Below are 86,055 nucleotides of genomic sequence, written 5' to 3'. Positions count from 1 at the left end.
TGCCACGGCCCCACTTCATTGTTATCTATTGGGATGGATGAGAGAACATGCCTCGTCAACCACCGAACTTTGGCGACTACTTCGATTCCGAAAATTCGGCATCAATCACGTCATCATCGCCACCGGATGTGCCGCCACCCGCATTACCGCCATCGTCGCCACCGGGAGGAGGAGGAGTGCCAGCACCACCGTCATCGCCGCCACCTGCCGATTGGTACAGGTTGCTGCTAATGCTGTACAGCGCTTGCTGCAAATCGGTCATTAGAGACTTCATGCGGTCGGCATCTTCTTGGGCGATCGCATCTTTCAGCTCAGCCGACAGACTAGTCACCTTCTCCTTATCGGCCGGGGGAACCTTGTCACCCAGTTCTTCGATTTGCTTCTCGGCCTGGTAAGCCAGCGAATCGGCCTGGTTCTTCAGGTCAATTCGTTCACGACGCTCGCGGTCGGTTTCGGCGTTGCGCTCGGCCTCGTTCACCATCCGTTCCACTTCGTCCTTGGGCAGGGTCGAAGCACCGGTGATGCTGATGGACTGCTCCTTGCCAGTACCCTTGTCGCGGGCGCGAACATTCAGGATACCGTTGGCGTCGATGTCGAAGGTCACTTCAATTTGAGGCACGCCACGGGGAGCAGGAGGAATCCCATCCAACCGGAAGGTTCCCAAGCTCTTGTTGTCGTTTGCCATTTGGCGCTCACCTTGCAGCACGTGAATTTCCACGTTGGTTTGGCCATCGGCAGCCGTCGAGAACACCTCAGACTTCTTGGTGGGAATAGTGGTGTTGCGAGGAATGATCGCGGTCATCACGCCACCCAGCGTTTCCACACCCAGGGATAGGGGAGTCACGTCGAGTAGCAGAATGTCCTTCACTTCACCGGCCAACACACCGGCCTGAATGGCAGCCCCCACGGCCACCACCTCGTCGGGGTTTACGGTTTGGTTGGGCTCTTTACCCAGAATGCGAGTTACCAGCGCTTGAATGGCAGGAATTCGGGTAGAACCACCTACCATCACCACTTCGTCGATCGCCTCTTTGGCCAGCTTGGCATCGCGCAGCGCATTCTCAACGGGGATGCGACAGCGATCGATCAGGTCAGAGCAAAGCTCCTCGAACTTAGCGCGAGTCAGCGTCATTTCTAGGTGCTTGGGGCCGTCCTGAGTTGCCGTGATGAAGGGCAGGTTGATTTCAGCCTGGGTCACGCTGGACAGCTCAATCTTGGCCTTTTCCGCCGCTTCCGTCAGACGCTGGAGAGCCTGCTTGTCTTTGCGCAGGTCAATACCTTCGTTATTTTTGAATTCTGCCGCCAGGAAGTCCACGATCTTCTTATCGAAGTCATCGCCACCCAGGTGAGTGTCACCCGAAGTCGCCAGCACTTCAAACACACCGTCGCCCACTTCCAGGATAGACACGTCGAACGTACCACCGCCCAAGTCAAATACGAGTACGGTTTCGTTGGTCTTCTTATCCAATCCGTAGGCGAGGGAAGCAGCAGTTGGCTCGTTGATAATGCGCAGCACTTCCAGACCAGCAATCTTACCGGCGTCTTTGGTGGCTTGGCGCTGAGAGTCGTTAAAGTAAGCGGGAACGGTGATCACCGCCTGAGTGACATCTTCACCCAGGTACTTGCTGGCATCTTCCTTCAGCTTGCGCAGCACTTGAGCCGAAATTTCTTCGGGAGCAAACTGCTTGCCCTCGGCGGTACAGTCTAGCTTGACGTTGCCGCTCACGTTCAGCACTTTGTAGGGTACTTCGGTGGTTTCGTGAGTTACTTCATCGAAACGGCGACCAATGAAACGCTTAACCGAGTAAAAGGTATTTTCGGGGTTGATAACCGACTGACGCTTGGCAATTTGGCCAACGCGGCGCTCTTTGGTTTTGGGATCGAAGGCAACAACTGAAGGCGTTGTGCGGAATCCCTCAGCGTTGGCGATCACGGTTGGTTTGCCACCTTCCATCACAGCAACGCAAGAGTTGGTTGTTCCCAAGTCAATTCCTACAACTTTTCCCATATCGATCGGTGCTCCGGTTCTATGTACTTCAAAAAATCTGGCGTTGTTTGACCTAATGCTTTCGGGTGCAGTGCCCTCAGTTGCTGATTGTGAGGCTTGGATGGGCGATCGCGCTCCAGTCCAAGCGAGTGCTCACGCGCTAGTCGCCGCGTTTTCTCTCTTATATAGTGCGCAGGAAGAACCATTCCATGAAGGGGTATTTACCGAACCTGAGGTAGGACGGTTGAGGACGCACTCCGGTAAGTCATTTCGACCAACAATGCAGCTGCATTCCAAGGCAAGCGTTAAGAAATTCACGTTTTGTTACCCATTGCCTTTAGTGTAGTGGCGATCGCTCGGCCCCTTCCGAGGAGAACCGTACTAAACCGGGTGGGGTTTCCGATGGGCGATTGCTCCAGCGCAAGGTTTTCAGCACAAGAGTTCCAGCACAAGGGTTTCCAGCGCGAGCGAAAGCAGAATTCGGCGAAGTGAACAAGCTACAATCAGAAAGTTATCTGCGCTACGTTACAGCGCGAGACTATAGGCTCCATCATGGCAACGCTCTCTCCAGAACTGAAGGCACGGCTATCAAATCCGCTCAAGATTGGCTCGGTGGAGTTGCAGAGTCGCGTGTTGCAGTCGCCCCTTTCGGGGGTGACCGATCTGGTGTTTCGGCGGTTGGTGCGGCGCTATGCGCCTAACTCCATGATGTACACCGAAATGGTGAACGCCACAGGCTTGCACTATGTGAAGCAATTGCCCAAGCTGATGGAAATTGACCCGGGTGAGCGGCCCATTAGCATTCAATTATTTGACTGTCGGCCCGACTTTTTGGCCGAAGCAGCGCAAAAGGCGGTAGATGAAGGCGCAGACACTGTTGATATCAACATGGGCTGCCCCGTCAACAAAATTACGAAGAATGGCGGCGGCTCCTCGCTGTTGCGGCAACCGGAACTCGCCGGAGACATTGTGCGATCGGTGGTGAACGCCGTGACCGTACCTGTCACCGTCAAGACTCGGATCGGCTGGTGCGATAGCGAAATTAATGCGGTTGAGTTTGCTAAGCGGATGGAAGATGCCGGGGCCAAGATGCTGACGCTGCATGGCCGCACCCGCGCTCAGGGCTACAATGGCCCCGCTCGGTGGGAATGGATTGGATTGGTGAAGCAAGCGCTGTCGATTCCGGTAATTGGCAATGGCGACATTTTTTCCGTAGAGGCGGCGATCGCCTGCCTGGAGCAAACGGGAGCCGATGGTGTGATGTGCGCTCGGGGCACATTGGGTTACCCGTTCCTGGTCGGCGAAATCGACCACTTTTTGAAGACGGGTGAACGGTTGCCCCAGCCTAGCCCAATCGAACGGATGCAGGTGGCGCGAGATCATTTAATTATGCTGTGGGAATACAAGGGCGATCGCGGCATTCGGCAGGCGCGTAAGCACATGACTTGGTATGCCAAGGGTTTTCCTAATGCGGCAGAGCTGCGCAAACAGTTGGCGGTGATTGAATCTGTCGATCAGGGCGTGGAAATTATCGATAGGGCGATCGCCTACTTAGAGCAATACGGCTGGTCTGCTGAAGCGACCGAAACCACCGAAGAACTGGTCGAGGTTTAATCGGCAGGTGAAGTGGCTGGCGCAGATGATTCGGCATCGGCAGGCTGATTCCAGGGGATTTGGGTATCTGTAATATGCTTGAGACCCCATAGGGCGATGACCCGCAAAACGGGGCGCAAGCTCTGACCCTTTTCCGTCAGGTGGTAGTTCATGCGGCGGGCATGGCTACTGTAGGGCTGCTTCTCCACTAGGCCCAATTCCTCCAGCAGTTTGAGCCGATTTGCCAGAATATTGGTTGAAATTCCTTCCGGCGATTCCAGAAATTCTTCAAACCGCTGCTTGCCGAAGAACATCATGTCGCGGATGACCAATAGCGTCCAGCGATCGCCCAGCAAATCGAGCGTACAGGAGACAGGACAGGGAGAGCGGCGAGGTTGAGACATCATAAACAGTAATCACCAGTTACTTGCATTTTACAAGTTAGCCCTGTTATTTTAACTTTTGAATTGCAAGTTAAAAGTTGAAAATGGATAGTCTAGAGCACAAGCAGCCGTTTGAGGTCGAACTTCCCTTGCCTGTCAGAACCTACGACATCGACTTTGCTGGGATTGTCAGCAACATCGTGTATGTGCGATGGCTAGAGGATTTGCGGCTGGAGATGCTAGCCCGCCATTTCCCGTTGGGGGAGCAACTGCGGGACGGATTTATGCCCGTTGTAGTGCAAACTAAGGTTGATTACAAACAACCTGTGAAGCTGGGCGATGTTCCCGTTGGCAAGATGTGGATGCAGTCCGTTGACTCGCTGCGGTGGACGGTAAATGCGGCGATCGCCGTCAATGGCAAAACCGCTGCTCTCGGTGAGCAGATGGGCGTGTTTGTAAGTTTGCAAACTAACCGCCCCATTCGAATGCCCGCATCTCTTAAGCAGCAGTATCAAGCGCTAGTTGCGCAGCCAATGAAAAAGGAGCCTGCATTGTGCGCAGACTCCTGAGCAAGGGGAATTGAGTCACGGGGATTGTTGACGATCGCCCCTTCAACCTAAATTTCTCGCTTACCCGTAAACACGTGCTGAGCTGGCCCCGTCATATAAAGGTGATTATCGGCTTCAGACCATTCAATTAGCAGATTGCCACCGGGGAGTTCTACCGTGGCGCGGCGATCGCACTGGTTGTTCAGCACGCCAGCCACCAACGTAGCGCAGGCTCCCGTTCCGCAGGCCAGCGTAATTCCGGCTCCGCGCTCCCACACCCGCATCTTGAGGTAGTCGCGGCTCACCACCTGCACAAACTCGGTGTTGATGCGCTTGGGAAATACCAAATGATTTTCAAACTGGGGGCCAAGGGCTTCCAATGGAACCGCCGCCGTATCCTCTACAAAGGTGATGCAGTGCGGATTTCCCATGCTGACGCAGGTAACATTCCAAGTTTTGCCAGCCACCTCTAGCGGTTGGTTCACCACTTGCGAATCGGGAGCAGTCAGCGTGGTGGGAATTTCGCCCGCTAGCAGACGTGGTTCGCCCATATCCACCGTAATCTGGCCGTCGGCTTCCATTTTGGGGATGATTAATCCGCCGAGGGTGTGGATCTGGTAGGACTCTTTGTGAGTTCCGGTTTCGGCAGTTTCCAAATCGGCGATGAAGCGGGCCATGCAGCGAATGCCATTGCCGCACATTTCCGGCTCAGAACCATCGCAGTTGAAAATGCGCATGGTGTAGTCGGTGCCATTCTGTCCTGGCAGCGCAAAGATGACCCCATCGGCCCCAATGCCAAAATGGCGATCGCACCAGTCAATGGCTTGCTCTGGCGTCAGAATGGGCTCAGCCTGATGCCGATTATCGACCAACACAAAGTCGTTACCCAAGCCGTGATATTTCGTAAACTCCAGTGCCATTCAAGACTCTCCGCTATGCTGAAAGGGGAAAAGGGAATGATGATGATGGGCGATCGCCGCTCATTTATTATCCAATACCTGAGGACTTGCGCAGTTGAGAGATTTTGAGCAGACTTCGCGGCCAAATTGGTAACCCTTGGGCGGTCGAAATGTAGCGCATCTCCTATCCTGCTTGAACTAAAACCAAGACAAAAGCACCACCATGACAACCGAACTCGAAACCGGACTTCCTAGCGTTCGCCAAATTCAATCCACCATTCGCGAAGAAAAAGAGGTGGAATTGAAGCTGATTACGAACGACCTACTAACCGGCAAAATTCGCTGGCAGGATGCCCACTGTCTGTGCCTGATCGACCATTATGATCAGCCCACGGTGGTATGGCGTCACGCCATCGTGTATCTCAAACCCAAGATGTAGATCAAACCCACAGCTAAAGTAAAGTGCTGTTCTAAACAGGTTGTTGTGCAGACGGTGTACAGCCTTCCTCCACAACAACCGTCCATTCCAGCAATTAATGCACGCTTGGTTGTGTAAACCACAACCAACGTGTCGGAAGATTCATTCCACCGGAGGGGAAGGTTTTGCCAAAATGCTGGCTGTCCATTGAGGGTGAATGGCTCAACCTGCCCTTATCCAGCTCGCTCAGTCGCGTCTTCCCCTAGTTCCGCTCTTCCAACGTGACCCCTTCTACCATGGGCATTGCGGCAATGGGAATGTTCAGCAGCGCATCGGCGCTATCGGGAAACAACCATGTTCGCAGCCGGTTCAGGTCTTCGGATGTGCCACACAACAGTAGGCGATCGCCACAGCGAATATCCACACTGCCGTTGGGAAACCGCAGAAACTCACCCTCCCGTCGAATCGCCTGCACCTGAACGCGGTAATCCTGGCTGAGATTAAGCTCAGCCAAGGTTTTGTCGTTGACCGGGCAGTCACTCGGCAAGGCCAGCCATTGGCAAGACAAATCCTCTGTGGGAACCGGAACCTCGCCCTTGACCAAATCTTTGAACGCCGCCAGCTCATCGGAATCGCCCACCACCAGCACGCGATCGCCCTTCTGCATCACCGTTTCCGAAGCAGGATAATCCAACTCTTCTCCATCGGCTCGACGAATCGCCATCACCGTAGCTCCAGTAATGCGGCGCAGTTCAGCCTGTTCTAGGGTGAGTCCCAGCAGGGGAGACAGTTCGGGCAGGTCATACCAACGACTATTCATATCTTGAGCGGCCACACGCAGGTCGCGAGTCACCGCTTTGGGCGATCGCTCTGGTCGCAAGTCGAGATAGTGGCTGTTGCGAATGGCCACAATTTCTTGCTGTACCTGATTCGGCAAGCGGCCCATACCAACGAGCAAATGAGCCGATAGCTCCAGGCTAGACTCAAACTCGGGCTGCACCACCTCGCGCGCACCCAGTTGGTACAACAGCTCAATATCTTTGTCCTGTCCGGCGCGCACCACCACGTCCAGTTCGGGAGATAGCTCCAGCGATCGCTTAAGACACAGGCGCGTACTCATGGGATCTGGCAGGGCGATCGCCATACCCGCCGCCTCAAACACACCCGCCGCTGCCAGCACATGCAGACTCGCTGCATTGCCGTACACATAGGGAATTTGCTCATCCCGCAACTTTTGAATCGCCTGCTCCGATTGCTCAATCACCACCACGGGATAGTCATGATCCCGCAGCATACGCACGATGGTGCGTCCCACGCGACCATAGCCACACACCACCAAATGATTGGTAGAAGGTAACGCCTCTGCCACATCCAGGGGCTGTTCGGAACCGGCCAGCAAGCCCTCTAGCCAGGGCACCGTATCCGCCCAGGCAAAAAAGCGGGGAATCAACCGCAGAACAAAGGGGGTAAACACCAGCGTTACCGCCGTGGTTCCCAAAATGAGCAGGTATACCTGCCGCGATACCAAGCCCAACACCTGCCCCTTACTAGCCAATACAAAGGAAAATTCCCCAATTTGAGCTAGGCCCAATCCGGCAATTAGGGCGGTCTTCAGGGGATAGCGGAAGGCCAGCACAATCGGCGTAATGATGAGGAATTTGCCCACAAAAACCAGTGCCACCAGCCCCAGAATCAGTTCCAAATTGTTCCAAATAAATCCGGGATCGATCAGCATTCCGATCGCCGCAAAGAACAAACTGGCAAAGATATCGCGAATGGGTTCTACATAGGTCAGCGTTTGATCGGCGTACTCCACCTCCGAGATCATGAGTCCGGCGATAAACGCACCCATTTCAATCGACAGGCCCAAATATTCCGTTAACAGGGCGATTCCCAAACAGAGCGCCACCACACCCAGCAAAAATAGCTCCCGGCTTTCGGTACGGGCTAGCAAGCGCAGCAGTGGCGGAATCAGCCAAATACCAGCGGCGATCGCCCCCAACCCCAGTAACACCGTCTTTAGTAACGCAATGGCGATCGCCAGCCCAATCTGCTCTGATGGCTGGTTGAGCGCAGGCAAGATGGCCAGCATCAGACCCAGAGCCAAATCTTGCACCACCAAAATGCCCAGCATGACCCGGCCATGGGAAGTTTCAGTTTCGCCACGCTCCATCAAGCACTTCAGCACAACCGCCGTAGACGACAGAGACAAAATGGCACCCAAAAAGATGCCCTGAGTGGGCGATGTCACCCAGCCAACCGCGACGGCCAACACTGCCGTAATCAGCACCGTCCCCAGAATTTGCAGGGTGCCGCCGCCCAAGCTAATGTTTTTAACCTTTTTTAGCTCGGCCAGGGAAAACTCTACCCCTAGCGCAAATAGCAAAAACGCAGCTCCAAACTGAGCCAGCGTTTCCACTTGAATTAATTCTTTGACGAGGGCCAACCCGGCTGGCCCCACAATTGCGCCGCCTAGCAAATAGCCCAGCAACACGGGCTGCCGTAGTAAGGCCGCAAACAAGCCACCACTCGCAGCCGCAGCAAACACAATGACTAAATCGACAATTAACCGAAAGTCTTCCTGCACAGATGTTGCGACCTAATCTTGCGATTGAAATTTAAGAAACTTAATTACGTCTTCATCTTTAGCATAGCGGGTTTATGAGTTAGGGCATATCGGCAAAATGGGGCGATCGCGCTCCTCTAGCCACAGTACTAGAGCAGAAGTGATCCCAGCCAGCCAGAGCGGATGTTGGCCGAGCCAAAACGTGATACTTTATCTGGGCAGAAGCGCTTCACACTAGGAATTGACTCATGGCCCACCTGCATTCGTTTTGGACTGGCATTCGGCGACGACGCACTCTGTGGCGATTGAACCCGTCGATGCTGATTGGAGGCTTGGCAGCCGCGATCGCCCTCATCTTTCTCTGGCTAGTGCCGGCTCAGGCAGCAGATGTGCAGATTCGTCCTACCAATCCCCAGTTAGGCGACACCATTTTGGTGATTGTGCGCGGCAGCGAAGTTCCGACGATTCAGTTTGAGGGCGAGACCTATCCGGCTTTTGCCATGGGAGGCGATCGCTATCGGGCCTTGCTACCCACCACACCGTTAGATGCTCCCGGTCGCAAGGTGATTCAGGTAACCACAGACGGCAGTACGCAAAACTTGGCCGTATCGTTGCGCGATCGCTCCTTTCAAACCCAGCGCATTACCGTGCGCGGCGGTGGCTCTGGCGGGACTGAGCACGAGTTTTCTCGCCTCCGAACCTTCCGCGAAACCATATCGCCCGAGAAATATTGGAGTGGTGCCTTTCGTCGTCCGGCAGATGGCCGAGTAACCTCACCCTTTGGCGTTCGCCGCTACTACAACGGCGTTTTTGCTCAAGATTATTACCACCGTGGAGTTGACTACGCTGGTGGCGTTGGCGCACCCATTTATGCACCTGCCGCAGGCCGAGTTGCCCTGGTTGGCCGTGTTTCCGATGGATTTGTCCTAAACGGCAACACCATTGGCGTTGATCATGGGCAGGGAGTGTCCAGCGTGTTCATTCACCTCAGCCGAATTGATGTGAATGAAGGAGACATGGTGCAGGCAGGTCAACGGATTGGCGGCATCGGCGCAACTGGGTCTGCTACGGGGCCAAACCTACACTGGGGCCTGTTTGTTAATGGCAAATCGGTTGATCCGGTTCCCTGGCGCAACCAGGGTTTCGACTAAGCCCTGTCATCAACTCAGTTTCGGTTCAGGGTGTTTTGGGAGGATGGCCGTTGTGCATCCTCCCAAAACACTGGTTTTCCATGCGCGTTGTGCACGCAAAAACCGGGGTTTCAGCTTATTCACCACTGGTTGCCATTCGAGTCGGCTGTGTCACCATGGCATCACTTCGCATTAGCCAACTTGGCTCGATCGGTACCATCTCACGGCTTAGGTTCGGCATACTTTATGCAAACCTCATCAATTGCTTGATGCCTTGGGTCAAATGTCGGGAACACTAAATCTGTAGGACACAGTACATAGCCTGTTTCCATACGTGCCATGGAGCTTAAGAAGGCATTATGAGTATTGAGAAGATTGTTGAACAAGCTCTTCAAGATGGGTATTTAACTCCCGCAATGGAGGCTGAGGTTGGCCGTATTTGTGATACAGCCTCCGAGTTGTCAATTGAGGAGTACATGGCTCTCGACCGCTTGATGGGTTCGCTGCTTACCGGGGAGGTCGTTGCGGTTCCTCGCAAGCAGTTTATTAACGTGATGGAAGAATTGGTGCTCACCGAGGCGATTGCCCGGGTTGCCGAAATTGAGGCAACAAGCGACTGCACTCTCGATCTGGGCGATATTGCTGCCTATGCGCTCAACCGTTTGCCGCCCTTATACGCTACGACAGAGGAAGGGGCTGACTATCAACGCAGTCGTGCCAAAGAAGACCTCAATGCCATGATTGCCCAAAAGGTGAGTGAGGCGATCGCTCGCAACCTCGACCGTCCCGAGTTCTTTCCCGAACGCCAAGCTATCGGCAAGAACACAGGTGACGAAGTGCTGAGCCAGGTTGGCACATTGCTACATGCCTATGCCCACAAGTTTGAAGCTCGCGTAAGCTAACCCACAATCCAGAATTCTTTTCACCCGAGCGTGGCAGATAGTGAGTTTGCCACGCTCGGGTGATTCGTTGTTTTGGCCGTAGCGCTAGACGTACAAATTGATGACGTTGAGTCAGCAGCCATCGTCAAACTTAAAACCCTAAAACGCCGCACCTTCCGCACAACGGACGACACAGCGTTTTAGGGTCTTTTTTAATAGTGTCGAGATACTTATCCGCTAACTAACCCTTGATCAGCAAGGGTTAGTTGAAAGTTTTTCGAATGCGCTTAGCGATCGCTATACGTGAATAACACTTTCACACCTGAATTGTCGCGCAGCAGAACCATACGACAATTCAAGCAGAAGATCTCATCTTGCAGCGATTGTGTTTCTCCAGATCAGCCCATATCTCGCTCAGTGCGAACCCACTTGGTTTGGCGGCGCACTAAGAACGCAGCATAAAGGGGAACTTTCCACAAAACGTAGAAGGGAACGCCCAGCAATCTCCTAGCCGAAATTGTTTTGCAGGCGTAAGCGTACCAACCTGCGACAATCGACGCGAACATCAACAAACCACCGCCACAAAGCCACAGAGCAGGCCACCATGACGCGCCTAGCAAACCTGCGATCGCAGTGACTAATAGTCCCGCCATCCACAACATCACAACAAGAGACAGGGGCGGCACCGCAAGATCTAAGGCCAGAGCCAGTAAATCAAGACGACGCTGCTTCACGGCTTCTTTGAAGAGCCGAGGAACTTGAGTGAGCAACGTTTGCAAATGACCATGCTCCCAGCGAGTGCGCTGGCTCTTGGCCGCCTGCTCTTGCTGAGGCAGCACACCCAAAACCCGAGCTTCGGGGCACAATAGGGGAGATGCATTTGCGATCGCCAAATCTAACCCTAGCTGCATATCTTCGACAATGTTGCCGCTTGCCAAAGGCGCATGACGAATCACCTGCCAGGGAAAGGCCATACCTGAGCCTGTCAGCAAGCAGGGCTGCCCCAAACGATAAAGCCCCATTGGGCGAACCAAATTTTTAAAGGTACAGGACAGCGCGGATAGAGAACTGACTGGCGTTGGATTTGGCGGTTGCTCAATCAAATACACAGCTTGCACAGGGCGCTGAGTTGCTGCAGAAAGTTGGGCGATCGCCTGAATGCTTCCTGACTGGACTCGACAATCGGCGTCCACCATCACCACAATGTCGGGTGGATCTGCATCCAAATAGTGCAGCCCAAAATCTAGCGCAAACCCTTTGCCTCGGTTGATGGCATCCTGCCGTTCAATGACGGTTGCACCACACTCGCGGGCGATCGCCGCTGTCTCATCACTACAGTTATCGGCAATGACAATTAACCGATCGGATGGCGACAGTTGAGGCAACAATTCCCGTAGCGTTGCAGCAATCCCCCAAGCTTCGTTATGAGCAGGTATCAACACAGCAAATCGGGGGGTTGTGGTTTGGGACGATCGCGTCTTTCCTGGAAGAAGCGCAGCAGCACACTCAGTCCCAAAAATAGCGATAGGAACCAACGGAATTGCGGCCAGCCCATACAACAACACATCTAGCAAAACCACAGGTACACTCCTCCTCAAAAAAATCTTGCAGTAAATCCGATAGGACTTACGCACTTCATCCAAAAAACCAAGGGTTGAATGATGTTTGGAGCGCTAAGCGCTCCAAACATCATTCAACTGCGTAAGTCCTGTCCCACAAAGATGTTCCCCAAAGGTTTCCAACCCTATTGCTTTGCGGCAGTACAAGGAGCCTCGGGTTTGCAATCCATCGCCGTCAAGGAACCCAAAAGTTCTCTTAAATCGGCTTGAACGATTCGCATTACTGCGCCCATTCTTATCAACTCAGCTAGTGCTATGTTAACTCTGCTATTTAAGGAACATTCCCACGAAATTTCCTTAAACTCGCTATGCCGCAACACGACATTCATGGTGAATCGGGCCTTTGGGCACAGCTAAACCGGGTAAGTAGCATTATTTACTAGTATTCCCAACCATCCGCTTGTCAATCCTTTTTGGCCAAAGTCATTCCATTCTGGGATGTCGAGCAGAGCGATCGCCCAGCCCACAGTCCACCTTCAATCTCTACACTCAATCTCTACACAAAGTCAGAGCCTGTACCAGAGCAATTTACCCAGTTCCACACGGGCACCTGACACCGTAATGTCTGGGACATCGTTGTGAATGTTTGCTATTCACTAAAACCAGACGGTGGAAGGCTCTCGTCGCTCACCAACTCCGCAATCATGACAGGTTCTTGGAACAACGGCACTGTAAAAGTTACAGTCGATCCCAAGCCCTCACCCATGCTGTAAAAATTCACCACGCCACCCATCGCTTCCACCAAGCGCTGCGAAATGGCAAGCCCTAGGCCCGTGCCACCATACTGGCGCGTTCGCGAACCATCCACCTGGCTAAACGACTGAAACAGCTTGTCCTGCTTTTCTAGAGATACACCAATTCCAGTATCAGCCACGCTGATTTTGACCATTCCAGAAGTTTGCTCACCTTCCTGCTCAACCAGCTTTTTAGGAATCACCTCAGCGGTAATCGTGATTCCGCCTTCGTGGGTGAACTTGATGGCATTGTTCAGCAGATTGAGCAACACCTGCTTCAGCCGTTGGTAGTTGCCATACAAGATCACATCGTCGTGGGTGGCTGGCGTACGAACGGTGTAAGTTAAATGTTTTCTCTGTGTTAAAGGTCGGGTCGATTTTTCAACCTCGTTCAGCAACTCCTCAAGCTTGACAGGGTTGAGGTCAAGCTGCATTTTGCCCGCTTCAATTTTGGCAATGTCGAGGATGTCGGTCAGGATGTTGTTCAGATGAATGGCACAGCTATGGGCTTCTTCGATGTATTCGTTCTTTTCCTCTGGGCTATCGGTCATGCCATCAATAATGAGCTTGAGGAAACCGATCATACCGTTGAGGGGAGTACGCAGCTCGTGCGATGTATTTGCCAAAAACTCACTTTTGAGACGAGAGGCTTCTTCGGCCTGGCGGCGAGCTTCTTCCAATTCGTGATACTGCTGCATGAGGCTGGCGTTGGCACGTTGCAGCTCAGTGGTTAAATTGCGGCTTTCAGCAAATAGGCAGGCATGGGCCACTCCTGTACCCACTTGATCGGCCAAGTCTCGAATTAGGGCAATTTCAACGTCGTTAAATCGGCGCGAACTGGCTAATCGTTCAAGAACGATCAATCCATTCGGCTGATCTTGATGAGAAGTAGGCACAATGAGCTGGCGAACAAGCTGCCCTTGAGCATTGGTTAGGGTTAGCTCAACGGGCTGCTGTATTGCGATCGCCTGTTCTAGATGAGGTGCACTGGCGAGATAGAGCTCACAGTTCAAGCTGGAATCTAAATAGGGCTGACGAAATTCTGCAACGGAAACGACGCGATCTACATTTGCATTGGCTTTGTAGGGAAAGACCAAACACCGATCAAGGTCGAGCGATCGCCCAAGCCCATCCACAGTTTGTTGCCATATGGTATCGAGATCGAGCGTTCGGCGAATGTTCCAGGCAATTTGAGTGAGCGAAGTTTGATAGTGGTGGGTGTGATGCTCAACCGCTTGCCCCAAGTTGCTCAAAATCTCATCCACACACTGCGAGGATTCAACTTCGGTGCAATATCCTCGAAAGCTTCCCATCACTAATACGGTCGTGGCCGACTGGCGAGGCAGCAGAATCGGGCTAACCAAGAGCTGAAATAGCAAGTACTGGCTACCACAGCGGAAGGGAAAGACAAAACTTTGGGGCGATACATGCTCGAGGGATCGGTGCACTTGGCTCAAGTAGGGGGCGATCGCCACAGGCACAAATGCATCTACCAACTCTCCCATACGTCGGCCGACTAGGTTCAAGCCATTTAAGCCATGGTCATTTGCCGCTTGCCAATAAAACGATAGGTACGTCCCTAAAATATCTTGCGTAAATACCAGATCGTAAATGGATGCTGACTTATTACAGATGGAAGCACCATCTGCAACGGCCAGCTCAACAGGCTGGGTAAGTGGAAGCGAGGTATCGCCAGACAACGTCATTAGCGTAGAACCGCGTAACAATTGAAGACAGCAGAGATCACCACATAAGGTTGCCAAATCGGAACAAACTGGGTTCTAAGCTCGATACCCTCGATATCATTGAAAGCTTGAGAAAAGACAGAACCAATTTAGCGTTGATCGTAGATACGAGCGTTTAACTCCCTGTTAGAAGGGACTTAGTGAGGGAGCGAATTCACGATAATTCACTATATAGAATTCCCACAGCAGGCAACTTAGTGACACTTCACAGCCTCAAAAAAGCAATTTGCTACGGGGATTCATCTCTTTTACAAATTTTAGGGTTAGCAGACTCAGCCAAAAGTGAATTTTTTCACATTTCGCCTCATTTTGCAGCGCAAACGTACCCTGATCGTCTCCCGTCCATTGTTGCGCGATAAGCGAACCCTCTCAATGAGAGACCATCCCTCTTTACAAAATCTTTAGCGGTTAGTCATTCCACTCGCCGCGAGGGGGCACGGGTGGGTTGCGCGGCATGGTTCGAGTCAGATCATCGTCTTTACGATTGCCGCCGCGCAGCCACTGCCGTAAGGCAACTTCAATCACCTTGCTAGGGTCGCTGGTGAGATGGCTAATTTGGTCTAGCAGATCCACATCAAGCTGAATTGACACATCCACCTTATTGGATGGCTGCTCTGGTCGAATAGCGGATTCAGTCATAGTTTTAAGCCTCCACGAAAACAAAATCCAACGAACCGCAGCCATCCATGAATACTAACGTCATCGTTCGTTATCTTTAGCCAAGACCCAGCTTGCGACAAGGCTGCAAGGATTGCTGAGGTTTCGCCACAGCTGGAACTTCACCACACGCGTCACGTTGAATGCGTAACTCTAGCTTACTGGAGAGCGATCGCCTACACACACCATTACGGATCTAGTCCCCATGGTTCTGTATTCATTGTGTAACCTTTGCCAGCAATTTTATCCTGCCCAGCCCAGGGATTTTGCAAACTGTAGAGCAAGCTCCTTGAACAATTCTTTGCCATTTCGTTTGCCATTATTTTGATTCCAAAGGTCGCTTATCGCATGTTGGAGACGCCCTTAGCCTGAATCCGCGATCGCAATTTAGCTTTTCGCAGAACTGCGCCTACAAACCGGTTCAGCAAAACAATTCGACAGGCTTCTTAAAATCCCTAGGTTAGAAGGATTACAATATCTTAAGCCGCACTGAATCATCCTCAGGGCTGCTCTCGATCCTCATTACCCTTTTTGGTCTGATTCTCCAGGTAGTATGACTGACGTAGCTGTTTCGCGCATTCGCAACTTTTCGATCATTGCTCATATTGACCACGGTAAATCAACCCTGGCTGACCGTTTGTTGCAAACGACCGGAACGGTCAACGCTCGAGATATGAAGGATCAGCTCCTTGACAACATGGATCTAGAGCGGGAGCGTGGCATTACCATCAAGCTTCAGGCGGCACGGATGAACTACACCGCCAAAGATGGGCAGCAGTATGTGTTGAACCTGATCGACACTCCTGGGCACGTGGACTTTTCCTATGAAGTGTCGCGATCGCTCGCTGCGTGCGAAGGTGCACTATTGGTTGTAGATGCATCCCAGGGAGTTGAAGCCCAAACCCTGGCAAATGTGTACTTAGCCCTGGAGAATAATTTAGAGATTATTCCCGTTCTTAACAAAATTGATCTGCCTGGTGCAGAGCCCGATCGCGTTGCTGGTGAAATTGAAGAAATCATTGGGTTAGATTGCAGCGGAGCCATTCTGGCCTCGGCCAAAGAGGGCATTGGCATCGACGAAATTTTGGAGTCTATTGTTCAACAGGTTCCTCCCCCTCAAGACACGGTCAACGAGCCTCTGCGAGCCCTAATTTTCGATAGCTATTACGACCCTTACCGTGGGGTGATTGTGTACTTCCGAGTCATGGATGGACGAGTTCGCAAGGGCGATCGCATCAAGTTCATGGCTTCGGGCAAAGAGTATCAAATCGATGAACTGGGCGTACTGTCCCCCAACCAAATTCAGGTTGACGAGCTTCATGCAGGTGAAGTAGGCTACGTGGCTGCTGCCATTAAAGCCGTGGCCGATGCGCGTGTTGGCGATACCATTACCCTCTCTGCCGCTGCTGCACCTCACCCCCTCCCTGGCTATACCGAAGCCAAGCCGATGGTCTTTTGCGGCCTATTTCCCACCGATGCCGATCAGTTTGAAGACCTGCGCGAAGCCCTCGAAAAACTCAGGCTCAACGATGCCGCCCTACAATATGAACCCGAAACCTCTAGTGCCATGGGCTTTGGCTTCCGTTGCGGCTTTTTGGGTCTGCTGCATATGGAAATTGTGCAAGAGCGCCTAGAGCGCGAATATGATCTCGACCTCATCACTACGGCACCATCCGTAATTTACAAGGTGACCAAAATTGATGGCGAAATCATCTATATTGACAACCCTAGCTTGCTCCCCGATCCGCAATATCGCGAAAAGATCGAGGAACCCTATGTCCAAGTGGACATGATCACCCCCGAAGAGTTCGTTGGTTCGCTGATGGAACTCAGCCAAAGCCGTCGGGGTGTATTTAAGGACATGAAATATCTCACCCAAGGACGCACAACCTTGGTTTATGAAATTCCACTGGCCGAAGTCGTAACCGACTTTTTTGATCAAATGAAGTCGCGATCGCGCGGTTATGCCAGCATGGAATATCACCTCATTGGCTACCGCGAAAATCCCTTGGTCAAGCTCGATATCTTGATCAATGCCGACAAAGTAGACCCCCTTGCAACAATCGTGCACCGAGACAAGGCCTACTACGTTGGCAAAGCCCTAGTCGAAAAACTCAAGGAACTCATTCCTCGGCACCAGTTCAAGATCCCCATTCAGGCATCCATCGGCAGTCGCGTGGTCGCCAGTGAGCATATTCCTGCACTTCGCAAAGACGTATTGGCCAAGTGCTACGGTGGCGACATTAGCCGAAAGAAAAAACTATTGCAGAAGCAGGCCAAAGGTAAAAAGCGGCTCAAGGCGATTGGAACCGTTGATGTACCACAAGAAGCTTTCATGGCCGTGCTCAAGCTCCAGTAGCCTTATCCTAAAACTTCGCAAACAAGCGACACTCATAAGCTAAAGCAAAACCTCTCCGAGTATCACCTTGGAGAGGTTTTGCTTTAGCTCATAGCCGCACCTACCGTTTCTCTCAATTCTTGAATCCTTCAGGACTTACGCAGTTGAATGATTTTTGGAAATCTTGCATGCGCAATACGCACGCAAAGCCAGGCTCGTCTGAGGTTTCGCTCCGTGCAACCCTCAAACAAGCCCTTAACCGACACTGGCGTTCATTCAGCCCAAACCTATCTTCATAAATGCTCTACACCGCTAGGTACAAACCTCCGACCTCGTCTTTCCTCCGTTAGGTAGAAGCACCACTTACATTTTCTTGCAACACTCAACAGGTTAAATCTTCCTGAAACTAGTTTGGAATCTGGAATATATCCCTAGACAGAGGCTTCAGCAGGCGTTTATGTAGACTTGAAGTTTTAGTAAACCGGACAATTGTCAAGAGTGCTGATTCGAATATTTCTGTTAAGTTGCTATACGAATCAGTCAAACAGCACCATTACACACAGTGTTACACCCTAAGTATTAACGATGCCTTGCCAAGTTTATGGGGAAAAGGGGTAAAGGTCAGCGATAGTACTCGACGCACTGTAATTCTTTGTCCCATTCAGGAACATCACTATGCGTATTCTAGTTACTGGCGGCGCAGGTTTTATCGGCTCCCATTTGATTGACCGATTAATGGCAGAAGGTAACGAAGTTGTGTGTTTAGACAACTTCTACACTGGACACAAGCGCAACATCTTGAAGTGGATGGATAATCCCTACTTTGAGTGCATTCGTCATGATATTACCGAGCCCATCCGCTTAGAAGTTGATCAGATTTACCATTTGGCTTGTCCAGCCTCACCTGTTCACTACCAGTACAATCCTGTAAAAACCATCAAAACCAATGTGATGGGGACGCTGAATATGCTGGGGTTAGCAAAGCGGGTTAAGGCTCGTTTTCTGCTAGCTTCAACCTCCGAAGTGTACGGCGACCCTGAAATTCATCCTCAAGTCGAAGAGTACCGCGGCAATGTCAACACCATCGGCATTCGCAGCTGCTACGACGAGGGTAAGCGAGTTGCAGAGACCTTATCGTTTGACTATCACCGTCAAAACGATGTGGACATCCGCGTGGCGCGTATCTTCAATACCTACGGACCGCGCATGCTAGAGAACGATGGCCGCGTGGTTAGCAACTTTGTGGTTCAGGCTCTTGCGGGCAATCAGCTCACCGTATATGGTGACGGTTCGCAGACTCGTAGCTTCTGTTATGTTTCTGATTTAGTTGACGGATTAATCCGATTAATGAATGGAAACTATATCGGTCCGGTGAATTTGGGGAATCCTGGGGAATATACAATTCTTCAACTTGCCGAAGCCGTTCGCGACATGGTGAACCCTGATCTTGAGCTTAAGTTTGAGCCGCTGCCCCAAGATGATCCTCGTCGTCGTCAACCCGACATTACCCGTGCTAGGACTCATCTGGGGTGGGAGCCAACTGTTCACCTCCGCGAAGGACTGAAGCTGACAGTTGATGATTTTCGTATGCGAATGGGCGATCGCGTTGCATCGGTCCCATCTTCGTCTGCGGTGTAGCTACCCGTTCTGCTTCAAAGAGCCGTAGCGCTCTTTTTTCACCTTCCATCACTGGCTTTCGTAAGAGGTTTAAACCATGCGTGTTTGTGTTATCGGAACAGGTTATGTTGGCCTTGTAACCGGAGTGTGCCTTGCGCATATTGGGCACCACGTGATTTGCGTGGACAACAACGAAGAGAAGGTAAAGCTGATGAAGTCGGGGCAATCGCCCATTTATGAACCTGGCTTGTCAGAAATCATGCAATCAGCCATCCAGGAAGGTCTTATTGAATTTACGAGTGATTTGGCTGAAGGAGTCTCCCACGGTGATGTGTTGTTCATTGCTGTCGGCACCCCTCCTCTACCAACGGGTGAGAGCGATACCCGCTATGTTGAAGCGGTAGCCCGCGGCATTGGAGCCCACCTCAATGGCGGCTATAAGGTCATCGTGAATAAGTCTACGGTGCCCATTGGTTCGGGTGACTGGGTTCGCATGATTGTGATGGATGGCGTTGCTGAGCGCCAAAAGGCAATGGTGCCTGCGGGCGGCACTGCAACCACCGAAGAAATCCATGCGGATTTTGATGTGGTGAGCAATCCTGAATTTTTGCGGGAAGGATCTGCTGTGTTTGATACTTTCAATCCTGATCGGATTGTGCTGGGCAGTAACAGTTCCCGAGCCATTGGCATGATGAAGGAGCTCTATGCTCCTATTGTTTCGCGCCAGTTTGCCGAAGATAAGAGTGGGCCTACTGTGCCTGTTGTGGTAACGGATATTAGCTCTGCTGAGATGGTGAAGTACGCTTCGAATGCCTTTTTGGCAACGAAGATTAGCTTCATCAATGAGGTGGCCAACATTTGCGATCGCGTTGGAGCAGACGTAACCCAGGTTGCCAAGGGCATCGGCTTAGATTCTCGAATTGGCAGCAAGTTCTTGCAGGCTGGAATTGGCTGGGGTGGTTCTTGCTTCCCGAAGGACGTTGCGGCATTGGTTCATACGGCAGATGACTATGGCTACGAGGCCGAACTGCTAAAAGCTGCTGTGACGGTCAACCAGCGCCAGCGGATGATTGCCGTTGAAAAATTGCAGCAAGTGCTGAAGATTTTGAAGGGGAAGACCGTTGGTTTGTTGGGTCTCACCTTTAAGCCAGATACTGATGATATGCGCGATGCCCCTGCTCTAGATTTGATTGAGCAGCTCACTCGGTTGGGGACAAAGGTCAAGGCCTATGATCCGTTAGTGTCGCAAACCGGAATGCGCCATGGCTTGTCGAATGTGATTGTTGAAACCGATCCAGAGCGGTTAGCCGATGGCTGTGATGCTTTAGTGCTAGTAACTGACTGGCAAGAGTTCAAAAATATTGACTTCGTTAAAGTCGCGAAGTTGATGAACCATCCTGTTATCATCGATGGCCGCAACTTCCTGGATCAGGAGGCTTTGGAAACTGTCGGATTCCGTTACGTCGGCATTGGTCGATAAAGAGCGATCAACCAGGGTCATGTTCCCTTGAAATTCGATTATCGATGGGAGCAAGATTTGAGCAAAAGAGAAGGCCGCGATCGCGGCCTTCTCTTTTGCTGTGAGCCGTCAATGGGTGTGGGCCCCAAGCCCCAACGTGAACCTCATTGCCCTTTGGCGGGCGATCGCCCCCAGATAACAGGGTGTAGCGGAGAGGACTTTCGCTCCCATACATCGCGATCCTCCTATGCCTTACGCGCTTCATCCGAAAAACCAGGGGGTGGGATGATTTTGGGGGCACTTAGCTTCCCCAAAATCATTCAACTGCGTCAGTCTTGCCTCTTCAGACTCATTCAACCCATAAAAAATGCTGGGCAATGGACCCAGCATGAATACAGCAAATCGCTCTATGAAGAAGAAAACTCTCAAGACTCATGAAATGAACAGTGAAATATTGACTGGCGCTTAAGCAAAATGGTCAATCACTAAAGCTGCCGATACCGCAAATGCAGTAATGCCTAGCGCCATCAGCGGATGCTGTCCTTGACTGATTGCAAACGTGGTGACTGCACCAGCACCAAGCGACGCTGTAATGACCGCACCTAGCCAATCCTTTTTTGTGTTTTTATCGTACATTTGTCCTAGCGACCGTACCTAAACCTAAAGATGGACTTGAACAATACCACCCAAGGTAGCATCCAGCATTTCAGTCTTAGGCAGCCTGCTGAGATATTGTTACCAAGATTTAGGTTTGCATACAAAAGTTGAAATTTTGGAGGTTTGCCTGATATCGAAATCGAGTGCCAACCGACCATTAATCAGCACCCTTATTCAATTGGAGCTAGGTTACCCGACTTTACCCAACCTGTTTCTCCGCTCGGCAGGCGAACGCTAATCCATTCACCATCAGGACTTGTCTCCAAGACTGTTACTTCTGCGTTGTACTCGACGCCGCCAATTTGCCCCGCAGAGCGACTAGGCCCATCTCGCAGAATTAGCCCCACAGGCACGGTCACTCGAGCTACATATTCTGAAGATGACTCGGGTGATGGCGACGCTTCGGGAGAGGCGATCGCCGCTGGGGATGCCTCGACTGGAGGAGCTTCTGGCGAAGCCACCGCAACAGGAGCCTCCCCGGCTGGCGATGCAGTCGGAGGCGCAGGGTTATCGTTTGGAAAGGTTGGGCGCGGTGGTAAAACCGAAAGACGAGTGATGAAATATCGGGTAACTGTCAAGCCGACAAAAAACATGACGGCGATCGCCAGCGTAATCCCTAATACTCCCTGTGAAAGTCGAACAATGCCTTTCATATTTTCCGTCCATTCTCAAGCAAGGAAACTACTTAGATTAACGCTAAGTCAAAAAGTTGGAGCCATATCTAGCCCTGTTTTAACCAGCAACTCATCGATAGCGGCCAATAATGCTCAATTGACGTTAATTAAAAGTAGCACCTCCCATCATTTGATTTCCCTTGTGGCGGGAAGCAAGGCGAGCCTTTCCGGCGGCAGCCCACGATTGCAAAAATTGAATTTGCTCTTGAGCCGTACGGGCCAACGGCACCAGTTGGCTGGCGGCTTCCAAAATATCGTCGGTCGTAAAGTCGCGGTTTTGGCTAAACCCCAGGTGCATGGCCTCAATCAAAATTTGTTCAATTTCGGCGCCCGAAAAGTCTGGAGTTTCGTAAGCAAGCCGATCAAGGTCGTAGCTGCGCAGGTTATGAGGACGCAGCCGCGATAAGTGAACGTCAAAAATTTCACGTCGCTCTTCTTGAGAGGGTAAGCCAACAAAAAAGATTTCGTCGAAGCGTCCCCGTCGAAGCAGTTCGGGAGGCAACGCCTGAATGTTGTTGGCCGTTGCCACAATAAATACTGGCGAGGTTTTTTCGGCCATCCAGGTAATGAACGTGCCAAAGACCCGACTGGTGGTGCCAGAGTCGCCTTTACCGTCTAGTCCGCCAAATGCTTTGTCGATTTCATCAATCCACAACACACAAGGAGCCAGTGCTTCTGCCAACTGAATCATTTGCCGAGTACGAGATTCTGACTCACCGACAAGTCCGGCAAATAATCGTCCAACATCCAGGCGAAGCAACGGCAGATGCCAGTGATGGGCGATCGCTTTGGCTGTGAGCGATTTGCCAGTACCTTGAATACCGACCAGCAGCAGGCCACGGGGATGGGGCAAGCCATACTGACGGGCGCGCTCGGAAAAGGCTCCACCTCGGCGGAGCAGCCAATCCTTAAGGTTATCGAGTCCACCAATATCGGTAATCCGCTCGGTAGCTGGGTAAAAATCGAGGATTTGGGTTTGCCGAATTGTTTGCCGCTTTTCTTCGAGAATGAGTTCTACATCTTCGGGCTGTAGGGTGCCGTGAGTGGCGATCGCCCGAGTCAGCACCCGTCGAATACGCTCTAACGATAAGCCTTGACAAGAGCGTACCAGTTCATCAATGGCACGAGACTCCAGGCTGTTACTGGTCGATGCATTGAGGCGTTCAAGCTCAGATTTAATTTCGCTAAAGTTGGGCAGCGGAAAATCGAGCACCGTCAACCAATCGCTCAAGTCATCTGGAATCGTGACTTGAGACGACACAATCACCACATTCTTGGGCTGGGCCTTGAGAGTACGCGCCAGGTTCTTGAGTTTGCGGGCGATCGCCACATCATCCAAGAATCGGTGAAAGTCTCGCAGAATGAAGACTGCCGACGCAGACACAGGCAGCTTTTCTACCAGTTCAAGCGCTTGTAGAGGGTTTCGCTTGGCAAATCCCTCATCATTGGGATTGCCCTGATACCCATCGACAAAATCCCAAACGTAAACAGCCCGATGCCCTTCCTTCGCACACAGTGCGATCGCTCCTTCCACTCGCTCTTCCTCGCGAGTTGGGATATAAATCACCGGATAGCGAGCGCGCAGCAGCAGCTCAAATTCTTGATTAAAACTCATGGAGCAAATCGAAGCAGTGATAGAAAGTTAGCAACGACAGCAAGTTCTGGTCACCTTGCTCGTCTACCTTCTTCTAACACGGATTCGGGTTCTCGCTTCAATTCCATAGCTCTTTTTTCAGAGCTTCGAGCGAGGCCCAGCGACTATCCACAGTCAAGGATGCTTGCTCCTGCGGCGCTGGCAGCTCATCGCTCAGCGGAATACCTCCACACTGCTGATCACACAGCTTCCGCATGGGCATTTGCAAACACATTTGTTCATAGATCCAGGCTTCAGGATCAAAATAGCCCTGAGGCGACAATACTTCGACCAAGTCATCGTAGGCGACTTCTCGCTCAACGGTATTCTCAGCCAAAACTTCTGGCTCTTCTAGCCAAATGAGTTCCGATGCTTTGACAGCAAGACGGTGGTTATAGTTTTGCAGGCAGCGATCGCAGGCCAAGGTTACGATCGTTTCTGCCTGACCCGCCACCTCTAAATAATTACCTCGGTGGGTAACTTTCACCGTTCCGTGAACCGGAGTCAAACTCTCAAGCCCAGGCAAGTAAGAATCAATATCAACCTTTTCAGACTGCTCGGGCGACCGAGTTAGCTGCGGAATATGAATTGAGCTCATCACCCTTCACCTTTTAGATGAATTGAAATAGATGAACTAGCCGATTGACTAGCTTATCGACGACGCACCACTAAACGGCGATCGGGTTCTTGGCCTCTGCTTTCAGTTTGCAACTCTTCGTAAGACTTCAAAAGGTTGTGCACTTGGCGGCGCTCAGCCGAAGAAAGAGATCGAATTTCAAACTCTTCTCCAGTTTCTAACACTTGATGAGCCGCCGTCTCAGCAATTTTCTGCAACTCCTCTTGCCGACGAACTCGATACCCATTCAGTTCAACCGTGTAGGGCTGCTGTTCACCATCGCCCTTACCCAAATTTAGCGTGGTATTGATGAGGTATTGGATTGCGTCTAACACTTCACCGCGATCGCCCGTCAAACCGCTCACCTGCTCAGAAGTCAGAGCCTCATGGTCGATCTCCAACCAGCAACTGCCGTCTTCCATCATCTTTGAGGCATCCACCCTCACGCTTGGCGGCATGCCAGACATTTCTAGCAGCTGTGCCAACCAAGCTTCACCGCGCTGAATTTTATCCTGAATGTCAGTCATTGCCCTGAGCAGCCTTTTTCTTGCGACCTGGTTCAAACGGTAGAGCCTCACGCCCATCGCCACCCGCACCCGCGACCGCACCAGACTTGCGCTCTTCCTCATCTACAATCTTTTGAAGATTTTCAGGCAGAGGCTCGCGCGACAAAATGAAGGTTTGCAGCGTCTGGAAAATATTGGCAATTGACATGTACATCAATACGCCAGCAGGCAATGGGAAGAAGAGAAACATCCCGGAGAACAGAACCGGAGTCAGCTTGTTGACTGTAGCCTGCTGAGGATTGGAACTAGATCCCTGACCCGAGAGCAACTGGTTCACATACAGGCTGATGCCAAAGAACAGCACCATGCCAACAATATCCCAGTTAATTGCACCAGTTTCTTTGTCTACAGCCCCAACGCGGCCAAGCGCATTGATAAAGAGGAAACCCTTGTTTGCAGCAATCCCAGGAACATTCCCTTGAATCGTGACATCACCGGGTTGCAATGCCTCAATCACACCATCTTCAGTAATGCGAACTCTGTCTTCACCCTTGGTAACCGTCCAAGTGGGAGCAACATCCACATCGGGATAATCTACCTGGATCTCGCGGAATGGCTTACCCGAAACCGTTTGAAAATCAATCCGAGTTTTTTCTCCAACACCCAACTTCGACCCACCCGGCAACACAGCCGCGACAGGGAAGTGAACTTTGTCTGCTACATAGATGTTGTGAGGCGGAGAGGTAAACGCCTGAGGCTGAATCTGCGCAATTTGTTCTTCAGGCAGAATTTGTAGATTGATGTTGTAAGGAACATCCGAGAACGGCGACCCACGCAAAGTTGCAAACAGAGCGAACAGGATCGGCATCTGCACCAAAAGCGGAAAACAACCAGACAGGGGGTTTCCAAACTCTTTGTAGACCTTGCCCATCTCCTCTTGTTGCTTGGATGGGTCATCCTTGTAGCGCTCTTGAATTTCCTTCATGCGCTTTTGCATGACAGGCTGCACAACTCGCATGCGCCGCATGCTGCGGATCTGACCCGCACTCAACGGATACAGCGCAAAACGAATGACCAGCGTGAGGGCTACGATAGCTAGACCGTAGCTAGGCACGATTCCATAGAAAAAATCTAGGATCGGCAGCATCACATTGTTTGAAAGAAAACCGACACCAAAGTCCATGTGGCCTACGTCTACCTATCTGCTCTGCAAGTATTCGTGTTCTAATCTACCGGATTGGACGGACATTTCACCCTGCCTTGCGAGTAGGGATTACCGCGCCAACAACATTCAGAGTAAATCTTACACTTCAATCAGCCAGTTGAACTCATGTTTAAGAGTACATTTGAACGCCAAACTGAAGTGGCTTCAATAAACTCTTGATATGGGATCTTTGAAGGCAACCTATACGGCTCAAGGGTTTGTCTTCTATGCTCTTGAGAAGCAACGATCGCATTAGATCAATGCGGTATGGACAGAGCCGTGTGATGATAAACCGTCCCTTATATTAACTGTTCCTGCCCCTAGTCGATAGTCGTTCAATCTATATATTTTGAGAAGCTGCGGCTTCAAACTATTTTTGCTACAGCTAATCAACGAGAAGGTTGAAAGTCTCCAGATTTCGTAGGGCGATCGCTCACCTTGCATTCATGTAACAGCTCAGCATGAAGAACCTTCAATTCACGGTTGCGCCTAGGCAGATTGCTTGGCAGGAGAGCTGTTTTTGTTGCCAATCCGCTCGTTAATGTATGCCTCTATTTCACGGAAACGGGGCATGGCTCTTAGCTCTAGCCGACTTCCGTCTTTAAGGGTGAGCACCATATCACCCCACAGACCAACTCCCCGAGGCATTGACACAACTTTGCGTACTTCGCTGTAGATGATGTCAGAGCGCTCGCGCCCCATCCATCCGCCTGTAACCGAAATTCGCATGCTGGTAATGCGATAGCGCAACCACAAGGCACGAACAATCGAACCTACAGTTAAAGGCAAGCAAATGACAGTAAATCCCAGCAAAACATTGAAAATCAAATCTCCAATGTGAGGACCGCCTTCATAGTACACATCTTCCTGAATGCCCATTCAATACCTCGGCGTCAATCAGCAACTGCTTTAATTCTTGCAGAAATTCTTCATATTCGCACTTTATTGCACTCGGATGAACAACTAGCACCAGCATCCAACCAGGAGCTAAATCAGGCAGTAGCAGTTGAAAGACGCCTCTGAGCTGTCGCCGAATACGATTGCGCTTCACCGATCGTTTACTCACCTTCTGGCTCACTGTGATGCCAATTTGAGTCGGCAAGTTGACTGGGGGGATCGCTTTCCCTTGATTCGACACCTTGGGCCGCAGAGGAAGCACCCGAAGCGTCAAATGAGGAGAAGTAAATCGCCGACCAGAGCGATACACTGCTGCGAAACTATTTCGCTGTTTCAGCCGATGAACCTTGGGCAATGCCACTGTGATGACTACCAAGCATAAGACGAAACAGCAAAAGCGCCCACGATGAAACGGCATCGTTCTTTTTGACAGAGCGATGCCATTATCTCATGCGTAGGTTGGAAGCCATCCATTCGACTATCAGCCTAAAAGTTTAGTTGACAGAGAATCCAGCTCAGGAGGAAACGGACAGTCTTGCCCGTCCTTTGCGACGACGTGACCGAATTACGCGACGGCCTGTGTGCGATCGCATCCGAGCACGAAAACCCGATACCCTACGACGCTTGCGGGATGTGCCGCCAAGAGTCCGCTTAGTCATAGCTCACTCCAACTACGCTTGTAAAATTTCCACAGTCTACTAATGTATCACCAAAACGGAGAACCTGATCTTGCGACTTTACAGAATGCCACCTCAATATCTCAGGCGCATGGTTTCACAAGCACCATACATACAGTGATACGGCGGCTTGAGACATTCTGCATCAAGACGTCGCATCGAGCGCCCATCACCGCACTTCGCTTGGCCAACGAAGTGCTAGTGTTAATTGTCAACAAAGTGGTAGCAAACCTTGAGTAGACAATTTAACGCCCAATATCAATTACCCAAGTGCCAATATAACGACGCAAAGGAATATCGGAAGGGGAACGGGTCAGTGCATTAAAGTAGTAGGTTCCACCATTCCGGGGATTGCGCACATTCGAAAAAACAAGCTCTACGCGGCTGTTCGCAGGAATGGCATCGACAGGATAAAGCTTCAGTTCCCGCGCTTCGCGATCCCACACGATTTCATCAATGTCCACCTCGTCATTGTTAACGAGAATCTCCATGCGATCTGTATCGAACCGTCCGGTAAAGTTTTCAGGATAGGTAATGATGAATTCAGAAACGGGTTGGCTCATTTTCTGGCGCGAAATCCTTAGGCGATAGCGATCCCAGCGATCGGGTCTGCCGTTGAAGTCGAGCCGATAGCCGAGTTGGTTTTCCCGATCAACACCGCTGAAGATGGTCAATCCTGGAGTTCCCTGTGCGAGAGATTGCACTGGAACGCTTGAAGCGAGGCAGGCGGCGATCGCCAAAGCCGGTAAGAATCGGGTTGCCAACAGTTTAGAAATCATAGCGTTGTGCGCGTTAACAATACGTTGTGGTGCAATTACGAAACTTCACCAATACAAACTTTAGCAGCATTGATGAAAGATCTGCCCTCTACGACGAGGCGATCGCCCGAATTGTGCCCAGTTCCAAGCAAAAATTATCCTCTTTCCGACGAGAAGTTGCCACAAGTCGTTTCATGCGTGGCCAACCTGAGTTTTTAATCTGATAGTTGTGGAGGCCCGAGATCAGCCAGACCCTTGGGCTAGCTTGGCTTGTAATTTTTAATTTGCAACTTTAGCCTACGGTTTTGGGCCTGCAAGGCTGGGTCTACAACTTTACTGACCCAGCCTTGAATCCAGGAGCCGCATCACAGGGCCTCTTTTAACAGAACCTCTTTGATAGATGAATGAGATAAGAGATGAATGAGATGCCTATCTAAAATCTAATCAGTCAGTTCAAACGTAGAACTGTATTGCCGTGCATTCATCCCAGTTTTTTGCCTTGAAGCCGATTAAATTCGACAGTTAAATGGCGAATAAATTGCGAAACATAAACCTTGATTAAAAGGTGTTTCCAATCAAGCCAGAAATGAGACAACCCTTCATCAAATCCGCGTAGAGATTTGCGTTGCAGAGGGGAACTCATCGAATAAATCTATAAGACAAGTTAAAGATGTGGTCACTGTGTTGGGGATCACTCTAGGATGCAAAGTAATATCGATTGATTTGCGCTGACATTTTACGTTGCCTAGCTGAAAAGGTTTTCGCTACGAGATCATTGGCCATAGAAATAAGGGTTTTTTCTGAAACTTTCAGTTGCTCCTGTCATTGAGTTTGAGTTGGAATTGCTTAAAATCAATGCCTTTCAGAAAATCATATTTGTTGAGCCACCATGCAACCGAGTACGATGCTCAGTTGCTCCTATGGGGTGTCTAGCAAGTATCTGAACTGACGTTCCAATTGTGTTTTTTGTCAGTTCTCTATGGATTGCAATGCTCTACTTGCAAGTCTCATTGCAAAGGATTTCGATACCAGCATGATGAGTCATCAACGCTTCATCACTGCAATTTAGCGAAGCAGCCATCAAACGTTCTTGACCGCAGCCACTCGCACCAAACCGTGGGTACAGCAGTTGAGGTAGCACAATTCTTGAGTTCGTCTATATTTCTCGATAAGGAGAATGCATGAAAATAGCGGTTGCCAAAGAAATCGACATGGGAGAGCGGCGCGTTGCGCTAATTCCAGATATGGTTGCTCGATTGGTCAAGTCTGGATTGGAAATTTGGGTAGAAGCCGGAGCTGGCGAAGGTGCCTGTTTTTCTGATGCTGCGTATGAAGCAGCAGGGGCAACGATTATTCACGATACGGCGCATCTATGGCGTGAGGCTGACTTATTAGTGAAGGTGAGCCCACTGCGTGAGCGTGAGGATGGGCAGTCTGAGTTGTCATTTCTGAAGCCGGGTGCAGTTGTGATCGGCTTTTTAAATCCGTTGGGTGAGCCTCACGACATGCGGCATTTGGCAGAGCGCCAGGTGACGGCATTCAGTATGGAAATGATCCCACGGACGAGCCGGGCACAAAGTATGGATGCGTTGTCGTCGCAGGCGGCGATCGCAGGCTATAAGGCTGCTCTGTTGGGCGCAACCGCACTGCCCAAATTCTTTCCGATGTTGACCACGGCAGCCGGTACGATGGCTCCGGCCAAGGTATTTGTCATGGGGGCTGGTGTCGCGGGGTTGCAGGCGATCGCCACGGCCCGTCGATTGGGTGCTGTTGTCGAAGCATTTGACATTCGCCCAGCGGTGAAAGAAGAAGTGCAAAGCCTTGGGGCCAAGTTTGTAGAGGTGACCCTTCAAGAAGAAACAGTTGCCGCAGGCGGCTATGCCCGCGAGATTTCGGAAGAGTCAAAAGAGCGATCGCGCCAAGTTTTGACCGAGCACATCAAGCAATCGGATGTGGTGATCACCACGGCTCAAGTACCCGGCAGAAAAGCACCCACCTTGGTAACAGAAGACATGGTGATGCAAATGAAACCGGGCTCTGTGATTGTGGATTTGGCAGCAGAGCAAGGTGGCAACTGTGCCTGTACCGAACCTGGCAAAGACGTGTTGAAAAATGGCGTAACCATTATTGGCCCCATCAATCTGCCATCGTCGGTACCCATCCACGCCAGCCAAATGTATTCCAAAAACATTGTGACGCTGCTGCAACTGCTGATTAAGGATGGCGAACTCAACCTCAACTTTGACGACGACATCATTCAAAGCGCGTGTGTAACTCACGGTGGCGAAATTCGTAATCAGCGGGTGCGAGAAGCATTAGAAGCCATCCGCCAGCCTGTGTAGCGCTTCGGGCATCCTCTGCGATGCCTTCCGCTTCAAGCAGTTTCGATTCCTTTGGCCTGAGCTTGGTAGTGCTTGGGTTACGTTTCTTGTTCGTTTGCCCTTTAGGAGTACAGGTATGGATGTGTTAGTCGCCAGCTTGGTTGTGTTTGTGCTGGCTGCATTTGTTGGATTTGAGGTAATTAATAAGGTGCCGCCAACGCTACATACGCCGTTGATGTCGGGTTCAAATGCGATTTCGGGCATTGCCGTAATTGGTGCGCTGCTGGTAACCAGTGGCAGCGATATGACGGTGACCAATATTTTGGGTTTGGTGGCGATCGTGCTAGCCATGGTGAATGTGGTCGGCGGATTTTTGGTTACCGATCGCATGCTGCAAATGTTTAAGAAAAAGGAAGCCAGAAGCTAGCAGCCAAACGTTAGCAAACGTTAGCGACGCTTCGCGATGCCGTTTCCAACAGCTTCTCCCATCAGTTTTGTTGGTTGTACGGCAGCTTCAAGCTTTTTTCCTATCACTCAATTTACGCGCCCAAATGGTTTGGGCCTCTGCGACTAAGGAATTACAAAATCACTATGGACGATATTTTGCACGGTGGCATTGAACTTAGCTACCTCATTGCGGCCTCCTTATTTATTGTGGGGCTAAAGCAACTCAGCTCTCCGGCAACGGCACGACGCGGCAATCTGCTGGCCACGGTTGGTATGGTATTGGCGATCGCCGCTACTTTGCTGTACAAATCTTCGTTGAACTACAGCCTCATTTTTGTAGGCATTGCGGTAGGGTCGGCCATTGGCGTAGTCATGGCCCGCCGCGTTGAAATGACGGACATGCCACAAATGGTGGGCTTGCTCAACGGCTTGGGCGGTGGTGCCTCCACGTTGATTGCCATGGCGGAGTTTTGGCGCATTTTGGCCACGCACGAATTGCCCTCTGCGGCGGGCATCATCACCATGATTTTGAGTGTGCTGATTGGCGGCATTACCCTCACAGGAAGTTTGGTGGCCTTTGCCAAGCTCCAGGGCATTATGAGCGGTTCGGCCATTACCTTTCCTCTACAACGGGCGCTCGGCATTGGCCTGCTGGCCATTTTTGTGGTGAGCGGTGGCTACCTCATTCTCAACTCGGGTAGTCAGGCTGCCTTCCTGATCATGCTCGCCATTTCCCTAACCTTGGGTGTGCTGTTTGCGATTCCCATTGGTGGCGCAGATATGCCCGTTGCGGTGTCGCTGCTCAACTCCTTTTCGGGCTTGGCCGCTAGCGCTGCTGGTTTTGTGTTGATGAACAACATGCTGATCATTGCAGGAGCCCTGGTGGGCGCATCGGGGATCATCCTCACCCAAATCATGTGTAAGGGCATGAACCGATCGCTCACCAATGTTCTATTCACAGCCTTTAACACCACCAAGAAAGCAGCGACAGGCGGAGATGGGACTGAGGCTGAGGTGGGCGATCGCGCGGTGCGATCGGTAGATTCCGACGAAGCTTCGATGATGTTGGGATACGCCCAGTCCGTGGTGATTGTACCGGGATATGGCATGGCTGTAGCCCAGGCACAGCACGCCGTACGCGAGTTGGCCGACCAGCTAGAGCGACTAGGGGTAGACGTGAAATACGCCATTCACCCAGTAGCCGGTCGTATGCCGGGACACATGAACGTGCTGCTCGCCGAAGCCAACGTGCCCTATCCACAGCTGCATGATATGGATGACATCAACCCCGAATTTGACCATACCGATGTGGCCCTGGTCATTGGCGCAAACGATGTGGTGAACCCATCCGCCCGGCACGACACCAACAGCCCTATCTACGGCATGCCTATCTTAGAAGTTGACAAGGCGCATCACACTATTGTGGTGAAGCGGGGAATGAATGCTGGATTTTCGGGCGTTGAGAACGAATTGTTCTACAAAGACAAAACCGTGATGCTGTTTGGTAATGCTAGAGATGTGGTCACACAGCTTGTTTCTGGCTTAAAGCAGCTCTAGATCTCAGCTGCTCGTTTCGCTGATTGTTTCATGGCTTCAAGTTCGACTTTCCGCATGGTTCACAAGGGGCGCAAACTCGCGTCCCTTTTCTTTTGTCAAGGCCAGTTGTGTCGGTGTTCAACCCATTAAAATCCCTCAAAATGGAGGTTTGTTGAGTTTTAGCCATGCCCAACATCAATCCTGACGGAAACCTAGCCAATGCCAGCAATCACAGGATGGAAGAAGAATGCCGTACCAACGATGATGTAAGTGGCAATTAGCAGCGTTCCTTCTAGCCAGTTCGATCGCCCGTCATTACTAATGGAATTGGTAATGAGCACCGCGACTGCCACGGCAACTAGCTCGAACGGGTTGAAGTTCAAATCCATCGGCTGATGAAAGAAGTAGCCCGCGATCACCAGTACCGGAGCCACAAACAGTGCCACCTGCATGCTGGCACCCACCGCTACCGACAGCGACAGATCCATCTTGTTTTTTACCGCCACCGTTACAGCCGTTAAGTTTTCGGCAGCGTTGCCAATAATCGGCAGCAAAATTACCCCAGTAAACAGTTCTGTTAGGCCCAGCTGCTTGCTGGCCGCTTCTAGCGATCCCACCAACAGCTCTGATTCATACGCCACAAACGATGTAGCGACCAATAGCACCGTTACCCACAGCCACAGATTGGGCTTGTGTTCGCTGTGGCTCTCGCCTTCGCTGTGATCCTCACCATTCGATTCGCCACCTTCTAACTCGGCCACTCCTGCCTCATATAAATAGGTGTGGGTTTTCATCGAAAACACCAGCGTGAGCAGGTACACCAGAATGAGGACGATCGCCACCGCAACCGACAGCTTTTGCATCAACGGTTCCTCAATGCCGCTGGAGGTGAAATTGACCGCCGCTGGCATCAGCAACGCCACCACCGCCAGATTCATTGCTGCAGCATTGGTGCGGGCCACCACCGGCCGAAAGGTTTGCTCTTTGTAGCGCAAGCCACCTAAAAACATGGATAGCCCGATCACCAGCAGCAGGTTACACACAATTGACCCAGTTAAACTGGCCTTGACCACGCCAATAAACCCTTCCTTAAGGGCAACCGTGGCGATAATGAGTTCTGCGGCGTTGCCAAAGGTGGCATTGAGCAAGCCGCCCAGGTTGGGGCCAACGACGACGGCAATTTCTTCAGTCGCGGTACCCATCCATGCGGCTAAGGACAAAATGGCCAAGCAGGTTGTACCAAACTCGGGCAGAGGCCCCCAATGCATGTAGTGAGCAGCGATGGAGATCGGAATGAAAATCAACAGAATCGAAAACGCGATGTTTTTTGTAGTCATGCAAAATCGGGGCGAAAGAGGATTGTCGATATTTCCTCTGCTATTTTGCCCTTATCTGCCAAAGTTGCATGAATTCCGCCTGAAATGTCCTTCGTTTGAACATCGAAGCCTGGGGAAAGTTGCGTTAGGATGAGGGTACCTTTTACAAAACGCAACAATCCTAAGCAATTGTTATGACTGTTGTTTATCCTCGCAAACTTCAAAGCTCATTCGGCGCCATGAGCGCTCGCGATGTGTTGACGCAAGTCGTACGCGATCGCGACGTTCATCTCATCACGCTCAACCGCTACCGCTACAGCGAGCAACGTAGCTGCAAAGACCTCACCGATTTAATTGAGCAATTGGATGGCCAACCGGCTTCACTGGTGCGCGACCTTTCTCGCCACGTCTCGGATGAAGCGCGCCACGCAATGTGGCTTACCGACTTGCTCACCGATTTAGGAGCCCCTGTGGGCACACCACCAGGGTCTTCTTACATTGAAGAGTTTGAAAAATTGCTCGATCGGGAGCAGATCAGCGAACCCACAACCGATTTGGATGATTTTGTCATTTCATCACTCGCGGCAATTAACGTGACCGAAAAACGCGGTTGCGAATACTTTTCGGGGCATATCTACGCGCTCAAGCAGGCCCCTCAAACCGAAGAGAACGTCAAAATTCGGGAAACGATCGAGCGTATTTTGCCTGAGGAAGCGGGCCACGTGCGCTGGGGCAACCGACTGCTAGCTCAGCTGGCAGATAAAAGCCCAGAGCATCGTCTTAAGGTAGAAGTTGCCAAGCGCAAGTATGCCGCGATTGAGCAAGCCGCGTTTGAAGGCGGTATGGACATTACTCTGGGTGCCGAGTTGCGTCGCGTGGGGAACTTGCTGGACATTGCCAACAACTTGCCGGTGTGGCAGCGCCCTCAGTATTTGATGGAGCGCCTACCCAACGCTCTACTAGCTCCCGATTTGCAGCGTACCCGCATGGATGTGATTCAGCGAGCATGGCAGCGCGATCCTCAAGCCTTTGTTGAAAAGTTCATTCCGATGTTCCTGAATGGGGTGAACCGCAATCAGGACAAAATGAACCGCAAAGCCAGCGCCTAGCCTGTACGCCGCGTTTATTGAACCGCTTGCATCAATCGTTGCATGGCTCCGCTGTGCAACGATTGATGTTTCAGCAAGCGATTCATGCAGGCGGTGAACGGATGAACCGACCCAGACCAGGAGCTATCTATCATAGCTCCTGGTCTGGGATTTTTTAGGTTATGGATCGATCCGCTCTATTTATTCCAGCGGCGAGATGAGGGTGCTTGAGGTTGGCTAGAGAGATTGATGCGATCGCTCAGGTTTCTGAGGGTGCGGGCCATATCGACATCGGTTTCTTTGAGCTGAGTAATCTTCTCGCAGCTGTACAGAACCGTCGTGTGATCCTTGCCGCCAAACACTTCACCGATTTTAGGCAGGCTGAGGTCCGTATGGTGACGCATGAGGTACATGCCCACCTGACGCGCCACGCTAATTTCGCGGCGGCGAGAGGTCCCCTTCAAGTCATCTACAGAGACATTAAATTCTTCGGCCACTGCTAGAATCACCGCTTCAGGCGAAGCTTCAATTTTCTCGCTGGGGGGATTGAGCACGGGCGAAATATTTTCGACCGACATTTGCAATCCCGAAATGGAGATGTAGGCAACGGCTCGAATAAGCGCTCCTTCCAACTCTCGAATGTTGGAGGTGTAGCTAGAGGCAATGTACTCGATGACCTCACGGGGAAGGCGCATATTTTCGTATTCAGCCTTCTTTTGCAGAATGGCCATACGGGTTTCCAAATCCGGAGGTTGGATATCGGCAATGAGCCCCATGGAAAAGCGAGAACACAGTCGCTCTTGTAATCGGGGAATTTGCTGGGGAGGGCGATCGCTGGCAATCACGACCTGTTTTCCCGCTTCGTGCAGGGTATTAAAGGTGTGAAAAAATTCTTCCTGAGTGTACTCTTTTCCTTCAATGAACTGAATGTCATCCACCAACAAAACATCGACCGCACGGTAGAGTTCGCGGAAGCTTTGCATGCTGTCTTTGCGGATGGCCGAAATCAAGTCATTGGTGAACTGCTCAGTTGACACGTAATAAATTTTGGCATCTGCATTAATTTCACGTCGATAGTGGCCGATCGCCTGCATCAAGTGAGTTTTGCCCAATCCAACCCCACCGCACAAAAAGAGCGGATTGAACTCGCGACCGGGCGACTCGGCAACAGCCAGCGAGGCTGCATGCGCCATACGATTGTTGGCTCCCACCACAAACCGAGAGAACACGTACTTGGGGTTGAGATCGGTCGGTTTAGCCCGTGGCTGCGGCTGCGGCGTGGGTGGGGCTTCAGCAGTTGCTTCTAGCGATGCATCGCTTGGCAGTGGCCATAGCACTTCAGCCTCGTCGCCCAACACCTCAGACTCTTCGCCCTGACGCACCGTGATGTGGATATCGACCGGGTAACCCAGCACGTCGTACACCACTTCGGTGATGGTTTTGAGGTAGTACTTTTGTAGCCAGTTACGCGCAAAAATGTTGTGCGTACAGATGGTCAACTGTTTTTCGTCGAGATACTCGGCGGTAGCTGGTTTGATCCAGGTTTCAAAGGTGGGGCGGCTCAGCTTTAGCTGCAACCGCTCTAACACTTGATTCCAGAAGGTTTCTAGAACAACTACCACAATCCTTATCCCCTGCGTGTTGAATGCTCGCCGCAACTCTCGAACCTGGGTGCAGTGTCAGACAGGACACAGCACGACACTCAAACCCAAACCGAGGCTGTTGCACCTCAAGCTTGAGTTCAGACTACAAACCTTCGAACCCTTTTGATTGTGAATCGACGATGAAGCCCCTGCAAGTGCGCGATCGCCCTGATAAAGCAATGACCGCTTCTACAACGAATGGCCTGCACTTGGCTTATCTAGACTACTAAATATACTGTCTAGATGGAATAAGGATTCTATATATAGTGGCTAACTATAAAATCTTTTAACGTTCGGCGGAGCTTTGATTGTGATATCTGCATAGTGATCTCCGAACTTCGTATTTCTGCAGCAGGAGGGACCGAATCAATCTACTCGGTCGAGCTGCCACAAAATCTGGTTTCCTTCTCGCCGGACCCGAGATACAACCCAATTTCGCCAAACCCAATTATCGCCTCGGCTGGTAACAGCACTGGCGTTGACATCCATCAGATCGGCCAGTTCTGAACTGGTGATGAGATACCCATGGTGAGCAATGCGATCGGCAATTTCTAGCGTTTCGATGGTGTTGCGAAGCTGAGCAACACGGACCTCGCGCGGTAGGTTGTCCGATGCCTCAATCATTGAGGGAGTATTGGAGTCTACCATATAGCTTTCACATCGGAGGTGCTTGATTAATACAGACTGAATTTTACCTCTTAGGCCCAGCCTTATCGGTGATTCATCTATCAATCTTTGCGAAATGATGAAGTAATGGCTTGAGGCAACTATCGATTTTGTTTGCCGATGCTTATCATTCTTCAATGCCACTGTTCTTCAATGACTGAGAGAAGAAGGCTGCTGCTGCAAGGGTGGGGTTGCCCCTAGAGAATAAGCACGGGCGATCGCATCGGCGCGTTCGTTGCCGACGTTGCCGGCATGGCCGCGCACATATTGCCATGTCACCGAGCGTCGGTTGAGCTGGTCAATTTGCTGCCATAAGTCTTGATTGATGACGGGTTTTCCAGTCGAGGTTTTCCAGCCTTTTCGCTTCCAGCCGTGAATCCATTCCGTGATGCCCTTTTTCACGTATTCGCTGTCGGTGTACAGCGTCAGGGACTGGGTTTGTCCAGATTCGGCCACAAATTGCAGTGCCGCGATCGCTGCTTGCATTTCCATACGGTTATTGGTGGTTTGCGCTTCGCGGCCACCCAGCTCATGCACAGAGCCATCTGCAAAGTAAATGACCGTACCCCACCCACCTGGCCCCGGATTGCCTGAGCACGCGCCATCCGTATAGATTTTTTCGATTACCGAAGAAGAAGTCATAGATTTTGCCAAAGATAAACCAACGGTCATGGGAGCAGGGGGCTGCTTCAACAGCGCCAAACGTCCGAAATGACCCTGGTTGAACGAATTCTGTTGAGTGTCGTAAACGCAGCAAACAGAGCAGGAGTCAATCTACCATTTTGCAGGCAAAATCGGCTCAATTTGTTTGTGAATTCTGTGGATATGCTGAAGCTTGGGGACAATCAGGCCGCAACCGAGCCGTGCGCCCACGGGCGATCGCCCCAGAAGGCAGAAGCTATCGTTGGCGATCTCCCAAATTGAGACTATCAAAACAATTGGTCAGCGCCGTTTGGTTGAGCGAGCTGAACTTGGTTTGGCCTTCTTTGCGGATGGTGACCAGGCCGGCCTCGGCCAATGTACGGGAATGGTGACAGAACAGCGCCAAACTAATGCCCACCTGCTTGGCAATATCAGAGCCGCTGAGTTCGCCCTGGTCGGCCAGCAATTCAACAATTTTGAGCCGAGTAGGGTCAGACAATGCAGCAAAAATGCGCGCGCGCTGCTCGGTACTTATTGCTGCGCCAGAAGGATGAAGGATTGAAGAAGCCTCTAGAGACGAATGATAAGTCATTTCAATAAAACGAAATCAAAACGGGGTGAACACAAAGAGAAAGAAGCACCCAAACAAGATGTTTGCTATGACTCTATCTTATGAGAGATCTCACAACCGAAATAGTTAAACAACTACTTGACTATCCCATGAAGCACGACTACGATTTTAGTTAAATACTTGTTTAACTGCTTAAGGCTTTATGGCTACCCAACAACCTCTACTACAGCCCGTTCAACTGGGCGCTTACGAATTGCCCAATCGGGTTGTTATGGCTCCGCTGACCCGCAACCGGGCTGGGGATGGTCTTGCCCCCACAGCCTTGAACGCGATCTATTATGCCCAGCGCGCCTCTGCCGGGCTGATCATTTCCGAGGCTAGCCAAATTTCGCCTCAAGGTATGGGCTATCCCGGTACTCCTGGCATTTACTCCGATGCACAGGTGGAAGGCTGGAAGCTGGTCACTAAAGCCGTTCACGACAATCATGGCCGTATTTTTTTGCAGTTATGGCATGTTGGCCGGATCTCGCATCCATCGCTTCAGCCGAATGGCGAACTCCCCGTTGCCCCGAGTGCGATCGCCCCTCAAGGTGAAGCTGCAACCACCGAAGGGATGAAGCCCTATGTAACCCCTCGCGCTCTAGAAACTTCTGAGCTTCCCGGTATTGTTGATGCTTATCGCCAAGCGGCCAAGCGAGCGATGGAAGCCGGGTTTGATGGTGTGGAAGTTCACAGCGCGAATGGTTATTTGCTGGATCAGTTTTTGCAAGATGGAACGAACCATCGGACAGATAACTATGGCGGTTCAATCGAGAATCGAGCACGATTGCTGCTTGAAGTTATGAATGCAGTAGTGGATGTATGGGGGAGCGAGCGCGTTGGCGTTCGTTTGTCGCCTAGCGGTACGTTTAACGATATTTCCGATTCTGATCCAAAGGCACTGTTTACCTATGTTGTAGAACGGCTCAATGATTTCAAATTAGCCTATTTGCACTTAGTAGAGCCACGTACTGGAGAAGATGCACAGAATCCGGCACGAATGGATGCGTTGACGCTAACATCCAGTTATTTTCGCACCATCTACAACGGTACGATTATTGCAGCAAGCAGCTATACCCAAGCGTTGGGGAACGAAGCGATCGCCAATGGGGATGCTGATCTCATTGCCTTTGGCCGTCTCTACATTTCTAACCCTGACTTGGTAGAACGGTTTGAGGCTCATGCCTCTCTCAACCCCTATGATCGCTCCACCTTTTACGGTGGCGACGAGCGCGGCTACACCGACTACCCCACTCTAAACTTGCAAACCGCCTAGTTCCCCTTTTAGAGTGATCCCTTTTAGAGTAAATCCTTTCAGGCCTTACTACGGGAGAAGCCCAAAACGCATTGTGGCGATCGCTGCAATGCGTTTTTGTGATGTTGATGGGTTCATGGTATTCCTATGCTTGAATAATGAGGCACTCAGAAATCATCGCAACCTATGGCTGATACCAAATCCAATGCCGCCGCAAAAGAGCAAACTCATCCGTTATGGAGTAGCGATCGCCAAATCGTAAACTCGATCCTCGCAGGCGAACCCAACGACTTCAACCTATGTGAACTGGCTCGCTTGCGCATTCGCTATGATGGCTTTCCTGGCGCACGCGACATCCAAGCCGATTTGGATAAAGCACTGGAGCGGTGGCAGCTCACCGAAGCAGAGCTATTTGAAAGAACCCGTGAGATTCACCAAGTCGGCCAAGTGTACAAAGGTCGAGGTTCCCAACGAGAAGACTGGAGCTAAGCGCCGCATTCCTGATCGACCCTATGCCCTTTCCCATCTCCACCCCGCTCAACACGCCAGTGGCATCTCTAGTTTCAACCCAGCCACCGCTGTTCAGATTGTTTAGATGACGTTTACTGCAGACTCAGGCACGGCGATCGACTCCGTGGAACTCATCCCCACCGCATCCAACATCTCCATCATTTCCCGCTCAAACATCACCTGAGCCCGGTTTGTTTTCCCCCCAATGTAGAGCTTGTTATTGGCAACCAACGCCCACACTTGCGAGTGCGACAGGTAACTCATCATCACACTCACCATTAGCAGCCCAAACCCGGCATACACCAGGGGAATCCCCGGATCAGCCTTAATTTGCAATCCCGTGCTTCCCACCACTTCATCAATCGTGAGGCGAATACCGTTTACCTCGGTGGCCATCCCTTGCCGCACGGTAGACACCAACTGCCCCTGTTGGTCATAAACAATCACCGTGCCCTGCAAATCTTTAGCAATCACCGATACGCCTTCACTCAGATCGGGCTTGGTCGGAATCCAGGTGCCCCACAGCCGCGCCGCATTCCCCGTTTCCAACGGAGCCATGGGCAATTGCAGCACCGGACTGTTGTTGAAATGAATGCGCACCCCTGCGATCGCCCAATCTGCCTGATAGAGCGTCACCCCTTTATGCCGCAGCGGCTCATTCACATGAATCGTTTTGCGCTGTAACTCATTGCCTTGCTCATCCACCACGGAGAGGTCGGAATAAAACTGATCGATAGACCCTTCGGGCGTGTAGTCGATCCAAAAGCGATTTACCCGCACCGCCCAATCCGTTGGAATTTGCGACTTTGCCCAAGGACCTGCATCAAAAATGTTGTGAATGCGAAACGTTTCGCCACTAGGTACCATTTCTTGAGCAAAGAACCCAGTCATAGCACCCAGCATGGAACCCAGCAGAATAAGAATCATGCTGGCATGCACCACAATTGGGCCAATACGTCCGGCAATCCCCTTGCGGGCATACAGCGTATTGCCCTCCTGAAAAATGCGATACCGCTTTTGCTGAAGCAATGGGGCCAATGCTTCCAACGAAGCAGCGTCCAGCTCAGCGCTGAGAGCTAGCTTTTCAAACTGGCGTGGCTGCTTGTAATAGGACCACTTTTGCGCAGCTTTGAGCGTGGGCAACTGGCGAGTAAAGGTGCAGGCAATGAGACTAGAGCCAAACAAAATTAGCAGCGACAAAAACCACCACGTGCGATACACATGATCCAACCCCAAAGTGAGAATTACCTTGTAGGACAAAAAGCCAAACAGAGCAGGGTCTTCGGGATAGTTGGCTTGATAGAAGGCTAAAGATTCCCCTTGCTCGATCACAGTGCCGGATGCGCTAAAGATGGCAATCACCAACAGCAACGCGATCGCCAACCGCAAATCGGCCAGCAAGGGCAGCAAATCTTGTTTCCAATATTGGCGCAGTCGTGTCGTCCAGTTTTTTGGGGCAGGGGATGGCGTTTGGTCAGCAGTCATATTTCGCAGCAGAAATCAGGATTGGGAGCCAGCAGCAGTTGAAGTCACTCGCTGAAGTCACTGTTTCCACTCTATCGCGGCAAATCCCCATTGCGGCAGATTGCATCTACAGCGCCTTGCCCTTGAACCTGCCCCAGCATAAACCTGATTTCAACCCAACCGATGCGAAGCGACCTAACGCATCCCACCGACACCCCCTTTGCCGAGGGAGGGTCTGGGAGGGACGGGCTGCCGTCCCTCCCAGTCAGGGGGTTTGGGGGGCGACGCGCCCCCAAGCTCAAACCTGAATCCCCAACCCCAATTAGGACTTACACACTTCAGCCAAAAACCAGGGAGTTGAATGAGTGTTGGGGCGCTAATCGCCTCAACACTCATTTAACTGCGTAAATCCTGCCCAATCATTGGAAGCAGCAAAAGAGCGATCGCCACCCACATCAAAAACGCCCAACGCGTCAACCCCATTGCTTCCTGAATCACCATGGGCGTAATCACTCGCTCCGCATCCCCCAGCAACGGCTTATGCTTCACCACCCCGCGATATACATTTGTACCGCCCACCTGCACCCCCAACGCAGCCGCATAAGCACACTCACTCCAGCCCGCATTCGGGCTAGGATCCTGCGGCGCATCTCGCCGACACACGCGCCACACCTTCAACGGCCTCCCCGACAGCAGCCCAATCGTCAAGACTGTGAGCCGACACGGCAACCAAGTCAACCCATCCTCAAACCGAGCGCTAAACCAGCCAATATAGGTGTAGGGCGCTTCTTTATAACCCACCATAGAATCCAACGTGCTAGCAGCCTTGTAGGCCAACGCAACCGGAGCAGCTCCAATCGGCGTGAACGACCCAGCGATCGCCCAAAACAGAGGAGCCATCACCCCATCGGTCGCATTCTCCGTCACCGTTTCCAGCACCGCCCGCAGAATCTCAGGTTCCGACAAATTCTCAGTATCGCGGCCCACATACTGCCCCAATGCCTGTCGTGTTGCAGCTAAATCCCCATTTGCCAAAGGCGTAAGCACCTCCGTCGCCGCTCGTCGCAGACTGCGCCCCGCAAAACAGCTAGCCAGCATCCCCACTGCCACCAGCAAACCCAACACCGGATGCAGCGATCGCCCCAACGCAATGAGACCCCATCCCACAACCCCGCTGCCCACCATCAGCAAGATCGTTAGCCCAACTCCAGCAACCCGCTGAGACATGGGAGATTTGCACCAGGCTAACGCCCACGCCACATACCGCAAAATCACCCAACCCATCACTTGAACAGGATGAATCCACCCCCACGGATCGCCAATGAGAAAGTCCAGCAATGCGGCGATCGCCAACACGGCTGGACCCTGCCAGAACTCAATTTCAGAGAGAAATGTCACAAGTTTGATGCGTGATGGCAATGCCTACACATCCTACAAGCAAGTACGCTACGCGAGACCCACCAATTTAGCACTCAAGTCCCACACTCGCTCAGCTTTTGCCGCATCGCTAGCCTGGCTAGACAGCTCCTGTACAAAAGACTTTCCGTCTTTCTTTTGGCGGTTGCCCCAGCTCCAGTGCACACCCGACTGGCGAAAAGCCGTATCAGCCACCACTTGAGCGACCCGCTCCCCAGCCAGTTCCTGTGATACATAGCCCCCCGTAATATTCTTTTGAAACCAGGGGAACACCTTTTGGAAGATGGGGTAGCTGTTGCGGAAAAGGGGCGTATCGGCCACACAGCCCGGATAGAGCGAGCTAAAGGTAATGCCCGTGGACTCGTGGAAGCGGCGGTGCAGCTCCTGTGTGGTGATCATGTTGCACAGCTTGCTGTCTTTATAGGCTTTGCCCGGCTTAAAGGGTTTGCCATCGATCATGGCAATGGGCGCTTTAAAGCCAGCCTCTAGCCCTTCCAGGTTGCCAATATTGGCCGGAGCGGGGATGGGAATCTTGCCGCCAAGTTCTTTCGAGTTTGCAGTCACGGTTCCCAAAATCACCAGCCGCTTATCCTTGGCAGGCGATTTTTTAAGGTCCTCCAGCAAGAGATTGCACAGCAAAAAATGTCCAAAGTGGTTGGTTGCAACGCTGAGTTCGTAGCCTTCGGGACTTCGCAGCGGTTCCTTGAGCAGGGGCAAATACACAGCAGCGTTGCACACAAGGGCTTCGAGCGATCGCCCACTGGCATGAAACTCATCCACAAACTTACGCACGCTATCCAACGCACCCAAGTCGATGTGCATCAGCGTGTAGCTTTCTTTGGGAATGTTGAGCGATCGCGCAGCGGCCTCGGCCTTTTCCAAATTGCGACACGCCATCACAACGTGCCATCCCCGCTTGACGAGGGAATTTGTGGCGTGCAATCCCACTCCAGAAGAAGCTCCCGTAACGATAACCGTGGGTTTTTGATCTTGACTCATGGCTTTCAAACGCTGTTGTTAATGAAATGACCCGTTAACTGTTTCCACATTCTCACAACACTCAACGCAGCGTTACCCTTGCTTAATCTTTTGAGATACAGGACACGATTTTTTACAAAAGACGTTTTGATTGCCATTTCCATCCCCAATTTCATTCTCTCTGGTCCTATCAATTGGATTCATTCAGGCAAGGGATCGCTCAAAATCCTCCACTGTTTTGGTCTACCCTGCCGCTCTTAAACCGTCCCTTGCGATCGCCTTTGTTCCCTCTGTGTGTGCCTTTCAGCGCGATCGACCGGCCTTGCCACGCATCAACATCCTCCACCCCCAAGGCTGCTACCAACCAGCACCCAATCCCATGGAGATCAGGCAGCAAAAACCAGAGGGCGATCGCCAGATTCCGCATTTCACAAGCCTTTTAAGCCTTTTGAGCTGGCAAACCCCAATATTTTTCGCCAAACCAAGAGCGAAACCCTTGAATGAATTGAGATCCAAGCTTTTGTCTTTTGTTCTGTATTTATGAAATTGTTTTCATAAAACTGAGAAAAACGATTTAAATTCATTTGAGATGGATTCAGAGGCAAAATCAACAACTCAGAGCTATCAGACACGTTTTTTCTTCCAAATACACCTCAGTTTCTTTTAACCATCGCTTCCATTCCTCTGCAAATTCGTCAATAATCCAGTCAGTGACCGGGAAGGCTGAGAACCAAACAGGTCATTCGCATCGATTTAAGTTGTCATGTGCAGGGCAAACCCATGCACCCAGGCAAGGATACGTGGACAGGCTGGGCGATCGCGCCCCAATATAGACGCTTCTATGGAACGCATCTTCCAGCCTGATTCCTCTCTCAAGTTTCAATCGCCACATCAATATTCAGTTTTTTTGAGGAGAACCGCAGCGTGAAATTAGCCGTTTATGGAAAAGGTGGCATTGGTAAGTCCACCACCAGCTGCAACATTTCAGTCGCATTGGCCCGCCGTGGCAAAAAAGTGCTGCAAATCGGTTGCGATCCCAAGCACGACAGCACCTTCACTCTTACCGGATTCCTCATTCCCACCATTATCGACACCCTGCAAGAAAAGAACTTCCACTACGAAGACGTGTGGCCCGAGGACGTAATTTACAAGGGCTATGGTGGTGTGGACTGCGTAGAAGCCGGTGGCCCTCCGGCGGGTGCAGGCTGCGGCGGCTACGTCGTGGGCGAAACCGTCAAATTGTTGAAAGAACTCAACGCCTTCGATGAATATGACGTAATTTTGTTCGATGTGTTGGGTGACGTGGTGTGTGGTGGATTTGCCGCACCGCTCAACTACGCTGACTATTGCATGATCGTCACCGACAACGGGTTTGATGCGCTGTTCGCCGCCAACCGCATTGCCGCCTCCGTTCGAGAAAAAGCACGAACTCACCCACTGCGCCTCGCCGGACTCATCGGCAACCGCACCAGCAAGCGCGACCTCATTGATAAATACGTGGAAACGGTGCCGATGCCCGTGCTGGAAGTGCTGCCGTTAATTGAAGATATTCGCGTTTCGCGCGTGAAGGGCAAAACACTGTTTGAAATGGCTGAGAAAGATCCCTCGCTCAACTATGTGTGCGACTACTATCTCAACATTGCGGATCAAGTTTTGGCTCAGCCCGAAGGTGTGGTGCCTACCGACGCACCCGATCGCGACCTGTTTAGCCTCCTATCCGACTTCTACCTCAATCCCGAAAAACCCAAGGTTGCACCCAAAGAGGAAGAACTCGACCTGATGATGGTCTGATGAAATCCTAAAGTTTTCGAGCTTAGGTGCGGGACGGTGCATAGTGTTAAGTGCCATTTATTCGTACCGCTTGAACCGAATTTGTGAACATCCAGTATCTGCGTCAATCCCTCAAAGCTCGATGGCTCAACTACTATCGCGAGAATCGACCCTGGCTGACCAAGCTGGCCGTTTGGGTTGATTGCGATGGGCAGCGCCGCCCGTCATCGGGCTTCATTATTGGCACGCTCACGACGCTTGAACCACAGCTCATGCAGTTGCTACCGCTGATTGTGGACTTGAACAACAATCCCGATCGCATCGTAGTGGCACTGGGGCTCAACTTTAACCCCGATGATGAGCTAAAAGCGCTCGACAAAATAGAAGCAAAAGACCCGATGCGGATGCTTCCTGGCGGTGAACTGGCTCTTAACGACATTCCCAACCGCAAGCCAACCAAGCTTCCCACCATGATTGACGAAGCCTGCGAAGGAGCTGGCGAAGAATCGCGCAAACGGGGCGATCGCCCAACGCGCAGCTAATCACTCCGTTTTCAACCGTGTCCTGGCTCCTGTTTGCTCCCCTCTCCATTGATAAGGACTTTAACCATGACTCTTGCAGATGCTCAGCCCCAAGCGCTGAATTTTGACTGTGAATCGGGAAACTACCATACCTTTTGCCCCATTAGCTGTGTGGCATGGCTGTACCAAAAAATTGAAGACAGCTTCTTTTTGGTCATTGGCACCAAGACCTGCGGCTACTTCTTGCAAAATGCCATGGGCGTGATGATCTTTGCTGAGCCGCGCTATGCCATGGCAGAGCTGGAGGAAGGAGACATTTCGGCCCAGCTCAACGACTACAACGAGCTAAAGCGACTGTGTGAACAAATTAAGCGCGATCGCAATCCCAGCGTCATTGTGTGGATTGGCACCTGCACCACCGAAATCATCAAAATGGATCTGGAAGGGCTGGCTCCCAAGCTAGAAGGCGAGATTGGCATTCCCATTGTGGTCGCCCGCGCCAACGGGTTGGATTACGCCTTTACCCAGGGCGAAGACACGGTACTGGCGGCCATGGCCCAACGCTGCCCCAGCAAAGCCCCCGACACCGAGACGGAAAAAGACGAGCGCAACAGTATTCAAAAGCTGCTGAACTTTGGCCGCAAGCAAGAAGACGTGAAAGCGGAAGAGTCGGAATATGTCGATCACCCGCCTCTGGTGCTGTTCGGCTCCTTGCCTGATCCCGTCGTCACGCAGCTGACGCTGGAACTGAAGAAGCAGGGCATCAAAGTCTCTGGCTGGCTGCCCGCCAAGCGGTTTACCGAATTGCCAGTGCTGGAAGAAGGCTCCTATGTGTGTGGCGTGAACCCATTCCTGTCGCGCACCGCCACCACGCTGATGCGTCGCCGCAAGTGCAAGCTCATCGGCGCACCGTTTCCCATTGGCCCCGATGGCACCCGCGCCTGGATCGAGAAGATCTGCTCAGTATTTAACATTGAGCCCAAGGGGCTGGATGAGCGGGAAGCCGGAATTTGGGCCAACCTGGAGGATTACCTCAGCATTCTGCGGGGCAAGTCGGTCTTCTTTATGGGCGACAACTTGCTGGAAATTTCGCTGGCCCGATTCCTCATCCGCTGCGGCATGACGGTACCCGAAATCGGCATTCCCTACATGGATAAGCGCTACCAGGGCGGCGAACTAGAACTGCTGGAGAAAACCTGCCGCGAGATGGGCGTTCCCCTACCCCGCATTGTGGAGAAGCCCGACAACTACAATCAGGTTCAGCGCATCTACGACCTGAAGCCCGACCTGGTGATTACGGGCATGGCCCACGCCAACCCACTCGAAGCTCGCGGTATTAACACCAAGTGGTCGGTGGAGTTCACCTTTGCCCAAATTCACGGCTTTAGCAACGCCCGCGACATTTTGGAACTCGCCACTCGCCCCCTCCGCCGCAACACCGCCCTCAAAGATTTGGGCTGGGACAAACTCGTGAAGGAAGATGCGATCGTGTAGGGCATCAACTAGTTGATTCAGTAAACAAGGAGTGCAAGGCATCTTCAAAATAGCGCTTTGCACTCCCGACATTCTAGGAGAACCCGAGTAAATCAACTCAATAGTTATAAAGGGACTACATGAAATTTTGAGCCAAACTCAAATGCCTGCGCTTAGGTACTCTTTACACTTGCGAATTTAGCAAATCGTAATTGGTGATTCAAATTTTGATTCCTAAAGCCTTTAGATAAACATCTATCTTTTCCTCAAGCTCAGAACGTTCTTTCTCCAACTGACGGAGCTTCTGGATTTCGGAGCAAATATCAATTTGTTCGATATTTGCAACAGTGACATAACGATTTACGCTTAAGTTGTATTGATTGTCAGCTATTTCGTCAACAGATACTAATCTCGCAAATCCTTCTTCCTCTTTTAATTCATGATAGGTAGATACGATATGCTCAATGTGCTCAGCCTGTAGAAGATTTTGACCTCTTCCAGCTTTATACTCACGACTTGCATCAATAAACAAAACATTTTCTTTGTGAAGCTTATCTCGGTTAAAAATGATGACTGTGACAGGAATAGAGACTCCATAGAAAAGCCCCGGAGCCAGTTCAATAACTGCTTCAATTAAGTCGTCTTTAATCATTTTTTCTCGGATGACCTCTTCGCCCCCTTCACGGAAAAGAACTCCACGTGGCAGCATTATCGCTGCTCTTCCGGCTTTTTTAAGGGAGTGAACAGCTCGTTGAACGAATAGGAAATCTCCAATACCGTTGCTAGGAACTCCATAAACAAATTCATTAGATTCACGAATTATATCGATCTCGTGTTGTGAATGCTTGAGATTAAAGGGCGGATTGAGCAGTACTATATCGAACAATCCCATTTCGTCACTTTCAAAGCAAGGTTCAAAGATAATGTCCCCCTGACGAATATTAGGATTATCAATCCCGTGAAGTATTAAGTTCGCTTTTGCAATCACACATTCTCGGATGCTCGCTGTCTGCCCATATATTTTTGCTCTAGAGACATCCTCTCCATTCTCTCTAATGAATCTAACAGCTTCAGTCAAAAACTCACCAGAGCCACAAGCAGGATCATAAATACTCGTCTCCTGTTGTGGATTCATTAATTGAACCATCATTTTTGTAAGCTGCCGTGGAGTATAAACCCCTCGTATGTGAGTTTCTTCTGACGCATAATTTTCACTGAGCCATGCATCAACTTCACTGAGTTGCTTTAAGTCGTTAGGATCCTTACCACTAAGATCTAGTTCGGACAATAGATTGATTATGTGCGATAGGGTTTTATCATCAAACCTAGCCCAAAAATTAATTTCTGAATCGATCAGGACCCCTTTAAGATGAGGATTATCTTCCTCTATAAGCTTTAGAATTTTATTAAGTTTTTCAGCAAGATCGGACTTCTCTTGTTCAAGAACAGACCAGTGTACCCCTGTAGGAAGAGAGAGTGTTTGATCATCCTCGTTCGTTAAATCCGATAGCCTCTTAAAAACAAGTAGCCTTAAAATGGAAATTTCAATCTCACTTAGAGAATATCTGAAAGATAAATCCTTTATTACCCGCGAAAGTGTACGTTTTACCTTCAACTCACTCAGCATCTTCATACTCCTAAAGCTTTAACAAGAGCAGCATTAGCAAGTCTCTGACGAGTTTCGACCGATTCAAATACCACCTTCTTTGCTTGTTCAATAGATAGAAAGAGTTGAGCTATTTGAGCCTGAGTCTGTGGATCTGGCAAGGGAATCTTTAAACTACGGAGATCAGAAACTCGAATGGCAGGTAAAGTCGTAGTAGACTGCCTTTCCCTGAAAGATGGGAGCTGTCGAAAATACTCCGATCGCAGCAATACAGCCAAATATAAAGGGTCAAGATCTACAAACTTTGGTCGGAAGAAAACAGTGTTTTGATTAGAGATACTGCTTTGTAAAGCTTTTGTTACCACAGAGGACTTAAGTATAGAGCCTCGAATTGCGATAACTACATCATTTTCTCGAAGCAGATATCGCTGAATATCTGATACAGCAACTTGAACACTAGCTTGGGTATCCCTTATGTAAAGGCCTTCTAGATCAGTTACGCTCACAAGACGGTAAACAGTCCCTTGACTGTTTGCGTAGCGACTAGCGGTAATCCCTTGAGAGATTTTCCCTAGTTCTTCAAGTGGGACAGTTAGAAGTGCCATAAGTACAAGACCAAAAATTAGATCTACACAGTCCAGCAGGGCTGTGCTATAACCTAGATTATCACAACGGCACGCTATAAGCTAGCTTATAGCAGGAGTGCTACATAATGATGCAAATCCTCCCTCATCCCTAGGGCTAGAGCCTTGCAGAGCTGTTATTTAACTGTCTCTCTCTGCACACCGTTCCAGTGCTGGAAGGCCTAGTTGTTATTTCCGCTAATGCTGATTCATATTGACTACCGACAAATCATCGTCTAAGGAGACCTCTATGTTGACCAGAAACTCAAAGAGAGAAAACTACAGTAGCCCTAAAGCACTACCCAGCGGCGATTTATGGACTTACCGTATGGTCGTTATGACTTTAGCACTAACAGTAATAGGCTGCATTGTCGGTACTATTTTGCTTCAGGTTTATGGAAAACCCACGCCTGAACTGCTTACTGCACTGGGTACAGGTGCGATCGGTGCTTTGGCGGGAATTCTTGCGCCTCCGCCATCAAGAAGCTAGGGAGGAGTTCTCACCTAAACTCGGGAACGTGTGGGCGATCGCTTCACTTGCTCAGCCTTTTGAGGCGACCCCGCATCAAACATCACCACACATCGAACAGTTGGATCAAGCCGCTGCAACAGTTTGGCATAGCCTTCCGCATCGGAAAAGGTGAAGCACCATGCTACATCTACACGCTGCATGTTGGGCAGTAGGCGCACAACCACCCACCGCTTTCGTAAGCGACTGCTATAGGTCATAATTCAGTTGTCTCCATTGCATTGTGAAAGGTCAGCCAGAGCTGAGGAGTTGGTCGCTGCAACGCTCTGGTTTATAGCTATGGAGATATTAACACACACTTTAAGTGTTTATATCGACACCTTTAAGGATTACTTTGGCGGTTCGTTGGCGATTGCGAGAACTTATGGCGCGGCAACGCGTGACTAATAAAGAGCTTGCAGAACAGTTGGGGATTCATCCTAATGCGGTTTCGCGAATGAAGAACCAGGACACATTGCCACATATCGGTGGTGAAACGCTGAATGCATTGTGCAAATACCTGAACTGCACACCCAATGATTTGATTGAGTACATGCCCGACTCCGATGAGGAGGCACAGCAGTAGGCAGTTTGTAGTGCTTGCGTAAGATGCGATCGCTCGTAGTGAATTTCTCCCCGACCTTGATCCGGCTGTGTTGGTAGCGTGTGTGAAACAGCCTTCTAAGCTGGAGGCAATGAACATATTTTTGGCTGCAATTCGGGGTTAAGAGTCAGCCGTTTTGGAATAGCCTCAGAGATTTTGCTCTGGGGCTGAATATTTTCTTGCACCCAGCCGTTAGGAATCAGTAATAGAACATGAGGTCGGGTGCTATGGATCCCATTACTCTGTCTGCGGCTGCGGTTATTGCCACTCAAATTCTTGTCAAAATTAGTGAAGGTTCTTTGGCTCGATTTGGTGAAATGATTGCGGATCAATCCGTTCAGCAAAGTGCGGGTTTGATGCAATTGCTTAGAAAAAAGCGTCCTACTTTAGCGTCTGAAATCGAGCAACTTCAAGCCTTACCTGCAACTGACCTGGGGGTAGCTCAACTGGAATCGGTCAGCCAACAAATTGCAGCGATCGCACAAGAAGAACCCGAAGTTGCTACAAGCATAGAGGCGATCGCAACCACCGTAATTCGCCAAGTGCTAGCGAGCGATCTAGAAGTTGAGCAAGACCTAACAATTTCCAATGTCGCTCAAAAATCGAAAGAGCAAGCCATTCAAGAACTAGCAACACGAATCAAAGTTGCGGGTAACTTGACCATGAAGAACTTAAGCCAAATATCTGAAGCTCCTAGCTCCCAAACAGCAGCCAGCCATATCTCTACAAAAGGCAACCTCGTGATCGACGGCTTGAACCAAACACAAGGTTAGATATGCACCATGACTACCTATTCCACCGATTCGTCTACTTCGATTCAGGTTGAAACGCTATCAGATCTTCGGGCCGGCAGAGATCTACACATTAGTGATGTTCACGTCACAATCATTCAAGACAATAGCGCTCACAAATCTTCTCCAAAGCTAGATTTACTTCCAGATAGAATTCGTAGCGCCAAAACTAATCATTTAATTCAGGAAAGTCAACTCGATGCGATCAAAATTGCACTCGAAGCTGGCAGTCACGTTGCTGTCATTAGCGGCATGAGTGGTACCGGAAAAACCGAGTTTGCGATCGAGTACTTACTCCAATACAAAGACATTTATTTAGGAGGAGCAATTTGGTCTAGCTACGAAGATTTTAGAAGCAATATTGGTGTGCTTAGAACCTATTCTGAAACAAATTCTAAAGCGCGAGTGCTTTGGATTGTCGATGATGTTCCCAATCCAGATAGTTGCATTGATCAAATCAAAGCAGTTCAGTCTCAACTCTTTGTAGAACTGCATGTGCTTATCACAACTCAAATTCGTTTGGAGCCGAGTCAAACCATTTTCAGACTCGCTCCATTCTCTATCGAAAACTCCACTGCCTTTTTCAAAGAAGTTTTAGGTATTGCCAACAGCGATATTCATGAACATGAGGCCATGGAGCTATGTATGCTGCTAGGTAATCAACCCTTAGCAATATACGCTGCTGCAAATTTCTTGAAAAATCACCCCAACGTATCCCTATCCCAATACCTGCATCAGTGGTGTGAAAAGAAGCTCGATCATCCATCCATGGAAAGCGTTGTACTTCATCTAGATCACGCCTGGGAAATTCTATGTGGACAGAAAGAAGAATTCACTCCTTTATTCGCCTATCTTTTCGCTCTCTTTCAACTCAACGAAATTCGTATCGGCTGGATTTGGGATATGGTCAACGAGTTGACGCATTTGAAAGAATTCTCAAATTTCAGATCAATTCCCAAAATGGTGAATACCGCTTACGAACAGTTGCACAGTATTTACTTTTTGGAAAAGCTCTATCGGGATAGCGAGCAGTTTTTGATTAACCCTTTAGCTCGAATTTATATTCATTCAAAATTAGAAAAATTCAGCCGAGTTCAGGCTGTTAAAAAGGCTGGGGCAAATTGTCTGCTGAAGGCTGCAGATGAGCTATGGAATCAAAACCAACGGACTCCTGCCAAACCTTTGTATGATGAAGCTTTCAGGCTTATGGAAGAGTGGCTAGGCGATGACATTCAAGCCATCTCTACAAAGCTCACCCGCTTTTCCAAGTTTTATTCCTTTTGGTGGCCCAATCAGCAAAACGCTCACAGTCAAGTTTCAACGCTATCTCAAGAACAATTAACAGAATTGGAACACTTAGCTTCAACTCTGGCAACTTTGGCCAATACTGCTAGAGATCAAGGAGGCAGAAAGCTAAAGCAAGCTGAATCGCTATATCTGCAAGCATTGGCAGCTTATCAAGAGCTGAACACTTCCCCATCGTCAATGCATCAAGTTTTGCATGATTTATCCAGGCTGTACATCCAGCAGAAACGGTATAGCGAAGCAGAGCTGATTTTATTTCGCCTATTGCATCCGAACAGTTCTGAAAATGCGAATATTTTGACCGAGCTGGCGGATCTCTACCGATTACCTAATTTTGATCACCATTATTTACCTTATAGATTTGATCGGGATAACACGCTGTGGATCATCAACAGCAGCGACAGTTCCGTCATTCTCGATCGAGATTTCTCCAAATCTCTAAAACTGTCGATGGAAGTTTCCCGTCAAAGCATTAATTGGTTTTTAAAGCGCTGTGGTGTTGGAATACAGACTATCAAGAACTCTGACTATCAAGGCTTAAGCCTGTGGGAGAAAGCCCTGAATGCGATCGCCGTTTCCATCGATGTGGGCTATTCCCTGCTGAAAGAATCTCCTAAGCTTCCATTACTGGCGGTGGCATTGTGCACATTGAGTATTGCGGTGCCATTTTCAGTGGGTTTCATGCTTGGGGGTTCCTCAAACAGGCTGGTCTCTAAATCCTCGGCAGGAGCGTTGAAACCCGCAACAGATGCTAACTCAACATCTCAAAGCCCTCAGGGTTCCAGAACTGGCTTGGCAAGCCAAAGATGTGGAGATACCGTAGGGCAAGCAGTTGAAGGTCTACCAGAAATTGTGCTCTGGCGTCCTGTCTTCGTGACGCAACAACGGATGAATCAGATTGGAGAAGACTTTTGTATTGAGGACAGACAGCCCAACACGCAACCGATCAATGGGCAAATCCAGCTTGCAAGCTTTGGGAGCCTGAACAGGGCGATTGCATTTGCCAACAACCATCAAGCCTGTGTGGGGTCTCCCAATGTTCGCCCACTAGCGCAAAAAATTCTAGATGATCCCCAACAATACGATAGAAAAGCGGGGCGATTCCTCATCTCAGATTTTGATCGGGCTTTGGTTGAGCAGGCCTATGCCAGGGCAGAGCAAGCCGCCACTCACGATGAAGCCGCGTTTTCTCAGCAAGACGACTCACCAATGGTGGCAATTGAGCATTGGCAAGCCGCTGTTACTCTATGGCAAGAATCGATTGCTCTGCTGCAATCGATTAGCCCAGGTTCGATCTATACCGAAAATGCAAACGAAGCGATCGCCAAGTACACTAGTTATCTTGCAAGTGCCCAAGAAAATATAAACCATTTGAGGCAAAGCCAAAGCCAGTCAGGCTCGGCAAATCTTATCTCTGGCAATAGCCCTCTGTGCGACGTCTGACCTGGGTCTGCAAAAATCCCTGGTATGCGATCGCCCAACTCTGAACAATTCCCAGAACTGACAGCATTGATAGATGAGTCAGCCAATGAACAAAGCAATTGTTTGGAGCAGCCCGTCGGTTCTGGATACACCGAAACACTCGTTGTTTGGAACAGCCCGTCAGCTCTGGATACACCGAAATACTCATTGTTGCGTGCGTATTGACAGAGCAGAATCCGACAGTGGGACTGCTCTCGGAGAGCTTTGCTAGATAAGCAAGATTAAGTGCACAAAGTTTAAGCTGTTTTTGGCGTTTAAACTACAAAACTGCTCATAGCATTGGTGTTTTTGCAAATAGTAATCAAAGACTTGAGGTTGCAAACATTGGTTGAGGAATGATGCATTCCCGTGTAGAGAAACAACTGTGGAGAAGCGATCGCATTTTACGTTTTTGATGAAGCAACCAAGAATTAATCTTAGAGAATCGTGGTTATCAATAAGAAGTTTCTATGCATGCTTTAAGCCCTGGTTAAGAGCATGCCAAATTCTTATTTCGCTAGAAATCCCCAAGCTTTAATCGTATCTGTACCAAAAGGTAGAAATCAATAAAGTTCTTTCAAAAAAAATCGCTGTATATGCGATTATTTTGACCGCACGGGCACACTAGTTCACAATTCGGCGTAGTGAATTCAAGCTGAAACACCACCCTTACCAGTCACCATATCCCATGAACGTAAAGCCGCAGAGCGCCATGCTGGATGAAGCATCTCAACCAGCAGATCATATTGGGAATATGTTGGTTCTGCATCTCAATAATCAAATTAGAGACATTGAAGCCATTGCTCGTACCTTATCCTCCATTGTGAGTACGACATTACACTCTCAGTCGGTGTTGCACCAGCTCCTTGCAGCCGTCGTGGATTTTGAACGAGAGCCAGCGATCGCTAGTTGTGGCGTTTGGATTGAGCCGTTTGCCCTGCACGATCAGCACGCAGGATACAGCTTGTATTTTGCGAGAAATGAACCGAGCGTGCGCGTTGAGACCCATGATTATGAAACAGCACCACCGAAGTATCAGCAAGAAACTTGGTACCAAGTTAGCAAGCAGTTAAAACCGGGCCAATGCTTTTGGGGCAAGGCTTATGTTCATCCCAATTCTGGTGAACGAGTGATTACTTGCACAACACCCCTTGGATCTGGTGACACTTTTCGGGGTGTTGTTGCGCTGGATTTGCAGCTAGATGCCTTGCAAAACATGCTCGACATATGGCAGCAAAGCCTTGGCGGTTATGGGGTTGTGCTAGATTCTGGCAATCAGTTTCTGACGTTGCCCACTCCAGCCTGGAAGACTCCAGACTTAGAAAATGCAGCTAGTCAATTTGGACTGGAATCGGTGCAACAGTTGGCCCAGCGATCGCCCCAGTATGCCGTATTGCTAGAGACTGTCAACACCATTGACGCTGAGATGATAGAAGCAAGCCGCACAACTCCACGAGGTGCAGCGATCGCCCAAAGCTTCAACGAATACGCCACGGGAATCGCCAACGAACAGCAAATTGCCGCTATCCTGGCCGATCCATTGGCCGAGCACGATCGCACCAACTATTTGTTGCAACGATTTGAAATTGCCAATGATGAATGTTTACAAGAAGGGGCGATCGCCTGTGTGTTTCACATTCCCCACGTGTATTGGAAACTGTTGATTGTTAAGCCGCGATCGGCATTGGCCCCGGTGAACTTTAGCCTGGTGCACACCGACAAAATGGCAATGCTTGGTAGCATGCTCGCCAGCATCGCTCACGAAATGAACAACCCCCTCAACTTTGTCGTGGGCAACCTCAGCTATGCAGAAACCTACATGCAGGATGTTCTATCTGTCCTGAAACTGTATCGCACCCACTATCCCGACCCCGTTCACGCAATTCAATCCGCCAGCGAGCAAGTTGACCTTAGCTTCGTCATGCAAGACTTGCCAAAGCTCATGGCATCCATGAAAATGGGAGCCGATCGCGCCTTACAAATTACACGACTGTTGCGCAACTTTTCGCGCATGGATGAGGGCAAGCAGCGACAGTTTGTGGATATTGCAAAAGAGCTAGACAACACGCTTCTCATTCTAAACAGTCGGCTCAAGGCCAAACTGGTACAGGTTACAGGCACTGAATATCACTTGCCTGAAATTACCGTGGTTAAGCAATATCAGCCAACAGTAAAAGTTGAATGCTATTCAGGATTGCTCAGCCAAGTGTTTATGAATTTATTGGTGAATGCAATCGATGCACTCGAAGAGGCAACCAAATCAAAACAAATGGATGGAACAGAGAACTTTTCTCCCACAATTTGGATTCACACTAAACGAACGAATGATGATCAGGTGAGGATTCAAATTGTGGACAATGGGCCAGGAATCCCTCAACACATTCAGCAACGCTTGTTCGAACCCTTTTTTACCACCAAGCCTATGGGTAAAGGAACCGGACTGGGATTAGCCATTTGTCAGCAAATTATTCATGATCAGCATGGAGGCATGCTCACGTGCCAGTCCAAGCCCGGCCAAGGAACGACGTTTACGATTGCGTTGCCAGCGGCCTCTTACAGCTAACATGCACCCTGCCAACCCATCCTGCCACGTTTGATCGGGCTGGATAGCTTACATATTCTGAGTCTCCCGGCACCATTAAAAACCAAACCCGAAAACTCTGCGCCGCGATCGCCAATATTGCTAATTCGCTAACCAAATCGAACCGAGGTTGGTTGCAGAGATACACCATTAGCCCAATCCACACAATATCTGGCCCTTTTATCGGCCACCCACACTAGATAAACCGGATTGGATCACCCAAGGAGCGAACAGGTGCTTTAGACTAGAAACGATTCCTTGCATTTGGGCGTCGGCCTCTCTTTGCTGCCTTCATGACTCAATCTGTTGATTTTCTTCGGCAACTCAACTCCGCTCAGCGACAAGCAGTTGAGCATTACTGTGGGCCACTGCTGGTGGTGGCAGGCGCAGGCTCTGGCAAAACACGAGCCCTAACGTTTCGCATTGCCAACCTGATCTTGCATCATCGCGTCAATCCCGAAAACATTCTGGCGGTGACGTTTACCAACAAGGCCGCCCGCGAAATGAAGGAGCGGATTGAAAAGCTGTTTGCCGAGCAGGAATCGTTGCGTAAGCACGGTAAGCCGCTAGAAGCCCTGCCCGCTTACGAACAAACGAAGCTGCGATCGTTCGTTTACAAAAATATTACGAAAGAGCTGTGGATTGGCACGTTTCACGCACTATGCGCCCGCATCTTGCGGTTTGATATTGAGAAGTATCGCGATCCCAATAGCGGCCAGTGGACGCGCACTTTTTCCATCTTCGACGAATCCGATGCCCAAAGTTTGGTCAAACAAATTGTGCAATCCAAAAATTTGGATGACAAAAAGTTTGATCCGCGATCGCTGCGATTTGCCATTAGTAACGCCAAAAACCAGGGTTTCGCTCCATCCGATGTGGAGCGCGAACAGCCTAACTATCGTGGGCGGGTGATTGCGGATGTATATGGGGAATATCAGCGATCGCTCGCTTCGAATAACGCAGTTGACTTTGATGATTTGATCCTGATTCCTGTAAAACTATTCCGCCAAAATGAACAAGTTTTAGCATACTGGCACAAACGTTTCCGACACATTCTAGTGGATGAATATCAGGATACAAACCGAACGCAATATGACTTGATTCGGTTACTGGTGACAAATGGCGAATCAGCCAGCGAATTTAAGGATTGGAACCATCGCTCGGTCTTCGTTGTCGGCGATGCAGACCAGTCGATTTACTCCTTCCGTGCAGCCGATTTTCGCATCCTGTTAGGCTTTCAGGAAGACTTTGGCGACAGCCTGCCAGATGACGACACACGCACCATGGTAAAGCTGGAAGAGAATTACCGCTCTACGTCCAACATTTTGCAAGTGGCGAACCATTTAATCGAAAACAACACCGAGCGCATCGACAAGGTGTTGCGCCCGACGCGAGGCGAGGGAGAATCGCTCTACGTCTATCGGGCCGATGATGAAACGTTGGAAGCGCAGTTTGTCATTAAAACGATCCAAGATTTGCAAAATAGTCATCCAGAACTGGACTGGGGCAGCTTTGCCATTCTCTACCGCACCAATGCCCAATCGCGGGCGTTGGAGGAAATTTTGGCGCGGTTCCAGTTGCCCTACACGATTGTGGGTGGTCTGCGGTTCTACGATCGCAAAGAAATTAAGGATGTGCTGAGCTATTTGCGGGCGATCGCCAACCCCGATGATAGTGTGAGCATTGAGCGCATTATCAACACACCCCGACGCGGCATTGGCAAAGCCACGGTCGATCGCCTCAAGCAAGCCGCTCAGGAATTGAACGTACCACTGTGGACCATCTTGCAAGATGAAACGTCGGTGCAAACCTTGGCAGGGCGCTCGGGCAAAGCCGTGATTCAATTCGCGCAAACGCTGCAAAAGTGGCAGGAGCAGATCGAGACCCTGGAAGCCTCCCAAATTTTGCAAGGCATTGTGGATGATTCTGGCTACATTGCCGACCTGAACTCACAAGATACAGACGAGGCGCGCGATCGCATTGGCAACGTCCAGGAATTGTTCAACGCTGCCCTGCAATTTGAAGAAGAAAATGAGGACAAATCGCTGCTGGCTTTCATCGCCAATGCCTCCCTCGCCTCTGAGCTGGATAATGTGAAGGAAGGCCAGCAGGCTATCTCGCTGATGACCCTGCACTCCTCCAAGGGATTGGAATTTCCCGTGGTGTTTATGGTGGGCATGGAGCAGGGATTGTTTCCCAACTTCCGCTCGCTCGAAGATCCGGCAGCGCTGGAAGAAGAGCGCCGCCTCTGCTACGTGGGCATTACTCGCGCCCAAGAGCGGCTATTCCTTACCCACGCCCGCGAACGCCGCCTATATGGCAACCGCGAACCCGCTAGCCCGTCGCTATTTTTGGGGGAATTGCCCCCCGACATGCTGCTGAGCAATACGGCAACGGCAGTTCCCAAGCGCATGGCAACCCCCATTCGGGAAATGAAGGCCAAACGAGAAACCTCCACCATGCCCAACATCCACGCCGATGACTGGACGGTGGGCGACAAGGTGGTGCACAAGGCGTTTGGCGCTGGGCAAGTCACCCACATCTTTGGGGCAGGCAACAAAATCTGTTTAGCGATTAAGTTTCCTGGACTGGGACAAAAAATTGTTGATCCCAAGCTCACCGCGCTACAGCGCGTGGAATAACGTTGCAGCTTGTGTGGCTTCTCGTCTACTCAGCAGACTGCACGTCTTCTGAAGCTGGCTCTGTGGCGATCGCTGGTTCTGTGGCGATCGCCACGTCCGTTCTTCCATCATCTGCAAACTCCTGAGCGACGGTTTCCCCTTCTCCATAGGCCACCGAGCGCAGCTTTTCGTAAAAGACCGAGCCTTCTGATTCGGGCACGAAGTTGTGAATGGGATTTTTGCCAGCATCGGCGACCCACCACTCATCCGGGTTCATCAAATCGGCTAGATCCACACCAATGGGTTGAGGCGCATGGCGCGGAGACAAGCGATGGGAGGCCAACCCCAGAGTATTGGCTTCAACGACCTGGGCAGGCACATCAATTGGGGTCTGGGGATTTAGGGGCGCGATCGCCGATCTGGGAGAATAACCAGTCGGAGCAGTCGTGGCAGATTGGGGCGATCGCTGGGTAGCATCCTCAACAGTGGCCTGATCGACCGACTGAGTCATCGCCTGAGGCCCTGATTGGCTAGAAACAGATTCTCCATCCGTTGGCAACGGACCAAAACTGTCACAGACAATTCGTTCAAACTCAAAATTGTAATGATGCAGGGGTTGCCCTCGACGCTGCCAGAGCGACAAAATTTGCCCCACGGATACCGACTTGTAGCGCCCTTGATACAACGCTTCAACAATTGCCGAGCGAATCCACAACAGAGGATAATTTCTCGCCCAGTAGCCCACGAGCTGATCAGCGCTAAATGCGCCCATATCAAACCCGTACCGATTCAGTAAATCGGTTGAGTCTATCCAAATCGGATCGTGAATTGGGTCTGCCATGTTTCGCCCTAAACCACTAGTCGTCTGAGCGTTGCACCCCTCCTTCTACCGTAGCAGCCCCCGAGAAGGATCCCCGTCGCGTTCCCCAATTAAAATCGCTAATGCGGATGCCGAAGGCACCCGATTCACGGATTGGATTGTAACGCAACGTAACTGCGTAGGTGCGACGACTGTATTCCAAAATATAGTCTGTATCAATCGTATCGGCACGATTTAGGCTTAAAGTGGTCTGCACCCCAAAGCGAAACGGGCCATAAATTTGCTGCAAAATGCCCATCGACAGCACGCTGCGGTCAACCACTCGGTCAAACCGGAATGGCGACTCGCCCTCTTGCAGGGTTTGCGAAATTGTGACGTTGAACCCGGTGTAGTCCAAAAAGTCGCGCGAAAAGTTGCCAAACTGGCCAAACAAGCTGAGCGATCCGGTCAGTAGGTTTTGGGTATCGCCGCTGGTGTACGCCGTTGCGGTGCCGCGCAATCCGGCAACCAGAGTCACGTAGGGAACAATCGGGTTTGGCGTGTAGCGCATTCCTTCGGTAGGGGTGCGCGGCAGTGCCCGCCCTTGCCAGAGGGGAAAGGCGCGGCTGAGGGCAGCACTCGCCTGAAATCGGCCCAAGTCTGCCAAACCTTCAATCTGGCCGGGGTCGAGCAAATCGGGGTCGTCGGTCACGGCAGAAATGAGCTGGGCGCTGGCCTGATAGCTGAGGGAAATGCCCGAGCTTCCCAACGGAATGATGGGCGATGTAAACAGCAGCCCCAGGCTGCTTTGCACCCGCTGAAAGCCCAGAGAACCGTTGAACAACCGGTTGCGGTAGGTGGCTTCGGCGGTGAGTTGATGAATTCCCAATCCTGTTGGTACAGCTTGCCGCAAGCGAGCCGTTCCCTGAAAGCGATCGCTAAATTCATCCAACTCTAGCGACTCAAAGATTGCCCGGGTTTCTAGCGATGTTGCCGGACCAAAGTCGTAATCAAATTCTGCCAATAAGCCAAAGCTCGACGGATCGAAAATATTGAAATCGTTGTCGGTAACAATGCGCTGAAGCAGTAACAGTGGAGACACCGAAAAGCTGGCGCGATCGGTCGATAAAATCTCGAATGGGCGCTCTAAATAGACTCCGCCAAACTCATCGTCAATCCCCAATTGGCCTAGGGGATTGCGATCGCGACGACGGCTATCAATTGTGACTTGATTCTGTACCGTTGGCAGCGTCAAATTTTGATCAAACACCAGTACTGGATTGCGAGCCCGCACCCGTGCCCGCGTTGGCGACAATCGCGTATACACCACCCGGCGCGATCGCAGCTCTAGTTCAGGCGGCGAGAACGGATCGTTGGTGAGGCGAACATTTTGCGCCACCCAGCCATTAGCAGTAAACTCAATCGACTCGGCCTCAAAGCGAATGCGGCGAATTTCGCCATCCACTTCCCCAAACCCAGATTCCTGTCCGGGAATGCGCCCAACTCCAAACTCAATCCCTGGGCCACCTGTAATTGGAACTTGGGGTTGGTTTTCGGGTAGGGTGCGCGTTAGGGGAACATTCGCGGCCGTATTGGCGCTCACATCCGTTGGCAATACCGACAGATCATCACTCGCTGTGGGCAAAAAGATCTCGCCTCGGGCTCCGGTCACGCGGCCAGCAACCTGCACAAAGTTATATTCAAAGCGATCGCCCTGCAAGAACTGGTTACCGCTAATCAGGGTGACATCCCCCTCGGCCACGACCAAACGGTTTTGCAAGTTTACCTGCACTCGGTCAGCCGTCAGCAAAGAATCTTGAAACCGCAGCTCAACGGTGCCCTCGGCAAAAAAGACTTGTTGCAGCGTGTCAATTTCCTGGCGATCGGCACGCAGTTCAATCACCTCGACCGCACCCAGCGATAGCTGCGTCTGTGGCGATGAGGTTGCCCCGTTTGATTCCGTCGCTTCGGCATCGTCGGGCGGTAAATCTTCGGCTTCGGGCGAGGGCAGCGTTGTGCCCGGTGCTGGCGACTCTGGCAAGGGCGCACCCTGCCCTGGTATTTCAAGAATTTGCCGCTCTGGAGCCAGGGTGCCGTCAGGGTTTCGGGATTGGGCCACGAGCCGTGCCTGAGACATGGGCCGAAATCGGCTCAGCACAGGCAGCGGATCTTGCGGTGCCTCTAGAATCGTTGGCTGGGCCAGTCCAGGAGCAAGGCTAGGAGGCTGTGAGGAGAGCCGAACTGACGAATTAGGATCGGGAAACGAATATACGGGCGTCCGTTGAGCCGACTCAGGTACCCAACCAACCACGCTCAAGCTGGCGCGATCGCCCAAGGCAGACGCCTGGGTTGCCACAATAGCCTGTTCACGAATTCGGGTTTCGGCAGAGTGTGTAGCCGGGGGACGCCTGTACGCAACAACCTGCGCATCTGACAAGCGCGGCTCAGGTTGAGCGAGGGGCATCGTATCTGAGTCAGACTGAGGAGAGTTCGAGACAAGCGATCGCGGCTGATCGGGAAGCTCTGGAGCCAGCTCTTCTAACTGGGGCGATCGCGCAACCACAGGTGCACCCGAGCTGGGCTGAGTCAGCGTTTCACCGATTTGAGCTGATGGTGATGGCGCTGATAGCGATGGTGCTGATGGTGACGACACAGACACAGATGGCGGCTCCACCGCATCCTCTGGACTGGCCGCCTGAGCCGGAGTCGTTGGCCGAACCTGATCCGACCAAATCGCCTTTTGGCTTGCCTCCACAACGACTGCCTCAGAACCAGCAGGCTCCGAGGCAGAAACGTCAGAATGCGCAGTTGCCACTGCTTGACCTTTTAATTTGCCTGTCAACGCCTCGCTTGATGCTGCATCAGCGGGCTGATGAGCATTTTGCGACGGAAGAGCTTTGACGATTGGAGGCGGAGTAGGCGGCGGAACCGGGTAGGGCATACGTTGAATTGCGAATAGAACAAACAGCCCTAACAGCAGGACTTAGGCCGTCCTCCATGCAAATTCGTTGCCACCGGGCTGGTCAAGTCAATCATCTTATTCCATATCGCGACGGCTGGGGTTCCGCGACGGGTCATTGGATAGGAAACCGAAGACAAATAGACCAATAAAAAAGGCTACAACGATATAAACGACGATTTTGAGCGTCAGCATGGATTCTTCTCAAAAAACGGGCATCAATATCATAATCGAAAAGCGGATCTGATTTTCGATGCCGTTTGGCCGATTCCTGGGCTTTTGTGTAGGACGACCTACTGCGAAATTCGTTCCCCCAACCACGCCCAAATCGCGTCCAAATGAGTTTCTACCCACAGCATGCGTCGGTCTAACCAGTTGAGCAGTTGCTCTAGCCAGTGTTCCTCGTAATGAACGAGAGTGGCACTAGTTTCCAAATAGGGCTCAATCCCGGCATCCGAGGATGGAGCTGACTCGGAGCTAAGCGCGATCGCCCCCGGTTCAATCGGCTGAGCCGCAGCGGAACTCGCTGCCATTGCAGCAGCTGTGGGTGCCGCAACGGGCAAGTGAGACGGGGAAGCAACCGCCAATCGACTGGTGGGCGGTAGCGCCATGGCTCGATGCTTTTGTCCCGACAGTGCCCTGGGTTGATTGCTCGTGGCAGCAGGCCGATCAGCTTGAGGATTGGCAGCTTCCCCAACCGGATCGGAAGGCGGTTCCGTCTGACTCCAGAGATCGAACTCGGCTTCTGGCAACCGAAGACGCGTAGAATCGCCATACCCTTGCAACGCCAGCGTCGCTTCTTCAAACCAATTCGTCGCGATCGCCACAGAACCCGCCTGTTCCCAAGCCATGAGCCGATAGAGCCAGCGAATCGGCCATGCCATCGTGGGTCGCTCTTGAATGGGTGGCAACGGCAACGCTCGATAACTGTTTTGAGCGTGGAACGAGCGGCGATCGCGCCAATAGGCCGACAGCTCCCAGCCCATGCGCTGCCGCAGCCGCCACTGCTGCTCATCCGTCAAAATATCCAAAATTTGGTTTTGCAGCGACACCAACACCAGTCGTCGGGTCGTGAGAGAAGAGGCAATCCCCACCACCGGAACCGGGGCCCCCGGCTGAAATACAGGTCTGCCATCGGCTGTGGTCGCTAATGCAGCGGCAGCGGTAGGAGTCGCATCAGCAGGAGCTAGGTCGGTCGAAATTGGAGCAGGCCGACTTTGCAAAGCGGATGGCTGGGCAACTGCGATCGCCCCAGCTTGCCTCTGATTCGTAGCCTGCGGGGTAGGCAAGTGAGCGGGTGGAACTGCCGAAGCTAGTTGATGCACCACCAGCGATCGCCAACCCTCATCAACCGGAGTTACCACACCCAAGCCAAACTCACCCACCAGCTCCAGCGTTTTGCAAATGGGGGTATCGGCTGCGGGCAGCTCTGGAGGTTGGCGCTTGAGCCATTGCCCCGGCGAGGTAAGCAAGGGCTTGGTACGCTGCCAAGTGTGAGCCAACTGTCGGGTGGCTAACCGTGTCGCCTGAAACACCGCATAAACGGGATAGACCAAAATTTCGGTGCCCCACACGGCGGCCACTTTTGCCTGTCGCAGCACTCGTTCGACGCGATCGCGCAACCGCAGCACCTGCTGCGACAGTTGGCTGAAATAGCGACTCTGGAAGCGAGACATATCACGAGGGCAAATGAAGGGAAAACCGACCAACCCAAAAACCGGGCTCAACCCTGGAAATCACATGGGTCTTACTGCAAAGTCTACCGCTGGTTGAGCGAAGCTGATACGTTAGAATCTGCCTTCATCTTAGAAGATTGATGACCGACTCTTCCTGCGTTGCCACCAACTCTAGCCCAACCGCGATAATTCACCATGCGATCGCTCAATTACGCGGCCTAACGCAGGTCGATATGCAAACCCAATGGCGCTACTGGCTGGGCGATCGCCCCTTGCATGAAGCCGTATGCCCTGACAATTGGCAGACGTGGCCCACTGTCAGCCTGAACGATCGTCAGCATATCGCCTGGGAAAAAGGGCAACAGGTCATGTGGCTGAGCCTCCATCTGGTCATTCCCCAACAGGTGCAAGGCTACGCAGTCACAGACATGACGCTACGGTTGGCGCTCACCTGGTGGGCCGAGCTAACCCAGGTTTTTGTTGATGGCGAATTGGTGCAAGAGGGCGATTTGTTCGATTGCAATGCTCGTGTGTTGTTGCGACGGCAGGTACAGTCAGGAGAGGCGATCGCCATTGCAGTACGGCTGGTCAGTCCGGGGCACGATGATGGCGCACTGGTGCGATCGCGCTGTGTATACGAGCAGCCAGATCACCGCATGGAACCCTGCCCCGAACCTGGGTTTGTGGCAGACGAGTGGGAAGTCTTGCACCATTACCTCTCTACCTTTGCCTCTGAGCAAGTGGAGGGTATGGCAACGGCGATCGCCCAGCTCGATTGGTCACAGTTGAGCGATCGCGATCGGTTTGATGCCGCGTTGGCCGAGGTGCGTCAGCATTTAATCCCGCTGGCATCGCTAGTGAAGCAGCGGCAGATTACCCTGCTAGGGCACGCCCATCTGGACTTGGCTTGGCTATGGCCCGTCAAGGAAACATGGGACGTGGCCGAGCGCACCTTCACATCCGTGTTGCAGCTCCAGGCCGAATTTCCTGAACTCATTTTTTGCCATTCCACCCCGGCCCTCTACGCCTGGATCGAGGAACATCGTCCAGCACTGTTTGATGCGATTCGGCAGCAGGTACAGGCAGGCCGATGGGAGATTGTGGCAGGACTATGGGTAGAACCAGAACTGAATGTGGTGAGTGGGGAGTCCATTGCCCGACAGATTCTCTACGGCCAGCACTATATCCAAGAAAAGTTTGGTGAGGTGAGTGCGATCGCCTGGTTGCCCGATACCTTTGGGTTTTGTAGCCAGTTGCCCCAACTGCTGCACCAGGGAGGTGTGCGCTACTTTGTCACCCAAAAGTTGCGCTGGAATGATACCAGTGAGTTTTCCCATGAAGCATTTTGGTGGCGATCGCCCGGTTTTGCCAGCGCCCACCATCCCGATCAACACCAAATATTGAGCCTGCATTCTGCTCCCATTGGCGAAGGGTTTGATCCGATCAAAATGACCCACTACGCCACCCATTGGGAAACCCAAACCCGCTATGGCAATGCGCTGTGGCTGCTGGGTGTGGGCGACCACGGGGGCGGCCCCACCCGCGACATGCTAGAAACCGCTCGTCGCTGGGCGCGATCGCCCTTCTTTCCTAAAATCGCCTTCTCAACGGCCCAGGCGTATTTAGACGGCTTAGCCCAGGCCGCATCAAACCTGCCAATCTGGGATGACGAGCTCTATCTGGAATTCCATCGCGGCTGCTACACCTCCCATGCCGACCAAAAATGGTGGAACCGTCGCTGCGAAGACACTTTATTTGAAGCGGAGCTATGGGCCACGTTAGCAACTCAGCATGCTTCGGCTCCATATCCCAAACAAGATATTGAAACCGCCTGGAAACGAGTCTTATTCAACCAGTTCCACGACATTCTGCCCGGTTCCTCCATTGCCGAAGTGTACGACGAGGTAAACCCCGACTGGATCGCCGCACTGGAGACCGCACACCAAGTGCGATCGCACGCCTTACATACTCTCGCGGCTGGTATTGCGCTGCCCAAACCGCCTCATCCATCCGCAACAGCGATCGCCGTCTTTAACCCGCTGAACTGGACTCGCAGCGAAGTTGTTTCTTGCCCGGTACCAGCCGGAGGCCATTGGCAGGTGATGGATTTGGAAGGGCGATCGCTCCCCAGCCACCTCCACGCAGATGGCCAGATTTCCTTTTGGGCAGAGCAGGTTCCCGGCGTGGGCTACCGCTGTTTTTGGCTGCGCCCGGTAGAAAAACCAGCGCCAAAAGCCCCATCCCCAACTCCAAAATTCCAGCTCGAAAATGAGTTTTGGCAGGTGGTTGTCGATGAGCGCACAGGCAACTTAGCGCGCGTGTTCGATAAGGTACAGCAGCGGGACGTGTTAAGCGGCCCCGGCAACGAGCTGCAAGCCTTTCGCGACAGCGGCCAGTATTGGGATGCCTGGAATATTGACCCCAACTACGAGCAGCATCGGATGCCGCCTGCCGTGCTGGTGGAGATGGAATCGGCGATCGCCACTCCGCTGCACACGAGCTTGCGGGTCATCCGACAAATTGGCCAGTCCATCTTTACCCAAACCTATGTGCTGGAGCAGCGATCGCCCCTGCTAAAAATTCACACCCAGGTGGATTGGCAAGAAACCCACGTCTTGGTGAAAGCGGCTTTTCCCTTGGCGCTGGAGCCAACGACGACCCTCACACGAGAAGTGCCCTACAGCGTGACCCAGCACCGAACCCACAATCCCGGTCCAGCCGAGGCGGCCAAGTGGGAAGTTGCCGCACTCCGGTGGGCCAACTTGAGCGATGGCATCCACAGCACTAGTCTGCTCAGCAACGGTAAGCATGGCTACGATGCACAGGCAAATCAGCTCCGGCTCACTCTACTCCGCAGCCCCATCTTTCCCGACCCAGGGTGCGATCGCGGCCATCACGAATTTACCTACGCACTGTACCCTCACAACCCATCCTGGCAAGCGGCCCAAGTTGTTCGCCATGGCTACGCACTCAACCAGCCGATGCAAGCCGTCATTATCCATCCCCAGTCAGCGCAGCCACCAGCAAACCACCTTCCACCCAGCCATCAATTTCTGGCGCTCAAGGCGGAGAATGTCATTCTTTCAGCCCTCAAGCCCAGCGAGGCGAACACTCATCGGCCAACACATCGGCCAACATGGGTGCTGCGGTGCTATGAGTGCCACGGTCAAGCGGCTACTGTGCAAATAGGAGGCGCGATCGCTCCCTCATTTCCCCTCAATCTCCAGCCCACAAACCTCTTAGAACAACCGTGGATAGATACTGACCCATCCATGGCGATCGCCGCCGTGCATCTAGCCCCATGGCAAGTGCAAACCGTACAACTTGACTTCAACCTTGCTAGCTAAATCGGTTCTAGACCATTTCTATAGCTGTCGCCAGCTTAATTGAGACAAGAACATTTTGGGGAATGGCTTTGCCATTCCCCAAAATGTTCTTATCAAACTGGCTATCGCTATAAAACGCGAGTTATGGATAAGCTGAAGCGCCCACTTTTGCGTACGTGTTGCGCATGCAAAAATGGGTATTTCTTCTTAAAGCATGAAGAATGCCGCTGAGAAATTAGACTCCCAGCGACATCGCCAAAATAACCATGAGACTATATAAATTAGTCTTCGTGATCTTCGAACGGATCGGCCAACTCCTTAGACGGTGGGCCAAATGCGGTATAAATCGCATATCCAGTCACAGCAACCAACGCGACCGTAACCGAAATACTAAGAACTGTTGCAGGCTCCATAATCAAACTCAGTAATGAGCACTAACCTTAGTATAATATTGCAAAACGTTAAATCATCTCGATTCATCGTAGGTAGACATGGCACAACGCACCCGGCTGGGCGACATCCTGAGACCCCTCAATTCTGAATACGGTAAAGTGGCTCCAGGTTGGGGCACTACCCCGCTTATGGGAGTCTTTATGGCACTTTTCTTAGTATTCCTGCTCATTATTCTGCAGCTATACAACTCCTCTCTACTTCTCGAAAACGTGAGCGTAGATTGGCAAGGTTTTGGCCGCTAAGGGGCTATCGTATTTCTAATTTAAGATTAAGCCCCGGTTTCTCCGGGGTTTTTTGTTGAGTCATCCCAACGACTTCTATACTGAAAACGGCTCTGTTGATTCACGAAGTAGTTGCGATCGCGGGAGAAAGGTTGTGAACATTTTTGGAATTGGTTTGCCAGAAATGGCAGTCATTATGATTGTGGCGCTGCTCATCTTTGGCCCCAAAAAGCTGCCCGAAATCGGTCGCAGCCTGGGCAAAGCCATCAAAGGCTTTCAAGAAGCTTCGAAAGAGTTTCAAGATGAGTTTAAGAAAGAAGCGGAGCAAATTGAAAAAGTTATCAACACTCCGATGGAAGCCAAGCTAGAACCCCCCGCCCCCAAAGCTCTTGCTTCCAACGAAGCGGCCACCTCAAGCGAGCCCGAAGTGGTCACACCCGTTGCAGAAGAGTCCACCAGTTCGTCTCAACAAAGCTAAGGACGCATGGCTGACGAATTATCTTCTGTGCTCCCGCAACTGATTGTCGGGCTGGGTAATCCTGGCCAAAAATATGACCAAACTCGTCACAACATTGGCTTTGTTGTGATCGATGCATTAGCCAAAAGCTGGCAAATCTCTCTGGCGGAAAACCGCAAGTTTCACGGGATTTTTGGGGAGGGATTTGCCCCCACGCGCAGCAAGATGCGATTGCTCAAGCCCACCACCTATATGAACCTATCGGGGCAGGCCATTCGGGCGGTGACGGATTGGTACAAGCTACCGCCCGAATCTGTGTTGATCATCTACGACGATATGGATTTGCCATTAGGCCGTATGCGAATGCGCCTATCGGGTTCGGCAGGTGGGCACAACGGCATGAAATCGGCGATCGCCCATTTGGGTACTCAAGCATTTCCCCGATTGCGCATTGGCATTGGCGCACCCAAGCATCCCAAAGCCACGGCTGAAAAGGATACGGTCTCCCATGTGCTGGGCCAATTTTCCAAACAAGAAGCGGAAACCGTTGCAGATGTGGTGCATCTCGCCACCAACGCAATCGAGTTGTCGCTCAAGGAAGGTATCCCCAAAGCCATGAGCCTGTACAACAATCGTGTCGTTGGTGCCTCAGCAATTGACTAGCGCCAATGACTAGCACCAAATTCATCTCATAACTTGGAGCGGGCTGTCACGTCACCCTGTGCAGCTCGCTTTCAATTGCCATGAAATCCAGACAAAATTGTGGCGATTAGTGGTTGAAGCTTTTGCCCAGATGCTTCATGAATAAAAGAAATATTGTTTTACCCGTTTATTCACAGCGAAGGGAATTGTCATTGTGGGTTCTAAGCGACTACCTGAGACCACTGCTTATGTTCGCATTACGCATCAGTCTTGGAATCACGGCAAGATTGAGGGCGAAGTTCGCGCCAATGATTACGAATGGCAATTTCAGTGGCAGTTTCGCAAAGGGGAGCTCGTCGTTGAGCCATCGCTGGGTCGTGCGTTGATTAAAGATCCCCTAGAAAGATTTCTTGAACGATGTGATTACCAGTTGGAGCCCGGCGGAGACTACTCATTTACGATTCGCGCTAGCATTTAGCTCAGCCATTATGCAACCACGGGGTCTTAACATTGCGCCTTTTTAAGACTGGCTGAGTCTAGGGTTAGTTCTCGCTACTATGGAAGTAAAGGGTTAGCTTCGCTGCATCTGGAGATGTGTCACGTTAGGCGGAGTTAATCAGCTCAGGATTTTCACATTTCGATGACCTACCGTTGCAGGGCCAAATTATGTCTACGTCTCTACTCAAACTCAACCTAGTGGATGGATCGGTCTCGTTTAGCTTTACCCCCGAAGCTGCCCGCGAGCTCAAAGCTGCGATCGCCATTTTAATGAGCAGCCTTAAAACCGCCGCCACCACAGGCACGCCCGATGCCAAACGCAGTCCCCAAAAGCCAATGGAATACTGCCACACGGGTGACGTGTTTCTCGAAATTTTTTGCAACCCCAACATTTGGCCGAGTCCCTTTGCGGCCAAGGTCTTGCTAACGCTGCGCGACGAGCACCTGCGCCTGACCACCGAAGCAGAACTCACGCAAATTGTGGAAGATCTCAATCTATATCTGGAAGAGCACTGTGAGGCTGGCAGTTTGCGATCGCCCGGCTTCACCCCTTAGAATCGAGGCACGTGTGAGCTGAACCAGCGTATGCTTGGCGCTTACGCATCTGTTTTTCTGTGTTTACCCATCAACGTTGAAGTCCGCCTCTGCTTATGAACCCTGACGATATTTTTCAAACCATCCAGAAAGGTTTTCATGTCACGCTCGGCGCGACGACTGAAGTGATTGAGAGCATTCAAAATGCTGAGCGACGGGAGCAAACCCTAACCAAACTCAAGTCCAACCCCAACCAGCTGGCAGACGAGCTTGCCGCCAAGGGTCAAGAAACAGAGCGCGAGGCTCGGACCTTTGTAGATTCGCTATTTCAGCAGCCAAGCAGCAGCACAAGCGGCAACTATGGCCCAGGGACCACTCCCAACGTGGGCATGCCCACAACCAACCCCGAAACCGAAGCTGAACTCAAGGAATTGGTGGTTCAAATTGCCGCCATGCGTGCCGAACTCGAAAAGTTGCGTAACCCAAATCCCTAAGAGCGCGGCTCACGGGTTTTTAAGAACCAATCCTGCACTCATTTCAGGACTTACGCAGTTGGATGGTTTTTCGGATGACGTGCGTAAGTTCTAAATCTAAAAGCAGGCTGGGCGATTGCCCAGCCTGCTTTTGTGGTTTATAGAATCAAAGATTTACCAAAACGACAGGACGGCCTAGTCGTTATCCCAATCTTCTCGACCAAGTAAATCGCCAATGCGATCGCGCAACAAGAAGTCGCATTTTTCGAGTTCGCCTTCCACACAGGCCCACTCGCGTGCAGGAATGTACTTGCACAGCGCATAAATGGGCTGATTACGGCTAACCACTCCCTGATGAACAAGCTCACGGACTTCATCCTGGAGGAGTTCCATCGAATACTGAACAGATTGAAGCATGGTACAAACCTCTGCCTACAGATTGCTCGCCTATTCAAACGCTAGGCGAAAGAAGTTAAGGAAACGTTAGTTTTTTTAACAACCGCCTTACAATTTGATGCTTTTTAGTATTTCCGTATACTGAACCATGTCTATTCTCAGGCTAGTACCCCGAAAATAATATTAAGAAATATTAAAATATCATGAGTTCCAGACCTTTTTTGACAAAAAAATGCCGTCATCGTCGCCTCCAATACGGACACAACGGCTGAAAGGGCTACGTAATCTCACAGACACAAGCCTTCTTTTTCGATGAACAGCAGGGAGAAGGCCTACAAAACGTTACACATGTACTGACGCTGAAGCGCCAACTCTGTGCTGAGTTGAATTGCGGCGGCCATGCTGCTGGCATCGGCAATGCCCAACGTTGCAATATTGAACGCGGTGCCATGATCGGGCGAAGTGCGGACAAACGGCAGCCCAATCGTGGTGTTCACCGCTCGGTCAAAAGCCAAGAGCTTGACTGGAATGAGCCCTTGGTCGTGATAAAGCGCCAAATAGGCATCGTGTGCTGCTATCGCGGCTGTGCCGTACCAGGCTTGCCCAGGCTGCACCCACATCGTATCGGGGGGAATGGGGCCATCCAGTTGCACTTGGGGATGGCGATCGCTCATCTCCTGCATCCAGGCGATCAGCCAATCTTGCTCCTCGGTTCCCAGTTGGCCTTGCTCACCACTGTGAGGGTTCAATCCAGCAATGGCAATGCGCGGATGAGTTAGGCCAAAGTCTTGTTGCAAGCATTGAAGCAGTAGCTCTAGCTTGCGGGTCATGAGATCAGGTGTAAGGGCAGTCGGCACCTGAGCCAAGGGAATGTGAGTTGTGGCCAAGAGTGTGCGCAACGTCCAATCGGTGTGGGGCGATCGCGCTACAAATAGCATGCCAAAGCGATCGGCTCCGGCCCGTTCCGCCAGCAGTTCCGTTTGCCCTGGGTAATGGTGCCCTGCGGCTTTCCAGGCGGATTTGGCAATGGGGGCCGTCACCACCGCTTGCACCTGGCCAGCGATCGCCAAGTCAATGGCCACATTCAAGGCATAAAAACTGGCGGCACCGCTGGCAGCATTGCCCACCCCCGGTTCAATCTGCTGGCGCAGCATCGAAGATATGGGCACGTCTACCCAATCAAACGCGTTTGGGTGGGCTAGTGGGGCGTTGGTACAGTCACACAGTTGGTGATAGCGATCGAGCATGAGCGTGCGATCGCCCACTAGCACAACAGTTTGAGCCGTCGCCAAGTCGGGATCAGCCAGCGCCTTGAGCGTCACTTCCAGGCCAACTCCAGCTGGATCTCCCGTGGCGATCGCCAACCGTACCCCTTCCGCCTTTACGCCCTGCCTATTTCCTACATCCGTCATCATGATTCGGCTTAAACCCTTGTGCAACACTTCTAGGATCTACGCAGTTAAATGATGTTTAGAGTACTAAGCGCTCCAAACATCATTCAATCCCCTGGCTTTTCGGATGATGTGCGTAAGTCCTACTTCAATGATGGTCTAGACAGGTGGCCCACAACCGACCCTTCCACCCCAATTGCTCGTCAAAACATCACCAAATCCATCCCAAAACTGCTCTAAAATACATCTTGCAGGGCTTTGATAGATCCCACTGAACTCTTAAAAGCCATTGCACACATGCCGCGTTGAGCAATATCCGAGGAGACTTAAAGACATGGGAGAAATTTTTTCTACCACCCTGATCATGCCTGTAATTGTCATGGTGGGCTTGGGTGTTGGTTTTGCACTACTCAAGCTGCAAGGCGGCGAAGAATAACTCGTAAGACAACCCATAATCGTTGCAGGCATCGAGATTTTAGCGCAAGCATTCCTACGAACGGCTTGACGCTGCATCTGGATGCCTGCATGTTTTTTGGGTATTCATTTTAGGAGGGTGAAGACACGGCTTCCGACTGGCCTAGTTTTGTTTGCGCCACGTTTTGGGAAATGATCGCCTAGCCAGCTTCGTTCGGTTGGCATGGGCAGTTCAATCTCGCTGCCCCGTTGGTTCAGCCGATCTAATCTTCTGGCTCGTCCAAGTGCTCTGCCACTTCTCGATAAAGATTGAGAACGTGGCTATCTTTGAGATAGTAGAATACCTTGCGGCCCTGTTTGCGATAGCTGACCAACCGCAACGTACGCAGCATTCGAAGCTGGTGAGAAACTGCAGACTCGCTCATTTTCACCGCAGCGGCCAAATCACAGACACACAATTCTTGAATCGACAGAGCCGACAGAATACGCAGGCGATTGGTATCTCCCAACAAGGAGAAAAATTCTGCCATGCGCTGGGCTTTGTCATAATTCAGCAGGTCTCGGTGCAACAACCGCACTTGTCCTAAATCAACCGGATGATGCTCACCACAAGCTGGGCTCTCTTGAGGTATTGTGCTGTTGGCTACTGTGCTGCTGGTTACTGTGCTGTTGGTTACTGCACTTTTGCCAGAGGGAACAGACACACCCGATGACGAGAGGATTTCAGAACTAGACATGGCTCTTGAGTTGCTCATCTTGGCTTAAATGTTGCGGGCAACCGTTACACAATTCTTGTAGGACAAGGGGTTTCCTTAAAAATGTCGCGATCGCCCCAATCTTTCCCAGCCTAACAGCTTCGGCAACTTTTTACACAGACGGCTGTTTTACAAGTTTTCTGATTCTTCTCAGCGATCGCGTCAAAGTATTAGAGAATTAAGGTGTATCTTATAAAAAGTTAACGAATATTACGTTGATCCCGAATGACTGTACTAGTTGTGGGTGCTACGGGCACTCTGGGCAGACAAATTACACGGCGCGCACTCGATGAGGGCTATCAGGTGCGCTGTTTGGTCCGAAATCCCAGAAAAGCCAGTTTTTTAAAAGAATGGGGCGCTGAGCTGGTTCAGGGTGACCTGTGCAAACCAGACACGCTGGCACCCGCACTGGAAGGGGTAACAGCAGTCATTGATGCAGCGACCTCTCGCCCAACCGACTCGTTGACCATTCAGCAAGTAGATTGGGACGGCAAAGTTGCGTTAATTCAAGCCGCAAAAATGGCTGGAGTGGAGCGATTTGTGTTCCTGTCCATTTTGGATGCTGAAAAATATCCCCACGTGCCGCTGATGGAAATCAAGCGCTGCACTGAGGAGTTCTTAAAAGAGTCGGGGTTGAATTACACCATTCTTCGCAGCGCTGGCTTCTTACAGGGCTTGATTGGTCAATACGCAATTCCCATTCTGGAACGGCAAGCGGTTTGGGTGATGGGTGATACCTCTCCCATTGCCTATATTGATACGCAAGATTTAGCTAAATTTGCGATTAAGGCACTCAGCGTTGCCGAAACCGAAAAGCGCGTATTTCCCGTTGTGGGAACCCGCGCGTGGGGTGCTTACGAGATCATTCGGCTATGTGAACGGTTATCGGGCAAAGAGGCAAAGGTTTGGCGGATGCCTGTGGGTCTGCTGCATGGGGTCGAGCGGTTTGCTCGCTTCTTTCAGTGGGGATGGAGTTTGGCCGATCGTCTTGCCTTTACGGATGTGATTGCCTCGGGTAAGCCACTTACCGCACCCATGGATGAAACCTATCAGGTGTTTGGTGTCGATCCGCAAGAGATGACGACCCTAGAGAGCTACATGCAAGACTACTTCGGCCGCATTATGAAGAAGCTGAAGCAGGTTGAGCTAGAGCGCGAAAAAGCAAAGCAAAAGCGCAAAAAAACCTCGCTGTTTAAGTAGCGCGATCGCACAACCAGCGCAATTTCATAACACAACCTATCGGTTTTGCCCATCACGGCAAAGCCGATTTTATTATCCAAACCTCTTCTATCCAAACCTCTTGGCCGCTGGCTAAACTTCAGCTCAAGAGACCTCCTCATGCATCGTTGCGCAGCTCCGATTGCACGACGATGCACGCTTCACACGGCCATTCGTGCAAGGCTAATCAGCCGAAGCACCCATGTTTGCGGTTTGCACGTCGTGCGACCTGCAAACATGCTCTAGTCGAAATGACTATCGCGATACTTCACAGGCGAATGCCGCATCACATCGCCCTAGCGCACCACAGGTGAGGAATACCACGAAATAGCAAATGCGGGTCCAGGGTGATGGTACTAGCCATGGCTGGCTGACGGTGCTGGAGAAATTCGTAGAGGATGGGGCCATCGCCGCCTGTGAGTGCGATCGCCCCTGTAGGGTACTGAGCTTGCCATGCGCCCCCATAATCGCAAATGGCCGCCGCTGCCAGATGCAACACCCCGCTAAGGATGGCGGTGGAGGTATCGGTACTCCAGCGATTTGGCATGTGGTTTAAGAATTGAAGTTGAGCAGAGGGCAGGGCCGCAGTGCCCTCCCCAAGCGATCGCAACTGTAGAGTCAGTCCGGGGGCGATCGCACCACCAAGTAAGTTCTGGTCTGGGTCCGCGGCGGTAAAGGTGAGAGCAGTACCCGCATCCACCACCAGGACAGGCGCACCCAGCGTTTTTACCGCACCCCACAGGGCTAGTGCCCGGTCAATGCCCAGCGTGGGATACAGCTTTCCGAGGGGAATATCATTCAGCGTGATGCAGCGGGTATGGGGATAGGCGAGCCAGGGTTGGGTGCGTGCAGGAACCACAGAAGCTAACCAGAGTTGAGGAGGTTGAGCAAAGCCCTCCAGCCCGGTGGGAGGCTGCATTTCTGTAAGGGACTGGAAATTGAACCCAGATCGAAGCAACTCAGCGATCGCCACGTCTGATAAATACGCTGTATCCCATTGCTGGTACAGTTCGTTGTCCCGAAACACCGCCCAATGCAAGCGACTGTTGCCAATGGCGATCGCAACTTGATGCTGGGTCATGCCGCATACAACTCCTGGCTGAGCTATTCTGACTTATCCCTGAGCTTCCGTATCATCAGCCTCAAAACCCGGCTCATCCATAAAGTCGGGCAAAGCAAAACCGCCCAACCCCAGCTCTGGCAACGGTTCAAAGACCGGACAGTAGCCATCCGGCGTCACCCGAAATCCATACAGCGGCGACGCCTGATTCCAGCAGCGTTGACCTCGGCAGTGGATGCAGTTTTCACAACACTCCACCTCGGGCGAAACCCGAAACTCCCGACCGCGTCCCAGCAGCTCTCGTTGAGGCACACCGCGAATGACCAACGCTTCGCCTTGCCAGCGCGCCTCGACAATGCCCGTATCTGCCAAATGATGCCAGCGCGGATCGGTGGTGATGCTGTCGGGCAGAGACATGACGATGCTGTGCTCCAGCTCTAAAATCTCGCCTTCGTATTGGGTATCGGGAGCGGCCGGTTGCAAAAAGGTTTCGCCTACAGGTAGCTCAACCTCAATGCCCGCCGCTGGTGTGTGGAGCTGGTAACGCGTTTGCAGTTCTTCGAGCCCGGTTAAATCAGCCAAATAGTTGCTGGGGCCATGGACAAAGACCACATGCTGAGGCCGCAGATTGTGAATCAGCTGCGTGGTGCTGGGGCCATCGCAATGTTCGCCTAGCAGGTAGGTATCCAGTTCCAGTCGTCCGGCCTGAATGGCCGCTTGCAGCGGGGCCGATGCTTTGACTTTGCGGTATGTCATCGCTTCGATGGCACCAGGGCGACCGGGTTGCTGCGGCAACAGGGCCAGCCACGGCAAATTGCCCAACTGCACGTACCGCATCAGGTCTGTTTCGTGATGGGTGAGGACGATACAGGGCTTTTGGCCCGTAAGGGCGATCGCCTGTAGGGCCGGGTCTTGAGGCAGGCGGCGAACTCGAGGGCGAATGCGCTCATCCCAAAACAAGGGTTGATGCCGCGCAAAATTTTGCACCGAGCTGGGCAAGTGGGGCAACAGGTTGAGATAGGCATCGCATCCAGCGGCGATCGCCTCATCCACCCAAATATCCACATCGCGCCCGGTGAAATAGTGGTGACTACGCAGCAACATCAGCAGCTCTTGCCCCAACCCTAATGTAGGCATGGGAAACAGTACCGACTGCTGATCGGCGATCGCCTGATTGATGCGTTCGGCAAGCTGATTTTCTTGCTGACGGCGATGGGGATGCCGCGCCGTGCCGTAGCTTCCTTCCAAAATCAGCACATCAGGCCGCAAGCCGCGCAGCTCATCCAACGGCATGCCATCCACCAACCGCGAATTCGACAAAAAGAAGTCGCCGGTATAGAACACGGTAAAGTCGCGATCGCGGGTGCTATAGGTGAGTAAACACGCCGCCGCCCCCGGCAAATGCCCCGCCGGAAATAGCTCAACACTCAATCCTTCAAAAAACTCGATGGGCGATCGCCACGGCAATGCCTGACAAAATGCAGGCACATCGTCCTCATCTAACCAATTGAGCGGCAACAGTTGAGTTGTCACCTCGCTGGCGTAAATCGGCAGCTGCGGAAAAGCCCGATGCAAGTCAAGCAGGCATTGGGCATGATCGGCATGGGCATGCGTGCACAACACCACATCGGCAGGCAAACCTTCCGAGCCTAGCTCCAAAATAGGAGCCACACTGCTCAGCCCGCAATCCAGAAGGATCCGATAAGGACCCATTTGCAGCCGCAAACAGACGCCCTCGTCGGTAGCCCCAACTCCATAGGGTAAACAAGCTAACTCAGTCACAGTCGCGGATTCCTGGCGTTACCAGATCACATCCAAATCCCCACGACTCGCGCCACCCAACTTAGCTCACACACCCAGCTCGTTTCAAAATTGACTCACGTTGATGAGTTAGCCGTTGCGAAATTTGCCCTCGGTGGAGCTATTACCCAACATGGCAAAACAGACCAAGAACCTGGCTGCGTGTATTTGTGCGATAGGTATCGAGGGGGTTTGTCAAAACAAATGGGCGCTATGCAGTGCAAAACTAACTGTAGCAACCCAGCAAAAGCAAGGATCTCAGGCTAGTGCGCCGAGCCATTTCCGTGATAGTTGTCGGTATCGTAGAACCCGTTGCGTGTGCCAAAGAACAAACAGGCCACAATAAAGATGGGGGTAATGGCTAAAAGAATCAATTTCACATCCATGATGAGCAACCTTGAATATTAAACGAATTTATTGATGACGTTGGCCAGCGAGGCGATCGCTCTTTTATCCTACCGAATCGGTCTATCGAAAGGATCGATTGAATAGGTTGAGCATTCCAAAATGCCCAGCCTGCTCACTACTATACAAGCAGCCTCTAAAAATCGCGAAACAGACTCCACACAACTTTGTGCAATCGCTGCACCATGCGGTAGATAGCGGTAAATAGCTTACAAAGCCAGCTCACCCCTCAAGCCAACCTGAACCTTCATGCCAAACATTCAAAAACCTGAACCTGTCGGCGAGAGCAATACAGCCTCTCCCCGGCACGTCACAACCCGCTCTACAGCCAATCAGAACCATGCCCATGGCTGTGAAATGCAAACCGATTTGGAAACCCAAGCAGCCACACCAGGGTTTATTTGTGCAGACTGGCTCGCCCATTGTGCAACGCACATTGCGCCTGCCCTTTTGGGTTGCACCCTTGTTCGCCAGTTTGCCGATGGCCGCATCTTGCGAGGGCAAATTGTGGAAACCGAAGCCTACACTCCCAACGACCCCGCCTGCCATGCCTATCGTCGCCGCAGCGATCGCAACGGAGTCATGTTTGGGCCAGCGGGTCACGCCTACGTGTACCTAATTTATGGCATGTACCACTGCATCAACGTGGTTACCGATGCGGATGAGGTGCCCAGCGCAGTCCTGATTCGCGCCTTGCAAATTGACGACATTCCCGATTGGCTAGATGTGGGCCGAGACAAACCTCATCGCGTTGCCGCTGGCCCCGGCAAGCTGTGTCGGCTCATGCAGGTAGACCTGAGCTTGAACGGCACTCAACTCGCCCCAGGCAATGCTTTGTGGCTAGAGCACCGTTCGCGATCGCTGCAAAACAGTTGGCACCAAGTTCCGGTGGTACAAACCACTCGTATTGGCATTACCCAAGGGGTTGATCTGCCCTGGCGTTGGTATCTGCAAAATTCCCCTTCGGTGTCGAAAAAAGCGGTCAAGCTGGCCCCAATCAAACCTGGCGAAAACTAAGCTTTTCTAGCTTTTAGAAGCTCGGAGCTGACCACAGGCCGCATCCGCCTCAAGGCCGCGTGAGTACCGCACGCTGACGGCAATGTTGCGATCGCGCAAGACCTGAGTAAACGCCTGAATTCGTCGATCATCGGGCCGCTGGTAGTCCACCTCGTTAATGGGATTGTAGGGAATGAGGTTGACATGGCTTTGAAAGCCGCGCAGGTAATTGGCCAATTCTTCGGCATGCTGGGGACAATCGTTCAGCTCGGCCAGCAAAATGTACTCAAACGTGACCCGACGGCCCGTGATGCGCACATACTCGCGGCACTCATCCAGCAGCACATCAAGCGGATACTTTCGAGCCGTCGGAATGAGTTGCTCCCGCAATGGTTGATTTGAGGCGTGCAAACTCACGGCTAGCGTAGCCTGGAGGTGATGCTCGGCCAGTCGCCGAATGTGACCCGGAATGCCCACTGTGGAGATGGTAATGTTGCGCTGGCCAATCCCCACATCTTCATTGAGCGATCGCACTGCTTTCAGCACGTTATCGGTATTCAGCAACGGCTCACCCATGCCCATAAACACAATGTTGCTCACCCGTTGGCCAAAGTCCTCTTGCACTGTTAGCACTTGATCCACAATTTCGTGGGTTTCCAAATTGCGGATAAAGCCACCTTTGCCCGTTGCGCAAAAGTCGCAGGCCATGGGGCATCCCACTTGAGAAGACACACACACCGTCAATCGTTGCAGCGGCGGGTGCTCTGTCTTGGAGCCGTCAGCCGAGGGATAGGGAGCCCAGTAACCATCCTTATATTTAGGAATGCCAACGGCTTCGATAATTTGCCCATCGGCCATGCGCAGCAAAAACTTGACCGTACCATCGGAGGCTTGTGAGCGATAGTGAATGTGCGATCGCCCTAGGGGATAGTCTGCCAAGTCGGCCCGCCACGCTTTGGGAAATACAGTGATATCCGTGAGCGATCGCGCCCCTTGCTGATAAATCCATTGGTGTAGCTGCTTGCCCCGGTACGCTGGTTGGCCATGGGCCTGCACCCACTGGTTCAGATCAGGCAGCGACAATCCCAATAATGGCGAATTCTCAACCGACCGTTCTGTAACGGCCTGTTCGGTAACCGACAGCGCAGCACCCACCGTAGATGGAGAAGGAAACCCAGAAGACATGACAACTTACCCAAAGCCCAGTCTCCATCTTAGTCGGGAATTTGGCCTGCACGTTGGGCAAGTTGGCCCTTCGTCCTACCTAGCGTTGGCAATAGGGAACTTTTGTTTTCCTCAACCTCGCTGGCAGCGCTCAACACCACACACAACAACCGATTGTGTTTCACAGATGGTGTTTCCCATAAATTTGGGTGTTGAGGAGAAGATCTTTCAAATCTTTTCCTCAACGCCATCCACATGGGTCAGCAGGCAGCCATCATCCAACATAAAACCTCAAGACTCTGTGCCGCCCACTGCGGGCGGCACAGAGCCAGGACTTACGCAGGTGAATGCTTTTTGGGGCGCTTAGCGCCCCAAAAAGCATTCAATCCCCTGGTTTTTCGGATGAAGTGCGTAAGTCCTAAGAGTTTTGGAGTCTGGTTTTTAATGGGGCCGAGGTACCTAACAGAACACAAAAAAACCGTAGGAGCGATCGCCGATTAGCGATACCCTACGGTGTGAAATGCCAGCAGTCGATTCCAAAGCAACGGGTTCAATTTAAATGAGTTTCATTCAGTCGATTGAACCCTCAAACAGCATTAAATTCTCGAACCAAAACAAGAGTGTTCACTCAACTTACTGAAGGCCAGGGGGTAGAATCACACGATCGATCGCATGAATCACACCATTGCTAGCAGCAATATCGGCCTGAGTCACATTGGCATCATTGACCTCTACCGTGCCTTCGCCAACAGCAACCGTTACCGAGCTACCCTCTACAGTGGCAACCTCACCCGAGGTCAGCTCATCCGAGGTAATGGTGCCGGGCACCACATGGTAAGACAACACTTGCACCAACAGGTCACGATTTTCGGGCAGTAGCAACTGGTCTACAACACCCTCGGGCAAAGCAGCAAAGGCTTCATCGGTGGGAGCAAACACCGTAAACGGCCCTTCACTACGGAGTGTTTCAGCGAGACCAGCTTCAGTCAGGGCAGCCAACAAGGTATTGAAGGAGCCACTCATTTCGGCAACATCAACAACGGTTCCTTCCATGGCAGTAGGAGCCATATCGGGGGCTGTGGGTACCTCAGCAGCACCAGGCGCTGTGGGCACTTCAACCGAGCCAGGAGTGGTCATTCCATCTTCAGGTGCTGGTACGGCTTCCAGCTCAGCCGCAGGCACGGATTCCACGGCTTCCATTTCCGAAGTCGAGTCTACGCCGTGGGTGTCTGCAATGGCGGGTAGTGCAACTGCAAAGCCTAGGGAGGCCAGAGCGGCAAAACCTGCAACCTTTTTCACGAGCTTGGAATTGACAGCAGATTTCATGTTTTTTCTCCTTTGTGCCTTGTGTAAAGGATTTATGAAGATGCACGAAGATTTATGATTGCACGATCATTTCGAAAAGTCAGATTCCCAGAAAAGAATTGCGCTGTTTTACCGCTCGAATAAATTCCAAAACCCTTTTGGAGCAGGGACTTAAACCCTGTCTACTCCTTTAGTCTGATCTTGGTTTTTTGCGTAAAATTTGTAGAATTTTCTGTGTTTTAGATGCTAAGTAAATTTACGGAATCAACATTTTTCTACATCTAAACATTCGACTTACTTGAACAAGTCATCAAAGGAGACCGGGCTGAATAGGCAATTGCTCAAGCTCAGAATTCGGTCTTCAATCCGCCAGTATTCCCAACGTCGGCGCTAACGTTAAAAGGAATGATCCAATAGATTTAACTCGACAAACGGCTGGCATTTGGTAAGACATAGATGGAGACGATTGAGGCGATCGCATTCCAGCATTCATGATCAGCCCATGGCAGAATGCGATTGAGATCCTCAACATTGCCTGCCCAAAATCCATGGCAAGCAGAATTAGGCATTCAATACAGCACTCAAGAGGAATTTATGTTGGAGCTATACCAATTTGAGCTTTCGCATTTTTGTGAAAAAATTCGCTTAATTTTGGATTACAAAGGGTTGCCCTATCGCAAAATTGAGGTAACTCCTGGCCTGGGGCAATTGGATGTTTACCGCCTATCGGGACAACGGCAGGTTCCTATCTTGAAGGATGGCAATGAAGTAATTGCCGACTCAACAGCGATCGCCGATTATCTCGAAAAGAAATATCCTGAGCGTCCTATCATTCCCGAATCGCCTAAGCTGCGTGGCCTCACCCTGCTGATTGAGCAATGGGCCGACGAATCATTGGCGATCAACGGTCGCAAGTGCATGGTCGATGGATTGGGCAAAGATCCAGCCTTTCGCAGAGCATTTTTGCCCAGCACTACTCCCGACTTTCTCAAAGATCTGTTGGGATCAGTTCCCTCAGAGCTATTTGGTGCGCTGGAACTGGGGGTAGGGCTCACTCCCGACGCGGTGAAAACTGCCACAGATGCCGCCAAGCGAGATTTGACCTCGCTCTGCTTTATGTTGATGGAGCAGCCCTATTTGGTAACCGACACGCCAACGCTGGCCGATTTTGCTGTGGCTGGCTTGTCGATGTATCTCAAGTTTCCAGAGGGCTCCTATCTGGATGTTCCCGAAGCTTTGAAGGGGAAGGGAGTCCCAGGAATTGCGGATGTGGGTGCGTTTGAGCCGTTTTTTGACTGGCGCGATCGCCTCTACATGAATTTCCGCAAAGCTGGCACAACCAGCCCTGCTTCTAGTGGAGGCGGCCCAACCTCCATCAATATTGAGTAGTTACACTTTGCACTCAAGGTTTTGCGCTCAAATTAGTGTTGAGTTGCAATGGCAAGCAATTCCATCAATAGACCTCCTGCATGAATCGTTGCGCGGCGGGGCCGCGCAACGATTCATGCTTCAAACAGCCATTCGTGTAGGAGGGCTGTTGGCTACAACGTGGCCCAACCCTTCAGCGTTTGGCTGAGGATTGGCCAAATCAAACCATCGTCTTCTACAGCACATTCCGCCCAATCGATGCCATTCTGTGGCACTCTGGACTATAGAAACCCTGGTGTAGTGGGGTTTTGTATGGGTCTTCATTCATAAACGCAACACAGAAAACGCAACACACGTCGGGTATGCAAACTCTTCCCAATCCCCTCTCCTCTGCTAGCGCCCAATCTGCCCCGTCCGATACGGGCATCGTTCGCCGCAAAACTCGCCCGGTTCCGGTGGGCTCCATTACCATCGGCGGTGGCTACCCGGTCGCTGTGCAGTCCATGATTAATGAAGACACGCTGGATATTGAAGGCTCGGTTGCAGCCATTCAGCGGTTGCATGAAATTGGTTGTGAAATTGTGCGCGTCACGGTTCCCAGCATGGCCCACGCCAAGGCTATGGAAGAAATTCGCGATCGCCTTTACAAAAGTTACCAGCCTGTACCGTTGGTGGCGGATGTACATCACAATGGCCTAAAGATTGCTCTCGAAGTCGCCAACTATGTCGATAACGTGCGCATCAACCCTGGTCTCTACGTCTTTGAAAAACCCAAGAGCGATCGCACCGAATACTCTCAGGCCGAGTTCGACGAAATTGGCGAAAAAATTCGCGAAACGCTCAAACCGTTGGTCCTCAAGCTCAAAGAGCAAGACAAATCAATGCGTATTGGCGTGAACCATGGTTCTCTCGCCGAGCGGATGCTATTTACCTACGGCGACACCCCCGAAGGCATGGTCGAGTCTGCGCTCGAATTCATTCGTCTATGCGAATCGCTCGACTTCTACAATCTCGAAATTTCCCTCAAAGCTTCGCGTGTGCCCGTCATGATCGCCGCCAACCGCCTCATGGTCAGGCGCATGGATGAACTGGGTATGGAGTATCCCCTGCATCTAGGCGTTACCGAAGCTGGAGATGGCGAATATGGGCGCATCAAATCCACCGCCGGAATCGGAACCCTCCTTGCCGAAGGCATTGGAGACACCATCCGCGTGTCACTCACCGAAGCCCCCGAAAAAGAAATTCCCGTTTGCTATAGCATTCTGCAAGCGCTGGGACTACGGCGCACCATGGTGGAATACGTCGCCTGTCCTTCCTGTGGCCGCACCCTATTCAACCTAGAAGAAGTTCTGCACAAAGTGCGCGAAGCCACCAACCACCTCACCGGCCTCAACATTGCGGTCATGGGCTGCATCGTCAACGGCCCCGGCGAAATGGCTGACGCCGACTACGGCTATGTCGGTAAGCAAGCTGGGGTTATTGCTCTCTATCGAGGCCGAGATGAAATTAAGCGGGTTCCCGAAGATCAGGGTGTAGAAGAACTAATTAACCTGATCAAGGCTGATGGCCGTTGGATTGATCCTTAAATTGGAATTCATTCCGTCTTTCTTCTCCAATCTGTCTATATGCCTATACAGCAGTGCGCTACAGCTTTTTTGCCAGTCCACGGCAGCATTTGCAAGGGAGCAGCTCGATCCAACTTGAGCTCTTTCCTTTTCAGGACTGACGCAGTTGAATGATGTGCATAAGTTCTAATCCTGTCAACATTACAGCTCACGTTGACAGGGCAGGAC

General features: G+C 51.5%; 78 protein-coding genes. 36 read left to right on the top strand and 42 right to left on the bottom strand.

The window, feature by feature from the left end; genetic code table 11:
• Nucleotides 1–76 precede the first annotated feature (76 nt).
• Nucleotides 77–2,008 (bottom strand): molecular chaperone DnaK, encoded by a 1,932-nt coding sequence (dnaK, locus tag ACQ4M4_RS08845; RefSeq protein ID WP_430684123.1) that lies wholly within the window; start codon nt 2,006–2,008, stop codon nt 77–79.
• A gap of 531 nt (nt 2,009–2,539) precedes the next feature.
• On the opposite strand from dnaK, the gene dusB reads away from it, so the two are divergent.
• Nucleotides 2,540–3,601, top strand: a complete 1,062-nt coding sequence (gene dusB, locus ACQ4M4_RS08840; protein ID WP_430684122.1) for a tRNA dihydrouridine synthase DusB — start codon at nt 2,540–2,542, stop codon at nt 3,599–3,601.
• Here the strand turns inward: dusB and ACQ4M4_RS08835 are convergent.
• On the bottom strand, nt 3,598–3,987 hold the full coding sequence (locus ACQ4M4_RS08835) for a winged helix-turn-helix transcriptional regulator (RefSeq protein ID WP_430684121.1): 390 nt from the start codon (nt 3,985–3,987) through the stop codon (nt 3,598–3,600). The two genes, dusB and ACQ4M4_RS08835, sit on opposite strands and share 4 nt — an antisense overlap.
• Nucleotides 3,988–4,067: 80 nt before the next feature.
• Here ACQ4M4_RS08835 and ACQ4M4_RS08830 point away from each other — a divergent pair, with 80 nt between their 5' ends.
• Nucleotides 4,068–4,532, top strand: coding sequence for an acyl-CoA thioesterase (locus ACQ4M4_RS08830; protein ID WP_430684120.1), 465 nt, complete (start codon nt 4,068–4,070; stop codon nt 4,530–4,532).
• A gap of 47 nt (nt 4,533–4,579) precedes the next feature.
• Here ACQ4M4_RS08830 and dapF read toward each other — a convergent pair whose 3' ends face one another.
• A complete protein-coding gene (dapF, locus tag ACQ4M4_RS08825; RefSeq protein ID WP_430684119.1) occupies nt 4,580–5,431 on the bottom strand; it encodes a diaminopimelate epimerase in 852 nt (283 codons plus the stop codon).
• A 202-nt stretch (nt 5,432–5,633) separates the two neighbouring features.
• Between dapF and ACQ4M4_RS08820 the strand changes: the two genes are divergently transcribed.
• The gene (locus ACQ4M4_RS08820; RefSeq protein ID WP_430684118.1) at nt 5,634–5,849 is read left to right on the top strand and encodes an Hfq-related RNA-binding protein; all 216 of its coding nucleotides are present in this window, start codon (nt 5,634–5,636) and stop codon (nt 5,847–5,849) included.
• A 241-nt stretch (nt 5,850–6,090) separates the two neighbouring features.
• Here ACQ4M4_RS08820 and ACQ4M4_RS08815 read toward each other — a convergent pair whose 3' ends face one another.
• Nucleotides 6,091–8,415, bottom strand: a complete 2,325-nt coding sequence (locus ACQ4M4_RS08815; RefSeq protein ID WP_430684117.1) for a cation:proton antiporter — start codon at nt 8,413–8,415, stop codon at nt 6,091–6,093.
• A 227-nt stretch (nt 8,416–8,642) separates the two neighbouring features.
• Between ACQ4M4_RS08815 and ACQ4M4_RS08810 the strand changes: the two genes are divergently transcribed.
• Both ACQ4M4_RS08810 and ACQ4M4_RS08805 read left to right on the top strand, forming a co-directional pair.
• Complete coding sequence (locus tag ACQ4M4_RS08810) at nt 8,643–9,545, top strand: M23 family metallopeptidase (protein WP_430684116.1); 903 nt, start codon at nt 8,643–8,645, stop codon at nt 9,543–9,545.
• A gap of 338 nt (nt 9,546–9,883) precedes the next feature.
• Nucleotides 9,884–10,426 carry a late competence development ComFB family protein gene (locus ACQ4M4_RS08805; RefSeq protein WP_430684115.1) on the top strand — a complete coding sequence of 181 codons (543 nt, stop codon included), beginning with the start codon at nt 9,884–9,886 and terminating at the stop codon, nt 10,424–10,426.
• 377 nt (nt 10,427–10,803) lie between these two features.
• Here ACQ4M4_RS08805 and ACQ4M4_RS08800 read toward each other — a convergent pair whose 3' ends face one another.
• The 3 genes from ACQ4M4_RS08800 to ACQ4M4_RS08790 all read right to left on the bottom strand — a co-directional run bounded on the left by ACQ4M4_RS08800 (nt 10,804) and on the right by ACQ4M4_RS08790 (nt 15,142).
• Complete coding sequence (locus ACQ4M4_RS08800; RefSeq protein WP_430684114.1) at nt 10,804–11,985, bottom strand: glycosyltransferase family 2 protein; 1,182 nt, start codon at nt 11,983–11,985, stop codon at nt 10,804–10,806.
• 628 nt (nt 11,986–12,613) lie between these two features.
• Nucleotides 12,614–14,464 carry a GAF domain-containing sensor histidine kinase gene (locus ACQ4M4_RS08795; protein WP_430684113.1) on the bottom strand — a complete coding sequence of 617 codons (1,851 nt, stop codon included), beginning with the start codon at nt 14,462–14,464 and terminating at the stop codon, nt 12,614–12,616.
• Between the two features lie 447 nt (nt 14,465–14,911).
• Nucleotides 14,912–15,142 carry a hypothetical protein gene (locus tag ACQ4M4_RS08790; protein ID WP_430684112.1) on the bottom strand — a complete coding sequence of 77 codons (231 nt, stop codon included), beginning with the start codon at nt 15,140–15,142 and terminating at the stop codon, nt 14,912–14,914.
• A 571-nt stretch (nt 15,143–15,713) separates the two neighbouring features.
• On the opposite strand from ACQ4M4_RS08790, the gene lepA reads away from it, so the two are divergent.
• From lepA to ACQ4M4_RS08775, 3 genes are all read left to right on the top strand, one after another.
• Nucleotides 15,714–17,519, top strand: a complete 1,806-nt coding sequence (gene lepA / locus ACQ4M4_RS08785; RefSeq protein ID WP_430684111.1) for a translation elongation factor 4 — start codon at nt 15,714–15,716, stop codon at nt 17,517–17,519.
• Nucleotides 17,520–18,173: 654 nt separating this feature from the next.
• Nucleotides 18,174–19,136 carry a UDP-glucuronic acid decarboxylase family protein gene (locus ACQ4M4_RS08780; RefSeq protein WP_430684110.1) on the top strand — a complete coding sequence of 321 codons (963 nt, stop codon included), beginning with the start codon at nt 18,174–18,176 and terminating at the stop codon, nt 19,134–19,136.
• Between the two features lie 76 nt (nt 19,137–19,212).
• Nucleotides 19,213–20,595, top strand: a complete 1,383-nt coding sequence (locus ACQ4M4_RS08775; protein WP_430684109.1) for a UDP-glucose dehydrogenase family protein — start codon at nt 19,213–19,215, stop codon at nt 20,593–20,595.
• Nucleotides 20,596–21,039: 444 nt separating this feature from the next.
• On the opposite strand, the gene ACQ4M4_RS08770 is transcribed toward ACQ4M4_RS08775, so the two are convergent.
• The 10 genes from ACQ4M4_RS08770 to ACQ4M4_RS08725 all read right to left on the bottom strand — a co-directional run bounded on the left by ACQ4M4_RS08770 (nt 21,040) and on the right by ACQ4M4_RS08725 (nt 28,217).
• Nucleotides 21,040–21,210 (bottom strand): hypothetical protein, encoded by a 171-nt coding sequence (locus ACQ4M4_RS08770; RefSeq protein WP_430684108.1) that lies wholly within the window; start codon nt 21,208–21,210, stop codon nt 21,040–21,042.
• A 191-nt stretch (nt 21,211–21,401) separates the two neighbouring features.
• A complete protein-coding gene (locus ACQ4M4_RS08765) occupies nt 21,402–21,884 on the bottom strand; it encodes an SH3 domain-containing protein (protein ID WP_430684107.1) in 483 nt (160 codons plus the stop codon).
• Nucleotides 21,885–22,008: 124 nt separating this feature from the next.
• Nucleotides 22,009–23,520: an AAA family ATPase gene (locus ACQ4M4_RS08760; protein ID WP_430684106.1), complete on the bottom strand. Its 1,512-nt coding sequence runs from the start codon at nt 23,518–23,520 to the stop codon at nt 22,009–22,011.
• 97 nt (nt 23,521–23,617) lie between these two features.
• Complete coding sequence (locus tag ACQ4M4_RS08755) at nt 23,618–24,136, bottom strand: YceD family protein (protein WP_430684105.1); 519 nt, start codon at nt 24,134–24,136, stop codon at nt 23,618–23,620.
• A 53-nt stretch (nt 24,137–24,189) separates the two neighbouring features.
• A complete protein-coding gene (locus ACQ4M4_RS08750; protein WP_430684104.1) occupies nt 24,190–24,681 on the bottom strand; it encodes a protein jag in 492 nt (163 codons plus the stop codon).
• On the bottom strand, nt 24,674–25,843 hold the full coding sequence (gene yidC, locus ACQ4M4_RS08745) for a membrane protein insertase YidC (protein ID WP_430684103.1): 1,170 nt from the start codon (nt 25,841–25,843) through the stop codon (nt 24,674–24,676). The genes ACQ4M4_RS08750 and yidC overlap by 8 nt, the downstream gene beginning before the upstream one ends.
• Nucleotides 25,844–26,353: 510 nt before the next feature.
• A complete protein-coding gene (locus ACQ4M4_RS08740; RefSeq protein WP_430684102.1) occupies nt 26,354–26,743 on the bottom strand; it encodes a PH domain-containing protein in 390 nt (129 codons plus the stop codon).
• Nucleotides 26,715–27,179, bottom strand: a complete 465-nt coding sequence (gene rnpA / locus ACQ4M4_RS08735; protein ID WP_430684101.1) for a ribonuclease P protein component — start codon at nt 27,177–27,179, stop codon at nt 26,715–26,717. The genes ACQ4M4_RS08740 and rnpA overlap by 29 nt, the downstream gene beginning before the upstream one ends.
• A 97-nt stretch (nt 27,180–27,276) precedes the next feature.
• The gene (gene rpmH / locus ACQ4M4_RS08730) at nt 27,277–27,420 is read right to left on the bottom strand and encodes a 50S ribosomal protein L34 (RefSeq protein WP_430684100.1); all 144 of its coding nucleotides are present in this window, start codon (nt 27,418–27,420) and stop codon (nt 27,277–27,279) included.
• A gap of 263 nt (nt 27,421–27,683) precedes the next feature.
• Nucleotides 27,684–28,217, bottom strand: coding sequence for a DUF2808 domain-containing protein (locus ACQ4M4_RS08725; RefSeq protein WP_430684099.1), 534 nt, complete (start codon nt 28,215–28,217; stop codon nt 27,684–27,686).
• A 29-nt stretch (nt 28,218–28,246) separates the two neighbouring features.
• Here ACQ4M4_RS08725 and ACQ4M4_RS08720 point away from each other — a divergent pair, with 29 nt between their 5' ends.
• From ACQ4M4_RS08720 to ACQ4M4_RS08705, 4 genes are all read left to right on the top strand, one after another.
• Nucleotides 28,247–28,420: a hypothetical protein gene (locus tag ACQ4M4_RS08720; RefSeq protein ID WP_430684098.1), complete on the top strand. Its 174-nt coding sequence runs from the start codon at nt 28,247–28,249 to the stop codon at nt 28,418–28,420.
• 957 nt (nt 28,421–29,377) lie between these two features.
• Complete coding sequence (locus tag ACQ4M4_RS08715; RefSeq protein ID WP_430684097.1) at nt 29,378–30,538, top strand: Re/Si-specific NAD(P)(+) transhydrogenase subunit alpha; 1,161 nt, start codon at nt 29,378–29,380, stop codon at nt 30,536–30,538.
• Nucleotides 30,539–30,653: 115 nt separating this feature from the next.
• Nucleotides 30,654–30,944, top strand: a complete 291-nt coding sequence (locus ACQ4M4_RS08710; protein WP_430684096.1) for an NAD(P) transhydrogenase subunit alpha — start codon at nt 30,654–30,656, stop codon at nt 30,942–30,944.
• Between the two features lie 164 nt (nt 30,945–31,108).
• The gene (locus ACQ4M4_RS08705; RefSeq protein ID WP_430684095.1) at nt 31,109–32,521 is read left to right on the top strand and encodes an NAD(P)(+) transhydrogenase (Re/Si-specific) subunit beta; all 1,413 of its coding nucleotides are present in this window, start codon (nt 31,109–31,111) and stop codon (nt 32,519–32,521) included.
• A 191-nt stretch (nt 32,522–32,712) separates the two neighbouring features.
• On the opposite strand, the gene cax is transcribed toward ACQ4M4_RS08705, so the two are convergent.
• Nucleotides 32,713–33,837: a calcium/proton exchanger gene (cax, locus tag ACQ4M4_RS08700; RefSeq protein WP_430684094.1), complete on the bottom strand. Its 1,125-nt coding sequence runs from the start codon at nt 33,835–33,837 to the stop codon at nt 32,713–32,715.
• A gap of 173 nt (nt 33,838–34,010) precedes the next feature.
• Between cax and ACQ4M4_RS08695 the strand changes: the two genes are divergently transcribed.
• The gene (locus ACQ4M4_RS08695; protein WP_430684093.1) at nt 34,011–34,925 is read left to right on the top strand and encodes a ferritin-like domain-containing protein; all 915 of its coding nucleotides are present in this window, start codon (nt 34,011–34,013) and stop codon (nt 34,923–34,925) included.
• 176 nt (nt 34,926–35,101) lie between these two features.
• On the opposite strand, the gene dnaA is transcribed toward ACQ4M4_RS08695, so the two are convergent.
• The 4 genes from dnaA to ACQ4M4_RS08675 all read right to left on the bottom strand — a co-directional run bounded on the left by dnaA (nt 35,102) and on the right by ACQ4M4_RS08675 (nt 38,447).
• Nucleotides 35,102–36,526: a chromosomal replication initiator protein DnaA gene (gene dnaA, locus ACQ4M4_RS08690; protein ID WP_430684092.1), complete on the bottom strand. Its 1,425-nt coding sequence runs from the start codon at nt 36,524–36,526 to the stop codon at nt 35,102–35,104.
• Nucleotides 36,527–36,913: 387 nt separating this feature from the next.
• Nucleotides 36,914–37,195: a hypothetical protein gene (locus ACQ4M4_RS08685; protein ID WP_430684091.1), complete on the bottom strand. Its 282-nt coding sequence runs from the start codon at nt 37,193–37,195 to the stop codon at nt 36,914–36,916.
• Nucleotides 37,196–37,363: 168 nt separating this feature from the next.
• Complete coding sequence (gene rnhA, locus ACQ4M4_RS08680; RefSeq protein ID WP_430684090.1) at nt 37,364–37,855, bottom strand: ribonuclease HI; 492 nt, start codon at nt 37,853–37,855, stop codon at nt 37,364–37,366.
• 256 nt (nt 37,856–38,111) lie between these two features.
• Nucleotides 38,112–38,447 (bottom strand): ArsR/SmtB family transcription factor, encoded by a 336-nt coding sequence (locus ACQ4M4_RS08675; protein ID WP_430684089.1) that lies wholly within the window; start codon nt 38,445–38,447, stop codon nt 38,112–38,114.
• A 181-nt stretch (nt 38,448–38,628) separates the two neighbouring features.
• Here ACQ4M4_RS08675 and ACQ4M4_RS08670 point away from each other — a divergent pair, with 181 nt between their 5' ends.
• Together ACQ4M4_RS08670 and ACQ4M4_RS08665 are read left to right on the top strand one after the other, a co-directional pair.
• On the top strand, nt 38,629–39,741 hold the full coding sequence (locus tag ACQ4M4_RS08670) for an alkene reductase (protein WP_430684088.1): 1,113 nt from the start codon (nt 38,629–38,631) through the stop codon (nt 39,739–39,741).
• 165 nt (nt 39,742–39,906) lie between these two features.
• The gene (locus ACQ4M4_RS08665; RefSeq protein ID WP_430684087.1) at nt 39,907–40,209 is read left to right on the top strand and encodes a DUF3288 family protein; all 303 of its coding nucleotides are present in this window, start codon (nt 39,907–39,909) and stop codon (nt 40,207–40,209) included.
• Between the two features lie 102 nt (nt 40,210–40,311).
• Here the strand turns inward: ACQ4M4_RS08665 and ACQ4M4_RS08660 are convergent, their stop codons facing one another.
• The 4 genes from ACQ4M4_RS08660 to ACQ4M4_RS08645 all read right to left on the bottom strand — a co-directional run bounded on the left by ACQ4M4_RS08660 (nt 40,312) and on the right by ACQ4M4_RS08645 (nt 44,515).
• A complete protein-coding gene (locus ACQ4M4_RS08660) occupies nt 40,312–41,715 on the bottom strand; it encodes a cytochrome c biogenesis protein (protein WP_430684086.1) in 1,404 nt (467 codons plus the stop codon).
• A gap of 375 nt (nt 41,716–42,090) precedes the next feature.
• The gene (cbiB, locus tag ACQ4M4_RS08655; protein WP_430684085.1) at nt 42,091–43,092 is read right to left on the bottom strand and encodes an adenosylcobinamide-phosphate synthase CbiB; all 1,002 of its coding nucleotides are present in this window, start codon (nt 43,090–43,092) and stop codon (nt 42,091–42,093) included.
• Nucleotides 43,093–43,140: 48 nt separating this feature from the next.
• Complete coding sequence (locus ACQ4M4_RS08650; RefSeq protein ID WP_430684084.1) at nt 43,141–44,109, bottom strand: protochlorophyllide reductase; 969 nt, start codon at nt 44,107–44,109, stop codon at nt 43,141–43,143.
• Between the two features lie 199 nt (nt 44,110–44,308).
• Nucleotides 44,309–44,515: a hypothetical protein gene (locus ACQ4M4_RS08645; RefSeq protein ID WP_430684083.1), complete on the bottom strand. Its 207-nt coding sequence runs from the start codon at nt 44,513–44,515 to the stop codon at nt 44,309–44,311.
• A gap of 497 nt (nt 44,516–45,012) precedes the next feature.
• Between ACQ4M4_RS08645 and bchL the strand changes: the two genes are divergently transcribed.
• The 3 genes from bchL to ACQ4M4_RS08630 all read left to right on the top strand — a co-directional run bounded on the left by bchL (nt 45,013) and on the right by ACQ4M4_RS08630 (nt 47,873).
• Nucleotides 45,013–45,879, top strand: coding sequence for a ferredoxin:protochlorophyllide reductase (ATP-dependent) iron-sulfur ATP-binding protein (gene bchL / locus ACQ4M4_RS08640; protein ID WP_430684082.1), 867 nt, complete (start codon nt 45,013–45,015; stop codon nt 45,877–45,879).
• Between the two features lie 83 nt (nt 45,880–45,962).
• The gene (locus tag ACQ4M4_RS08635; protein WP_430684081.1) at nt 45,963–46,400 is read left to right on the top strand and encodes a DUF5331 domain-containing protein; all 438 of its coding nucleotides are present in this window, start codon (nt 45,963–45,965) and stop codon (nt 46,398–46,400) included.
• A gap of 66 nt (nt 46,401–46,466) precedes the next feature.
• Entirely contained in the window at nt 46,467–47,873 is a 1,407-nt protein-coding gene (locus tag ACQ4M4_RS08630; protein ID WP_430684080.1) for a ferredoxin:protochlorophyllide reductase (ATP-dependent) subunit N, read from the top strand.
• 199 nt (nt 47,874–48,072) lie between these two features.
• Here ACQ4M4_RS08630 and ACQ4M4_RS08625 read toward each other — a convergent pair whose 3' ends face one another.
• Nucleotides 48,073–49,479 (bottom strand): N-6 DNA methylase, encoded by a 1,407-nt coding sequence (locus tag ACQ4M4_RS08625; RefSeq protein ID WP_430684079.1) that lies wholly within the window; start codon nt 49,477–49,479, stop codon nt 48,073–48,075.
• A 2-nt stretch (nt 49,480–49,481) separates the two neighbouring features.
• The gene (locus tag ACQ4M4_RS08620; protein WP_430684078.1) at nt 49,482–50,063 is read right to left on the bottom strand and encodes a restriction endonuclease subunit S; all 582 of its coding nucleotides are present in this window, start codon (nt 50,061–50,063) and stop codon (nt 49,482–49,484) included.
• A gap of 268 nt (nt 50,064–50,331) precedes the next feature.
• Between ACQ4M4_RS08620 and ACQ4M4_RS08615 the strand changes: the two genes are divergently transcribed.
• On the top strand, nt 50,332–50,571 hold the full coding sequence (locus tag ACQ4M4_RS08615) for a hypothetical protein (protein WP_430684077.1): 240 nt from the start codon (nt 50,332–50,334) through the stop codon (nt 50,569–50,571).
• A gap of 14 nt (nt 50,572–50,585) precedes the next feature.
• Here the strand turns inward: ACQ4M4_RS08615 and ACQ4M4_RS08610 are convergent, their stop codons facing one another.
• Entirely contained in the window at nt 50,586–50,810 is a 225-nt protein-coding gene (locus ACQ4M4_RS08610) for a hypothetical protein (RefSeq protein WP_430684076.1), read from the bottom strand.
• Nucleotides 50,811–50,914: 104 nt separating this feature from the next.
• Here ACQ4M4_RS08610 and ACQ4M4_RS08605 point away from each other — a divergent pair, with 104 nt between their 5' ends.
• The 5 genes from ACQ4M4_RS08605 (at nt 50,915) to pcrA (ending at nt 59,973) form a co-directional block, all read left to right on the top strand.
• Nucleotides 50,915–51,175, top strand: a complete 261-nt coding sequence (locus ACQ4M4_RS08605) for a helix-turn-helix domain-containing protein (RefSeq protein ID WP_430684075.1) — start codon at nt 50,915–50,917, stop codon at nt 51,173–51,175.
• 245 nt (nt 51,176–51,420) lie between these two features.
• Nucleotides 51,421–51,966 carry a hypothetical protein gene (locus tag ACQ4M4_RS08600; RefSeq protein ID WP_430684074.1) on the top strand — a complete coding sequence of 182 codons (546 nt, stop codon included), beginning with the start codon at nt 51,421–51,423 and terminating at the stop codon, nt 51,964–51,966.
• A gap of 9 nt (nt 51,967–51,975) precedes the next feature.
• A complete protein-coding gene (locus ACQ4M4_RS08595; protein ID WP_430684073.1) occupies nt 51,976–54,732 on the top strand; it encodes a hypothetical protein in 2,757 nt (918 codons plus the stop codon).
• Nucleotides 54,733–55,438: 706 nt separating this feature from the next.
• Nucleotides 55,439–57,313 carry an ATP-binding protein gene (locus tag ACQ4M4_RS08590; RefSeq protein WP_430684072.1) on the top strand — a complete coding sequence of 625 codons (1,875 nt, stop codon included), beginning with the start codon at nt 55,439–55,441 and terminating at the stop codon, nt 57,311–57,313.
• Nucleotides 57,314–57,624: 311 nt separating this feature from the next.
• Nucleotides 57,625–59,973 carry a DNA helicase PcrA gene (pcrA, locus tag ACQ4M4_RS08585; RefSeq protein WP_430684071.1) on the top strand — a complete coding sequence of 783 codons (2,349 nt, stop codon included), beginning with the start codon at nt 57,625–57,627 and terminating at the stop codon, nt 59,971–59,973.
• 25 nt (nt 59,974–59,998) lie between these two features.
• Here pcrA and ACQ4M4_RS08580 read toward each other — a convergent pair whose 3' ends face one another.
• The 4 genes from ACQ4M4_RS08580 to ACQ4M4_RS08565 form a co-directional block, all read right to left on the bottom strand.
• Nucleotides 59,999–60,793, bottom strand: coding sequence for a hypothetical protein (locus ACQ4M4_RS08580; protein ID WP_430684070.1), 795 nt, complete (start codon nt 60,791–60,793; stop codon nt 59,999–60,001).
• A 16-nt stretch (nt 60,794–60,809) separates the two neighbouring features.
• Nucleotides 60,810–63,692 carry a DUF3769 domain-containing protein gene (locus tag ACQ4M4_RS08575; protein ID WP_430684069.1) on the bottom strand — a complete coding sequence of 961 codons (2,883 nt, stop codon included), beginning with the start codon at nt 63,690–63,692 and terminating at the stop codon, nt 60,810–60,812.
• 96 nt (nt 63,693–63,788) lie between these two features.
• On the bottom strand, nt 63,789–63,905 hold the full coding sequence (locus ACQ4M4_RS08570; RefSeq protein ID WP_430684068.1) for a photosystem II reaction center protein I: 117 nt from the start codon (nt 63,903–63,905) through the stop codon (nt 63,789–63,791).
• Between the two features lie 98 nt (nt 63,906–64,003).
• Entirely contained in the window at nt 64,004–65,386 is a 1,383-nt protein-coding gene (locus ACQ4M4_RS08565) for a hypothetical protein (RefSeq protein WP_430684067.1), read from the bottom strand.
• A gap of 140 nt (nt 65,387–65,526) precedes the next feature.
• Between ACQ4M4_RS08565 and ACQ4M4_RS08560 the strand changes: the two genes are divergently transcribed.
• Nucleotides 65,527–68,733, top strand: a complete 3,207-nt coding sequence (locus ACQ4M4_RS08560) for an alpha-mannosidase (protein ID WP_430684066.1) — start codon at nt 65,527–65,529, stop codon at nt 68,731–68,733.
• A 260-nt stretch (nt 68,734–68,993) separates the two neighbouring features.
• On the opposite strand, the gene psbN is transcribed toward ACQ4M4_RS08560, so the two are convergent.
• Entirely contained in the window at nt 68,994–69,125 is a 132-nt protein-coding gene (gene psbN, locus ACQ4M4_RS08555; protein ID WP_430684065.1) for a photosystem II reaction center protein PsbN, read from the bottom strand.
• Between the two features lie 78 nt (nt 69,126–69,203).
• Here psbN and psbH point away from each other — a divergent pair, with 78 nt between their 5' ends.
• The 6 genes from psbH (at nt 69,204) to ACQ4M4_RS08525 (ending at nt 72,011) form a co-directional block, all read left to right on the top strand.
• Nucleotides 69,204–69,407, top strand: a complete 204-nt coding sequence (gene psbH / locus ACQ4M4_RS08550) for a photosystem II reaction center phosphoprotein PsbH (protein WP_430684064.1) — start codon at nt 69,204–69,206, stop codon at nt 69,405–69,407.
• 133 nt (nt 69,408–69,540) lie between these two features.
• Entirely contained in the window at nt 69,541–69,864 is a 324-nt protein-coding gene (locus ACQ4M4_RS08545) for a TatA/E family twin arginine-targeting protein translocase (protein ID WP_430684063.1), read from the top strand.
• Between the two features lie 6 nt (nt 69,865–69,870).
• Nucleotides 69,871–70,506 (top strand): aminoacyl-tRNA hydrolase, encoded by a 636-nt coding sequence (gene pth, locus ACQ4M4_RS08540; RefSeq protein ID WP_430684062.1) that lies wholly within the window; start codon nt 69,871–69,873, stop codon nt 70,504–70,506.
• Between the two features lie 193 nt (nt 70,507–70,699).
• Nucleotides 70,700–70,963 (top strand): DUF3146 family protein, encoded by a 264-nt coding sequence (locus ACQ4M4_RS08535; RefSeq protein WP_430684061.1) that lies wholly within the window; start codon nt 70,700–70,702, stop codon nt 70,961–70,963.
• 188 nt (nt 70,964–71,151) lie between these two features.
• The gene (locus tag ACQ4M4_RS08530) at nt 71,152–71,538 is read left to right on the top strand and encodes a hypothetical protein (protein WP_430684060.1); all 387 of its coding nucleotides are present in this window, start codon (nt 71,152–71,154) and stop codon (nt 71,536–71,538) included.
• Nucleotides 71,539–71,633: 95 nt separating this feature from the next.
• Nucleotides 71,634–72,011 (top strand): hypothetical protein, encoded by a 378-nt coding sequence (locus ACQ4M4_RS08525; protein WP_430684059.1) that lies wholly within the window; start codon nt 71,634–71,636, stop codon nt 72,009–72,011.
• 174 nt (nt 72,012–72,185) lie between these two features.
• On the opposite strand, the gene ACQ4M4_RS08520 is transcribed toward ACQ4M4_RS08525, so the two are convergent.
• Both ACQ4M4_RS08520 and pdxA read right to left on the bottom strand, forming a co-directional pair.
• Nucleotides 72,186–72,407 (bottom strand): DUF4327 family protein, encoded by a 222-nt coding sequence (locus tag ACQ4M4_RS08520; RefSeq protein ID WP_430684058.1) that lies wholly within the window; start codon nt 72,405–72,407, stop codon nt 72,186–72,188.
• Between the two features lie 311 nt (nt 72,408–72,718).
• On the bottom strand, nt 72,719–73,801 hold the full coding sequence (gene pdxA / locus ACQ4M4_RS08515; RefSeq protein ID WP_430684057.1) for a 4-hydroxythreonine-4-phosphate dehydrogenase PdxA: 1,083 nt from the start codon (nt 73,799–73,801) through the stop codon (nt 72,719–72,721).
• A gap of 310 nt (nt 73,802–74,111) precedes the next feature.
• On the opposite strand from pdxA, the gene petM reads away from it, so the two are divergent.
• Nucleotides 74,112–74,213 (top strand): cytochrome b6-f complex subunit PetM, encoded by a 102-nt coding sequence (gene petM / locus ACQ4M4_RS08510; protein WP_430684056.1) that lies wholly within the window; start codon nt 74,112–74,114, stop codon nt 74,211–74,213.
• 241 nt (nt 74,214–74,454) lie between these two features.
• Here petM and ACQ4M4_RS08505 read toward each other — a convergent pair whose 3' ends face one another.
• Nucleotides 74,455–74,928, bottom strand: a complete 474-nt coding sequence (locus ACQ4M4_RS08505) for an ArsR/SmtB family transcription factor (protein WP_430684055.1) — start codon at nt 74,926–74,928, stop codon at nt 74,455–74,457.
• A 243-nt stretch (nt 74,929–75,171) separates the two neighbouring features.
• Between ACQ4M4_RS08505 and ACQ4M4_RS08500 the strand changes: the two genes are divergently transcribed.
• Nucleotides 75,172–76,146, top strand: coding sequence for an SDR family oxidoreductase (locus ACQ4M4_RS08500; RefSeq protein ID WP_430684054.1), 975 nt, complete (start codon nt 75,172–75,174; stop codon nt 76,144–76,146).
• A gap of 304 nt (nt 76,147–76,450) precedes the next feature.
• Here the strand turns inward: ACQ4M4_RS08500 and ACQ4M4_RS08495 are convergent, their stop codons facing one another.
• The 3 genes from ACQ4M4_RS08495 to ACQ4M4_RS08485 all read right to left on the bottom strand — a co-directional run bounded on the left by ACQ4M4_RS08495 (nt 76,451) and on the right by ACQ4M4_RS08485 (nt 79,410).
• Complete coding sequence (locus ACQ4M4_RS08495) at nt 76,451–77,245, bottom strand: pantothenate kinase (protein ID WP_430684053.1); 795 nt, start codon at nt 77,243–77,245, stop codon at nt 76,451–76,453.
• Between the two features lie 33 nt (nt 77,246–77,278).
• Nucleotides 77,279–79,006 carry an MBL fold metallo-hydrolase gene (locus tag ACQ4M4_RS08490; protein WP_430684052.1) on the bottom strand — a complete coding sequence of 576 codons (1,728 nt, stop codon included), beginning with the start codon at nt 79,004–79,006 and terminating at the stop codon, nt 77,279–77,281.
• A gap of 281 nt (nt 79,007–79,287) precedes the next feature.
• Nucleotides 79,288–79,410, bottom strand: a complete 123-nt coding sequence (locus ACQ4M4_RS08485) for a hypothetical protein (protein WP_430684051.1) — start codon at nt 79,408–79,410, stop codon at nt 79,288–79,290.
• 268 nt (nt 79,411–79,678) lie between these two features.
• Here ACQ4M4_RS08485 and ACQ4M4_RS08480 point away from each other — a divergent pair, with 268 nt between their 5' ends.
• A complete protein-coding gene (locus ACQ4M4_RS08480; RefSeq protein ID WP_430684050.1) occupies nt 79,679–80,446 on the top strand; it encodes a DNA-3-methyladenine glycosylase in 768 nt (255 codons plus the stop codon).
• Nucleotides 80,447–80,452: 6 nt separating this feature from the next.
• On the opposite strand, the gene rlmN is transcribed toward ACQ4M4_RS08480, so the two are convergent.
• Both rlmN and ACQ4M4_RS08470 read right to left on the bottom strand, forming a co-directional pair.
• Nucleotides 80,453–81,610: a 23S rRNA (adenine(2503)-C(2))-methyltransferase RlmN gene (gene rlmN / locus ACQ4M4_RS08475; RefSeq protein WP_430684049.1), complete on the bottom strand. Its 1,158-nt coding sequence runs from the start codon at nt 81,608–81,610 to the stop codon at nt 80,453–80,455.
• A gap of 612 nt (nt 81,611–82,222) precedes the next feature.
• Nucleotides 82,223–82,915, bottom strand: coding sequence for a fasciclin domain-containing protein (locus tag ACQ4M4_RS08470; RefSeq protein ID WP_430684048.1), 693 nt, complete (start codon nt 82,913–82,915; stop codon nt 82,223–82,225).
• Between the two features lie 495 nt (nt 82,916–83,410).
• Between ACQ4M4_RS08470 and ACQ4M4_RS08465 the strand changes: the two genes are divergently transcribed.
• The gene (locus tag ACQ4M4_RS08465; RefSeq protein WP_430684047.1) at nt 83,411–84,283 is read left to right on the top strand and encodes a glutathione S-transferase family protein; all 873 of its coding nucleotides are present in this window, start codon (nt 83,411–83,413) and stop codon (nt 84,281–84,283) included.
• Nucleotides 84,284–84,624: 341 nt separating this feature from the next.
• Complete coding sequence (ispG, locus tag ACQ4M4_RS08460) at nt 84,625–85,848, top strand: (E)-4-hydroxy-3-methylbut-2-enyl-diphosphate synthase (RefSeq protein ID WP_430684046.1); 1,224 nt, start codon at nt 84,625–84,627, stop codon at nt 85,846–85,848.
• Nucleotides 85,849–86,055: the final 207 nt, after the last annotated feature.

It is taken from the genome of Leptolyngbya sp. AN02str (assembly GCF_050565595.1).
Lineage (GTDB): Bacteria > Cyanobacteriota > Cyanobacteriia > Elainellales > Elainellaceae > Kaiparowitsia.
The sequence above is the reverse complement of the archived record's forward strand: the minus strand, read 5'-3'. Positions and strand labels throughout refer to the sequence as shown.

Bases quoted from the DNA above. Each gene is read 5' to 3' on its own strand.
- ACQ4M4_RS08725 (WP_430684099.1), bottom strand. From the start codon at position 28,217: ATGATTTCTAAACTGTTGGCAACCCGATTCTTACCGGCTTTGGCGATC.
- rpmH (WP_430684100.1), bottom strand. From the start codon at position 27,420: ATGACTAAGCGGACTCTTGGCGGCACATCCCGCAAGCGTCGTAGGGTA.
- ACQ4M4_RS08565 (WP_430684067.1), bottom strand. From the start codon at position 65,386: ATGTCTCGCTTCCAGAGTCGCTATTTCAGCCAACTGTCGCAGCAGGTG.
- ACQ4M4_RS08520 (WP_430684058.1), bottom strand. From the start codon at position 72,407: ATGCTTCAATCTGTTCAGTATTCGATGGAACTCCTCCAGGATGAAGTC.
- ACQ4M4_RS08500 (WP_430684054.1), top strand. From the start codon at position 75,172: ATGACTGTACTAGTTGTGGGTGCTACGGGCACTCTGGGCAGACAAATT.
- ACQ4M4_RS08755 (WP_430684105.1), bottom strand. From the start codon at position 24,136: ATGAGCTCAATTCATATTCCGCAGCTAACTCGGTCGCCCGAGCAGTCT.
- yidC (WP_430684103.1), bottom strand. From the start codon at position 25,843: ATGGACTTTGGTGTCGGTTTTCTTTCAAACAATGTGATGCTGCCGATC.
- ACQ4M4_RS08780 (WP_430684110.1), top strand. From the start codon at position 18,174: ATGCGTATTCTAGTTACTGGCGGCGCAGGTTTTATCGGCTCCCATTTG.
- ACQ4M4_RS08615 (WP_430684077.1), top strand. From the start codon at position 50,332: ATGTTGACCAGAAACTCAAAGAGAGAAAACTACAGTAGCCCTAAAGCA.
- ACQ4M4_RS08805 (WP_430684115.1), top strand. From the start codon at position 9,884: ATGAGTATTGAGAAGATTGTTGAACAAGCTCTTCAAGATGGGTATTTA.
- ispG (WP_430684046.1), top strand. From the start codon at position 84,625: ATGCAAACTCTTCCCAATCCCCTCTCCTCTGCTAGCGCCCAATCTGCC.
- ACQ4M4_RS08835 (WP_430684121.1), bottom strand. From the start codon at position 3,987: ATGATGTCTCAACCTCGCCGCTCTCCCTGTCCTGTCTCCTGTACGCTC.
- psbH (WP_430684064.1), top strand. From the start codon at position 69,204: ATGGCACAACGCACCCGGCTGGGCGACATCCTGAGACCCCTCAATTCT.
- ACQ4M4_RS08630 (WP_430684080.1), top strand. From the start codon at position 46,467: ATGACTCTTGCAGATGCTCAGCCCCAAGCGCTGAATTTTGACTGTGAA.
- dnaK (WP_430684123.1), bottom strand. From the start codon at position 2,008: ATGGGAAAAGTTGTAGGAATTGACTTGGGAACAACCAACTCTTGCGTT.
- ACQ4M4_RS08770 (WP_430684108.1), bottom strand. From the start codon at position 21,210: ATGTACGATAAAAACACAAAAAAGGATTGGCTAGGTGCGGTCATTACA.
- ACQ4M4_RS08810 (WP_430684116.1), top strand. From the start codon at position 8,643: ATGGCCCACCTGCATTCGTTTTGGACTGGCATTCGGCGACGACGCACT.
- ACQ4M4_RS08610 (WP_430684076.1), bottom strand. From the start codon at position 50,810: ATGACCTATAGCAGTCGCTTACGAAAGCGGTGGGTGGTTGTGCGCCTA.
- ACQ4M4_RS08695 (WP_430684093.1), top strand. From the start codon at position 34,011: ATGACTGTTGTTTATCCTCGCAAACTTCAAAGCTCATTCGGCGCCATG.
- ACQ4M4_RS08570 (WP_430684068.1), bottom strand. From the start codon at position 63,905: ATGCTGACGCTCAAAATCGTCGTTTATATCGTTGTAGCCTTTTTTATT.
- ACQ4M4_RS08675 (WP_430684089.1), bottom strand. From the start codon at position 38,447: ATGACTTATCATTCGTCTCTAGAGGCTTCTTCAATCCTTCATCCTTCT.
- ACQ4M4_RS08715 (WP_430684097.1), top strand. From the start codon at position 29,378: ATGAAAATAGCGGTTGCCAAAGAAATCGACATGGGAGAGCGGCGCGTT.
- pcrA (WP_430684071.1), top strand. From the start codon at position 57,625: ATGACTCAATCTGTTGATTTTCTTCGGCAACTCAACTCCGCTCAGCGA.
- ACQ4M4_RS08760 (WP_430684106.1), bottom strand. From the start codon at position 23,520: ATGAGTTTTAATCAAGAATTTGAGCTGCTGCTGCGCGCTCGCTATCCG.
- rlmN (WP_430684049.1), bottom strand. From the start codon at position 81,610: ATGTCTTCTGGGTTTCCTTCTCCATCTACGGTGGGTGCTGCGCTGTCG.
- psbN (WP_430684065.1), bottom strand. From the start codon at position 69,125: ATGGAGCCTGCAACAGTTCTTAGTATTTCGGTTACGGTCGCGTTGGTT.
- ACQ4M4_RS08495 (WP_430684053.1), bottom strand. From the start codon at position 77,245: ATGACCCAGCATCAAGTTGCGATCGCCATTGGCAACAGTCGCTTGCAT.
- ACQ4M4_RS08665 (WP_430684087.1), top strand. From the start codon at position 39,907: ATGGCTGATACCAAATCCAATGCCGCCGCAAAAGAGCAAACTCATCCG.
- ACQ4M4_RS08660 (WP_430684086.1), bottom strand. From the start codon at position 41,715: ATGACTGCTGACCAAACGCCATCCCCTGCCCCAAAAAACTGGACGACA.
- ACQ4M4_RS08670 (WP_430684088.1), top strand. From the start codon at position 38,629: ATGGCTACCCAACAACCTCTACTACAGCCCGTTCAACTGGGCGCTTAC.
- ACQ4M4_RS08775 (WP_430684109.1), top strand. From the start codon at position 19,213: ATGCGTGTTTGTGTTATCGGAACAGGTTATGTTGGCCTTGTAACCGGA.
- ACQ4M4_RS08560 (WP_430684066.1), top strand. From the start codon at position 65,527: ATGACCGACTCTTCCTGCGTTGCCACCAACTCTAGCCCAACCGCGATA.
- ACQ4M4_RS08470 (WP_430684048.1), bottom strand. From the start codon at position 82,915: ATGAAATCTGCTGTCAATTCCAAGCTCGTGAAAAAGGTTGCAGGTTTT.
- ACQ4M4_RS08765 (WP_430684107.1), bottom strand. From the start codon at position 21,884: ATGAAAGGCATTGTTCGACTTTCACAGGGAGTATTAGGGATTACGCTG.
- ACQ4M4_RS08620 (WP_430684078.1), bottom strand. From the start codon at position 50,063: ATGGCACTTCTAACTGTCCCACTTGAAGAACTAGGGAAAATCTCTCAA.
- ACQ4M4_RS08485 (WP_430684051.1), bottom strand. From the start codon at position 79,410: ATGGATGTGAAATTGATTCTTTTAGCCATTACCCCCATCTTTATTGTG.
- ACQ4M4_RS08625 (WP_430684079.1), bottom strand. From the start codon at position 49,479: ATGCTGAGTGAGTTGAAGGTAAAACGTACACTTTCGCGGGTAATAAAG.
- ACQ4M4_RS08595 (WP_430684073.1), top strand. From the start codon at position 51,976: ATGACTACCTATTCCACCGATTCGTCTACTTCGATTCAGGTTGAAACG.
- ACQ4M4_RS08710 (WP_430684096.1), top strand. From the start codon at position 30,654: ATGGATGTGTTAGTCGCCAGCTTGGTTGTGTTTGTGCTGGCTGCATTT.
- pdxA (WP_430684057.1), bottom strand. From the start codon at position 73,801: ATGATGACGGATGTAGGAAATAGGCAGGGCGTAAAGGCGGAAGGGGTA.
- ACQ4M4_RS08830 (WP_430684120.1), top strand. From the start codon at position 4,068: ATGGATAGTCTAGAGCACAAGCAGCCGTTTGAGGTCGAACTTCCCTTG.
- ACQ4M4_RS08505 (WP_430684055.1), bottom strand. From the start codon at position 74,928: ATGTCTAGTTCTGAAATCCTCTCGTCATCGGGTGTGTCTGTTCCCTCT.
- ACQ4M4_RS08645 (WP_430684083.1), bottom strand. From the start codon at position 44,515: ATGCGGAATCTGGCGATCGCCCTCTGGTTTTTGCTGCCTGATCTCCAT.
- lepA (WP_430684111.1), top strand. From the start codon at position 15,714: ATGACTGACGTAGCTGTTTCGCGCATTCGCAACTTTTCGATCATTGCT.
- ACQ4M4_RS08575 (WP_430684069.1), bottom strand. From the start codon at position 63,692: ATGCCCTACCCGGTTCCGCCGCCTACTCCGCCTCCAATCGTCAAAGCT.
- ACQ4M4_RS08650 (WP_430684084.1), bottom strand. From the start codon at position 44,109: ATGAGTCAAGATCAAAAACCCACGGTTATCGTTACGGGAGCTTCTTCT.
- ACQ4M4_RS08750 (WP_430684104.1), bottom strand. From the start codon at position 24,681: ATGACTGACATTCAGGATAAAATTCAGCGCGGTGAAGCTTGGTTGGCA.
- pth (WP_430684062.1), top strand. From the start codon at position 69,871: ATGGCTGACGAATTATCTTCTGTGCTCCCGCAACTGATTGTCGGGCTG.
- ACQ4M4_RS08580 (WP_430684070.1), bottom strand. From the start codon at position 60,793: ATGGCAGACCCAATTCACGATCCGATTTGGATAGACTCAACCGATTTA.
- ACQ4M4_RS08795 (WP_430684113.1), bottom strand. From the start codon at position 14,464: ATGACGTTGTCTGGCGATACCTCGCTTCCACTTACCCAGCCTGTTGAG.
- ACQ4M4_RS08790 (WP_430684112.1), bottom strand. From the start codon at position 15,142: ATGACTGAATCCGCTATTCGACCAGAGCAGCCATCCAATAAGGTGGAT.
- ACQ4M4_RS08480 (WP_430684050.1), top strand. From the start codon at position 79,679: ATGCCAAACATTCAAAAACCTGAACCTGTCGGCGAGAGCAATACAGCC.
- ACQ4M4_RS08530 (WP_430684060.1), top strand. From the start codon at position 71,152: ATGTCTACGTCTCTACTCAAACTCAACCTAGTGGATGGATCGGTCTCG.
- ACQ4M4_RS08590 (WP_430684072.1), top strand. From the start codon at position 55,439: ATGAACGTAAAGCCGCAGAGCGCCATGCTGGATGAAGCATCTCAACCA.
- petM (WP_430684056.1), top strand. From the start codon at position 74,112: ATGGGAGAAATTTTTTCTACCACCCTGATCATGCCTGTAATTGTCATG.
- ACQ4M4_RS08685 (WP_430684091.1), bottom strand. From the start codon at position 37,195: ATGGTAGACTCCAATACTCCCTCAATGATTGAGGCATCGGACAACCTA.
- rnpA (WP_430684101.1), bottom strand. From the start codon at position 27,179: ATGCCGTTTCATCGTGGGCGCTTTTGCTGTTTCGTCTTATGCTTGGTA.
- ACQ4M4_RS08600 (WP_430684074.1), top strand. From the start codon at position 51,421: ATGGATCCCATTACTCTGTCTGCGGCTGCGGTTATTGCCACTCAAATT.
- ACQ4M4_RS08740 (WP_430684102.1), bottom strand. From the start codon at position 26,743: ATGGGCATTCAGGAAGATGTGTACTATGAAGGCGGTCCTCACATTGGA.
- dapF (WP_430684119.1), bottom strand. From the start codon at position 5,431: ATGGCACTGGAGTTTACGAAATATCACGGCTTGGGTAACGACTTTGTG.
- ACQ4M4_RS08820 (WP_430684118.1), top strand. From the start codon at position 5,634: ATGACAACCGAACTCGAAACCGGACTTCCTAGCGTTCGCCAAATTCAA.
- cax (WP_430684094.1), bottom strand. From the start codon at position 33,837: ATGACTACAAAAAACATCGCGTTTTCGATTCTGTTGATTTTCATTCCG.
- ACQ4M4_RS08525 (WP_430684059.1), top strand. From the start codon at position 71,634: ATGAACCCTGACGATATTTTTCAAACCATCCAGAAAGGTTTTCATGTC.
- ACQ4M4_RS08705 (WP_430684095.1), top strand. From the start codon at position 31,109: ATGGACGATATTTTGCACGGTGGCATTGAACTTAGCTACCTCATTGCG.
- rnhA (WP_430684090.1), bottom strand. From the start codon at position 37,855: ATGACTTCTTCTTCGGTAATCGAAAAAATCTATACGGATGGCGCGTGC.
- dusB (WP_430684122.1), top strand. From the start codon at position 2,540: ATGGCAACGCTCTCTCCAGAACTGAAGGCACGGCTATCAAATCCGCTC.